This window comes from Roseobacter insulae (assembly GCF_019375555.1).
In the GTDB taxonomy this organism is placed as follows: Bacteria; Pseudomonadota; Alphaproteobacteria; order Rhodobacterales; family Rhodobacteraceae; genus Roseobacter; species Roseobacter insulae.
This window is the reverse complement of the sequence record NZ_JAHXDN010000005.1, coordinates 55778-167136: the sequence shown is the minus strand read 5'-3', so window position 1 is coordinate 167136 and position 111359 is coordinate 55778. Positions and strand designations below refer to the sequence as shown.

Here is a 111359-nt window from a genome sequence, read left to right as displayed (position 1 = left end):
TCGGTGTGACCGACCGAAGCCTCGTGTGGAACTCCGACCTGATGGAGACGCTGGAACTGGCCAATCTCATCCCCAACGCGGTGGCCACGATCACCGGGGCCGAGGCGCGCAAGGAGAGCCGGGGTGCCCATGCGCATGAGGACCATCCGGAGCGGGACGACAAGAACTGGCGCAAGCACTCGCTGATCTGGTTCAAGGGCAACAAGGCGTCACTCGGCTATCGCGGCGTTCACGAGCAGCCGCTCACCAGCCATAACGACGGCGGCATCGATCCCAAGAAGATCGCGCCCAAGAAGCGGACGTTCTGACCCAGATGCTGCAAGACCTGCGACGCACGCTGAAATCGGAAGGGATGGTGGCCCATCCCATCAAGACGCGTGCGCCGTATCTCCGGGGATATGGCTTTGACCCCGGGGTTGTGTTCGACGTTGGTGTCGACAGCGGAACGCCCTGGCTGTATCGCAGCTTTCCGCAGGCGCAGTTCGTCCTGATCGATCCGCAACAGGATAGCGCCGAACGCGTGCGCGCCAAGGGCCATCTGAAGGAATTCCATTTTCACGCCGCCGCGCTTGGTGCGCAGGAGGGCAAGGCGACCTTGATGGTGCCGCATTCCGCAAAAGGCGAAGAAACGGCGATGGCCAGCCTGTTGCGGCGCACCGATCCCCTGGCCAAGAGCTTTACCAAAACCGACAAGCATTATGTTCCGGTCAGGCGACTGGATGACATCGCGGTGGCCTACCCGGGGCGGGCGGGGTTGAAAGTCGATACCGAGGGGTCCGAACTGGAAATTCTCAAAGGCGCGCATGATACTCTGAAACGCTGCGACTTCGTGATCCTTGAGCTGTCGCTGACCCACCGCTTTGCCGGTGTTGGCGCGCCATCCGAAGCGGTTGCCATTCTGGCGGCGGCCGGGCTGGAGTGGCGGGACGTGCTCAAGGTCGGCTCTGGCGCCGGTAAACGCGCGCGCCCGCGCTACATGGATGTCTTATTTACAAGGTGGCTATCATGATCCGTTTACTTCTTCCTGCACTCCTGTTGCTGGCCGCCTGCGCGGATGTGCAACGGGCAACGGACACAGCCGGGCGCAACGCCGCGAAATCCATCCTGCCGGAGGCTTTGGCGGTCTATTTCCCGCAGGTGCCCAAGCAACTTTTCCAGCCCTTCACCAACTGCATCGTGGATAATGCCGATGCGAGCGAAGTCCAGTCTCTTGCCGCCGACGCGATCACCGGCGTGGACGAGGGGACCGCAGCCACCATTCGGGCGGTGCTTTCACGCCCCGGAACGCAACAATGTCTGACTGCGGCCGCGCCCGCTGCATTGCAGACCCTTTAGACCTGACAGGAGACCCGGACCATGGTTCAACTGACGCTTCCCAAGAACTCCCGCATGACCAAGGGCAAGACCTGGCCGAAACCGGACGGGGCGACCAATCTCCGCAAGTTCCAGATTTACCGCTGGAACCCGGATGATGGCGAAAACCCGAGCGTGGACACTTATTTCGTCGATCTGGATGCCTGCGGGCCGATGATTCTGGACGCGCTGATCAAGATCAAGAACGAGATCGACCCGACACTGACCTTCCGCCGGTCCTGCCGCGAGGGCATCTGCGGCTCTTGTGCGATGAACATCGATGGCATCAACACGCTGGCCTGTATCTACGGCATGGACGAGATCAAGGGCGACGTGAAAATCTACCCGCTGCCGCATATGCCGGTGGTCAAGGACCTTATTCCCGACCTCACGCATTTCTATGCGCAGCACGCCAGTATCATGCCCTGGCTGGAGACCAAGACAAACCGCCCGGCGAAGGAATGGAAGCAATCCATCGAGGACCGCAAGAAGCTCGATGGGCTTTATGAATGCGTCATGTGCGCCTCCTGCTCCACCTCCTGCCCCAGCTATTGGTGGAATGGCGACCGATACCTCGGGCCCGCCGCTTTGCTGCACGCCTACCGATGGATCATCGACAGCCGGGATGAGGCGACGGGCGAACGGCTCGACGATCTGGAAGACCCGTTCAAGCTCTACCGCTGCCACACCATCATGAATTGCGCCAAGACCTGCCCCAAGGGCCTGAACCCTGCCGAGGCGATTGCCAACATCAAGAAGATGATGGTCGAACGCCGGGTCTGACACCTGTGATCCAGCGGAGGCGCGTCCCGCAGGGACGCGCCACGACACTGCGGAGCCGGGCTTGCAGCCCGGCGGCGCCCCGTGCCATCCTTTGCGCCCAAGCGTGAGGAGAAGAGCGTTGCCCTTTCTGACAAGCCTGCCTGAAACGGCACATCTGGCGGATCTGTTCCATCGGTTTCCGGAGAACGTCGCACCGCTGATGAACTATACGAATGGCGTTCTGCGGGGAGCGGGCGCGCTCAGCGTGGCCGAGCGGGAAATGATCGCAACCTATACCTCGGGACTGAACGCCTGCACCTTCTGTCACGGTAGCCACAAAGCCTATGCCGTGCTTTTCGGGTTTGACGCTGATCTGATGGACGCCATGATCGCGGATTTCGACAGCGCCCCGATCGGGGACAAGCTGCGGCCGCTGCTGGCCTATGTGCGCAAGCTCAACACACTGCCCAGCCGGTTGACCGAGGCCGACGCCCGGGCGGTGTACGACGCGGGATGGGACGAGGTAGCGCTTTTTGAAGCGGTGCAGGTGAACGCTCTTTTCAACATGATGAACCGGATCGTCGAAGGCGCGGGCATCAATTTCGACTACGCGGACGACCCGGAAAGGCACCCCGCAAACGGCAGTACGCCCGACGCTCATGCACATTCCTACGGCGCCTTCGGCAAGCAATTCACGTAAACCATGCACATCGTCCTCGGTCTGATCATTGCCTTTATCGTCGTGGCCATCTTCGCGCGGCGCAACCGGAACACCCGCGGCTGCCGCTGGCGTGAGGACCGGGCGGGCAACCGGGGCAGCCTGCGGAAATACAAATGCGCCGCCTGCGGGGCCGAGGCCTTTACCTCTCAGAAAGGCCCGCCGCAGACATGTAAGTCTCATCTGCCCAAGAGCTGACCGTGCCGGAACAATCTGAAAGGACATCACCCCATGGCCCAAGCCCCTGCTGACGCCGACGCGCGCCGCGCTGTCAAACCGGTTATCTGCTATCCGGTGGAGACGCTGCCCGCGCCGGACATGGCACTTTACACCACGGCCCGGCAGCACCTGACCAAGGTGGACGAGGTGCTTGTGCCGCCCCGCGAGGCACGGGTGTTTTCGGTCCCTGCCGGGCAGTTTTTCCGGATCCGCAGTGTGGATGGCCCGCAAGTGGGCGACCTGAACCTGCATAATGCACGGGATCTCTCCGAGCGGTTCTACTCCGGCAAGACCCGCGCGCTGCACGGCACCCACATTACAGCGGGCGAGCGCATGTGGTCGTCCTTTCCGCACCTGCGCCCGATTGCGACACTCACCCATGACACGCTGAGCTGGTATGGCATCGATGCTTTCGGCGGCTCGGTGCATGACGTCATCGGCACCCGCTGCGACCCCTACACCCATGCGCTGCTATCGGATGGCGGGCAGTACCACCATTGCTGCCACTCCAACCTGACCCGGTCGCTGGCCGCGCATCTGAATGTACCGGCTGCCGAGGCCGAACCCTTGGTGCATGACGTGCTGAATGTCTTCATGTGCACCGGGTTTACCCGAGACACCGGCCAGTATTTCATGAAAGCCTCACCCGTGCGCCCCGGCGATTATCTGGAGTTCTTTGCGGAGATTGATCTGTTGGGCAATCTCAGCGCCTGCCCGGGCGGCGATTGCTCGTCCGAACATTCCAGCGATACCGCAGCCTGCTATCCCTTGCTTGTGGAGGTCTTTGCGCCCCGGGCGGGGGTGCTGAGTGGCTGGTCGTCGCCCCCGGTCAACAGCTATGATGGGTCACATGGTGCGTAAGGCTCAGGTGAAAGCGGCGTCGAGCGCGATTTCCACCATGTCGCCGAAAGTCTTTTCCCTGTCTTCCGAGGGCAGCGCTTCACCGGTTTGCAGATGGTCGCTCACGGTCAGGATGGCCAGCGCGCGCCGTCCGTGACGGGCGGCCAGTGTGTAGAGTTCGGCGGCTTCCATTTCGACACCGAGAATGCCGTGACGCACCATCTGCTCATCCAGATCCGGGCGTTCTGAATAGAATACATCCGACGAATAGATACCGCCGACATGGGTGGTTGTGTTTTTGCCCTTGGCAACCGCAACCGCTGCGGCCAACAGCGCATAGTCTGCCGTCGGGGCAAAGTTGATTTCCTTGAAGATACCCGATGACGGCGAGGTAATTGTCGTCGCGGACATCGCGATAATGACATCCCGTACGGCAACATGCGGTTGCATACCGCCGCAGGATCCGATGCGGATCAGCGTCTGCGCCCCGTATTCCGTCATCAGCTCATTGGCGTAGATCGACAGCGAGGGCATGCCCATGCCGGAGCCCTGTATCGTGACCCGATTGCCCTTGTAGGTGCCGGTAAAGCCCAACATGCCGCGCACTTCGTTCACCAGCTTTGCGTCCTGCAGGAACGTCTCCGCCGCCCAGCGGGCGCGGTAAGGGTCGCCCGGCATCAACACGGTTTCGGCAATGTCTCCGGGCTTTGCCCCGATATGGACAGTCATGATGGTGTTTCCCCTGTTTGGTCGCGCGCAATCTGCCTGTGGAGCGGCGCGGGAACAAGAGAAAAGAGCGCGGCGGGAGCCGTCCGTGCCTATTCCGCGGCGACGGCCTGCGGGTCAGCCAGTGTGACGATATCCATCATGATCGTGTTCAGTTCGAAGTCTTTCGGCGTGTAGACACGCGCCACGCCCATCTTGCGCAAATGCGCCGCATCGTCGTCCGGAATGATCCCGCCGACAATGACCGGCACATGCCCAAGACCGGCCTCCCGCATCTGTTTCATCAGGTCTTCGACCAGTGGGATATGGCTGCCCGACAGGATCGACAGGCCCACCACATGGGCCTGATCTTCCTGTGCTGCGGCGACAATCTCGGCCGGGGTCAGGCGGATGCCCTCATAAGCGATGTCCATGCCGCAGTCGCGGGCACGCACGGCGATCTGTTCCGCGCCGTTGGAATGACCGTCCAGCCCCGGCTTGCCCACGAGGAATTTCAACCGGCGCCCGAGCCTGTCACTGACCGCGTCGACCGCATCGCGCAAGTCGTCCAGTCCTTCCGTCTTGTTCGAGCGCGCACCGGAGACACCCGTGGGGCCCCGGTATTCGCCATGCACGCTGCGCATCTGCGCGGCCCACTCGCCAGTGGTCACCCCGGCCTTCGCCGCCGCGATGGAGGGCGGCACAACGTTGCGACCCTCGGCTGCGGCCGCGCGCAGGTCCGCCAGTGCCGCCTTTACCGCCCCTGCGTCGCGATCCGCGCGCCATGCTTCAAGGCGCGCGATCTGTTCCGCCTCGACCGCCGGGTCCACCACCATGATGCCGCCATCGCCGGTCATCAGCGGCGAGGGTTCGCCCTGCGTCCACTTGTTGACGCCGACGACAACCGTTTCACCGGCCTCGATGCGCCCCAGACGCGCGGCGTTGCTGTCGACCAGCCGGGCTTTCATATAGTCGATCGCCTCGATGGCGCCGCCCATGCCGTCGAGGGTCTCCAGCTCATGCCGTGCACCTTCCTTCAGCGTCGCGACCTTGGCGTCAACTGCCGGGTTCCCATCGAAAAGATCGTCGAACTCCAGAAGGTCTGTCTCATAGGCCATGATCTGCTGCATCCGCATCGACCATTGCTGATCCCAGGGGCGGGGCAACCCAAGCGCTTCGTTCCATGCGGGCAGTTGCACGGCGCGGGCACGGGCTTTCTTGGACAGGGTTACCGCCAGCATTTCGATGAGAATGCGGTAGACGTTGTTTTCAGGTTGCTGTTCGGTCAGGCCCAGCGAGTTCACCTGCACACCATAGCGGAAGCGGCGGAATTTCGGATCTTCGACGCCATACCTGTCCCGGCAAATCTCATCCCAAAGATCGACAAAGGCGCGCATCTTGCACATCTCGGTGACAAAACGGATGCCCGCGTTGACGAAGAAGGAAATTCGCCCGACGAGTGCGGGGAAATCTTCCGCTGGCACGCGCGGCTTCAGCGCATCCAGAACGGCGGTGGCCGTTGCCAGTGCGAAGGCCAGTTCCTGCTCCGGCGTCGCGCCCGCTTCCTGCAGGTGGTAGGAACAGACGTTCATCGGGTTCCATTTGGGCACATTGGTATAACAGTACTCCGCCACATCGGCGATCATCTTCAGGCTGGGCGCGGGGGGGCAGATGTAGGTGCCGCGGCTGAGGTATTCCTTGATCAGATCGTTCTGCACGGTGCCCTGCAGCGAGGCGACATCCGCGCCCTGTTCCTCGGCCACCGCGATGTAGAGCGCCAGCAGCCAGGGCGCCGTCGCATTGATGGTCATCGAGGTATTCATCTTTTCCAGCGGGATCTGGTCGAACAGCGCGCGCATGTCGCCCAGATGGCTCACCGGCACACCCACCTTGCCAACCTCGCCCCGGCTCAGAACATGATCACTGTCGTAGCCTGTCTGCGTGGGCAGGTCGAAGGCGACGGAAAGCCCGGTCTGTCCCTTTGCCAGATTGGAACGGTAGAGCGCATTCGACGCTGTCGCGGTCGAGTGGCCAGCGTACGTGCGGATCAGCCAGGGGCGGTCTTTTTTGGCGTCTGACATGCGAACCTCGTGAATCACTTGCGTAACTTTATTTCGTCATGGGATGGATACTTGGAATATTATACCTTTGTCAATTCGCTGCATTGCGGCATCAAGCCTTAGTTGGCCTGTGCCCGCCAAACCATCTCGATTGCCGTGTCAAACCGGAACACATAACGGAAAGGGCCTGTGCTTTCCTCTTTTTGCGGCGTGAATCCCTGCCTCGCATAAAGTGCCCTGGCCCGTGGATTGGTGTTGATGACATCCAGTCGCACGCCGGATTTTTCCAGTTCAAGTGCTTTTGCCTTGATTGCCGAGAGCAGCGCGGTGCCCAATCCGAGACCGCGCGCATCGGCGTGCACGCAGATACCGTCCATCAGCAGGATATCAGGATCCAGATCACGCTCGATCACCGACAGGACGAGGCCGCGCCATAACGCGCCCCAGGCCCCGTAGACCCTTTGCAAGTCCCCGTAGTCGCCGCCCACCAGAGCGCCGGAGGATGTTTTGTAGCCTGCGATACCGAGGATTTGACCGTCAGACCCCCGCGCCACGAGCGCATAGTCAGGGTCGATCACGCGTCTGAGAAATTGCAGAGCCTTGGCGTCGGGGCCCAGTACCCGGCCCAGCTTGTACCCGAACGCTTGCCAATAAAGGGCCGCGACCGTATCCCGTTCGTCAGCGTCAAATCCGGTGGTTATGCAGAATTCCATTCATTTCATATTGTTCTCGGGCGTCCGGCCTGCAAGGGTCTTGCCATGACGCAGGTCGTTCAACTTCCGCTCTGGCTCTTTGTGCTGATCGTGCTCTTTGCGGCCGTCACCTTTGCCTCCCATTTCCTCTTTCCGTCGGTGCGGTGGTTTTTCCGGCGTCGGTTGGAAAAGGCGGTCACCCAGCTGAACGAACGTCTGACGCGGCCCATCGAACCCTTCAAGCTCGCGCGGCGCCACGACATGATCCAGCGACTGATTTATGACCCGGAGGTCACCCGGGAGATCGTCAATCACGCGAATGAGCATGATGTCCCCGAAAACGTCGCCTTTGAGCGCGCCCGGTCTTATGCGCGTGAAATCGTGCCGAGCTTCAGTGCCGTAGCCTATTTCAGCGTCGGTATCCGTCTGGCGCGGTTGCTGGTGAATTCGATCTACACGGTCTGGACCGGCCCCAGAAACGAGGAGATCATCAAGGGTATTCCGCAGGATGCCACGGTTGTGTTCATCATGAACCACCGCTCCAACATGGATTACGTGCTGGTCACATACCTTGCGGCCCAGACCTCCACCCTGTCTTATGCTGTGGGGGAATGGGCACGGGTCTGGCCGCTCAGCCGCCTGATCCGGATGATGGGGGCGTATTTTATCCGACGCCGGTCTCGTGGGGCGCTCTACCGGAAAGTGCTGGCGCGCTATGTGCAGATGGCGACCGCGGGTGGCGTGGCGCAGGGTATCTTTCCCGAAGGCGGGCTAAGCCTTAACGGGCAGTTGATGCCCCCCAAACTCGGGCTTCTGGCTTATGTTCTCGAAGGATATGAGCCTGACGGTCGCAACGTGGTTTTCGTGCCGGTGGCGATCAACTACGACAGGGTGCTCGAAGACCGGGTGTTGATTGCCGCTGCGGCGCGCGGGGATCGGCGGTTCGGGGCCCGGATTTCGGTCGTGGTACGCTTTATTCTCAGTAAATTCTGGCAGGGCCTGCGCGGACGTGTGACCCGATTTGGAACGGCCGCCGTGGTTTTCGGAGAGCCGCTTTCCTTGCGTGATTTCGGCGCTGACAAACCGGTTGAGGAGTTGGCGGCATGCCTGATGGCGCGCATTCGCGACGCAATGCCGGTGCTGGCGGTACCGCTGGTATCACAGGCCATCCTGCAGCAATCGGCCCCGGCATCCGAAGAGGCTCTGGTTGCGACCGTGCAGCAGATTGCGCGCCCGTTGCGCGCGTGTATGCCCCAGACAACCTATGACACTCTTGCGGAGGCCGTGCATCAGGCGCTCCGGCAAATGCGCAAACACGGCATTGTCGAGGAGGTTGCCGACGGCTGGCAGGCGATCACCGAGCAACGGGACGTGCTGTCCTACTATGCAAACTCGGTTGAAAACCAAGTGAGATTGGATGCATCTGCAGAATAATTGCTGCGGTTGCTCGGTCATAAAGTTACAAAAAGAGATGCTCTGGTGTTGCAATGTTGCGCAACAGTGCATATCCAATCTCAATACCGCAGCGATTCTGCAATGCGGCATGTTTGAGAGTGACTGATAGGAAAAGCTGGAGGCTGGCATGGCACTGGACACAACCATCGCGCAATATGACGCGCCCGAGAAAGACCTCTATGAGATGGGGGAGATGCCTCCGATGGGCTATGTGCCCAAACAGATGTACGCCTGGGCGATCCGGCGGGAGCGGCATGGCGAGCCGGATAAGGCAATGCAGCAGGAAGTCGTCGATGTACCTGAGCTGGACAGTCAGGACGTCCTCGTACTGGTGATGGCGGCAGGTGTGAACTACAACGGTGTCTGGGCGTCGCTCGGACAACCCATCAGCCCGTTTGACGGACACGGGCAGCCCTATCATATCGCCGGTTCCGATGCCTCCGGCATCGTCTGGGCGGTGGGTGATAAGGTGAAGCGCTGGAAAGTCGGCGACGAGGTGGTGATTCACTGCAATCAGGACGATGGCGACGACGAGGAGTGCAATGGCGGTGACCCGATGTATTCCTCCAGCCAGCGGATCTGGGGCTACGAGACGCCGGACGGATCCTTTGCGCAGTTCACCAATGTGCAGAGCCAACAGCTGATGCCGCGCCCCAAGCACCTGACGTGGGAAGAGAGCGCCTGCTACACGCTGACGCTCGCCACTGCCTACCGGATGCTGTTTGGTCACGAGCCGCATGATCTCAAACCGGGCCAGAACGTGCTGGTTTGGGGGGCGTCGGGCGGTCTGGGGTCCTATGCGATCCAGTTGATAAATACCGCCGGGGCCAATGCCATCGGCGTCATCTCCGACGAAAGCAAACGCCAGTTCGTGATGGATCTGGGGGCAAAGGGCGTTCTGAACCGCAAGGATTTCAACTGCTGGGGCCAGCTGCCCACGGTCAACACGCCGGAATATGCCGCATGGTTCACCGAGGCGCGCAAATTCGGCAAGGCGATCTGGGACATCACCGGCAAGGGCGTCAATGTCGACATGGTGTTCGAACATCCTGGCGAGGCGACCTTTCCCGTGTCCACCTTCGTGGTGAAAAAAGGCGGTATGGTGGTGATCTGTGCCGGCACATCCGGGTTCAACCTGACATTTGACGTGCGCTACATGTGGATGCACCAGAAGCGCTTGCAGGGCAGCCATTTCGCGCATCTCAAACAGGCGTCTTCGGCCAACAAGCTGATGCTTGAGCGGCGTCTTGATCCCTGTATGTCGGAGGTCTTCACCTGGGCGGACCTGCCGGATGCGCATATGAAAATGCTGCGCAACGCGCATAAGCCGGGCAACATGTCGGTTCTGGTACAGGCACCAACGACCGGTCTGCGCACTTTCGAGGACGCGCTGGAGGCGCATCGTTAACACCTGAATGATGCAGTTTTACACTGACTAACGCCCGCGAATCACGTGCATGTGACGCGGGCGTTTCCCGTTATACGTGTGACGCACTTTAGTATCAACCACTTACAAAATCTGGCATCGCTATTTCTGGGGAGTAAATAAAGGCGAATTTTCAACCCTCGTTAGTACATGTTAGAGTTGTGTTAATCTTTCATTAACCTTTAAGAGGCGAGTCTGATATGAGAAGTGACTGGATTTTGGACGTTCTTACGGACTTGAAAACTTTTGCGACTGCCAACGACTTACCGGTGCTGGCCGAGCAGTTGGACGATACCGCAATTGTTGCCCTGGCCGAGATCGCCGCCCTTCACGAGAGGACGCAGGGCACGGTACATGGTGGTAGCGAACACGACGGTGGAGGAGGTTTTGGCGGCGCTGGAGCAGGCGGACACGCTTGAATCCATCCAGGATGCCATCCTGAAGCTGAGGGAGCACTTCAACGTCGATAACATGGTCTACCATTGGGTGGACAGCGCGGGTGAACAATATGGCTACGGCACGTATCCTCTGGACTGGGCCGCGCGATACCAGGAGCAGAACTACATCAGGATCGATCCGGTCATTGCCGGCTGTTACAAGCGGTTCCACCCGGTAGACTGGAAGAAGCTGGATTGGTCGAGCAAGGCTGTACGCGCGTTTCAGACCGAAGCAATCGCGTATGGGATCGGAAATCAGGGTTACTCCATTCCGATTCGCGGGCCTAACGGGCAGTTCGCCCTCTTTACCGTGAATCACACCTGTGACGACGATACATGGGAGGAATTCACGGAAACGAACCGCCGTGAGCTGATCCTGATCGCCCATTATTTTAACCAAAAGGCGCTGGAGTTCGAACCCAACCGCGCACCGGAACAATCTCAACCACTGTCCCCGCGCGAAATCGATGCGATGACCCTGCTTGCGATCGGTTACAGCCGGGCGCAAGTGGCTGAAACTCTTTCGATTTCCGAGCATACGCTGCGCGTCTATATCGAAAGCGCGCGCTTTAAACTGGGCGCGTCCAACACCACCCACGCGGTTGCCCGCGCCCTCAGCCGCGGGCTTATTGTCGTGTGAATTTCACCCCCGGTCAGCCCCGAAAGGTTACCAACCCGCGCGCGCGGGTTGGACGGTGTTAAACATCCTCAAGCCATCCTTTGATCACGCCTCGCACTGACCAAAGGAAATGCCATGCTTCGCTATATTTACGCAGACCAGCTTGATCGCCACCCCAAACTCGCGGCTTCAATGTTCAAGGATCGGGCGGATCAGTTCAAGACACGGCTGGGATGGGAAGTGACCGTGGACGATACCGGCTTCGAGCGCGATGAATACGATGCGATGAACCCTCTCTATGTCATCTGGGAAATGCCGGACGGCACGCATGGCGGCTCCATGCGGTTTCTGCCAACAACCGAACGCACCATGGTGAACGATCATTTCACCCAGTTGATGGGCGGCGGCACCGTCACCTCGCCGCTGATCTGGGAATGCACCCGCTTTTGCCTCAATCGTGAGGCCCCCAGCCGTGTCGCCGCCGCTCTGATGCTGGCGGGTGGCGAGATCATGAACGGATTTGGCGTGAAACACTTTGTTGGTGTGTTCGACGCCCGCATGGTGCGGATCTACCGCATGATCGGCTCCTCTCCGGAAGTTCTGGGCAGCGAGGGCACGGGCCGCGATCAAATCAGCGTTGGTCTGTGGGAATTCACACCGCAGGCGCAGGCAAAGATTGCAGCGCGGGCCGGTGTGTCGCTGGAACTGTCGCGGCTGTGGTTTGACCGCGCATTCGGGCGTGTTGAAAACCGCCAGCTGGCCCGGGCCGGCTGAAACAGCGCAGGTCACGTCTGGCCCCCGGCGCGCGCCCCCTGTAGGGTCGCGCCATGACCATTCCCGCGCTCGAATTCTCTGACGATCAGGCCACCGCTTTCGACAGCGTGACGGATGTCCTGCGCGGCGCGGGCATTGATCTCGATGATCAGCTTTTGACGCCACCTAAAAGCTCCGCCACCTCCGTTATGGCCGTGACCGGCAAGGCAGGTTCCGGAAAAACCCTTTTGCTCGCAGAGCTTTACAAGGCACTGGAAAACGCCGGCGTGGAAATCGTGTCGGGAGATTACGAATCCCGGAAGCGGCGCGACAAACGCACGCTTGCGATCCTCGCCCCGACCAACAAGGCCGCCAGCGTGCTGCGGTTACGCGGCGTTCCGGCCACAACAATTCACCGAATTCTCTATACGCCGGTCTATGATCCCGAGTACGAAAGGATCGCGGAATGGCTGGCCACGGGGGGAGAAGAACGCCCCGAGGTCGAAGGCCTGACAGACGTAGCACTTGACCGGGCTGCGGCCTTTTATGCCTCCAACAAATCGATCCCGGGGGCCCTCGCAGCGGCCGGTTTGCGCGGCTCTGATTTCATTACCGGATGGAAACGCCGCGAGGAGCCGCTGGACATCGGGTTTGTCGATGAATCGTCGATGCTGGATGACAAGCAGTTCGAGGACCTGAAGGAGATCTTTCCAACTCTTCTGCTTTTTGGTGACCCGGCGCAGCTTGCGCCGGTAAACCAGTCGGGCACCATGGTTTTTGAGAAGCTGCCGGAAAAGCGTATTCTGACCCTGAACCGTATTCACCGGCAGGAGGCGGACAACCCCATTCTGGACCTCGCGCATGCGCTGGGTGACCCTGCGCTTGGCTTCGAGCAGTTTGAGCGGATGGTCGAGCAGGCCGCCGCGCGGGATGATCGTGTTGTCTGGGGGCAGCGGGTCGAAGTTGACCTGATGGCGCGCAGCCCTGTTCTGGTGTGGCGCAACGCGACACGCATCCGGCTGATCAACGCCTTTCGTCAGGTGCACGGCGCGCCCGAAGATGCGTTGCTGGAAGGTGAACCCCTGATTTGTGACGGTCTTGAATTGCCCCTGAAGCACCGGAAAAAACGACTGGATCTGGAAGCACGCGGCCTGATCAAGGGGGCGCAGGTCATCTATCTGGGAGAAGGCCGCAAACCTGGTTTCAGCCGGTTGCACGTGATGGGGGCGGAAGACCCGCAGGTATCCGCCGCATCGATCGTGAAGATCGAAAAACCGGATGAAGAAGAGCCGTTCATTCCCTTTGCCGCCCGGATGGGTGCCACCTTCCTGCATGGGGCCGCGGTGACCATCCACAAGGCGCAAGGCAGCCAGTGGGACACGGTTCAGGTCTTTGCGCCCGACCTCTATGCGGCGGCGCGTATGGGGCGCACCGAGGCCGGACAGCCGCTGTGGAAACGGCTGGCCTATGTCGCGATTACCCGCGCGCAGGAGCGCCTCATCTGGGTTGTGCGCAACCGGTTGTCGATGCCCACCGGGCCGCTGATGGTGGACGATTTGCGCAGTATCGCGGCCCCGGCGCTGTCTCTGACCGAACCAGAAGTGGAGGATATGCGATGAAGTCCATAATGATCACAGGGGCCAGTTCCGGCATCGGCCACGCCACCGCAGAGGTCTTTCTGGAGGCCGGGTGGCGCGTGGGCCTGATCGCCCGCCGCGCCGACCGTCTGGAAGCGCTGGCGGACCGCTACGAAAGTGCTGTGCCGCTGCCTGCGGATGTTACCGACCCCGACGGCATGAACAGCGCTTTCGAGGCTTTTGGACATCTTGATGTGCTTTTCAACAATGCCGGACTTTTTGGACCCGCAGGCACCATTGACGAGATACATCTGGGGGACTGGGCGGAAGTGATGCAGGTGAACATCGGTGGCATGTTCATTGCCGCGCAACTGGCCTTCCGGCAGATGCGCCGGCAAGACCCGCAGGGCGGGCGCATCATCAACAACGGATCGCTCTCCGCCTATGTGCCACGTCCCAATTCGGTCTGCTACACGACGACAAAACATGCGGTGACCGGGTTGACCAAGACCCTGTCGCTGGACGGCAGGGCGTTTGGGATCGCCTGCGGCCAGATCGACATCGGGAATGCAGAGACGGAACTGCTCGAAAAACTCAAGACGTCGCAACCCGGTACCGAGACGATGAACGTGAAAAACGCAGCGACGTCGGTGCTTCACATGGCGGAAATGCCGCCGGAGGCAAATGTGCAGTTCATGACCGTGATGGCGACGACGATGCCTTACATCGGGCGTGGGTAACCTCGCCGCGGCAGAACGCCAGAGCGGGCATCGCGGCCACATTGCCGGTCGCCCGGTGCCTCAGGCGCGGAAGATGCGGAATACGGCGGATGCGGTCCAGCCCGCGGCGATGGCAATGGCCAGCGACATGATGCCATATATCAGAGGCTGCCCGCGCGACAGTTCGAACAACCAGCGCTCCATTCCCACTTTTTGCACATCGATCGTGGTTTCGTAGCTGGAGATCACTGCGCCGTCACGGGTGAGAAAGATGCGCGTGGCGTAGTCGCCCTCGGTCAAAGCGGCGGGCAATTGTACCGCTGTGCGGAACAGCGTCTGGTCGGTCACCGTGACGGAAGCTTCGCGCAGCTGGTAAAGGTTGGATCGCCCCCGGATGCGGATCAGCGCATCGGTAAAGCTGCTGGCGTCCTGAATGTCCGGCGGTGCCCCAACGGAGCGGATGGCGCGCGGAACGGAGATCTTGTGCCGCAGATCCTCCACGTCCTTGAGCACATCACGCAGCGGGCCGCTGGTGTGCACGGCGTAAAAACTGGGCGCGCGATCCACTTCCACGGCATCGGTGTTCACCCATATGCCAAGGCGCTTCTCTTTGCGTCTTACGGTCAAAGGTGCCGAAGGGCCCGCCACCGCGACGATGACTTCGAGCGGCGGGCCCTCGGGAATGACCTCTTCGCGCTTGATTGCGCCGAAGATCAGGATTTCCGATCCGGCGAAATTGGTGGTGATCGAAATCTTGTCCTTGCTCAGACCAAGCACGACTTCTTCAGCCTGTGCCGTGGCGACAAGGCCAAAGACCAGCGCCAGGAGGGTGGATATGATGCGGCGCCCCATCATCAGTGACCTGTCGCCGCGCCGATGGAGTAGAGCTCCGACGGCATCAGGAGGAGATCGAGGGCCAGCTTTCCGCAGACAACCAGAACCATCAGGGCCAGCAGAATGCGCAGTTGCTCGGCTTTCATCTTGACGCCGATCCGGGTGCCGATTTGCGCGCCGATGACGCCCCCGACCAACAACAGAACGGCAAGCACGATGTCGACGGTGAAGTTCGTGGTGGCATGCAGCAGCGTGGTAAATGCAGTCACAAAAATGATCTGAAACAGCGAGGTCCCAACCACGACCTTTGTTGGCATGCCGAGCAGATAGATCATCGCCGGAACCATGATAAAGCCACCGCCGACACCCATGATGGCGGCCAGAATGCCCACGGAAACCCCAACCAGAACGGGCGGTATCACCGAGATATACAGCCCCGAGACGCGAAAGCGCATTTTGAAGGGCAGACCGTGAACCCAGTTGTGTTTCTTGCGCGCGGGCGCCTTGCCCGATTTTGTCTTGCGAATGGCGTTGAGGCTCTCGATGAACATCAGGCTGCCGATGACGCCAAGGAAAACGACGTAGCAGAGCTTGACCAACAGGTCGACCTGACCCTGGGCCTTGAGGTAGTTGAAAACCACAACCCCCATCGCTGCCCCGACCAGACCGCCGATCAGGAGCACCGTGCCCATCCTGAGATCCACGGTTTTCCGCCTGAGGTGGGCCAGAACGCCGGAAAAGGATGAGGCTACGATCTGGTTGGCCTCGGTGGCGACCGCAACCGCCGGCGGGATGCCGATGAAGAACAGCAGCGGTGTCATCAAAAAACCGCCGCCAACCCCGAACATCCCCGAAAGAATGCCCACGATCCCACCCAGCCCCAGCAGCAGGAAGGCATTGACCGATACTTCGGCGATGGGGAGGTAGATTTGCATGTCCTCTGTTAGAGCACAGCGGGACATAAAATCAATGCCCCTTGCTGCTCTGCAGAAAAGAGGACTGACATAATTGGCAAATCTGGCCTTATGCGGTCAGCGTTCTTTCACGTAGGGTTCGCCGCCCGCCCGCGGCGGGACGGCTTTGCCGACAAAACCTGCCAGAATGATCACGGTCATCACGTACGGCAGCGCCCCGAGCAAAGCGCCTTGCACCTTGATGCCAAAAATCGCCTGAATTACATCGGGCCGCGTTTCCAAGGCGCCGAAGAGACCGAAGAGCAAGGTGGCGTAAAGCGCGTGCCAGGGCCGCCATTTGGCAAAGATCAGTGCCGCCAGTGCGATAAAGCCTCGCCCCGCGGACATGTCCTTGACGAAGCCCGCCTGAAGCGCCGTGGACAGATAAGCCCCGGCAATGCCACACAACATGCCGCATATCATCACGGCGGCGTAGCGCAGCCCGACAACCGAAACACCCGCTGTGTCCACCGCCGCGGGGTTCTCGCCAACCGCGCGCAGGCGCAGGCCGAAACGCGTGCGAAACAGAATCCACCATGTCAGCGGCACGGTCAGAAAGGCGATGTAGACCAGAATGGAATGGCCGGAGATCAGCTCTGCGTAGATCGGGCCGAGAAACGGCACGGTGCCAAGGTTTTCCGCGAAGGGCAGGGTGATCGGTTCGAACCGTGCGCCGCCCATCAGCGACGGGGTGCGCCCGCCCTGGCTGAACCAGTCCTGTGCGATCAGAACGGTCAGACCGGCCGCCAGAAAGTTGATGGCCACACCAGAGATCAGCTGATTGCCACGGAAGGTAATCGAGGCGAGCCCATGCAGCAGGCTGAACCCCATGGAGGCCGCGATGCCGGCAAGCAGGCCCAGCCAGACCGACCCCGTCAGGGCGGCAATGGCGGCAGAGAAGAACGCCGCGGCAAGCATCTTGCCTTCCAGTCCGATGTCGAAAATGCCCGCGCGTTCAGAAAAGAGGCCCGCAAGGCACGCAAGCAGCAAGGGTGTTGCCAGACGCACTGTGCTGTCCAGCAGTTGGATGAGGGTCAGGAAATCCATCAGCCGCTCCCCCGACGTGTCATGAGGAACAACCGCTCCAGCGGCATACGGACCATGTTGTCCAGCGCCCCCGTGAAAAGGATCACCAATGCCTGAATCACCACGATGAGTTCACGCGGTATATTCGTCCAGAGCGCCAGTTCCGCGCCGCCCTGATAGAGAAAGCCAAAGAGCACGGCGGCCAGAAACACGCCAAAGGGGTGGCTGCGCCCCATCAGCGCCACGGCAATCCCGATGAAGCCCGCGCCTTCCACGGCGTTCAGCACCAGCCTTTCCGCTTCGCCCATCACGTTGTTGATGGCCATCATCCCCGCCAGCCCACCGGAGATCAGCATCGCGATCATCGTGATGGCGGTGGGAGAGATACCGGCGTATTTCGCCGCGGGTTCGGATTTGCCGTAGCTGCGGATTTCATAGCCAAGCCATGTGCGCCACAGAAGGAACCAGACCAGCACACAGGCCAGAACCGCAATCAGAAAGGTGACGTTTGCCGGGGCGGCCTTGGAAAAACTGATGCCAATGGGGGCAAGCAAGTCGTGCAGGGTTGGCAGATGCACGGCCTCTGGAAACCGCGCCGAGGCCGGGTCCATGCTGCCCTGGGGGCGCATGACATTCACCAGAAGATAGTTCAGCAATGCCGCGGCAATGAAATTGAACATGATCGTTGTGATAACGATGTGGCTGCCACGTTTGGCTTGCAGATATGCCGGAATGGCAGCCCATGCAGCCCCGAAGAGCGCAGCACCCGCGCTGGCGCCAATCAACGCAAGGGTCCAGTGGGGCCAAGGGATCAGCAGGCACATGAGGGCAACGCCCAACCCGCCGAGCATGGCCTGACCTTCGCCACCGATGTTGAACAGCCCGGCATGGAAGGCAACCGATACCGCCAGACCCGTGAAAAGGAAATTGGTCGCGTAGTAGAGCGTGTAGCCCCATCCGTAGGTGCTGCCCAAAGCGCCTGTGACCATGAGCTGGACAGCCGCGATCGGGTCTTCGCCGATCGCCATGATGACCAGTGCCGACAGGATCGCCGCAAGAAGCAGCGAGATGAGTGGCACGAGGATCACCTCGGCCCATTTTGGCATCACTTCCATGCGTTAGCTCCCCACACCGGCCATCAGAAGCCCCAGTTCCTTTTCGTCGGTCTCTGCGGACTGACGCTCACCCATGATGTGACCGTCAAACATCACCGCAACCCGGTCCGCCAGTGCCAGGATCTCCTCCAGTTCCACCGAGACCAGCAGGATCGCCTTGCCCTTGTCGCGCAGGGCGACGATTTGCTGGTGAATGAACTCAATGGCCCCGATGTCCACACCGCGTGTCGGCTGGCCGATCAACAGCAGGTCGGGATTTCGCTCGATCTCGCGGGCCAGCACGATCTTCTGCTGGTTCCCGCCGGAGAAATTCTTGGCCGCCAGCGCTGGGTTGGGCGGGCGCACGTCAAAGCGTTGCATCTTGGCTTCGGTGTCAGACCGGATGGCCGCGTTGTTCAACAGCACGCCGGATTGATATGATGGGTCCCGATGATAGCCGAAGGCTGTGTTTTCCCAGGCCGAGAAATCCATGATCAGGCCTTCGCGCTGCCGGTCTTCAGGAACATGCGCGATGCCCCGCGCCCGACGGGATCGCCCATCTGCGCGCTTGCCTGCCAGATCCAGTGGCTGACCGCTTACCCGGATCTCTCCGGTGCCATCGGCATAGCCGCCCAGGACTTCGAGCAGTTCGGACTGCCCGTTGCCCGCAACCCCCGCGATGCCAACGATTTCCCCCGCACGCACTTGCAGATCAATGCCCTTGACCCTCTCGACACCTGCGTCATCAACGACCCGCAGGCCCTTGATGTCCAAAATCACATCCCCGGGGGTTGCCGGGGTCTTGTCCACGCGCAGCAGCACCTTGCGCCCGACCATGAGTTCGGCCAGTTCGGCTGGCGATGTGTCGGCAGTTTTGACCGTTGCTGTCATTTCGCCCCGCCGCATCACGCTGACCGTATCCGTGGCTTCCATGATCTCACGCAGTTTATGCGTGATCAGGATGATGGTTTTGCCCTCTGCGCGCAGCCTGTCCAGAATGCGGAACAACTGATCCGCTTCGGCAGGTGTCAAGACGCCGGTAGGCTCGTCGAGGATCAGAATGTCTGCCTGGCGGTAGAGCGCTTTGAGGATCTCTACCCGTTGTTGCATACCGACACCCAGATCCTCGATGACCGCGTCGGGATCGACGTTGAGCCCGTATTCATGTTCCAGTTCAAGCAGCGTCTTGCGGGCTTTGGACAGCGACGGTTTCAGCAATCCGCCATCTTCGGCACCCAGAATAATATTCTCAAGCACCGTGAAATTCTCAACCAGTTTGAAATGCTGGAACACCATCCCGATCCCGGCAGCGATGGCTGCCTGACTGTCGGGAATTTCAGTTTTCTGACCGCTGATGAAAATCTCGCCCTTATCGGCCTTGTAAAAGCCATAGAGGATCGACATCAGGGTCGACTTGCCCGCGCCGTTTTCGCCGATGATCCCGTGGATCGTGCCGGGCATGACGCGGATGGAAATGTCTTTATTGGCCTGAACCGGCCCAAAGGCTTTTGAAATACCCTTGAGTTCAATGGCGGGGGCGGCAGTTTCCTGCCGCCCCGACGTGTCGTCAGCTGTCATGCTCAGAAGCTCAGAGCGGGGCAGCTGTCATCTGATGTATAATCGTGCACGGCGGTGGAGCCGTCGACAATGCTCGCCTTGGCGGCATCGACTTTCGCTTTCATGTCGTCGGAAACCAGGGCCGCATTGTTCTCGTCCAACGCATAGTCAACACCTTCATCCGCAAGGGACATCGCGCGGAAACCCGGTTTCACATCATCGCCGGCCTTCATGATGTCATAGACCGCGACATCCACACGTTTAAGCATGGAGGTCAGAACCTTGCCAGGGTGCAGCGGGTTCTGGTTGCTGTCCACACCGACGGACAGGATGCCTTCGTCAGCAGCGGTTTGCAGCACACCGACACCGGTGCCGCCAGCCGCGGCAAAGACAACATCAGCGCCCTGGCTGATCTGGGCCTTGGTCAGTTCAGATCCTTTCACGGGGTCGTTCCAAGCGGCGGGGGTTGTACCCGTCATGTTGGAGATCACCGTCGCGTCCGGGTTCACCGCTTTCACGCCCTGTGCATAGCCGCAGGCAAATTTGCGGATCAAGGGCACATCCATGCCGCCGATGAAGCCAACGGTGCCGGATTTCGACGCCATGGCGGCCATCATGCCCACGAGGTAGGAGCCTTCATGCTCGGCAAAACCAATGGTCAGCACGTTTTCCTGATCGGGCACCCAGCCGTCGATCGTAACAAAAATGGTGTCCGGATAATCGGGCGCAACCTGGGCGATGGGATCGCTCATCGCAAAACCAGTGGTGATCACCGGGTTTGCACCGGCCTCGGCAAAGCGGCGCAGCGCCTGTTCGCGCTGCGCTTCGGATTGCAGTTCGATCTCAAGATATTTGCCACCGGTTTCATCGGCCCACCGCTGTGCGCCGTTGTAGGCGGACTCGTTGAAGGATTTGTCAAACTTGCCACCCAGATCGAAGATCAGCGCCGGATCGGCGATGGCAGCACCGGCCGACAGCGCAAGCGCAGCCGTGGCACCGAGGAATTTTTGCATAAGAGTCATTCAGGGGTCTCCCAGTTGTGATTTTGGGGCGGGAGCGTCACCGATCGAGCTCTGCCGCCGCCCAGTATGAGCAGATGTTATCTGATCCTGCGCAAATTAGGGCCTAGCTGATCGGCAGGGTCAACCGGTTTTTCAAAGATCGCGGGGGGATTTGCGTTACTGACCGCGGGTCAACGCAGCCTGCATGATCACCGCATCCACAGCCGCGCCATTGGCCCGTTTGTAATATCGCCTGCGGCGCGCGTGCTCCGCGAATCCATGTTTGAGATAAAGGGCTTGCGCGGGCAGATTATCTGCCGCCACTTCAAGAAACGCGGTCTCTGCATCCGCTGTCGCCATCCATTCGGCCATGAGAATGCCTGCAATCCCCTGCCGCTGATGCGCGGGGTCGACCGCAAGGGTCAGAAGCTCAGATTGTCCCGCCACGGTGGAAACAAGGGCGAATCCTTGCTGATGCGTGTGCAGCTGCACATGTTTTCCATCCAGCAAACTGCCCAGTTCCTCCGCGGACCAGGCGCGATCAGCAGCGAATGCCGCCGCATGTATCCGGGCCAGTTCGGCGAGTGTCATGGGAGAATCGCGGGAGGCGCATCGCGCGCTGGCGCGGCGTCTGCCGGGCGCAGGTACAGCGGTGCGGGTCTGGCAGGCGCGTCACGAAAGCGCCGCGCCGCCAGGTGGGCAATGGATACAGCAACGGGATGCGCCGCTTCCTGTCCGCTCGCGCCAATCAGTGGTCCTTCGAAAGCAGGCAGCGCATCGCCGGGCACCAGTACCGGCGATTGTGTGGTAATACCGTCAAATACCTGAAGATAGACCTGACCCCGGCGCGCGGGGATCGCACAGGCGCAGGCCCCGGAAAAACCGTGCCGCAATGCTTCGAACCCGGTGACGCCAACGGCGGGAACGCCAAGGCCCAAAGCCAATCCACGTGCTGCCGCGACAGAGATCCGAATGCCGGTGAAGTTGCCGGGGCCAACGCCCACGCCGATTGCCGCTAAGTCCCTGAAGTGAAGGGCAGATGCGTTCAGCAATTCCTTGCACAGGTCCATAAGCCGCTCGGCCTGTCCCTTGGACATCTGTTCTTCTGCCTGAGCGATGATCCGGTCGCCCTGCAACACCGCCGCTGAGCAGCAGGCAGCTGAGGTGTCGAAGGCCAGAATCACCGGGCGTTTGTCATGAGAACCGGTCATTCGATGTCGGGTGGCGACAACAAGATGTCTCTGCCGCTGCCGGTCTGCCGGGGCAGGTCATCGTCGATATGGAGCCAGGGCACCCTGTTTTCTGCATGGCTGTGGAGCGACGGTTCCAGGTCTGCGGCCTGATCCAGCAGGCCGATGGGCACATAGACCTGGCCCGGCAGATAGTCATACTGCGCGGCAAGCGGTGAGCCACAGGCGGTGCAGAACCACCGGACGACACCGGGGTGGTGCGACACCGGTGGTCCGGGGTCCGGTGTGATGATCAGATCAGCCTCGCAAAAAGCGGCGAATGCTGCCACCGGTGCGCCGGTCACGCGTTTGCAATCAGTGCAATGGCAATAGGCGACGACATGGGGTGCAGCCGAAGACCGAAGGGACTTCGCGCCGCAATAGCATCTGCCGGTTACGCCGGTCTGGTCTGTCATGTCATGTGCCACGCGGGCGTCAGGGGGCGACGGGCCGCACTTCCGTGACTTCCGGGATGTAATGCCGCAACAGGTTTTCGATGCCCATTTTCAAGGTCAGCGTGGAGGAAGGGCAGCCCGCACAGGCACCCTGCATGTGCAGGTAGACAACACCGCGGTCAAAGCCATGAAATGTGATGTCACCGCCATCCTGCGCCACGGCCGGGCGTACCCGGCTGTCGAGCAGTTCCTTGATCTGGCCCACGATCGCGCCGTCTTCGCCGGTGTGTTCGGCGTGGCCGGATGCAGGCGTATGATCGCCCGCCATCACCGGCTGACCCGATTGGAAATGCTCCATGATCGCGCCCAGCAAGGCGGGTTTGATATGATCCCACTCCACCGCGTCCGCCTTGGTGACGGTGACGAAATCGGTGCCGAAGAACACGCCGGTCACGCCGTCAACGCTAAAAATCCGTGTGGCCAGCGGCGACTTGTCCGCCGTGTCCGCGGTCGGGAAATCCGCCGTTCCCATTTCAAGCACGGTCTGACCGGGCAGAAATTTCAGAGTGGCCGGGTTGGGTGTCGATTCTGTTTGGATGAACATGGAACGTCTCCTGAAGCTGTTCCAGATATGCGGATCGGCACGGGCTAAGTCAAGGTTTGGAACGATTCTAATCTGCCGTCAGGGGCCCCCGGTTCGCTGCGCATCGATCAGGTGATCGCTTCCAGCTTTTCCTTGCTCAGATCGCCGGGAACAATCGTTATCGGGATCGGCAGGGCACCTGCGCTTTTCGTGAGCTGTGTGACAAGCGGGCCCGGTCCCTTCTTGTCCGTGCCAGCGCCCAGAACGAGGACTCCGATCTCGGGGTCTTCATGGATCTGGGCAAGGATTTCCTCTACCGCATGGCCCTCGCGGACCACCAGTTCAGGGTCAATCCCCTGCCGGTCGCGCATCCACTTGGCGAATACCTCGAAATGCACTTCGATCCGCTCGCGGGCTTCTTCCCGCATGACTTCGCCCACGCCAATCCAGTGATTGAATTCATCCGGCGGGATCACCGAGAGGATTTCCACCCCACCGCCCGTGTGAGCCGCCCGCATCGCTGCAAAACGCATCGCGTTGAGGCATTCACGGCTGTCGTCGAGCACGACGAGAAACTTGCGCATCTTTCGATGTCCCCCTTTTGGGCAGATCATGACCTCAGATTGCAGGCGGCGCAATCTCAATCTACCTCGCTGATCCTCTGGACAGACGTGCGTTCAGGCGCGATGCTTGTCAAATGTATACAGGGGGCCATGACCGATGCCCATGCTGCAACTGATCTACGCATCCAGACCATTTGGCTACGATCTGAACATGTTGGTCAATATTCTTGCCACGTCCCGTGCCCGGAACGCGCGGAGCAATATCACCGGGGCGCTGATTTGCCGGTCAGATATCTTCCTGCAGCTTCTCGAAGGTCCCAGGGCGCAGGTGGAGGCCACGTTTGAGCGGATACGCGCGGATGACCGGCATGTCGAAGTGACCCCGCTTGTCACAGAACCGGTGCAGGACAGGCTGTTCCCAAGCTGGTCCATGAAACACGACCCGGCAGTTTCCTGGATGTGGTCGCCGCTGGAAATTCATCTCGGTGCCCTGGCCAGCGCATCTGTCATGGATATCCGCGCTATTTTCGTCAGGTCGGCTCAGGCAGAGGACTCATAGCGGCTGTGACGCTGCCCAGTCCCAGTACATGTCGCGCAGGCGTCGCGCCACGGGGCCAACTTGGTATTGAGTGTCTTCGAAGGTTTTCACGGGCGTGATCTTTGACATGTTTCCGGTCATGAAAACCTCGTCGGCGTTCTGGAAATCTTCGAAAGTCAGTACCGTTTCGTGTACCGCTATACCGTCCGCTGCCATGTTTTCCATATGCCGCGCGCGGGTAATTCCTGCCAGGAACGTGCCATTTGCAACAGGCGTGAAGACTTCCCCGTCCCTGACCATGAAGATGTTGGCGGTTGCGGTTTCCGCGACATTGCCCATCGCGTCGGCAACCAGCGCATTGCTGAACCCGCGGGCGCGGACTTCTGCCAACATGCGCGCGTTGTTGGGATAGAGGCACCCGGCCTTGGCGTTGACGACGCTGTCCTCCATCACCGGCCGCCGGAAACGGGTGCGCCCCAAAGTTGCAGAGGCATCGGCGGGAGCCATCGGGATCTGTTCGAGGCTGATGGCAAAGCCGGTGTCTTCGCCGCGCGGCACAATGGCTGTCTCATCGCCGTGAATGCCCCAGTACATCGGGCGGATGTAGACGGAATCCTCCGGACCGTAATGCTTCAGGCCCTCGCGCACGATGTCGACCATGTCCTCGGTTGACACGGTCGGTGTCAGCATCAGCGCCTGCGCCGATTTGTTGACGCGTGCGCAATGGGGCGCCAGATCAGGTGCCAGCCCGTTGAAAAACCGCGCCCCGTCGAAAACAGTTGTGCCCAGCCACGCGCCGTGATCCGCGGCAGTCATGATCGGCACGTCGCCGCGGTGCCATGTGCCGTTGAAATATGTGGTGATATTTGAACCAATGCTCATCTGCGGGTCTCCAAACGTCGGGCACGCCTTGGGCGCGCCGGATCATTGTGCGGTCAGCTTTCCTTAAGGCGCGCGGTATACACCTTCCGGAAGATTCAACGCAGCCGTCAGGTCACGCCATTGTTCCGGCGACAGTGTAATAGAAACCGTACGATCCGTGCGCGGGTCGTATTGATTGAGCAGAATCGCGCTTTCCGTGGCGTGAACGGTCACGTCCTCATTCAGTGGGGCTTGGCCGTCATCCACAAGGGTCACCACCGTGGCGTCGAATTCATGCTCGATTGTAAACATGTGGGCACAGTACGCCATGAGATCGGCATTGCAAGGGGCACAAAGCTGCGTGAACGGGGTGGTCGCTGTCGATCAAGGTGCTAATGTGTAGGGCGAAAACTACAGTTCCTGAAGGAAGTGGATGAATGCGATTTAAATCCCTTGTTGCCGTTGTCGCCACGCTGGCTCTGGCCGGTTGCGAGGTGACAACAGTTTCGTCGCCGTCGGGCCAGCCCGCGCCGCAGGCGACCGGCAATGCTGGTGGCGCGGGCATGACGACGCGCACCTTTGCCAGTGTTGTCCGAACGGTTGAGCCGATTGCCGAGCGTGAATGCCGCGCCCGGACGCAACGCGTCAATTGCGATTTCAAAATCATCGTGGACGATCGACCGAACCAGCCTGCCAACGCGTATCAGACCCTCGACAAATCGGGGCGCCCGATTATCGCCTTCACCGTGGGCCTGATCCGCGACGCGCGAAATGCTGACGAACTGGCATTCGTCATGGGCCATGAAGCGGCCCACCATATTGCCGGACATATTGCGCGCCAGCAGCAAAATGCGGTGGCAGGTGCCGTGATCGCAGGCAGCCTTGCCGTTCTGCTCGGAGGCTCCGGCGAAGCCGTCGAATCCGCGCAGCGCACCGGGGCTCAGGTCGGCGCGCGCACCTACTCCAAGGATTTCGAACTGGAAGCGGATGCGCTGGGAACGATCATCACCGCGCGTGCGGGATTCGACCCGTTGCGCGGGGCGGAATTCTTTGCCCGCATTCCCGATCCCGGTGACAGGTTCCTTGGAACGCACCCGCCCAACCGCCAACGTCTGGAAACGGTTCGAAGGACGGCCGCAAGCCTGTAGGGATCGGTGCAGGGCGTGGTGATGCGGGCTCGGTCAGGAGACCGACTTGGTTGTGCAACGACGGCAACCATCGTAGGGCCGGGCGCACCCTGCGCCAATCTTACCGCGGCTTGTTTCCGTCAATCCATTTCGACATCATCACCTTGTCGCGAAAGCACTCATGCGGGATTTCCCGGTGCTTGATCCGCGCGATCCGCTCTGCAAAAGCCACTTGTTTCGACGAGGGGTAGTTTGCAAATTTTCCGGTTGGAGCTTTGGGTTTATGCGCCTCGATCCATTGCGATAGCGCCGCTCGGGTGGCCCGCGCACGGTGCGGGATGGTTGCGCCCGTCTTCAGCGCGATAGCCTGCGCGTAACGCACCTGTTTTTCCGTTGCGGGCTGAGGCTGTTCGATCGGCAAGGCGCCTTGCTCGGGCGCAAAAAGATCCGGAAACTGAGGTTCAAATGACATGACGCACCCCCTGAGTCGTTCTCTTTGAATTTAGAACATAAAGGGAACATTTTCAAGACATGCCAAGAAACGTAACCGATTATTCAAAGATCAGAGTGACTTCCGTCGCAAAGAGGCGCGTTGCCGGTGGCCTTGCATCCACAGAAAAACAGGGTCTTGTCGGCCTCCGCCTCGAACTTGACTGGCGTGAAGGGCGTGTCCTTGTGCGATCCGTCGCAAAATGGTTGCCTGGAAGATTGGCCACAGCTGCACCAGAAGTAGGTTTTGCCCGCCGAAACATCGACGCGATAGGGGGATTTCTGGGCGATTCTTGGGGTATTGGTCATGATGGCTCCGTCACAGATGGGTTGGCTGTCGAACAGGTGGGTCTCGTGACGATAGCATTTCAGGTGGCGCACTGTCGAAGAAACCTGTCACCGCGCCCGCGGCCCTAGGCAGGCAGGCGTCCCCACAGATCGTATTCCCCCGCTTCGTCGACATCGACGGTGACAATATCGCCTGCGGACAAATGATCGAAGTTCTCGTCAATGAACAGGTTGCCGTCGATCTCCGGCGCGTCGGATTTCGTGCGGCAGGTGGCGGCGTCAGCATCCACCTCGTCCACGATCACATCAAGCCGCTGGCCCACCTTCGCTGCAAGCTTCGCCTCGGAGATGGTTTGAGCCTTGGCCATGAAACGGTCCCAACGGTCCTGCTTTATGTCGTCGGGCACATGATCCGGCAGGTTATTGGAACGCGCACCATCAACGTTTTCGTACTGGAAGCACCCAACCCGATCCAGCTGGGCCTCGTCCATCCAGTCCAGCAGCGTCTGGAATTCAGCGTCGGTTTCGCCGGGATATCCAACGATGAACGTCGAGCGCAGGGTCAGATCTGGGCATATGTCGCGCCATGCCGCGATCTCATCCAGGGTTTTTGCCGCCGCGGCGGGCCGCGCCATGCGCCTGAGCACGGCAGGGTGTGCATGCTGGAACGGGATGTCCAGATAGGGCAGTACCAGACCATCGGCCATCAGCGGGATCAGCTGCCGCACATGCGGGTAAGGGTAGACGTAGTGCAGCCGGACCCATGCGCCTAGACTGCCGAGATCACGCGCGAGGTCCGTCATATGCGCGCGGTGCCCACGGTCTTCGGCATGTTTGATATCCACGCCGTATGCGGACGTGTCCTGACTGATCACAAGCAGCTCTTTGACGCCGTTTTCTACCAGCTTTTCGGCTTCCCGCATCACCGCATGTGCCGGGCGCGATTGGAGCTTGCCGCGCATGTCCGGGATGATGCAGAACCGGCACTTGTGATTGCAGCCTTCGGAGATTTTCAGATAGCTGAAGTGGCGGGGTGTGAGGCTCACACCCGTGGCCGGGAGCAGATCGACAAACGGGTCCGGGCTGGGGGGAACCGCCTTGTGCACCGCATCCAGCACCTGTTCGTATTGATGCGGGCCGGTTACCGCAAGCACGCTTGGATGCGCGCCGGTGATGTATTCCGGCTCCGCTCCAAGGCACCCGGTCACGATCACCCGGCCGTTTTCGTTCAGCGCTTCTCCGATGGCGGAGAGGCTTTCGGCTTTGGCGCTGTCCAGAAATCCGCAGGTGTTCACAATAACGGCATGCGCCCCTGCATAGTCAGGTGAAATACCGTAGCCTTCTGCCCGCAGGCGGGTCAGAATACGCTCACTGTCGACAAGCGCTTTGGGGCATCCCAGGCTCACCATGCCGATGGTCGGCTGCCCGGGTCGCACGGGGGTGTCGAGCCGGGGGGTGGGCGCCAGATCGGGGCGCAGATTGGGTGGGTTTGTGCTCATGACTTGCGCTATAGTGGAAGTGAGGGCCCCCGAAAAGGGCTTGCAGGCTGAGGTGAGGGTACGCGGATGAAATGGATTTTTCGGCTGGTCGGATTTTTGGTCGTCCTTGTGGTGGTTGCCATCGTGTCACTGCTCTTTCTGCCCGCGGATCGCGTAGCCCGCATCGCGGCGGAGCAACTGCGCAATGCAACGGGACGCGAGGTGTCCATTACCGGCGATGTCGCCTTGTCATTCTGGCCGGTGCTCGGCGTGCGCGCCGGTGCTCTGGAAGTGGGCAATGCCACCTGGTCAGAGCAAGGGCCGATGCTGCAGGCCGCCAATGCGGCGATTGGTGTCGATGCGATGGCGCTGTTGCGGGGCGATATCCGGATCACCAACATCGAAGCCGAAAGCCCGACCATCCGGCTGGAGCAACGCAAGGATGGCCGCGCGAGCTGGCAATTCACCGATGCCACCGGCGAGGCCCAGATTTCAACGGAGACCGCGCCGACCCGCCCCGCGCGTACCATCAGCATCGAGCGTCTGAAAATTACGGATGCGCGTTTGGTGTATGACGCGGAAGGCAGCGATCTGGTGTCGTATGAAGGCGTTGATTTGACACTCGACTGGCCGGAACGACTTGGCCCTGCGGACATTCGCGCCGTGTTGCGCCCAACCGCACAGGCCGTCACGGTGGAGGCTGTGATTGATGGTTTTGCCGGGTTCATCACCGGTGAAACCCAGACCCTCAAGGCGTCAATCGACACGGCAGCCGGAACGCTATCGTTTGACGGGCGTGCCAACACGGCAGGCGCTGTTGCCGGCGCACTCACACTGAAAACCGATACCACCGACGCGTTTCTGAAAGCGCTCGGCCTGCCCGGGGCCGACCTGCCTCATAACCTTGGCCGCAGGATCGACATGACGACGGATGTGACGCTGACACCTGACCGCAGGCTGTCGCTGCGCGATCTTGCGGTCGATCTGGGCGGCAACCGCCTGTCAGGCGCTGCGGATATCGAACTCAACGGGGTGCCACAGATCAATGCGCAACTGGATGCAGGTCCGTTGGATCTGAGACAGGAGGCTGCCTCCGGCGCGGGCACCGGCAGTGGCAGTGGCGGCGGTGGTTCTGCAAATGCCGGTACCGACGGATGGCCAAAGACGCCGATCGATGCCAGCGGCCTGGCTGCCTTCAACGGTGAAATCGCCCTGACCGCCCAAAGCATCGACCTTGGACAATTCAAACTTGGCCCCACGCGCACGCTGCTGCGCAACGACCGGTCGCGCATGGTTTTCGAGCTGCGCGACGTGCAGGCCTACGGCGGAAATGTGAGCGGCGAATTCGTGATCAACAATCGCAGTGGCCTGTCTGTCGGAGGCAGCATCGGCGCCAAGGCCATTCAGATCCAACCCTTGCTGAGTGACGCTGCTGGATTGAACAGGCTGACCGGACAAGGCAACGCGCAGCTGTCCTTTCTGGGCGCGGGCAACACGGTGGATGCGATCATGCGGTCGCTGTCCGGCGACGGATCCCTTGCCATCGGAAAAGGCACCATTCAGGGGATCGACCTCGACCGGCTTATGCGGTCCGGCGACGTTGGCAGCGGCACGACCGTGTTTGACAGTCTCACCGGCACCTGGACCATTGCGTCGGGTGTATTGAAAAACAGGGATCTGCTGTTGCAGCTCAAGAATTATCGCGCGTCGGGCACGGGTAACATCGGGTTGGGCGCGCAAAATATGGATTACACCGTCACGCCGATCGCCCTGCGCGCCAACAGCGGGCAGGGTATCTCCATTCCGGTGCGGTTCGTCGGGCCGTGGTCCGATATCTCCATCCGGCCTGATCTGGAAGCTGCCTTTGACGCGGAGATCGACGCCAAGAAGGATGAGCTGGAGAACAAGGCCAAGGAGAAGATCAACGAAAAGCTGGGTGTCACCTCGCAGCCCGGACAATCGACCGAGGATGCGGTCAAGGACAAGGTCAAGGAGAAGCTTCTGAAAAAGCTCTTCGACTAAGCGGTTTCAGAAGGTGAGGGGTGATGCCTTGGCCAGCCGGTCAAAGCTCATCAGCGTCTCGATGAGTTTGGGCATCTGATCGAGGTAGATCATGTTCGGACCGTCGCAGGGCGCGTTGTCCGGATCCTGATGCGTTTCCATGAACACGGCCCCCACGCCAACCGCCACGGCCGCCCGCGCCATCACCGGGGCAAATTCACGCTGCCCGCCGGAGGAGCCGCCACGCCCGCCCGGCTGCTGTACCGAATGAGTAGCGTCCATCACGACCGGGTAGCCGGTCTGCGCCATCTGCGGCAGCGAACGCATATCCACAACCAGAGTGTTGTAGCCAAAGGTCGTGCCTCGCTCGGTAAGCAGAATCCGCCGGTTGCCGGTGGATTCGATCTTGGTGACGATGTTCTCCATCTCCCAGGGGGCGAGGAACTGACCCTTTTTCACGTTGATCGCGGCACCGGTGTTGCCAGCGGCCAGCAGCATGTCGGTCTGACGGCAGAGAAACGCGGGGATCTGGATGATATCGACGGCCTCGGCTGCGATGGCGCATTGCGCCTCGGAATGCACATCGGTGATGACCGGAACGCCGTTGGCCTTGCCGACGGATTGCAGGACCTTGAGCCCCTCGTCGATCCCCATGCCGCGCGCGCCGTCAAGCGATGTACGGTTGGCCTTGTCGTAGGAGGCCTTGAAAACATATTGCGCCCCGGCTGCCGCGCAGGCCTCTTTCATCCTGCCGGCGATCATCTGCGCGTGATCCGCGCTTTCAAGCTGGCACGGACCGGCGATCACGGTCAGCGGAAGGTCATTGCCGATCGTCAGATCGCCGACGGAAACATGCGTCATATCAGGAAGTCACCTGTTCACGGAGGATGGATGCCGTGAGCGAGATCATCAGGTAGATACCGGCAAAGATCAAGAAGGCCACGATCGTATTTTCGAACTTACGCGGGTAGCTGGGCTCCTCCGACGGAACCGGTTCAACGCTGGTTGTCAGATACCGGACCTGACGATTTGCTTCCATCCGGGTCTGTTCCATTTGCTGCAGGGCCGATTGCAGCAGCATGTCCCGCGTCGCGAGATCTGCCTGGGCCATCTGGATACGGACGCTCAGTTGTGCCAGCGAGTTTTCGCCCTGGCTGGCGTCGGTCATCCGCGCATTCAAATCGGCCAGTTGATCGTTCAGACGCCGCACGTCCCCGCGTGCACCATCCACCCGGGACTGGTTGGGGCGTGCGTTGTCCAGCAGGGCCGCGAGTTGCAGTTCTTTTTCAAGCAACTGCAGTTCAACCTGGTTGATCTGCGCCCGGAGTCCGGCGATGACCGCCTCGGGGTCAAGCGTTGCCCCCTGTATCTGAAGGTTGACGAGGGCTTCCTGCGCGGCGCGGCGCTCCTTGTCGGATTTCTCAAAGCTTGCCTGGGCTTCTGCCATCTGATCGCCGCGCTTTTGCTGACTGAGGGCGTTCACACGGTCTTCGGCATAGTTGATCAGGGCCTGACTGAAAGCTGCGCTGACCTGGGGATCGGCGGCAATCACTTCCATGCGCAGCACCCCTTCGGTCGGATCATAGCCAACCTTGATATTCTTCTTGTAAGTTTTGTAGGCCTGTTCGTTCGACGGATCGGTTGCAAGCCGTTGAATGGGGTCGATGTCTTGTTGCGAGAAATGCGATTTGAAGCCGACATCAGCATCCAGGCGCAACATCGCGTCCTTGGATTGCAGATAGGACTGGACGGCAATGCTGTCCTGCGAGGTGGCAAACTGGGTGCCGGACAACAACCCGCCGATCCCGCTGCCGCCCTGATTGTCGGCCTGCAGGATCAGGAATTCAGACTTGGTGGAGTACATGGGTGTGGCGACAGCATAGAAATACCATCCCGCAAGCACAGTGGGCAAAAACACGAAAAAGGCCAGCCGGACAAGCAGCATGCCCATCTTGCGGCGGCGCCGAGCCGTGATGTCGCGCTGAATCTCGGAAATCTGCCGGTTGCGCAGATCGGCCGGGTTCAGGTCAGTGGAGGGCAGGGTTTCCCGGCCCATTGGCAGGGTCTGGGGCAGCTGAACACGGCCCCGGTCAGACCCTTTCGCCGTCTCGCCCTCCGCACCAGTCTTTCCGTCCTGCAAAGGATCGTTTTGATTTTGCGGAACAACGAGCTCCAGCATGTTGGACCGTTGGAAGGGATCGATACCACGCTTGCGCAGCAGGCGGACCGCGTCGAAATCCGACGTCGGCGCGAGACCGTTCTTGTGGGCAACCCGCCGTGCCATGCGCAGCTGGCGACCTGTCAGCCCCTCGCGTCGGATGGCATCAAGCTCGACAGCCACATTGCCGGTTGCGGTTGCGTCGTCCTTTTTGGGCGCCGCGTCTTTTTCAGCCGCCTTTTGCTCGGCAACCTCCTCATCCTTTGCAAGCGGGCGCTCGGAGGGGTTGGCGTTTTCCGCACTCAGACCGGGCGATGCACGCTTGATGCGGAACTTTCTAGCTGTCGGTTTGGTAGTCATAAAGACGTTTCGCTTCTTCCAATGTGTCGAACATGTGAAATTGCCCATTCATCAGCACGGCAGCCGAGCGGGCAAATTTCTCAAGCGTTTTCGCCTGATGAGACACGATGATGATTGTCGTGGTGCGCAACCGCTCTTGCAGGATTTCGCCTGCCTTTCGGTTGAATTCCACGTCCGTGGTGCCGGGCATGCCCTCGTCGATCAGGTACATGTCGAAATCGAGCGCCAGCATGAGGGAGAATGAAAACCGCGCCCGCATCCCGGCCGAATAGGTGCCGAGAGGCTGGTCGAAATACTCGCCTAATCCGCATAACCAGCGGCAAAAACTCTCAACATAGTCGGGATCAAGCCCATACAGGCGGGCAATGTAGCGCGCATTCTCCATCGCGGAGACCTTGGTCACCACGCCGCCCATGAACCCAAGGGGGAAGGAGATATTACAGCCACGCCTGATCTCGCCTTCGTCCGGTTTTTCCAGACCGGCCATCATGTTGATCAGCGTGGTCTTGCCGGTACCGTTCGGGGCAAGGATGCCCAGAGAGTTGCCAAGCTCAACCTTGAACGACACGCGGTCCAGGATCACCTTGTGCTGGGATCCCGTCCAAAAGGACTTCGATACATTTTCGAACGCCAGCATGACCTGCTCCGGTTGCGCGTAGACCCGGACACGGGCCTGCCTGCCCTCTGTTAGCAGAGGTTATTTACGGATTATCTACCGTGTTGGGCAATATTATGTCTTAATTCGAAACAAATGTACAACGCATACAGATGGCGCGATCTTCCAGAAACGGCGGGTTTTCGCCTTTCAGGTGAGCTGTTTCGGGCCCGCGTCTCAGCCCGGTTGCTTTTCCACCCGAAACACAACGCCGGCGATAATGCTGATGAATGCAGCCACGAAGCTGAAGAGCGCGCCCATTTTTGCCGCATCCTGTATATCGCCCGGGGCAAAGGCCACGGATGCGACAAAAAGCGATACAGTAAAGCCGATCGCCGCGACGCAGCCGATGACAACAAGGTCGACGGTGCGCATACCCTGAGGCAGCCCCAGCCGCAGGGGACCGGCAGCAACCCAGCCAAACAGCAAAATGCCCACCGGCTTGCCAACGATAAGGCCGGCAAGCACCAGCCAGGTCGCATCGCCGATGGAAGAGAACTGCACGCCGGCGTTCAGCAATCCGAAGAAGAACAACACGATTTCGACCGGTCCTTTCAGCGCGTGCTCGATCTGGTTGAGCAGGTCCGTCAGATATTTTTCGGCCTCGGCGAATATGCCGAATGCCCGGTCCGCGTGCGGAATTGTCGGAACAATGGGTAAGAGGCCGAGGGCAGGGTGCAGACCCGAACGCATAAAGCCATACCACGACAGGCAGGCCGCGATCAGATAGGGGAGGTAATGCAGCCGGGTCCGCACCCAGGTCGAGTTCGGTCGCGCCTGGTTGCCGCGATCGAGAAACCTCGGCAGCCAGTTGGCCAGAATAAACACCGCAATCGCCGCCCCGGCAGAAAACAGTAACCATACGGGTGCCAGATCGCCAGAAGGATAGAACACCGCCAGAATGATCAGACCGGCTGCGTCATCCGCGATGGCCAGCAGCAGCAGGAACCGCACGGCCGGATGCCCCGCACCAAAAACGATGCGCCCGACAAGATAGGAGAATGCAATGTCCGTTGCCGTCGGGATGGCCCAGCCATTGGCGACCGCGTTGTAGGTGTCCGATCCGAACAACAGGGCGAGACCGAGGTAGATGGAGATCGGTCCGACCATGCCGCCAAGCGTTGCAACCAAGGGGGTTGCAGCTTTTTTGCCGCGCAGTGATCCGTTCTTGAGGATAACCGCTTCCCAGACTTCCTTGGCCGCAATCGCGAAAAACAGTGCCATCAGGATATCGTTGACCAGATAGTGTAGTGTCAGGGTGCGATGGCCGTCGTGCAAGTGGCCGATGGGCGCGTGATCCCAGATCTTGAATTCAACGAAATGGTGGTAGCTGTCGTAATCGATGTTTGCCCAGACGAGGGCGATCAGGGCGCCGATAATCAGCAAGAGCGAATAGTTGGTCAGAAAGTTCCAGACGCGATGCATCGACGGCTCCCGATTGTCGTCTCACCTTGCTACGCGATGCCATGGCGGTGATCAACGGGGAGCCGCTTGGCGGCATGGGGTGCGTCCGGCGCGCGGCGGTGGCTTTTATGCGATCATCTGCCAGGCCAGCCCGGCAATGACGGAACCGATGAGCGCATAGACGAGGTAGGCGACAAAGACCTTTGGCTTGACCAGCGCCCAGACTGCAATTGCCGCCGGGATACAGCTTACCCCACCGGCGATCACGAAGGACATCGCCGCCCCCGGCGCCATTCCCTGCGCCAGCAAAGCGTCGACAAGCGGCACCGCGGCATATCCGTTCAGATAGGCAGGTGCGCCGACCAAGGCGCCCATGACGATTGGCCATACACCGGTGCCGCCCAGCAAACCTGCGATGAGCTCGGCCGGCACATAGGCCAACATCATTGCTTCGATCACATAGGCCAGTGTCAGCCACTTAAGCAGGAACAGGGCGTTTTCCTGCGCTGTGTGCCGGAACGTTTCGCGGCGGTCGGTTTCCTGCCAGAAGCGCCACAGGGGTGTGCCGCTGAACGGTTTTTTCACGCTGCAGCATCCGCCGACAGCCGGGCGTTCGCGCAACGGGTTAGTGAAAACCGGGGTGCGTGCAAACAGCATCGTTCCGAAACCGCCGAGCATTCCCAGCCCGATGGCGGACATGGCCTTGGCTGTCGCAAACTCCCAGCCAAGGGTGCCGGAGGTAATGGCGAACATCGCCGGATCCATCAGCGGGGAGGCCAGCCAGAAGGCCATAACCGCCCCCAATGGCGCGCCCACGGCCAGAAGTGCGGCGATGAAGGGGATCACTTCGCAGCTGCAAAAGGGCGATAGCCCGCCCAAAAGCGCGGCCATCACGATCATGCGCGCCTGATGCCCTGAAAATGCTTTGGCCAGCAAGGTTTCCGAACCTGTGGCCTTCAGATAGGCAACCGCAAGCACTGCGAACAGGATAAACGGCGCTGTCCCGGCGAGTGCTTCGGCCAGAAACACAAGGGAGGGGGCGAACCGGGGTGTGTCAAAAATGAAGATCAGTAGCAGAAGCGTGGCGGTGACACCCCACGCACCTATGCGGGGCAGGCGGCGGTTGCCGCTCTGGGTGTGCGTTGTATCAGCCATGGTCATGGTCTCCACCGGGGTTGGCCGTATCGGCGCAGCATTCGTTCAGCAAAAATTCCGACAGGCTCTGCACTTCATCGAAGGCGACGGCGGCACAGATGATGCTGCGCCCCTGCCTGGCCTGTGTGACCAGCCCGGCAGAGGCGAGAATTTTCATATGATGGGTCAGGGTCGATCCGGTGACACCGGTGCGGGCGCCCAGGTTGCCAATGCTCAGCCCCTCCGGGCCGGCTCGGACGAGACTGCGTAATACCGCCAGGCGTTGTTCCGATCCAAGGGCTGCGAAACGTGCCGCAGCAATTGTGAGGTCGAGGTTTTCCGGTGTATTAATTTTCATATTTCTCGAAATATCGAAAGCTTGACGAAACCGCAAGATTTATTTCGATGTTTATCGAAATAAGGTTGATCACCATTTCTTGCCCCCCATTGCAAGCGCGGCCCAATGGTTTAGGTGACACGCATGATGGATATGAGAGATGACCTTGCCGCCTGCACCCTGTGCAGGGATCGATTTGCCCAAACCGTTACCGCGCATGCACCTCGCCCGGTTGTCTGGTTCGCACCGGGCGCGCGTATTCTGATCGCCGGGCAGGCCCCGGGGATGAAAGTGCACAAATCAGGACGTCCTTTCACCGACCCGTCGGGCGATCGCCTGCGCGATTGGCTGTCAGTGGATGAGGATACCTTCTACGACAAAAGCCGGATCGCCATCCTGCCCATGGCGTTTTGCTTTCCCGGTTACAATGCCAAGGGCTCAGATTTGCCGCCGCCGCCGGTCTGCGCGCGAACCTGGCGCGACAAGGCGATGGCGATGCTGCCGGATGTCAAACTCACACTGGTGATCGGCAGCTATGCGATGAAATATCACATCGGCAAAGTGGCATCCGTCACACAGGCCGTTCAGGATTGGCGGAACTACGGGGAAAACATGTTTGTCCTGCCGCATCCGAGTTGGCGCAACACCGGGTGGATCAGGAAGAACCCGTGGTTCGAGGGCGACGTCCTGCCGCGTCTGCGTGCGCGCGTTGCCGAGGTGCTGGCATGAGCGATCTGACTCCGCTGGACCACGCCCATGCAGCCATGCAAGCGGCCCCGACGGATGATGCGGCACGCTTGCGGTTCTACGAGCGGCTGGCGGCCTCTGAATTGTTTCTCATGCTGGCAGAAGATGCCGGCGGAGGGGACCAGATATCACCGGAGATCTTTGAGGTGGCTGAGGCGCGCTACGTCCTGGTGTTTGATCGCGAAGAGCGTCTCGCCGGTTTCGCGGGCCAGACTATGCCCTATGTCGCGCTTTCCGGACGGGTCTTGTCAGGCATGCTCGCCGGTCAAAGGATTGGTCTGGGTGTGAACCTCGATGTCGCGCCCTCTGCGATCCTGCTGCCGGATAGTGCTGTGGAATGGCTGCACCGGACCCTCGGCAACCAACCGGATGAGGTGGAGGCGCGGATCGCGCAGGTGCACGCCCCTAAAGGCCTTCCCGAGGAACTGATCACCGCGATTGACAGCAAACTGGCGACGGCGATGGGCCTTGCCAAATGCGCCTACCTTGTTGCGACAACACAGGAGACAGGCGCGCAGGGGCATATGCTGGGCTTTGTCGGCGCCGTGCCCGAGGCCGAGGCGGCATTGGCGCGCGCCGCAGCCGAAGCCTTGACGTTTTCGACCGTCGAAGCCGGGGCGATGGATGTCGGTTTTTTCCGGGCGTCCGATCCGATGACTGCTCGTATGGAACGTGTGGGCCTGCGCTTTGATTTGCCGCAGGTGCAGGAGGCTGCCCCTGTTGCGGTAACCGCTCCCGGCCTTGATCCCGACAAGCCGCCAAGGCTGCGCTAGGCACAGGGCACCCATCCTCTCTTTCACGATGGGATCACATCGCAGCGGCGATTCATCACAACGCTGCGAGGCAGCGGGCGCGGGGGGTGCAAAACGGGTTACCCTGCTTCTAGATGGAAGGGCGTGGCCTTGGTCACTTCGATACCTGTACCCTTGAACTGGAGCATCCAATGACCCGTTTCTCTCTCTTGATTGCTGGCGCCGCTACTGCCCTGACCCTTGCGTCTTCGGCCTGGGCTGGCGACCAATACGTCGATCCCACAGGCTACGCCGTATCCGGCTACGACGTGGTTTCCTATTTTGATCTGGAGCAGGCGCCCATCGGCGCGGATCAACCAAAGGCCATCCCGGGTGACAAAGACATAACCGCGACCTACAATGGTGCCACCTTCGCATTTTCGACCGAGGAAAACAGAACAACTTTTTTGAACGACCCGGAAAAATACGTACCCCAATATGACGGGCATTGCGCCTACGGCGTGGCGCAGGGCGGCAAGGTTCCGGGCAACCCTAACCTGTGGCGCATTCTTGATGGAAAACTCTACCTCAATATCACCCGCAACGTGGTGGGCTTCTGGGAAGAAGACATCCCTGGAAATCTGCAGCTGTCCGAAGCGAACTGGGTCGACATCGAAGCTGACGCCGCCTCCGACCGTCCGATCCCGCAATTTCAAAGCTCGGCCCCTGTCAACTGATCATGTCTGAGAACACCCCGTCTTCTCCCCCTGCCAAGCCTTCGGCGCGACATACGCGCCGGGGGTTCTTGGCCTTGGGTGCCATCGGCATTGTGACCGGCAGTGCATTTGCCGCGCGCTGGTTCAATATCTGGGCGGAGACCGGGGACAATGCTCTAAGCGCGCCCGATGCGCATGCTGCGGCACTCAGCGGTGACATTCTCCTGATTGATATCCGGCGTCCCGATGAATGGGCACTGACCGGCGTCGGTGAGGGGGCGATCCCGCTGGACATGCGGCGCAAGGATTTTATCACTGCCCTGATGGTCGAAGTCGGCAATGACGCTTCCCGCCCGGTTGCGCTGATCTGCGCGCGGGGCGTGCGATCGCGGCATCAGAGCGCGAAACTGGTCGATGCAGGCTTTACCAGAATTATCGACGTGCCAGAGGGCATGCTTGGCTCTGGCGCGGGCCCGGGTTGGATCAAACGCGGTTTGCCGGTGCGCAGGGAGAGCTGAACGGATGACACGGCTATTGGCGGCGCTGGCCCTGACGTGGCTTGGATGGTCCGGGATGGCCGCAGCCGGCTGCGGCGACACCGCTGACCCCTGCGCGATCGACATGGGTGAATACCATGTCCGCTTGCCAGAGGGGCCAATCAAGGGCGCGATCCTCTATATCCACGGCTACGGCGGGTCGGGTGCCGGCGCCTTGCGCCCAAAGGATTGGGTCAATACCGCGCTTGACCGCGGCTATGTGCTGATTGCCCCGGACGGTATCCCCTACGCGGAGGGACGCGGACGCGGATGGTCCTTCATACCGGGGCGTCAGAAGCTGCGCGATGAACCGGCATTTCTGGCCGCGGTGCGGGATGACGCGGCGGCGCGCTTCGGATTTGACGCGAGCCGCGTGCTGCTGAGCGGGTTCTCCATCGGCGGGTCGATGACGTCTTACATGGCATGCCAGGAACCCGGAGCCTTTGCGGCCTATGCGCCGGTTGCCGGTGGTTTCTGGCGGCCGCACCCGACCGCGTGCAAAGGGCCGGTCAGGCTGTTGCATACCCATGGGTGGACCGATGGTACGGTGCCTTTGGAAGGGCGGGTATTGCGCGGCGCGGATGCCACCGATCCCGGCGCATTGATGCAGGGTGACATCTTTTACACCCTGCGCATGTGGCGCGAGGTCAATGCCTGCAACCAGTTGCGCGCGGATCGCTTTGTGACCAGGGGATCGTTCATGCGGCGGGCATGGGATCGCTGTGCTGAAGGGTCCGCGTTGGAGTTCGCCTTGTTTCCCGGTGGTCATGTTGTGCCGGATGGATGGGCAGAGATGATGATCGACTGGTACGAAGGTCTGTAGGCTACGACTTCGTGGCCTGCGCGGATCGGCGTCACGTCAGTTCAAATGCGGCTGCCATCTGTCGCGACAACGAGATTAACGGTGGAGCCCTGAGAAGCTGATCGGTTGTGCGGCGACCCGGCTGGCCCGCAAGGTATTCAGAAGGCTCCAACGCCAACAAACATGGGAAAAATCACTCAGCCGGAAACCGGTTTGCATTCAGAACCATGCGCATCCGGGAGCGCGCATTCCGCGCGCGTCCGACGATCGCGGGTTCGCGCAGCGTATTGGGGCTTTGCATACGCAGGCCGCCGGGCAGGGAGCGGGGCAGGGGCCAGGCGCTGAGTGCCGACAGCGGCACCGCAAGGCTCAGGCTGGCCGCGATGGGGATAAGCCAGAATGATACAAGGCCCGCTGCCAGACCCACCAGAAGCAGCAGGCCCAGAACCGTTTCCACCCAATGGAACCGGATCAGCGTTGTCAGCGGATAGGCGTTCGCATGCCGCGACTGCGCCGCCCAGGCGTCTGACTTGCCAAACATCGCCCGTAATACGGCCCGCGTTTGCTGGATCATCAGAACCGGCGCGTAAGCAATGGAGAGAATGATCTCCACCGCAAATGCCATCAAAAAGGCGATACGGCCGCCGTAGACCCGTGTGGCCTTGGGGTGCAGCGAGATAATGGCCGCACCCACAAGCTTGGGGCTGAGCAACATCGCGTACATGATGACGAGAAACACCGCTGAATCGATGTGGCTCATCTCGGGGGGCCAGTCGGGAAACAGGGGATTGGTCTCGTTAAAATAGCGCACCACGTTGGTTTCGGAATCCTTGCCCAGCAGCGCCCAGATCACCAGCAGGACGAACCAGGCAGGCGATAACAGGTAGCTCACGGCACCGTGCAACAGGTGAAACCGTGACACGGGGTGCAGTCCGGCTGTACGCAGCAGACGCAGGTGTTGCAGGTTCCCGCGACACCAGCGCTGATCCCGCAGGACATAGTCTATCAGTGTGCCGGGTGTTTCCTCGAAGCTGCCGGTGACCCGGGGCAGGAACCGGACACGCCAGCCGGCGCGCCGCAACAGGCCCGCTTCGACAAAATCGTGGCTGAGGATCAGTTCAGACCGGCCCTTACGGCCGCGAAGGTAGGGCAACCCTGCAGAAGCCGCGAACGCGCGGGTCCGGATAATCGCGTTGTGCCCCCAGTAGTTCCCTTCGCTGCGTGCCCACTTTGCCAACCCTTCGGCGAGCAGCCATCCGTAAGCGATGTTAGAAAACTGTTGCAGCCGCGCGAAAAGCGTTTCTGCCCCGATCAGCATGGGGAAGGTCTGGATCAATCCCGCGTGCGGGTCGACGCTGAGTTCATCGGCCAGCCGATCGATTGCGCGGCCGGTCATCAGGCTGTCCGCGTCAAGCACCACCATCGCATCGTGGGCAGCCCCCCACCCGGTGATCCAATCAACGAGGTTGCCGACCTTCTTGTCGGTATTCGTCGCGCGGCGACGATAGTGCACGGCGATCCCAGCGGGTGCGGAGGTGCGCAGGACCTCGAAGGCCTGTTCTTCTTCAAGCGCAATGGCGGCATCGCGGGTGTCGGAAAGAACAAAGATCGCGTAGCGATGTCTGGTGTCACGCCGCGCGAGGTCCTCGAGCATTGCGGCGGCATTCCCGAAAACATCGCTGGGAACCTCGTTGTAGACCGGGACGAGCAGCGCGACATTCAGGGGGTGCACATCCCCGCGAGGCCGCGTCTGTGCCTCCTCGCGGGCCAGAAGACCGGCGATGGCCACACCAACGGTGCTGACCGACAGGGTGACCCAGATGAACGTCACGCCGATCATCATCAGCAACGCCCATTCCAGACCAGTCATGCCGGTTTCCGCCAGCCAGCCATAAATTCCCGATACCAGCAGCGCCGTTCCGACAAGCGCCGGGACAAAAACCGCCAGCCGCCACCCCAGTGTACGCCGGGGTGTCTGATCGCCCAAGGCAACGGCGGCGTCGGGCGGCGCGGAAAAATCCTGCGCGCGCATGCTCAGAGGTGCCCGCGGCGGCATTGCCCGCGTGTCGGTTGTGCCGATATCCGCAGTCAGGTCTTTCATCCGGTTGTCCAACGGTAAAGCCACACCTCGCTGAGCGGCGCGCCATCCAGGCGCAACTGTGCCCGGAATTCGATGTAGCGGGCCTCTTCTGGTTGAAAGGTAAACGCCAGTCGCGGCCCATTGGTTTCAGGATTTCTTTGCACCAGTCCGGGCGTCACCGTTCCCGCGCTGCCGCGCAGTATGATATCCACGCGTGACAGATCGTCGGGAACAAGTGCACCGTCTTCAAAATCAATCGCGACGATATTGCCGCCTTCAGGCCGCCCGCCGATTGCCGTGTTGACGACGCGCAGCGGCATTTCCGCCTGTGGCGCCGGGTCCTCTCCCCAATCCAGCAGGTAGCTCATTTTGTGGCTGGCGCCTGCGGCAATCGGTTCCGAGGGGCGCCAGTAAGCGACGATGTTGTCGTAGATTTCCAGATCAGCGGGAATCTCGACAAGGGTGACGGAGCCTTGCCCCCAGTCTTCCTGCGGAGTGATCCAGACTGAGGGACGCGAGTGGTAAAGCGCTTCGAGATCCGCGTAGTCGCGGAAATTCCGCGGACGCTGCATCAGGCCAAAGCCGCGCGGATTGTTGTCGGCAAACGCACTGATCTGCAGTGTCAGGGGGTTCGCCAGCGGCCGCCAGATCACCTCTCCGGCGCCATTGTGGATCAGCAATCCATCGCTGTCGTGTACCGCCGGGCGGAAATCATCGAACCGCTGGCGCATGGTCTCGTCAAACAGGAACATGGATGTCAGTGGCGCGATACCGACGTGACGCATTTCGGCACGGGCAAAGATCTCGGCGGAGACAGACATGCGCAGCGTGTCGCCATGCGAGATGTCGAAACGGTAGGCACCGGTACAGCTCACACTGTCGAGCAGGGCATGCAGCACAACCGTGCCGGAACCGGGGTGCGGCGTTTCCAGCCAGAAGGCCGTGAAGTCGGGAAATTCCTCGCCCATCGGATCGCCGGTTTTCAGGGCGAGCCCGCGCGCTGACAGACCGTATGTCTCGCCGGTACCGATCCCGCGGAAATAGCTCGCGCCCTGAAAAACGGCGTATTCCTGAAAGATATCGGCCTGTTCCAGTTCGGCTCGTAGCCGCAACCCCGAATAGCCAAGGGTCGCATCTATTTCCACTTCCGGGAATTTGTCGGTGGTGTCGAAAACGCCCATGTCGAACGCCAGCGGCCGGGCGGCACCGTTCTCGACGACGTTCACTTCGACGGCCTGCGGGAAATACAGCCCGGGCGGAAAGACATCGACGCGTTGCGGCTTGTCCGACCCTTCCCAAAGCGCATTCCGGCCGTCAAACCAGATCTTGCGGTACTGGTCATAGGTGAGATTGCGCCAGCTTTCAGGGATCAGCGGACGGGGGACGTAATCCTGAGCCGCAAGCGCTTTTGCGCGGGTCCGCACGGTTTCGCCGTCAAATGGCTTGGCATCGCCCAGTTGCAGCCCGGGTTCCCCCGCGAAACTGACCGAAGGGGTAGCGGCCAGAGCCGCCAGAGATTTCAGAAGGTCGCGGCGCAGCATCAGGTGTCTGCCTTCTTGCGCCAGGGCTGTGACTTGTACCACCCCGCGCCATAGGCTGTCAGAACCAGAACGCCCATGCCGGCAAAGTTCACGGCGACCACGGTAAGGGTGTCACGCCCGATGTTATCCATTACAAACCCGCTGACACGCGCCGTGAACATGCTGACGATGAACACGGCCAGCGACTGCTGCCCGACCTTGAGTATGATCGCCAGAATATTCTGCCATAGCTTTGCCAGCATCCCTTCACCCTGCGCCAGCAGCCGCGCGCCCTTGTCCCCCGCGGCCACCCAGCACAGATAGGCCAGTGCAAGGAAATGCACATAGCGCAGAAGACCAAAATCGGACTTGGTGATCCAGATGCGATTGGCGATGCGCCAGTCGCGCGCCCAGTCAAAGCCAAACTCGCGCACGCCGATATTGGACAGCGGGATGTTCAACAGCACCACGACAGTCGCCAGCCCGATCAGCAGGGGTGTCACGGGCGGTTTTGGCAACCAGCCGCGCATGAAGGCAAATCCAGTGAAGAAGATCAGCTGCCAGCCAAACGGGTTAAAGAACCATTTGCGGTCGGACCAAGGCTCTGCCGGCAGGCCAAAGTGATACGCCTCCAGCCCCGCCTCTGCCAGTACGCGCCTCTGGGCAAAAAGCCACATACCGCCCACAAAGAGCGCAACCAGACCCAGATGCACCCGGGACAGGGCCATGATCAGCGGCATCATTGCCAGTACCACCATATACATGGGCAGAATGTCGAAATAGTTCGGCACGTAGGTGAGGGTCATAAGCCCGACAAGTTGCGGGCCGGGCTCGGCAAAGAATTTCCACAGGTTCAGGGAGCCGATGTAGACCTTGTCATAGGCGCCGGTCATGTCGATGCCAGCCAGCAGGGTTGCCACCGCGAAGAATAGCCCGAGATGGGCCCAGTAGACCTGCCAGACGCGAAAACTGACCCGGGCGGTGCCCAGTCTCCAGCCCGCAGTGTCATAGGCGCGACCGAAGGCGATGGCAGAGGCCATGCCCGAGCAGAAGACAAAGATTTCCGTGGCGTCGGAAAACCCCCATCGCGCGGGTATCCATGAGGTAAAGAAGTTACCGGGCGTGTGCGCGAACAGGATGATGAACATCGCGATGCCGCGGAAGAAATCCAGACGGAGGTCGCGCTGCTTCACACCTGCCGCGGCGTTCACGGCATGACCAGTGGCGCTGCGCACCAGATGAGTAGGATCGGCAAGTGTCATGGCCGGTCTTTATGCTGTGAGATTACATTTGTCATCAGGGGCAACGCTTTACTGTGCGGGGATCCGCCGGGCCTGCTCGATCGTGGCGAGGCGGGTAAGTGTGAAACGATCCTTGCGACCGGCCCGCCGCGCGAGGCGATCCTGGATCACGGCTTCGGTTTGATCATAGCGGCCGGCCCGCAACCCCGCATCGATGGTGATGCGTTCGAACACGTCGCGTTGCGCATGGCTGCCACCGATGGTCTGCATGGCGGGCCGCGCGACAACCAGATCGGCAAAGGCGGCGTCATACCGCCCTTCGGCGAAGGCGTTCAGGCCCGACAGGGCGGCCACACCCGGATCGGCGTAGCGTTGCGGCATCTCGCCGGATTTTGCGGCATCCTTGGCGAAACGCCGGGCCATGGCGTCCCTGGCGTCCGGGCGGTCCGCGCCGGTCAGGGCCAGCATGTAATGCAGGTCAGCAAATACCACGCAGCCATCATCCGTACGGTTCTGCGCGAGGTCCGCCAGTTCTTCCCAGCGGGGTCCGACATCCATACCCTCAAGCTCCAGCCGCACCAGCAGCGATGTCGCGTTGGAGATGTCGCGATAGTCGTCGGTCTTGTCGGCTCGGATCTGGGCGTCATAGAGGCCGAGAGCTACATCCAGCTCCCCCTTGTCCATATGCAGCAGCGCCTTGTGCCACCAGACGTGGTAGCGGAAGTTGTTGCAATGATCCCAGGCGCTCGCATGGCTTTCGATCAGGTTGATCCCGAGGTCGGGCCGCGCTGTCATGTCGTAGACATGGGTAATGGCGTGAAGCCCCCAGGAATCGTCAGGCGCAAGCAAGAGACCTTCGCGCCCGGCGGCTTCGGCGCGGTCATAGTCGCCGGTTTCTTCCAGAGAAAACGCATGGCACCCAAGGGCGAACCCGCGGCAGGCGTGGTCTTGCCCATGTGCACCCAACACCCGCTCGATCGAGGTGCGCATCCCATTTGCATCGCCGAGAATGAAGCGAATGGCATGGCTGACTTTGGCAGACAGCGTATCGGCCGGATGCGTCGTCAAAATCTGTTCCATGGCGGCAATGGCGCCGGATGGTTTGCCGTCCAGCCAGTGATCCAGAGCCTCCACCCACAGCCTTTCGCGATCGGACAGGGGGCAGGCGTCTTGTGCCGTCCGCGCATCCCTCAATGCGTCATGCGCCGTTTGCACCAGCTCCGCCCGGCCCATCATCAGGGAAAACAATCCCCGGGCGGCGTGGCCCATCGCGAAATTCGGGTGGCTGGTCAAAACCGCGCCCAGATGCGTCGGGGTAGCGGTTCCATGCGCCAGAAAGGCATGGATCATGCCGTTCCAGTCGGCCAGTGCCTCAGGCGTGGAGAGCGTAACAGGGCTGTAACAGATATCATACATCATCGGGATCGCGCCTTCGTTCATTGATCTGCATTTTGTTTAACGCAATATCGGAAGGCGCGAAGGATCAGAGGCGTCGTTACACGCCAACGTGAAGCGACGTGTTAAGATTCTGCCTATGTTTCAGAAATTCGGTCTGAAAACAGGCGGATTCGGGCCGATCGGGCAGCCTTGTTTCAATCCGCTTTGGGCGCGATTCCAAACATTTCAAGAACGGTGTTTGTGTTTTGCCCGAACCTTGGCGGCGGGCGTCTGTACTGAACCGGCGTGCGCGAAAACTTCAGGGGATTGCCCAGAAGCGCGACAGATCCAGTGGCGGCGCCCGGCGTGTCCACCGCAACCACCGTGTCGCGCGCGATGGCCTGATCGGACTGCAGCGCTTCCTCGACCGTGTGGATCGGACCTGCCGGGACTTTGACGGCGTGACACCTCCTGAGGATCTCGTCTCGCGGCAGGTCGGCCAGCGTGCGCGACAGGATTTCGGTAAGGCTCACGCGGTTTTCGATCCGGGACAAATTCGTCTGATAGGCCGGATCATCCGCCAGCGAGGCGAGGCCAAAGGCGTCGCAGAACCGGGCGAACTGTGCATCATTGCCCACAGCAAGCAAGAAGTGACCTTCTGCGCAGGGGAAAGCGTCATAGGGCACGATATTCGGATGCGCGTTGCCGCGCCGTTCGGGCAGTTTGCCCGAGGTCAGGAAATTGGTACCCTCGTTGATCAACCACGCCATTTGCGCATCGACAAGGGCCAGATCAATGTGCTGGCCTTCGCCGGTGGCGTCGCGGTGACGCAAAGCGGCCAGAACGCCCACGGTGGCATACATGCCACACATCACATCGGCGATGCCAACGCCGACTTTCATGGGCGGCCCGTCGGGGGCACCGGTCAGAGACATGATCCCGCCGTATCCCTGCGCCATCAGATCATAACCCGGCTGGTCCCGGTTCGGTCCTGTCTGACCAAAACCGGAGATCGAGCAGTAAACCAGCTGCGGATGCGCGGCCAGAAGGGTTGCGTGGTCCAGCCCGTATTTTTCCAGCCCGCCCGGCTTGTAGTTCTCAACGATCACATCCGCGCGGGCGGCAAGGTGACGGATGGTTTCCTGCCCGTCGTCCGATGCCAGATCGACGGAGATCGACAGCTTGTTGCGGTTTGCCGCCATGAAATAGGCCGACAAATCCGTGCGCGCGCCATCGCTGTCACGCACATAGTTCGGCCCCCAGCCACGGGTGTCATCGCCCTTGGTTCTGGGATTTTCCACCTTGATCACCGTCGCGCCGAGATCACCCAGCAGCTGGGTTGCCGTGGGTCCTGCCAGAATGCGGCTGAGATCAAGCACAACAAGACCGTCCAGCGCCATCGGACTGTCAGAGGCGACCATCATACGCCCCCCGGTCAATGACGGCGGCTATCACCGTGAAGGTATCTGCCGACATCGCCGCGTTCAGTGCGTCTGTCAGCTCGTCACGCGTTGTCACCGTGTGACCCGCGCCCCCGAAAGCCGCGCCCATGGCTGCGAAGTCATGCCGCGCGAAATCCACCCCGCGGTTCTTCATCTGGCGCGACCGCTGCTTGAGCTCAATCAGCGACAGGGATGCATCCACGAATACAAGGATGATCGGCGTTACCGCCAGCTCCGCCGCGGTGGAGAGCTCGCCCGCCACCATCAGGAAGCCGGCATCGCCGCAAAAGCCGATCACTGTGCGGCCCGGATCGGCAAGCTTGGTCCCCATCGCCAGCGGGATGGCACAGCCCATCGTGCACAGCGCGGTCGACTGCGTCAGCCCCCGCGGCTCGTAGCACTCCCACATCTGGCTGAGCAGGATGCGGTGTGCGCCGCTGTCGACAGTGGCCAGGGCATTCCGGGGCAGCACCTGACGGCAGGTGTCCATGATGGCTGCGGGCCCCCAGGCTTCCTGCTTTGGAAAGGCCTCTGCGAGGCTTGATTTCGTGGCGGCAACCTCGCCCTCTGGCCATGTGTCAGAGGGGGCGACACCTTCGGCGATCGCGGCCAGACTGGCTGCGCATCCGGCGACAAAATTCAGACCGGACTGATGCATGTAGTGGTGGTTCGGCACGGCGGTGATGTCGATCACCCGCTGTCGGGCCGGATCCCAGACATCGCGCCAGCCGACGCGCATTTCTATCGGATCGTAGCCGACACAGAGGACCAGGTCCGCCTTTTCGATCAGGGGCAACAGGTGGCTATCCGCCAACGGTGATAACCCCGCCCCGCCCAGAGAGAGCGCGTGATCCTCGGCAAGCAGCCCTTTCGCCTTGTAGGTGGTGACAACGGGGACGTTGTACTTCTCTGCGAAGGCAGTGATTTCGGCCCCTGCACCTTCAACCATGGCATCGAGCCCCACAACCATTATCGGGCGCTTTGCCTCCGACAGCCACCTGCGCGCGGTCGCCAGATCCGCCCCGGAGGGTGCCGTCGGCGAGGCCTTCGGCCGGGTCGGCGGTGCGACAGCGGGCACCGAGGCATCGGCGACGGAAATAGGCACATCAATATGCACGGGTCCGGGCCTGCCTTCGGTGGCGATGGCGACGGCCTTATCCGCGATCACATGGGCCGCACCCGGCACCAGCGAAAACGTCGCTTTGGTGATCGGTCTGAAGACTGCCTGCTGGTCGAGCACCTGATGTGTATAGGTTTGCGCTTCATCCGCGTCCACCGCCCCTGCCAGAACGATCATCGGCACACGGTCCTGGTGCGCGTTGGCGACAGCATTCACACCGTTCAAGGCGCCGGGACCAACAGTTGCCACAAGGATGCCGGGCGCACCGGTGCGGTGGTAGGCTCCTTCGGCCATGAAGGCGGCGGCGTTCTCATGCTTGGCCAGGACGAACCGGATGCCCGCGTCCTCCAAAGCATCGACAAGGGTCAGGACCTCGCCGCCCGGCATCCCGAAGGCGTAACGACAACCCTCTGCATAAAGGCGTCTGGCCAGCGCATCTGCCGCCCGGATCGTTGATGATGTGGACACCTGTGCCCCCTCCCGCCAAAAACTCTCCGCTCGGTCATAAACGAAGCAGAGCGCAGCGCAATTCACCATTGCGTTCGAACTGTTTCAACGGGAAAAAAAGCCCGAACCTGCCGGGGTCGGGCTTAAGTCGACTGTTCTGCGTTAACAAGCTGTGTCAGCGGCGACGGTCACGGCGCGATGACATGGGCTGGAAAGCCACGCCCACGTGAGCCTCGCAGTAGGGTTTACCCTGTTGAACCGGCAATCCGCAGAACCAGAAATCCTCGGTTGCGGGGTCGCCGACCGGCCATTTGCAGGTGCGCTCGGTCAATTCCATCAAGGAGAGCTTCTTGGCCTTCTTCTCGATCTCGGAGACCTTGGCCAGCGCTTCGGGGCTGATTTCATTGGCCGACGGCTGCGGCGGCAAAGGCTGACCGGCAGGAATGATCTGCTTGCGCGCGGGCAGTGGTTTCGGGGCTGCATCAGCCGGGGCCTTCGCAGCCGGTTCCGCGGCCTTCGGCGCGGGCTTGGGCTTTGCCTCGGTCTTGGGCGTAGCCTTTGCCTTAGGCTCCGGCTTGGCGGTGGCAGAGGCCGTCGCCCGGTTGGAGAGGCCCAGCCGATGCACTTTGCCGATGACCGCATTGCGCGTCACACCACCCAGTTCCTTGGCGATCTGGCTGGCGGATTGCCCTTCGCCCCACATTTTCTTGAGCAGTTCCACGCGATCGTCAGTCCACGACATCAGGCATTCCCCAAAATTAAAAACGGCCCTGCAGTGTGAGGACCGTCCGATCATTCTCGTCAGCGCCCTATTTTAATCACTGAGGGCGGAGTTACAAGCGGTGAACGTGCAATCATGACGCAGTGTTTCGCGCACGCTGGCGCAGCCGGGCCTCGCGCCAGGCCAAAAAAGTTCCGCCGGACAGGATCGTGCCCGTTCCGACGAGCGTCACGATATCCGGAATTTGTGCAAAGAACGCCATGTCGTAGAGGGTTGCGAAGATCAGTGTGCCGTAGCTGAACGGGGCAACGAAACTGGCGTCCGCGCGGGCCATCGCGTTGACAAAACAGGCCTGCGCCAAGGCCATACATACCCCCAGGGCGACCAGTACGGCCCATTGAGCGGGGGTGGGCATTTGCCAGACGGCAAGGACAGCCGCCGAGGCGATGATCACGCCCAGGAAGTTGTTGATCAGCAAGACCTGCACCGGCAACTCGCGTCCCGACAGCTTTTTGATGAAGATCACTTCCACCCCCATGATCACGGCGGCGGCCAGCGCCAGAAGGCTGGCGATCTGAAAGCTGTCGGGTGTCGGGCGCAGCAGGATCATCGCGCCTGCAAAGGCGATTGTTGCCGCCGTCCAGCGGACAGGTCCGACTTTTTCTCCCAGAAGGGGAATGGCGAGGATCATTCCGAAGACGGGGTTCAGAAACACGATCGCCGTGGCATCCGCCAGCGGAATGAATGCGACCGAGGCGAACATCAGCGTCACCCCGCCCCATCCAAAGAAAGTCCGGGCACAGTGCAGGCCCCAGTTCGGGCGCGTCAATGCAGGACGCATGATCGCAACAGCACCCGAAATCGCCATGAACGCAAAGACGAACCGCCCGTGGCTGACCTGCAGGGGGTGCAGCGCGGGGCCGAGAGCTTCGCTGCCAAGCGCTTTTGCGAAGAGCGTGGTGCCGGCAATGAAAGCGGTGGCCGTCACCATCAGCAGAACGGCGAGGCGGGGATTGTGCGCTTTCGGTTGAAACATGTGGCCCGCTATGACCCTTATGCGGACGGCTATCAAGAGCGCAAAAACACCTTTGCAAAATGCATGCGCTTAGGCTATCCGGCTTCTATGATCACGATGGCACATATTTCTGTCCGACGACGCGCAGGCGCTTAATCCCGCTGCCGTGATCCCGCCCCCGGTGCGCATCCCTCCCTTCCAAAACATATTGACCTGTCTGTCCGCCTCATGCACGTTCCGTGCTCTTGCCGCAGACCTTTTACAAGGACGATCCGATGATCCCGACCCTTCTGCCCACTTATGCCCGTGCACCGCTCAGCTTTGTCAAAGGCGAAGGCGCTTGGCTGATCGAGGCGGATGGCCGACGTTTTCTGGACCTCGCGGCGGGCATTGCGGTCACCGCGCTGGGACATGCACATCCCGCATTGGTCAAGGCATTGACCGATCAGGCAAATGCGCTGTGGCACACATCCAACCTCTACCAGATTCCGCAACAGCAGGCTCTGGCCGACAGACTGACGGAACACACTTTCGCCGACACGGTGTTTTTCACCAATTCCGGCACGGAGGCCTGCGAACTGGCCGTGAAAATGGCACGCAAGTACTGGACGGAGAAGGGCCATCCCGAAAAGGCGGATATCATTGCCTTCACCGGGTCGTTCCATGGACGGTCCTCCGCAGGGATCGCGGCCGCGGGATCGGAAAAGATGACAAAGGGATTTGGGCCGCTGCTGCCGGGTTTCGTCCATCTGGAATTCGGCGATCATGACGCGCTGACGGCGGCGATTACCGAGACCACGGGCGCCATCATTATTGAGCCGGTGCAGGGTGAAGGGGGTATCCGTCCGGTGCCGGACCAATGCCTCAAGGGGCTGCGGGATCTCTGCGACGAGCACGGCATTTTATTGATTTTCGACGAGGTGCAATGTGGCGTCGCGCGGACCGGCAAACTTTTTGCCCATGAATGGTCGGGGATCACGCCGGACATCATGATGGTGGCAAAGGGGATCGGGGGCGGCTTTCCCATCGGCGCCGTGCTGGCCACCGAAGCGGCCGCCAGCGGCATGACGCTGGGCACCCATGGGTCGACCTACGGGGGCAATCCGCTGGGGTGCGCCGTCGGCTGCGCCGTGATGGATCACGTGACCGACCCGGCCTTTCTGGATGACGTCAACCGCAAGGCAGGGCTGTTCCGCCAAAAGCTCGAAGGGCTTGTGGCGGCGCATCCGGACGTATTCGAAGAGGTGCGGGGGTCAGGCCTGATGCTGGGGATCAAGTGCAAGGCGGCGAATACCGATGTGGTGCAAGCCGGTTACGACGCTCTGGTGCTGACGGTGCCTGCCGCGGACAACGTTGTCCGGCTGTTGCCACCTCTGACGATCGAGGATGCAGAAATCGCGCAGGCCGTCGACCGTCTTGAGGCCGCCGCGGCATCCCTGTCGGCAGCCTGACCACCAACCTGATCCCCACACCTGTGAAGGAAATGAGCGTATCGCGCCACCTCCGCGTCCTAAAAGGCGAACTGACATGAACCACTTTCTCGATATCCACCTAACCGATCCGGCAGACCTGCGGCTCATCATTGATAACGCTGCGCAAATGAAATCCGCGCGGTCGGGCCGTCCCCGCGGGGCGCTGGATGATGACAAGCCCCTTGAAGGTCGTATGGTGGCGCTGATTTTCGAAAAGCCCTCTACAAGGACACGCGTGTCCTTTGATGTGGGCGTGCGCCAGATGGGTGGGCAAACCATGGTATTGTCGGGGTCGGACATGCAGTTGGGCCATGGCGAAACCATTGCCGACACCGCGCGCGTTCTGAGCCGCTACGTCGATCTGATCATGATCCGCACTTTTGACGAGGCGGTTCTGACTGAAATGGCTGAATTCGCGTCGGTGCCGGTGGTGAACGGTCTCACCGACCGGACCCATCCCTGCCAGATCATGGCGGATGTGATGACCTTCGAGGAACACAGGGGACCCATCCGGGGCAAGAAAGTCGTCTGGTCCGGAGATGGCAACAACGTCTGCGCATCCTTCCTGCATGCGGCAGGCCAGTTCGGTTTCGATCTGACGTTCACCGGTCCTCCGACCCTGGACCCAGAGGAGGAGTTCGTCAGTCTGGCACGGGCGAAGGGGTCGACAGTCAAGATCGAGCGGGACCCGGCGAAAGCCGTCGAAGGCGCCGATCTGGTGGTCACGGATACCTGGGTGTCCATGCATGACGCGCAATCCGCCCGGGAGCGGCGGCACAATCAGCTGCGGCCCTACCGCGTGGACGCCGCACTGATGTCAAAAGCCAAGCCAGACGCCTTGTTCATGCACTGTTTGCCCGCGCATCGCGACGACGAGGCGACATCGGACGTGATGGATGGCCCGCATTCGGTAATCTTCGATGAAGCGGAAAACCGTCTGCACGCACAAAAGGCGATTTTAAGGTGGTGCCTGCAGGTCTGAGCCCGCTCACAGTTTGCGCAAGATCGCCTTAAGCTCGGGTTCATCCACGCGCGCGGCGGCTTCCTCCTGAGAGAACCACTCGCGGTCACGCTGGTGGTCTTCGGGGTACGTGTCGGCCAACCCTTCGACCTCGGCCATGTAGACCTGAGCCTGCACCGGCGTCACATCGCCGTCCGCCAACCGTTTGTCATAGTCAAAGTGGCCCACGGGATCGGTCTGCACATCGGCCGATTTGACGCCGGCTTCTTCCCAGGCTTCCTGCAGGGCGGCGTCCGGATCATCAAGCCCGTCGATCGGCCAGCCTTTGGGGACAATCCACCTGCCGGTGTCCCGGCTTGTGACCAACAAGACCTTTTTACCTGCGCGCGTGTTCCGGTAGCAAACAGCCGCCACCTGACGCTGTCGTTTTGGCTCAGCTTCTGCGCAGGACGCAGTTTTGGGGAGTCTCTTTTGCATGCTCATCTTATTTTCTGCTCATTTTTTTAAACCCTACCAGATTTGTTTATTTATTTCAAATTGTTGCCATTTCAGAAGGTTTCCGCCCCTCGTTTCACAATACTTTCGCAGGAAAGTTAAAATTTTCTGTAAACGGCTTCGCGCAAAGAATTTTTTAATGGTGGAGAATTTGCCGGCGTCCATGGACATGACGCAGCTACAACCCGGTCTGCCGCCGCAGTGATCCTGGATGTGGTTATTTCCTTGGCTTTGCGCGCACCGTGGGATCTGCCTGGGTGGGGTCTTCCGGCCAGGGGTGTTTGGGGTAACGGCCGCGCATGTCCTTGCGCACCTCCGCATAGGAAGATGCCCAGAACCCAGGGAGGTCTTCGGTCACCTGTACTGGACGCTGTGCAGGTGACAGCAAGGTCACCTGCAAAGGTGTTCCGGCAATCATCGGGTGGCGGGTGACGCCAAAAACCTCTTGCAACCGTACCGCGATACGAGGCCGACCGTCCTCATAGTCGATTGGCACCTTGCGCCCGAGGGGCGTAGTGAAATGCGCGGGCGCCGCCTGCTGCAGCGCCTGCGACTGATCCCATGTCAGGCGCGCCAGCAGCGCCGGCGTGAAATCAAATCGTTTCCAGTCTTCGGTGGATCGCACGCCGGTCAGATGTGGCAATAACCATGCCTCCAGCGTGGTCATCAGGTATGGCTCCGAGAAATCGGGGAAATCGGCTGTTTCCTGTTGCATCAGCCGTGCCCGCGCCAGCAGACGTTTTGACTGCGCGTTCGGATGCAGGCCCAGTTGGCGCACGCCCTCCAGCATGGCGATCGCGATGTCCTCGGCGGGAGCATCGGGCCAGACACGGTCTTCCAGGACCAGCGCGCCGAAGCGTTCTTGCCGACGTGTTAAGACGCGCCCGTGGCGGCGTGACCAGTCACACAGGGTGTGCCAGGCAATCTGGTCGGGGAATGTCGCACGGAGTTCGGATTGCGTCAGGGCAACGGCCTGACGTATGCGGGCTTCCCGCGGGTCGCCATCCAGATCGGTGGCCACCAGAAACGGCGCGTTGGACAGGGGATCGCCCTCTGGCATCACCGCTCCCTTGCCGCCCGACAGGATGTAACGCGGCGCGTCCCCGGGGCGGCGTTGACCAATGCGGTCAGGATAGGCCAGCGCGGCCAGCACAGCGGTGCCGTTGGGGCCTTCGCCGCACACGCGTGCCGCCAACCGTTTAGCGTCATCGCGCATGCGGGCAACGGCCTGCCTGTTTGGTTCCCACCCGTGAATTTTCTGAAAATCCGCGGGGTCTTTTGCCGCCGCCAGTCTCAACGACAGATCAACCGGGGCTCCGCGCAGGATGTCACGTTCCGACAGCACTGCGGCCAACAGCGGCGCATCGGGGCCGCCGGTGGCGACCATATGCGCAAGCCGGGGGTGCAGGGGCAGTGTTGCAAGGGTTTGCCCGTGCGGGGTGATCCGTCCTTCAGAGGTCAGGGCGCCCAGCATCCGTAAGACCGCTTGCGCCTCTTCCAGACGCCCCGCGTGCGGCGGTGTTACAAATTGCATCTGCGCAGCGGTGCTGCCCCATATCGCCAGTTCCAACGCCAACCCGGTCAGATCGCCGACGTCGATCTCTGCCGGGGGATGGGCCGTCAGCGCGCCGTCCTCCCCCTTCGTCCAGAGCTTGTAGCACACGCCCGGTGCAACGCGCCCGGCCCGCCCGGCGCGTTGCGCTGCCTCCGCACGGGTGACCCGCGTCGTGATCAGGCGGGACATGCCGGAGGACGGGTCGAACTCCGCCCTGCGGGCACGCCCTGCATCCACGACGATGCGGATGTCTTCAATGGTCAGCGATGTTTCCGCGATCGCGGTGGCAAGCACGACCTTGCGACCGGCGGCGGCGGGCGCGATCGCGGCACGCTGATCTTTGAACGGCATCGCGCCAAACAACGGACGCAGCTGGGTATTCGGCGGCAAATGCGGGCGCAAGGCGGCCTCGGTCCGGCGGATTTCTCCTTCACCCGGCAGAAAGACCAATGCGCTGCCGGCATTTTCAGACAGCGCCCTGAGCGTCAGATCAGCAACCGCCTGTTCAAGTCTGTGTGTTTTTGCCAGCGGTCGGGCCAGCCAATGCGACGTCACCTCGAAGGCGCGGCCTTCGGAGGTCAGCACGGGTGCTTGCATCAGGGCAGCTACCGGTTCGGCCTCAAGGGTTGCCGACATGGCCACAAGCAAGAGGTCATCGCGCAATGCCCCGGCAATATCGAGACAGAGCGCCAGCCCCAGATCAGCGTTCAGAGAGCGCTCGTGAAATTCGTCGAAAATCACAACGCCAACACCGGCCAGATCGGGTTGCGACTGGATCATCCGGGTAAGAATGCCTTCGGTGACGACCTCGATCCTTGTCACTTTGGATATCTTGGCGCTGCCCCGGATGCGGTAACCCACTGTTCCGCCCACGGGTTCGCCCAACGTGTCCGCCATGCGCTGCGCGGCCGCGCGGGCAGCAAGGCGGCGTGGCTCCAGCATGATGATGCGGCCATCGGTGACCTGTCCGTCCAGCAGGGCGAGCGGCACACGCGTGGTTTTACCTGCGCCGGGGGGCGCCTGCAGAACCAGCCTGCCGGCTGCGCGCAGGGTGTCGACCACCTGTGGAAGAATGGCATCAATGGGAAGAGTGGCGCTCATGCCTTTGCTTATCGAATGTCCCCGCCCGCGCCAAGCACTGGACAAATCCATGCACCTGGCTGAAAACCTGCGGAGGCAAAGGGGATGATCTGGATGGACATTGGCGATCTGGCAGAGCGGGTGGCACAGGGGGAACGCCGGGCTTTGGCGCGGGCGATCACCCTGGTGGAAAGCGCGCGGCCGGATCACAGGGATCACGCAGCCGCCCTGCTGGATTCCCTGCCAAAGGACCGGCAGGCCTTGCGTATCGGCTTGTCGGGCACTCCGGGCGTCGGCAAATCCACCTTTATTGAAAGCTTTGGCATGATGCTGGTGGCGCAGGGGCTCAAGGTTGCGGTTCTGGCCGTCGATCCGTCGTCCACACGCTCTGGCGGGTCTATTCTGGGCGATAAAACCCGGATGGACCGCCTGTCGCGGGCCAAGGGAGCGTTCATTCGCCCGTCTCCCAGCCAGACTCACCTTGGAGGCGTCGCACGTCGGTCCCGGGAGGCGGTGGCCCTTTGCGAAGGCGCTGGATTCGACGTCATTCTGATCGAAACCGTTGGTGTCGGGCAATCGGAGACCGTGGTGGCGCAGATGGCCGACATCTTTCTGCTGCTTCTGGCGCCGGCGGGCGGTGACGAGTTACAGGGCGTGAAACGCGGCATCATGGAGATTGCGGACATCATATTGATCAACAAGGCAGATGGTGACCTCAGGGCGGCGGCCACGCGAACCTGCGCGGATTATACCGGCGCGCTGCGCCTGTTGCGGAAACGGCCGCAGGATCCGCCGGGGTATCCCAAGGCGATGATGGTTTCAGCGCTGCAGGAGGCCGGTTTGAATGACGTCTGGGCAGAGCTTTCAGCGCTGACGGAATGGCGCAAGACCAACGGGTTCTGGGACGCGACAAGATCGGAGCAGGCAAGATACTGGTTCGAGCAGGAGGTCAGAAATACGCTCTTGTCGCAACTGGAGAGTACGGCCGCGCGGCACATGCTGGCCATATTGGGCGCACAGGTTGCTTCGGGCGACATGACGCCTTCGGTCGCGGCGGAGCGGTTTCTGACCGATCTGAAGAATAGCAACGCATCAAAGTCATGAAATCCGGTGCCGTTCGGGTTGACCAGCCCTGCGATTCCCACTAAAGCCAGCGAACGAATTTCCGGGGTGTGGCCTGTGGCTGCCCCCTTTTGTCGTTGACCGAACCGCCGGGACGACCTGAGAAAAAAAGGATGAACCCATGTCGCGCGTTTGCGAATTGACCGGAAAAGGCCCGATGACTGGCAACAACGTCAGCCATGCCAACAATAAAACCCGCCGCCGGTTCCTGCCGAACCTGAACGACGTGTCCCTGCAATCCGAAGCGTTGGGCCGCGCGTTCAAATTCCGCATTTCCGCGGCTGCACTGCGCACCGTCGATCATCGGGGTGGCCTGGACAAGTTCCTGGCGAAAGCCAAGGACAGCGACCTGTCGGCCAATGCGCTGAAAGTGAAAAAGGCAATTGCGAAGTCGTCTGACACAGCCGAAGCGCTGAGCTAAGGCGCACTGAACACTTCCCGGAATTAACCCTGCCCGGCATCGGGCGGGGGTTTTTTGTTTACGGGCCTAACTTGCGAGAATTTCGTCCACCCAGACAGGCAGCGTTTGCGTTGCCGGCCCGATGCGAATGTCATCGAACTGGCTGCCTACCAGCGACGGTTCCAGATTGAATTCAACCGTCCGGGCGCCGAAACGCCTGGCCTCGGCGACAAATCCCGCAGCAGGGTAGACATTGCCGGATGTTCCGATACTGGCAAACATATCTGCACCTGACAGGTGCTCGAAGATCTCGTCCATGTCGTATGGCATCTCCCCGAACCACACGATATCCGGTCGCGCGCTGGGCCGTTGGCAGTTGGGGCAACTGTCCCCCGCCGCCATGACCATGGGCGCAGGCCAGCGATGATCGCAAGCCGCACACAGCGCGCCGCTCAGAGCCCCATGCATGTGCATGACACGCGACATGCCCGCTCTCTCGTGCAGGTCATCCACGTTTTGGGTGATCAAAACGACTTCGCCGGGGAACGCCGCTTCCAGCTTTGCCAGTGCAAGATGGCCTGCATTGGGCGACGCCTCAGCCGCCTGCGCGCGGCGGGCGTTGTAAAAATCGACAACCAGCCTGGGGTCGCGGGCAAAGCCTTCGGGCGTGGCCACGTCTTCGATCTTGTGCTGTGCCCACAACCCGCCTTCGGCTCTGAACGTCCCAAGGCCGCTTTCAGCGGATATGCCTGCACCTGTGAGGATTACGATCTTATTCATGTTCGGAAGTCCTTTTCGCGACTGCTTTCATGCCGTGCTGGTGCGACGGTGTCAAAGCGGATTGCGGTCAGCCTGCTAAAACACGCAGCTCACCGGCCAGAAACGGTAACTCCGTCAAGGCGGGATCAATCACCTGGGTTTGTATCAGGCGGCGCATCGTCTCGGCGATGTTGCGCGGCACATCGTCGGCCCAATCGTCGCTTGCAAACAGCGAAATCCGGCGCGCAAATGGCCTGAAAGGCAGCGGGTGGGCAACCAGCTGATCGTGAAACCGCTGCGCGCGCATGTATCCCAAGGGGGTCGTAACCGCCCAGCCGATCCCGCGCGCGACCATTGCCATCAAGGCGAGATGGCTGCCGATTTCAAACCGGTTGGGGTGATTTCCAGTGTGTTTCGCCAAGGCTTCATCGATCTGGTGGCGGATCAGCTGATCCGCATCGTAGCGAAGAAAGGGCAAGCCATCGGGGGGCGGCAAGGCGCCGTTGGCCAGGTGAACACCACGCGGCGCCACCAGGATAAACGGATCGCGCGCCAGCGGGTATTCCACTACACTGTCGACCGGTCGCCCGGCGTTCGCCGATATCGCCAGATGCAAACGCTTTCCGGCAATGGCATCCGTCAGCTCGTTGCTGGATGCGGTGATCATCTTGAGCTGACATCCCGTCAGACTATCCGCGAGAATGGTGGCCAGGCGCGGGGTCAGCTTGTCATCGAAATCGTCAATGATGCCGATACTCAACGCCTTGAGGTGGGCAAGGTCCATGACCGTCAACTCGCTCTGCGCCAGCCTGATCTCAGCCAGCGCCACCTCGGCCCGTGCCAGAAACAGCGTGCCAGCGGGCGTCAAGCGCATCGGTCGGCGCCCATGATCGACAAGTGCGGTGTCAAGTGCTGCCTCCAGATTGCGCAGCTGCTGGCTGACGGCGGGCTGACTAAGCCCGGTCAGGCTGGCCGCCTGTGCCACCGATCCGGAGCTGGCAAGCGCCTCAAAGACCTCCAGTCCGCGCAAGGTAATCCCTTTCATCATTGCATCGCCTCCGCGCAGTTTTCGATTTTGTAAGCTTAAACGATCAGGAGCGTATGAAAACATGGATCTGGCGCATGTCAGATGAAGATAATGTAAAACTGCCTGCCATGATGAGGGTGCCTTGCACCCGCTGGTGCAATCCGTGACGATGGGGCAAAAGTGTTGAGGAACCGCCCCATGAAAATCGCAACCGCCGCCTATCCACTCGATTTCCTGTCCTCCTGGGCGCAATATGAGGACAAGCTCGAAACCTGGGTCGCAGAGGCGTCGCAAGCGGGGGCCGACCTTGCCGTGTTCCCCGAGTATGGCGCAATGGAACTGGCCACGCTGGCCGGTCGCGACGTCGCGGGGGATCTGGAAAAATCTCTTTTCGCCGTGTCCGAGCGCTTGGAGGATGCCAACGCAGTGCACAAGAGCCTCGCCGCGTCCTACGGGATGCACATTCTGGCGGCATCTGGTCCCGCGGCCACCGGAACGAGACCTGTCAACCGTGCGCGCTTGTTTGCACCGGGCGGACAGATGGGTGTTCAGGATAAACAGATCATGACCCGGTTCGAGCGTGACGTCTGGCGTGTCGTGGGGGGAGAACCATTGCAGGTGTTTGACACCGCTCTGGGTAGGTGCGGCATCCTGATCTGTTATGATTGCGAATTCCCGCTTTTGGGCCGCGCTCTGTCGGAATGCGATTTTATCCTCGTTCCTTCGTGCACCGAGGCCCTTTCAGGCTACTGGCGGGTGCGCATTGGCGCAATGGCGCGCGCGCTGGAGACCCAGTGTGTCGTGATCATGTCCGCACTGGTAGGGGAGGCGTCCTGGTCGCCAGCGGTCGATGTGACAACCGGTGCCGGAGGCGTATTCGGGCCTCCCGATGTCGGCTTTCCGCAGACCGGCGTCATCGCGGTGGGTGATATGAATGCCCCGGGTTGGACCTGTGCGGAGATAGAGCTGGACACCATCGCCAATGTGCGCGCCGACGGCCGTGTACTTGGACGCCGCCACTGGACGGAGCAGAAAGGGCGGGAAAACGCTGCGCCATTTGTGTCCATGCGCTGAATCCCCCTTGAAAATGCCAGCGAATGCGCGCATTTAAGCGTCGTCCGCAACTTGGTGGGCGTGCAAACAAGGAGAAACCATGGCCAAGGAAGATACGCTCGAATTTCCCGGTGTCGTGAAGGAACTCCTGCCGAACGCGACATTTCGGGTCGAGCTTGAAAACGGCCATGAGATTATCGCACATACGGCAGGCAAGATGCGTAAGAACCGCATCCGCGTTCTGGCTGGCGACAAGGTGCAGGTCGAGATGACCCCCTATGATCTGACCAAGGGTCGGATCAACTACCGCTTCAAGTAAGCCCTTGTTTATACTGGGGTCTGGGAGTCCGCGCCGCAAGGAATTGCTGGCGCAAATCGGCGTTGTACCAGATGCGATCAGGGCACCTGACGTTGATGAGGACCCCATGAAGGGCGAATTACCGCGCCCGTATTGCGTGCGCATCGCTCATCAAAAGGTGCTGGCCATCGAGGCGGATGCGTCGGATGTCGTGCTCTGCGCCGACACTACCGTTGCCATGGGGCGGCGCATTCTGGGAAAACCGGCAGATCGGGCTGAGGCCGCGGAGTTCCTGTCGCGTCTTTCAGGCAGGCGGCATCGTGTCATTACCGCCGTTGCGGTGAAGCGTGGCACGGATCTCTGGAAAAAAGATGTGGTGAGCACGGTGCGAATGAAGTCCCTCTCGCAAGAAGAACTATGCGCCTATCTTGATACCGGGGATTGGCGCGGCAAAGCAGGTGGCTATGGCATACAGGGTCCTGCCGGTGCTCTGATTCCGTGGATCAGCGGATCTTTCACCGGCATTGTCGGCCTGCCTCTGGCAGAGACCGCAAATCTTTTGCGCGCAGCAGGCGTGTCCCTGAAAGGTCGGGTTTCATGAAAGGGCGCAGCATCATTCTGGACCATGTGAACGATCGCGAAACGGCCGCCCTGGTTGTCGATGGTCAGTTACAGGACCTGCTGATAGACGCTGATGCCCCGCGTCCGGGCACCGTGTATCGCGCGGTGGCGGATCGTCCCGTAAAAGGGCAGGGCGGCATGTTTCTGAAAACACCCGATGGCCCCGCATTTCTGCGAAAGGTCAAGGGCCTGGCCCCCGGTCAGCCTCTGCTTGTGCAGGTCACCGGATATGCCGAGCCCGGCAAGGCGCTGCCCGTGACGCAAAAGCTTCTCTTCAAGAGCCGCTATGCCATCGTCACGCCGGGCGCGCCGGGTGTGAACATCAGCCGCGCGATCAAGGACGAGGCCGAACGGGACCGGCTGCTGGAAATTGCCCATGATGTTCTGGATGGCCAGCAAACCGGGCTGATCCTGCGGTCCTCCTGCGTTTCGGCAGATGCTGACGAGATAGCCGAGGACGTTGCCAACATGGCCGATCTGGCCCGGCGTGTCACCCTGGATGACGGTCAGGGCATGGAAACCCTCGCCGAGGGTGACGGACCCCATGTGCTGGCCTGGCGCGATTGGGTCGATCCGGCTGACATCATCACGGAACCCGGCGGGCTCAACGCGCTTGGGGTGTATGATATGCTCGACAACCTGCGTCGTGCAGACGTGGCGCTGGCAGACGGCGCCAGTCTTTTTGTCGAACCGACACGCGCGCTGGTCGCGGTCGACGTGAACACCGGCAAAGACACGTCTCTGGCTGCCGGGATCAAGGCAAATCTCGCCTGTGCCAGGGCGCTGCCCCGCGAGCTCCGTCTGAGGGGCTTGGGTGGGCAGATTGTGGTGGACTTAGCGCCCATGCCCAAGAAAGATCGCCGCGCATTCGAGACTGCCCTGCGCCAGAGTTTCCGCGCGGATGACGTGGAAACAGCGCTCGTGGGTTGGACGCCGTTGGGCCATTACGAGCTGCAGCGCAAGCGCGCAAGGCTTCCGCTTGAAGAGGTATTGCGGTGAGCTGTCCGATCTGTGGAAAGAAAGTCTCGCAAAGCCTGCGCCCCTTTTGTTCCAAGCGCTGTGCCGATCTTGATCTGGCCCGCTGGTTCAACGGAAGCTATGCGGTGCCATCCAATGACCCAGAAGATCTGGAGGAGCTGGACAAAGCTCTGGACGAGGCGACGCTGAGCGACGATCCGACATGCAAACCCCATTGAAACTGGAAGACCCCTGACCTTGCATCCGCCCGAGGAGCGATGAACCGCCGCAAACTGGCTGCCATGGAGCGTGAGCATTGCGATATGAAACAGCGTGGGATGCGAGCAGGAACAGTGCCAACCTCTCGGATGACGTGGATGTTTTACCAATGCGCCCAGCAAATGTGACTCGGGCGAAAAAGGCACTGGACAGTATCTATGCAACCTCATAGAAACCGCGCACCCAGTCATTCATTTGGCAACCCTGCCCGGGTAGCTCAGGGGTAGAGCAGTGGATTGAAAATCCTCGTGTCGGTGGTTCGATTCCGCCCCCGGGCACCATAAATTACCAGAAAAAATTAGCCTAAGTACCCGAAAGACAGGGATTTCCCTTGTTTTTCGGGTTTTTCATGTTGACAAATGTTGCGTGATCCCGCAACAAATCCCGCAACAAAATTGAAAACCGGGTAAGCTGAAATGACTCGACTATCCTTCGAAAACATCACTAAAGAGGCGACCGACGCCGCGGTCTCAAAGGTTTGCGACCGGATTTTGTTTAGGTGCGTAAGCGACGCACCCCCGCCAGACTTTGACGCCAGCCTTGCCGCTTGCGATCGACTCGTAAAGGATCGCCGACCCCACAAATCTCGCCCGATTTGGGACACCTATTTGCCTGCGCTGATCGGTTATGCACTATTCGCGTTAAACTGGTGGGTTCTTGCCAAACTACTTATCCCCTGATCTCGCGAGTTGATTTTTAAAAACCCGCAACGTAGACAGGGAAATCTTTTGTCGCCGCGGGGGCTACTGTATGCGCAAGGTATTGATTTTCATGTTTTCTGTTTCTTTCTTCTTGATTTTTTTGATTGTGGCAGGGTTGACGCTAACCCGCAACACGGCCGACCGGGTCGCCTACTTCAAGACGCCGGAACGCAACCGCCTGTTGATCTACACTGCGCCGATTCCGGATGATCCCGGCGACGCCCGCGCGATTTTGGACCGTGCCCCTTGGACTGAGGGACAATTGACGGCCGCCTACCTTTACGCCCCGGCCGACGCCGAGGCCGCCCGTCTTTCCCTCACTGCCGCCCCGGCCTCTTTCCTTGCGGCGTCTGATGCTGTCGAGACGGCTGCCCCTGCGTTCTCTTGTCGCCTCACAATCGCTCCGACCGGCTCAAAGGTCTGGGCAGGCGATTGCTCGGGAGGCTGATCTGTGGGGATCACCAATGATCGGGGCCGCTACTATTTCGTGATGCGGGTTCCTAAGAGGTTTAAGGGTATCGTTTGCGGAAAGGATGGAAAGCCCGTCTCACAAGTCCGCCAAGCCCTCTTTACCGATAGTAGAGACGAAGCCCGCGCCAAGGCGAAACAAGTCGAGGCGGCCTATCTGGCGCAATGGGAAGCGCTCGCGGCGGGGGATGGCGCGTCGGCCCACAAACACTATCAGAATGCCCGCAAGATCGCCTCGACCTATGGCTTCACCTATAAGCCGATTGACGACGTCGCCGCGGGTGACTTGCAGGACCTGGTCCGTCGTCTTCTGGCCCTCGGCGAGGGGGAAACCGTCGCGCCGCCTGAAATCGCCTCGGCGATCATGGGGACGGTTCCCGCGGCAACGCCAACGCTTATGGAGGTCTTCGAGGAATACAAATCCTTGACGTCCGTCGATCGCCGCGAGAAATCCGAGGCGCAAGCGAAGCGGTGGGAAAGCCTGCGCCGTCATGCGGTTGAGGTCTTCAACAAGGTCATTTTTGAGGACCCGAGGTTTTCAGAGGACCCTTTGCCGGTTGGTTCTATCACCCGCGCTCATGCGCTTGCCTATCGCGAGCATTGGGCAAAGCGGGTTGAGGCGGGCGAGGTCACCGCAGGCGCGGCAAACAAGCATATCGGCATCCTCGCGACGATCCTTGAGACGTGGTCCAAGCTGACCGACGTCCCTCTTGCGAACCCGTTCAAGGGTCTACGCCTTGCCCCCGGAAAGGAAGGTCGAATCCCGCCCTTTTCTCCCGAGTGGATCAGCGGCAAGCTACTCGCTCCGGGCGCTTTTGACGCGCTCAATGATGAAGCGGCGGACGTTTTCCTGATGATGATCAACACCGGCTTGCGACCTTCCGAGATCACGGACGCGCCGCTGACTGATTTCGAAACCGACGCGCCGATACCGTTTTTTCGGGTCGCCGCCCACGGCCGCGAATTGAAAGTCTCCCACACCGAACGCGAAATTCCCTTGCTCGGCGTATCTCTCGCCGCCGCCCGCCGGATCGTCGCCCGCGGTGGCATCGGACGATATGCCCACAAGGCAAACGGCTGGTCGGCGGCCGTGACAAAGCACCTTCGGGTCCATGGTCTTCGTGAGACTGACAAACACACCCCTTACAGTCTGCGCCACGCGATGGAAGATGCTTTGCAGCGTGTCGGCGCTGACGACCGCATTCGGGCTGACATCTTGGGCCACAAGTACGCGCGGCCGAAGTACGGGGACGGCGGCGCACTTCCTGCTCGTTTGGAGGTCTTGGAGAAGGTCGCCTATCCTGCCCGACCCGAGGACGCCGAAACTTGATCCCGGCGCTCCTTCTGGTGGCGCTCTTTGACGTCTCGGACCCCCTCGTTGTGGTTGATGGCGACACGGTCAAGAACCGCGAGCGCGGTCGCATGAGGATCGAGGGGATCGACGCCCCCGCGCCGGATTGGCGTGCAGAGTGCCTGCCGGAAAAACTGCTTGGGGTGCAATCAAAGCGCCGCATGGAAGAACTGGTCTCGGCGGGTGTCGAAATCGAGTTTTTGGGTCGGTTTGACAACTTCAACCGACCCTTGATCCACCTTCGGTTGCCCGACGGTCGGCGTGTTGGCCACGTCCTGGTCGAGGAAGGGTTAGCCGTCCCATGGGCAGGTGAGCGTAAAGACTGGTGCAAAAGCTGACTCTGATGAACACAGTGCGCAGAAAGCCGACTTTGCAAAGTTGGGACCTTGGTGTCTACTTCGAACCCAAAGTCCCAAAGCTGCAACTCTCTCGAACAGTAGCTTGCGGCGTTACAAGCCACGATATTTCTTTGCTACTTGCCAGTTCTGAGAATACAAGACTAGAGGAGCCGCATAGCAGGTTGGCGCTCTATTCGACATCGAGAGGCCTGTTTCAATGGAAGGTTTAATGCATATCTCGGACGAAACCGCTTCGGTGATCAAACGGGCAGAAGAAGCGGGCCTTGAAACTGATTGCGTAGTATCTGAATTTCGCGGGAACGTTACAAATCACTATTACGTCCTTTTTCCTCAAGGTAAAGAAAAGCGGCGATTTGGCGTGTCCAGCCAAGAAAGAGCCGAACTACTACTAGCAGTTGAATTTGAGCGATTCTCCTTCTTGGGCAGCTACGATGCGATTGTGGACTTGAAAAGCGGGCGAATTGAAGCTGCCATTTCGCCAAGGGATCCATTTAATTTTGCACTAATGGAAAGACGGTTAGGTCTCGCTCAGGTTTCAGGAAGTGATGAAGTAGAAGGCAATGACGAAGTAGCAGATTTCGCCTTGCGGGCTGAGCGGCCCGACGGTATCTGGGTGGAGATATCGAAATGTACAGAAGACTTTGCAGCCCTAGCTTTGCGGCCCGCTGCTCGCCGACCAATCAGTCTAAAGATTTCTCTTGGCGGTGAGCGAAAGTACGCTTCAGCGCTGAAGGCACTGGAAACGATCTCCAACTCGCTCTTTTTTCAGTTGGACATGGAGAGAGGCGTGGCCTTGGCTCTTCGAAAGACGCTTCGTAGAGGCCAACCAGTTCGGTCCCGAAGTTCAACCACTGATGAACCGGCAAGTATTCGGTTTCCTGCGTTCGAGTACGACGAAGCACCAATCTCTCTGTATTGGTATGCAAGAAGTGCTCGGGGAATGCCACTCTTGCAGTTTCTAGCCTATTATCAGGTGGTTGAATACTATTTCCCAAATTTTGCTAGGCTCGATGCCGTTAGGGGAGCTCGAAAGATTCTCAAAAACCCCAGTTTTAGAGTGGATCGGGAATCTGACCTTACCAAATTGGTTGCAACGATATCCGGTAGTGGAAGAGTGGGCGCCAGTGAGCGCGAGCAGATGAAAGTGACTGTGTTGGAAGTGCTAACATTGGACGATGTTAGGCAGTTTTTTGACGACAACGAAGAGATCTCAGAAATAATTGGCAAAAAACGAAAGGGCATCACAGATAAAACCGTAAACGTTGTTCGAAGAGACCACGATCATCGATCTGATATTGCGGAGCTTCTCTATGATATCCGCTGCCGCATTGTTCATACTAAGAACGGCTTTGAAGGCCCTCAATCGGAGATGATTCTACCATTTTCGACTGCAGAAGAAGATATGTGGGCGTATACCGAGTTGATGCAGTTTGTCGCGCAAAATGCTTTGGTTCGGTCCAGTTCGGTCTTAAGTTCTTTGTAGTTGTCGAAAACTTAACGATAGCCGACAGAGCGCAATTGCGGCAATGTTGTGTTTTGTCCAACAGCACCGCCTACCAGCCTTCAAGTTCAACGTCCGGTTCGGGCTGGCCCGGTTGGTTCAGCAACTCGAATCCATTACGGTCGTGTCTGCGCATTAGTTTCTGTCAGGAAGGGACTGTCAGGTGAAATTGAAGCAGGAGCGCGATAGCGAACGGGCAAGGAAGCAACGTTCCGACAGGCGAGTGCGGGACGTTGCTCTAAACAGAAAGAAGGCGGCTGACGCTTTTACTGAAGAGGTCGTCGAGGAAGCATTCGACTGGGTAGAGCGCGGCGGGCTTCGACGGCTCTGGACAGTCATTAAGGTGATTTTTGGCCTGCTGTTGCTTATTACAGCTATTGCTCTGGTGCTTATCCTCGACACCGCCGCATAATCCCTTGGGTGATGTTCTTGTGAGGCCGCCTGATGAACGTCCAGTTTGGGCTGCATGTGGACACTTGTGTCGGATCACAGCCGCGTCGTTGCGCGGACTAGCCCAACCGTCGGTGACGCTCGAAAAACGGCCCACCTCATTTCTCCCTTGTAGGGGCAACGCCTGCATTTCATGTGTTTCTCGGCTTCGATCAGTGGCATGAAGGGCTCAAAGCGCATGTATAGCTGATAGGTTGCCACCTTGTACGACGCAGAACACCCCGGGCACGTCACCATGAGCATGTCGCGCGGGGTAAGGTCTTCCACCCGGATTTGAAACTTGAAGCCTAGAGAGACGGGATTGAGTGGCATGGCGTGAACATATAAAGAACATTCAATGCCAGTCTAGGGGGGTGATATGTGCAATCTCTATTCAATGACCAAATCTCAGGACGCCATTCGCGAGGTCGCCAAGGTTTGGGAGGATCGAACCGGCAACCTGCAAGCGCTGCCCGAAATCTATCGGGACAAAATGGCTCCGACCGTTCGGGAGGGGCCGGACGGCCGCGTTCTCTCGATGATGCGTTGGGGAATGCCGTCACCCAAGTCTAAGCTACCGGCGAGCGGTCGGGACCCGGGCTTGGCAATTGTTCGGAATACAAAGTCCGGCCACTGGCGGCGCTGGTTAGGCCCGGACAATCGTTGCGTGGTGCCGTTCACCAGCTTTTGCGAAAACGACGATCGCACGAAAGCAAAGGTTTGGTTTGCTCTGGACGAAAGCCTCCCGCTCGCCTTCTTCGCGGGTATATGGACGGAATGGACGTCAATTCGGAAAGTCAGGGATGGGCCGACGGACGACACGCTTTTTGCCTTCCTGACCACCGAACCTAACGCCACCGTTGCCGCGGTTCATAAAAAAGCTATGCCGGTGATCCTGACGACGCAGGCCGAGGTCGACTTGTGGTTGTCCGCGCCGATGGATGAGGCTTTGACACTTCAACGACCGCTAGAGGCTGGCGCGCTGCAAATCATCTGATAGGGGTGAGTGGTCGGCGCGTGTTGCTCTAGCCCATGCGCCGGGCGATCACTCTCGCCCGGTCAATCGCGCAAGTTTGGGCTTGGCGTTTTTCCAGTTCTGCCTCAATCCGCAAAAATGCGGGCAGGTAGGCGTCGCCGTACTCTGACACCAGTGCAGCGGCCACCGTGAGCGCCTTTTCTAGCTGCTCTTTGTCAACCGACACTGAAGACCGCCCGGATCGAGTAGAGGGACAGTTTCTTGCGGAACGTGTCCGGCGCGAGACCGGCGAGATCGGCCGCCTTGCGCTTGTTGCCCCCGGCTTCGGTCAGGACGTGGCCGAGATAGTTTGCCTCGACGGATTTTATCACGTCTGCAAGTGTCCGGCCTGCCATGTCGATCTTCATCGTTTTTGCCTCAACCGTGGGTTGGCTGCTCTCAGTCTCCGCCATGGGACGCACCTCGCTAAAAATGGGTAATCGCAAATCACCGGGTGATTTTGTACACTCTACTCTAAGGCGAAAATCCCGCAACATAAAAGTAATCGAACCTTTGGGAAACCAGGGCCGAAAACCGGAAAGAGTTGGCTGTAAGGGATAATTTTAGCCGTTTTGTCCCACCTTTTCCTTTCTTAAAGCCGATCAGATCGTCATTCTGGAAGAACACATCCAAATCAGGCACGGTTTGAAACTGTAATCCCGCAACATATTGGTCCACAAGTTAAGGCATCCGATTAGAGGTGCTTTTCCATGTCTGACCATGACGCAGATCAACCCAAAGGCGAAAACGTCACGTTATCCGAAGGCGATTGCCTCGCCGTTCTCGCTGCCCTTCCCGAAAACTCATTCGACGCGATCGTAACCGATCCGCCTTATCATCTAGCGTCGATCGTAAAGCGGTTCGGCGGTCCGAATGCGGCCGAGGCGAAAGAGGGGACCGACGGTCTCTTTCAGCGATCCTCTAAGGGCTTCATGGGCAAGGAATGGGACGGCGGCGATATTGCCTTTCGTCCTGAGACGTGGGCCGCAATGCTGCGGGTCGCGAAGCCCGGCGCACATCTGGTCGCCTTCAACCACTCCCGCACCTTTCACCACATGGCGACCGCGATCGAGGCGGCCGGTTGGGAAATCCGAGACTCGATCTTTGATCTCTACGACACGGCCGACGCTTGGTCCGACTTCCTCGATACCCTCACCGCCGATCAAGCCAAAGGCTTGCACCGCGCCCTCGCCGGGGCTGACGGCCCGCTGATGGGATGGCTTTACGGGACTGGCTTTCCAAAATCTCACGACGTTGCGGCCGGTATCGACATGCTGCGCGACGATCACGCCGAAATCATCAAGGTCACTGCATGGATCGCCGAGGCTCGCGATCGTGCCGGTCTGACGAATGCTAAGATTGACGAGGTGTTCGGGACGAACGGCATGGCCGGTCACTGGACGACAAGAGGTGCGCAAGCCGCTATCCCGAAGCCTGACCAATGGAACCGGCTCAATAGTCTTTTTGCTATGTCGGTCCCCGCCGAAATCGAGGACCTGGTCGATCGCCTAAATGATCGCAAAGGGAAGCCCGGCGACGCGTGGGGTCGGCGCGAGGTCGTCGGCGAGGAAACCTATTCCCGGACTGATAACGGATCATGGGCCGAGCATGTCGAAAGCGGCATGTTTAAGGGCGGTGATCGCACCCGCAAGATAACCCGCGCAACCGAGGCGGCATTGCAATGGGAAGGGTGGGGGACCTGCCTTAAGCCCGCGATTGAGCCGATCGTTCTCGCCCGTAAGCCGCTTGCCGCCGGGTCTGTCGCCCGCCAGACGATTGCGACCGGGACCGGCGGATTGAATATCGACGCCGCCCGGATACCGGACGGCGATCGCTGGCCTGCGAACGTGACGCATGACGGTTCGACCGAAGTTTTGAAGCGGTTCCCCTTTGACGAAACCGGCTCTTTCGGTCGGTTCTTCTATTCATCCAAGGCCAGCAAGGCCGACCGTGCCGGGGCAAAGCACCCGACCGTCAAACCTCAAAGCCTGATGCGCTGGCTTGTTCGCATGACGACGGCGCGCGGCGGCCTTGTCCTCGACCCGTTCGGCGGGTCCGGCTCGACCGCTTGGGCGGCCGCGACTGAGGGTCGCCGCTGCCACCTGATCGAGCGCGACGCCGAATATGCCGCGCATATCCGGTCACGCCTTCCTGAATTTGATCCGACCCGAATTGCCGAGGCCGCCGCGGCCCGAGCCAAGTCGGCCGCCGAAAGCGCGACCGATAAGCAACCCTCTCTCTTTGGAGACGTCACAAAATGAACGCTGCATTTCACCTAAACCCGACCCGCGCCGAGGCATTGACCTCTTTCGCTAACCCGAAGCTGCTGCACTTTCTTGCCGCCGCCGCGACTGCCGAAGTCAGCGACCGCCCGCTGGCCCGTGTGGCGGGTCTGGATGGCGCAAACCTAATGCTTTTTCGCGCGGCGGCAATTGAACGCGGTTTTCTGGATCACGGCACCGACCGCGTGACCCGGGCCGGGTGCAAATGGGCTGCGGGCGAGTTCGCCCCTTTTGCCGCACTGCTTGCCAAAGCTGATCGGGGGTCCTGATCCATGCTGTCCCCCTATCCCCGCCGCCCTCGGCTTCTGGTCGCGGCCGCCTCGATCGTCGTTTCCAACGGGGGCGCGAAGGTCAAGCCGCTGACTGTCGCTCTTGCAGATGAGGCCGCACTGGAAGCGGCCCGGCACAATCCGCACCGGGGCGCAGTTTTCCACACTTGGGCGGCCCACGTCCAAGCGGTCGCCGACCTGATCGCCTCGATCAATGCGGACGAAACCGCCCGAAATCTCGCACCCCGTTCTCCCCTCACCGCCGATAAGTAAGGACCTTTCGCCATGCCCGCGATCACTCCCGACCAAGCCGCCGCATATCTTCGCCACACCGTAGGGGCTGAGCCGATCCGCGAGATCGCTCGCGCCGAAAGTGTTCACGCCTCAACCGTCTTGCGCCGTATCCGCTCAATCGAGGATGCGCGGGATTGCCCGATTTGGTCTCAGATCTGGGACGACATTTCCCGCGAGTATGCCGCCCCCAAGACCGACGCCCCCCGCGGCTTCGACCTTGAGTCGCTGCTCTACTACCTCGGAACGTCTGCTTACGAAGTTTCGGCCGCGCTCGCGACCGCCTCGATCGGCCGGAAGTCTACGGTCTCGATTTTGGTCGGGATCGAGACCGCCCGATCGCCCGTCCTGCAAAATGGCGACCAAGTCGCGACGATCTCCCGCCCTGCTGCTCTTGGTCTGGTCTTGTCCGGCGTGGCGCGCTGCAAGCCGGGGCAGGGGACCGTCCGGGTTGCCCGGCTGGAATTGACCGGCGTCGCCCCCGACGCCCTCGGCGAGATCAAGACGCCCCCGCCTGTCCGGCCCGCCGTCCATCGGATCGCCTCCGAGGGTCGAAAGAGGTACGGCCCGGCGTTAGGTTCGGCGCTGATTGCCCAGATGGAACGGGCCAGCCGCATGTCGGCCGCCAGATTTGAGGCCGAGCATATCGCGCTTGTCTGGTCCATGATCGAGACAGCCCAGACCGATCCTGCCCGCTTTCTGGACGCGATCGCCGACCTCAACATCGGGGAGACGCTGACCGCGATTTTCAAGGCTCTGATTGTGGACGGTCTGGGGTTCGAGGCGATCGAAAAGGCGCTCGGCTGGCCCGCGCGGTCCTGCAAAATGATCTTCCTGATCGCGCTCGATCTGGCCCGCGACCGCGGATATGCGGCCTGACCCGTGGCAAAGGTTGAACCTCTCGCCCCGCGCCCGTTTCCCTGCATGGTCTGCGGCGTCGAGCCTGCGCCCTACGGGTTACGCTGGCCCGGCTTCAAGGACGCGCGACCGGCCTCGATCCGCGACGCTGGCATCTTCCGGCACTGCGGGTCGGTCGAGTGCAACGCGCAAGGTATCGCCCGGATGCAGAAGGCGGCCCGAACCCCGTTCCCTTGGCCCTCGACCTTCTACTCGAAAGACGTCCGCGACCGTGTCGCCGAGATCACCGGGGAACCCCCGCCACGCCCCCGCGCCCCCTCAACGCCGAAACCTCAACCCCCAGAAAACGACAAACAAGGACTCCTGTTATGACCAAGAAAAAGCCGACCACCACACTCAAGAAATCGGCTCCAAGCCTCTCGGGATCAGTCCACCCCGAAGCCGCGCCCGAACATGAAGGCGAACCCCCGAAAACGGCCTCGCAAACTGTCGGTCCGGTCGAGCCGAAGCCCGAGGCGGTGACAGACGCAACCGCTAAGCCACCGGCCCCCGCCGCGCCACCGACCACCCCCGCCGAGTTCAAAATGCCAGCCGACACAAAGCTAACGGTCGGCAAACTTGAAACCAATTGCGAAGACCCGGCCGCCCTGATCGCGAAAGCGAGCAAGGACAAAGAGGCCCCGTTTATGGACGTCCCCGAAGGCTGGACCGAAAGCGCGGTCTGGACAGGCAAGGGCTATCTGGACGTCCTCGACCCTGATCCGCTGGCGATCAACCTTCAAGAGGTCGCCCGCGGCCTTGCGCGTCAATACCGCTTCGGCCCTGCCATGGAGGACGATTACACGGTTGCCGAGCATTCGGTCGGCGCATTCCGTATCATGCGGTCGATCGGGATTGACGAAGGTTGGGACCCTCAAACCCGCCTCAATTTGGAGCGCGCGGCGCTTCTGCATGACGCCCCCGAATACCTGATTGGCGACATGCTTTCCCCGATCAAGCGCCAATGCCCGGCCTACCGTGACATCGATGGGTTTATGTCTCGGGCTGTCGAGACCCGTTTCGGCCTGCCTGCCTTCATTCTGGAATGCGACGAAGTCCGGGAAGTGGATCGCCTCGCCTGCGATACTGAGGCCCGGGTCTTCTTGCCGAAAATGCCCGCATGGCCCGGCATGTCCGACGGTCACCCGGACGGCATTTGCCGCACCACGAAACCAGCCGCCTATTTTCTGCGGGTCGCTGACAGTCTGGGGCTGCGCTGATGCCCGGGTTTATCTTCTCGGGCCTCTGCGCCATGGCGGCCGTCCCTCAGTTCTACACGGGAAACGAGATCGCGGGGGTCGCCTTTGCAGCGCTCGCGGCGGTCCCTTGGTTCCGGGGCTGACGTGCCCGGTCCCCTCTTGATCCTCGCAATGGTTCTGGTGAGCGCGCTTGGCGGTGCGCTTGTCGGGACCCTTCAAGCACTGGTGCTCTGATGGCTTTGTCTGACGACGTGAAAAAGCAGGTTTCGCTTGTGGACGAGGCCGAGCGGGTTGTCACATGGGACACCCGCAAATCCTCCCCAAAGCGGGGCGACTACTGGTCGCCGTGCCCCTTCCATGGCGAGGCGACGCCCTCTTTCCATGTGACGGAAAAGCCCGGCACACCCGGCCAATTCTATTGTTTCGGGTGTTTCGCAAAGGGGTCTGTGATCGACTTTGTCATGGCTCTTGACGGCGTCTCATTTGGCGAGGCGGTCAAGCGTCTCGCTGATAGCGGCGGCGTCGGCCGAGTTGTAGATCCCGCGCAGCAAAAGCGCGTCCGTGACGAAGCGGCCGCGCGTCAGGCCGCCGCCGAAGCGGAGGCCGAGGCAGAGGCCGAACAAAGGCACGCGTCTGCTTTGCGCCTTTGGAAAGACTGCGCGCCGAACCATATCGGGCCGGTCGCGGATTATCTGATCGGCCGGGGGATCGACCTCGACGCGCTCGGGGGCGTGCCTCCGACCCTGCGTTATCACCCAAATTTGCCCGCCCGATCCGAGTCCGGCCAGATCATCTATCGCGGCCCGGCCATGGTCGCCGCGATCGGCCGCGGCCGTCTGGTCGGCGTCCATCGGACATGGATCGACGGCCCCACCCGCGCCCGCCTTCCTGATGGAACCAAAGTCCCCAAAGCGTCCCTTGGCCGGACCGGCTCGATCTACGGTCAACCTGTGCGCCTGACACCGCCTGCGCCGGGCGGGGATATGATTGTCGGGGAGGGGATCGAAACCACACTGGCGGGCCTAGTCCGCTTCCGTCGTGATATGGGCGACAAGGTCGCGGCCGAGTGTGCCTTGAACCTCGGCGCTATGACCGGCCCCGCCGACCCGGACGCTCCGGCCGAGGGTGTGTCGTCTGCAACCGGCAAGGCGCTTCCGTCCCCGCGCCCCTTGTTCGACACCGACCGCCCCGGATGGCTTCCGGCCGAGCCGGTTCACTTCTGCATGATCCTCACCGATCCCTCGACAAAATGCCCTGAGACTGCCCGCCTCAACGCCGAGCGCGCCCGCGCCAAAATCTCCCCGCGCTGCACCCATGCCGCAAGCCTCGCGATCCCCCTCGACCGATGGGACCACGGCGAGGATTTTGCCGATCTCGCCCAGAAAGGACTCCTGAAATGACCGACGCCCCAAAAACGCCCGCAGACTTCACCGCGATCAAATCCGAGATTGACGCCGCAAACCTCACACCCTGGTCGAAAGCCCGCATTCGGTCGGCGCTGTCTGGCATGGCTTGGATTAACCCGCCTGCGGTGGACGGGTCCGCAATCGAGGCCGCGGCCGACGCGATCTTTCAGGTTCGCCACGGCTGCAAGGTCGATAAAGAAGGGGGGCACGCGCCCTTTGATTATTGGGCGGCCGAGGCGGCGCTTGCGCAAGTGACGCCGCGCCTCGATCTGCTTACCGTGATCGACCACCATATCGGCTTTTCGTTCAAGACGTTCGGGCCGGGGGAACGCCTCGCGGGGACCCTCGATCACATCGAGGACGAGCTGGTCGAGATCAAGGCCGATCCGCACGATTGCGAGGAATGGGTCGACCTGATCTTACTGGCGATCCAAGGCGCGGCCCGGCATGGGCACAACGCCGAAGCGATCGCCGGAACGTGGCTGGCCAAAATGTCCAAGAATGACGCCCGGGATTGGCCAGACTGGCGCACGGCCGACCCGACAAAACGGATCGAGCATATCCGAACGCCAGTCCGCCCGGCGGCATGTCCAAATTGCGATGAAGGCACGGTCGAAGATGCGGCTGGATGCGTCTGGGATTGCCCCGACTGCGGCCCCGATGAGATCGACTATTGATCCCCGCGCCCCTGCCTATCTGCCCTTAGAACGAAGGCTGATTTATGTCCAAAACCCCAAATCTGCCGGGTGGCCCACGCCCGGCCTCCCTGACCATGTCCGAACGGCTAAACCTCGAATTGAACGACGCCGACAACGCCGCCCGGCTGTTGGCCGTTTATGGCGAGGACCTGGTCTTTGTGGACGGCAAGGGTTGGGCGGTATGGGATGGGTCTCGTTACTCCTTTCGGTCCGGCAACCTTGCCGCGATCGAGATCGGACACCGACTGCGCGAGATCATCCAAGAGGAAGCCGAGGCCGCCCGCGAATTGCTCGAATTTCCAGAATGGCAAATCATGGCGCGCCTAGAGGAAAGCCGCTCCCGCCGCACAAAGCCGATCCTTGTTCAGCCGGACGCCGCCCGGGCGGAATTGGTTCAAGAGGCCGTGGTCAAACTGAAAAACCACGCCACAAAATGCGGTAATCTCGACAAGATCAAGAAAGCGCTGGAGTCGGCCGAACACCGCCGCCGCGCTGAGGTTGACGATCTCGACAATGATCCCTTTGCATTTGTCGTGACAAACGGCCAAGTCGATCTGCGCAAGGCAGCCGCTTGGGACCCTGCGGGCTTCTCTGATGAGCGCGAGGCGCAGGCCGCAAAAGCCGACTGGTTGCGTCCGACGGATCGGGGCAGTCTGCCGTCCAAATGCGGGGGCGTCGCCTTCGATCCCCTCGCCGCCGCTCCCGGCTGGATCGACTTCATTGAGTTGATCTTGCCTGATCCCGAGGTCCGCGATTGCGTCCAGCGTATCCTCGGGGCGACCTTGCTCGGCGAAAACCGCGCGCAAGTCTGCATCATACTGCGCGGCCCCGGCGGCAACGGCAAATCCACGCTCTTGAACGGCCTCCAAGCCGTCCTCGGCACGAAGGACGGTTATGCGGCCCCCTGCAAAATCGAAATGTTTCTGGAAACTGGCAACGGATCGAGCGGCGGGCCAACGCCCGAGGAAATCAACCTCCCGGGCGCACGCGCCTATATCGCGACCGAACCGGGCGCGCGGGACATTCTGTCGGCGAAAAAGATCAAGGGCCTGACCGGGGGTGACAAGCGCATGTCGCGCGGTCTGAATAAGGATTTCTTCTTCTGGACCCCCCGCGGCGTTCCTATCCTGTCTTGCAACCGGACGCCCAAGATCAAGGATGAGGACGAAGGGACCCGCCGCCGTCTGGTATTTGTCCCCTTTGACGTCAATCTGCGCGCTCTCCCGGTCGAGGAACAACGGCCGCAAGCCGAAGTGGAAGCGGAATTGCAGGCCGAAGGCTCGGGCATTCTAAACTGGCTTTTGGACGGCTTCGCAGAGTTTATGCACAAGGGCATTGATATGCCCGAGGCCATGCAGGAATTGAAAGCCTCGCTCATGCAATCTGCTGACCCGGTGGGGGTCTTTCTGGACGACATGGTCGCGATTGACACCGGCTCACGGATCAATGTCACAGACTTTTACAAGGTCTATGAACGCTGGTGTGACGAAGCCGGGCACACGCTTTACCAGTCAAAAACGGTCCGCGAGATCATGGTCGAAAAGGGCTTCGATAAGACGAAATATCAAGGGTATCACTGCTGGAAGGGCCTCACATGGGCGGCAGATGCGGCCCCGATCGTTAGTGACGTCCTCGGGGCTGACGCAATGCCCCGCGCTCCCCTCCCGCCCGAAAGGCCCCCTTTCTGACCCCCGCGCCCCCTTGGGGATATTAAGGGGACTCCCCCCTTTTCCCCCTATCGGGGCGGGGGGAGGAAAGCGGAGCGATCCGGGGGATCGCAAGGGGAATACGGCCCCCGCCGCACCCCTGACGGGGGCGGGGGCGAAATTGCAGGCCGCCTATTCGGCGGCGAGGACATGAAGGCGGAAAGCGCAAAATGGAAAAAACGAATAAATCGACCGCAATACCTCCCCTAATTCCCCCAACTATCCCCTTTGAAATATCATCTAATCTATTGAGAAATAACAAAAAGGGGAGAAAGGGGAGAAAGGGGAGGCCGCTAATCACATGAGAAAGAATTGCTACAGAAAAAATAGGATGGATGGGGCTAGTTCGCTCCCCTTCTTCCCCTAAGTCCCCTCGGCATGAAAAAAGAGGCTAACACATGGCGAAACGCAAAACCAAACCCGTCACATTGCCGCCCTTCGCGTGGAATACTGACGGCGATACCGGCACAAAGGACGCGAAGGGACGCCCGATCCGTGCGCCTTTGGCCCGAAAAGCTGTGGAGTTGACGGCGATCGAGGTTCGGACCCTCGCCGAGAATGGCGAAACGGTCGAGCGCGAGCGGGTGCCGGTCTGGCGCGGCAAAATCTCGGGCGCGGTGGCCAGTTTACCCGAGACCGACCGCGAGGCGCTGGCAGAATATGCCTTTTTCGTCTCCCATGTAGGCGCGTCCTCTGGCGCAAGCGACCCTACAAGCGGCGGCGGGGGATCGAGGCCCACGCCGACCGGGCCGAGCCTGTCCCGGATCGAGGCCGCCCAAGCGCTCGGCCGTGTCCATGACGCCTTGAAGGGGCGGGAGATACAGGCGCACCCACGGGGCCGCGCGCTCTCATTCCGTCGCTTGATCGAGTTGCTTGCCGTGGATGAAGTCAGCCCGACCGTGATCGCCCGAAAGCTGGACCTGAAACCAAAGGAACGCCCGTCCCGCCCCGCCTTCGCCGCCGTGAAAGGTGCAATTCCGATCGCCTCGGCGATTGTTGCGGCCGCCCTCGGACACCGATCGGACATTCGGTTGGATTGACGAAATCCCGCAACACCCGCTCGGCCGTGCTATATCCCTTGCCATAGTCGAGGAATTGCGCGGCGGATCGGTTCTCTTGCTCTCCCGATCCTGCCCCTTTCTCGATACACCGCCCGGCTTGAGCCTCGACCGCACCCCGAGGATCGCCGGGCGGTTTTGTTTCCGGGGGATGCAATGCCGATCCAGCACAATATCAAAGACCTTGAGCGCGGCTTGAACAATACCGCCCGCCGTCAAATCCCTTTCGCCGTTTCCCTCGGGATCAATAAGACCCTAGAGGACGTCAAGCGAAACACGGATAAGCGCATGTTGCGCGTCCTCGACAATCCGACCCCATTCACCATGCGAGCCTTTCGGGTCTTTCGATCGACAAAGCGTCGCCTGACCGGATCGGTCAAGGCGCAGCCGATACAGGCCGCATATCTCAAGTGGGCCGAGGAAGGCGGGACGCGAACCCCAAAAGGGCAGGCGATCGTCGTGCCGATTGGTCAGCGTGTCAATAAATATGGCAACATGCCGCGCCGTTCGATCGGCCGTCTCTTGGGTCGGTCCGATACGTTCTCGGGATCGCCGGGCGGACGACCTGGTCGAGGCGGTATCTACAAAAGAACCAAGCGCGGCCTGAAACTCATGGTCGCTTACGTCTCCCGGGCGCGCTACTCGGACCGGCTTCGATTTGTCGAGACCGCGACCAAGACTGCCGACGCCCGTTTTTCAGTCCAAATCGAGCGGGCTTTAGCCGTGGCGCTGAAAGCGTCGAGATAGAGGGTCTTCGGGTCCTCTCTGGCGTCTAGCGCACACGGGTAATTCGCGCCCCGTTTTGTGGGGGTTTTTATTCTTCGCCGCGACTTCGGGTTTGGGTTTCTGTTGTTGTTCCCTTGCCCTTGGAGACCCCGCCCATGTCCGACGAAATCAAGTCCGACTTTCGATCTCTCACCGCCGCCGAGGCCGATCTGGTCTCGCGGTATCCGTTGCCCGATGGGGTTTCGGACGCGCTCGTGAATAAGACGCAGTTGGAAACTGCCCTAGGCGTTTCCGGCGTCACGCTTGCGGCGTGGATTCGCAAAGGTCTGCCGTGTGAGCAAGAGGGGACGAACGGCCGGGCGTGGCAATTCCGGCTTTCGGTAGCATTCGCATGGAATGCCGCCCGGCAAGCCGAGGACCGGGCGCGGGACGCCGAGGCCGAGGCCGCCGCGCAGCAACTTGCGCTGGCGCTGTTAGGCGACGGCGGGTTGGGCGCGAATGCCGGACTCTCGCTTGCTGAGCAACGGCAGATTTTGGAATTGGAACACGTTCACGCTGTCGCCGCCCGAGACCGGGGCGAGTTGATCCGGCGGCCCGAGGTTGTCGAGGGTTTCGAGGTTGTTTTCGCTGCTATCCGGGATGCTCTCGACGCACTTCCCGACCGCCTTGCCCGGGAGATCGGGGTCGAGGGTCGCGATCTGGAACGGATCGAAACGGCTTGCGACGACGTCCTCGCAGAGGCCGCCCGGAAGGTGACGGCAATCATTGGTGAGGTTGATCTGGAAAATGAAAAAGGCACCGTATCAGGCTGACCCGCTGCCCCCTTGGGTGACCGTTGATAAGGCAATCGCCGAGGCGCTGCCGAACCTGAGACCGCTTGCGCGTGTTTCGGTTTCCGAGACCGCCCCACTTCGCTCGATCGAAGCCGGGGGGCAGTGGGTCAAGTGGCGTCCCGACGTCGCACCGTACATGAATGAGCCGGGCGACCTCATCACGTCGCGCCGGTTCGACTCCGTGGCCTTTGTCGGCCCGGCGCGGTCCTCTAAGTCAGAGGGCCTTGTTATCAACCCTTTGACCCATGCGATCCTAGCGCAGCCGCGGGTCGTCTCCGTCTTCTCTCCGACCAAAGACGCGGCGCAAGAGTGGTCGGTCGGGGCGCTGGACTCACTGATCGCCAATAGCCCGGAATTGCGCGAGCGCTTGCTGTCCGGCAAGGGTGGCGACAACGTCTTCGGGAAGAAATTCCGCGGCGGTTGCCGTTTGACGATTGATTGGCCGGTTAAGCAAAAGCTGGCGCAGCGGTCAATCTCGCTTGTGGTCGGCACTGACTACGACGCCTTTCCTGATGATATTGGCGGCGACGGCGAGGCTTTCCCATTGATGCGAAAGCGGACTGAGGCCGCGGGATCACGCGGCATGACAGCGGTTGAATCGTCTCCGCGAAAGCCGATCCTAAATGAAAACTGGACAGCCAAGACCCCGCATGAAGCCCCGCCTTGCGAGGGCATCGTCGGGATATACAACCGCGGCTCGCGCGGGCGGCTATACTGGACCTGTCCAGATTGCAGCGGGCTTTTTCAGCCGACCTATGATCGCTTGGCCTATCCCGACGAAGGCTCACCCGCCGACCGGGGGGCGGGGGCTTACATGGTCTGCCCGCACTGCGGCGGCGTAATCGAGGCTCGGCAGAAAGCCGAATTGAATGCGCTCGCGCAATGGCTGCACGAATGCGAGGGGGGCGAGATCGTCCCGATCCATGACCTGAAACGGAACGTGGCGACCGCCTCTTTCTGGTTGCCCGGTCCGGCCGCCGCACTCGCGCCGTGGTCGCGGATCGTTTCTCGCGTCCTTGAGGCCGAGGAAACCTATTCCGAGACTGGCGGCGAAACGGCGTTGCGCGCGGCATACAATGTCGAGTTGGGCTTGCCTTATCTGTCCCGCGCCCGCGGCGCGGCGGAAGGTCTGACCGCCGACGCTCTGCGCGATCTGGCGTCGCTTCACCCTTGGCAGGAATGTCCGCCCGAGACGCGGTTTGTCACGGTTGCGGTTGACGTCCAGTCGGGCCGGTTTGTCGTTCAAGTCGAGGCTTGGGGTCAGGATATGGAGCGCGTCGTTATCGACCGTTTCGATCTGTTTACGCCCGTGGGTGGTGACGACGGTCGCCGCCTCGATCCGGCGAAATACGCCGAGGACTGGCTGGTTTTGGAACCGCTCGCCAACAAGGTTTATCCTGTGACGGGCGCGGCTCACGGCCTGCGCCCTCTCGCCGTCGTGATCGACATGCAGGGCGAGGCAGGGGTCACCCCAAACGCGCGGACCTTCTGGCGTGACATGAAGTCGAAACACCGCGGCCGGTTCTTCCTGCAACGGGGCCGGGGTGGCGACAACGTCAAGCGTGCAGCCCTTTTGTACCCGGAGACGGCGCATAAGGGCAAAGATCATGTGGCCCGGGACGTTCCGGCGATCAACACCGGGACCGACCGCCTCAAAGATGAGATTGCGGCGTCACTTCTGCGGACCGAACCCGGTCCGCGCAAGCTGCACATTTCTGCCCATGCTCCCGCAGAGGTATTTGACGAATTTGCGGCCGAGCGCCGCGGCCCGAAGGGTTGGGAACCGCGCCCGGGCGTTAAGCGAAACGAGGCGTTGGACCTGTCGGTTTATGCGCTGGCCCTCGCGATCGTCCTCGAAATCGAGGCCGTCGATTGGGAAAAACCGCCTGCCGTTCTGACGATTGGCCCGGACAATCCCCGGGCGGTCCCGCTCGGCGATCCTGACAACCTGGTCGAGGACCCGGAAGGCCCGGACGTTCCCGCGCCACAACCTAAAGCCAAGGCGCGCCGGGGATGGGGTGTCCGGCGAGGGGGTAGCAAGTGGTGAAGTTTATTCCGCTTCGGGCATGGCTCGCTCTGGCCGCCGTTCTGGCGGCTTTCGCGCTCTATCAAATCGGCGTCCTTTCGGGCGCTGCGGTTGAGCGTTCCGAGGAAACCGCCCGGGACGCGACGGCCGCGATCGAAACTCTGGAAAGGATGAACGATGCGGACACTAGCCGCGGCAATCCTGCCGCTGATCTTGATTGGCTGCGCAACCGAGGCACCGCTGAACGCGCGGGCCGCCCTCGATAGGCTGCAAGACCTCGCCACACCCCACGCCGCCGCCCTCGCGGGCGAGGACGTCAACGAAATGCGCCGGACTGGCCGCGATCTGATCGCTTCGATCGACGCGGCCGCCGGGCCTCAATGAATAGGGACACTCCCAAATGAGCCTAAGCGTCAACGAAGTCAAAATCCTCGGCAATGTGGGGGAGGCCCCGCAAATCCGTTCGTTTGAAAACGGTGGCCGCGTCGCGAATTTCTCCGTTGCGACCTCGCGCCGCTGGAAAAACCGAAACACGGGCGAGGTCACGGAAAGAACCGAATGGCACCGGATCAATGTGACGGCTGACCATCTTGTAAAGGTCGCCGAGGATTTCTTGCGCAAGGGGTCGAAGGTGTTTCTTTCTGGCCGCCTTGAGACCCGTAAGTGGCAAGACCAGTCGGGGCAGGATCGCTATTCGACCGAAGTCGTCCTCGCACCCTATGAGGGTGTTTTGATTTCTCTTGATCGTCGCGAGGGATCGGCCGCGCCTGGTGGATCGAATGGGTCAGACACCCCGCCACCGTCGCGTGATCCGGACGACGAAATTCCCTTCTAGAGTGACCCCCAGATCCCGACGATCCGCTTAAAAGCGGCAAGCATTGGTACCATGACGGCGCTATAAGCTATCGAGCAGTGATACCAAACCACAAGCCAGCGCCGTTTCCACAGCCGCCCCTCGGCGTCTAACTCGTTCGCCTCAAACCTCATGTCGGCAATGTGTTGTGCGAAATGGGTCTCAAACACCTTCTTTGGAAGTAAGGAGGACAGCAAGTTGTTTGCGAAATGGCCAGCGGGCTTGTGAATTCTAGAGCGTTTGCTACTGCCCAAGAAATCTTCCCGAAGAACAAGTTGGTCTGTATCGGGGTCGACCGTGACGCGGTCGCTGTAGTCCTTCAAAATGCTATCGCGAAGTTCCTCATTTCTGGCAACAAGCCGCTCCACTAGGAAGTCCAGATCCCAATGGTCCTTATCATCGTGGCTAAGGAAAACACTACTAGGAACCGTGGGGTACTTCGAATCTTCCAGCTTCTGCCAAGCTCTCCCAAGAACGTCGTGTGTGTTTTCGGTGTCCTTCGAGAAAGCCAAACTTGAAATGTAAAACAATTCGATGAACCGCTCTTTGGTTATGTTCCTCTTAGGCATAGGAGCCTCCCTCGAAAGCCGCCGAGGCCGTATCGGTCGCACTCAATACCCGTGCTCCGTGACCACTCACGCGGTATCTGCGGCGAGGTAAACCGGGTTCTGAGGGTTCATCCTCAGCGCGGCTCGTGAGGTAGCCCTTCTCGACCATGCGGTTGAGAGTGACGTAAATTGTCCCTCGTTTCAGTGCGCCGTTAGATGCTTTGACCAATTCGAGGCCGTACATCTCTACCCCTGATCTGAGCAAATCCAGCACCTGATATTCGATCTTTGAAAGTCTGGGTATCACGTCGCGACTCCTGTAATTCAAGTTATTCTTACTGTTTGTAAGACTCAAAGTCAATCCAATTGCAGCTCGCGCCAACTTGGCAGATGAACGTCCTGCGAAAGCACAGCAAACACCAATGCGCGCCTCTCATTCGAATAAAGACCAGAGTAGCTTGGCAGGGATTTTCAGTGGCGTTTTGCGACTTTCACAACAATGTCCTTGTCCTAGTCGTCACGTTTTTTCCAGTCCTTCCAAATCTGAAGGATTTTGACGACGTTCAAGGCAACTAATGACAGTGCGACTAGGCACAGAAGGAGTATATGGAAGTCGTTAAGTTCCATCTCGTTTCACCTTAGAGGCTAATGTAATTGTGGGGACTTTTCTAAGAACAGAGTGCCGAATCTCCACAGCAGCGTAAACCCTTGAAAAACTGACGATGTCATCTTTGCAAGCTTAACTATCTGATTCGCCGAGAAACTTAAGTGATTCGGGTTTCTAGGTGGGTACATGGCAAAGGTGCTTTCTCCTGTTGTTCAAACAATGTGAGTCCCACCATGACTTCTTTCCCCCCGGCCCGCCTGACCGCGGGCGATGCTTGGTCTTGGGGTATGCCCGAGACTCTTTCCGCCTATCCGTCCCCTTACTACGCGCTTGCCTTGACGCTGTCTCTGCAAACCGGGGGGCCGGTCACGACCTTGAACGCGGCGGCCGATGCGACCGCTTGGCGCTTCACTGTCGATTCTGCCGTGACCTCGACCCTCACCCCGGGCGTTTATGCTTGGGCCGTGCTGGCGACCGAGGGCGGCACGGGCAACCGGACGACGATCTGCCGGGGAACCCTCACGGTTGACCCGGACCCGGCGACCGCGACCGGCGACACCCGGTCGAACAACGCCCGCATTCTGGACGCGATCGAAGCGACCATCGAGGGCCGCGCCACCAAGGACGCCGACGCTTGGACGATTGAGGGCCGGTCGATCACCCGGACGCCGATCGCTGATCTGATCCGTCTCAAGAACATCTATTCCGCCCTTGTGGACGCCGAGCGCGGCCGATCGGCACCCTTTAAGGTTCGGAGGGTCACGCATTGAAATTCCCTTTCCTACGTCGCCGCCCGGCGGCCGAGGCCGAGATCTCGGCCCGCGTCGAGCCTGTCGTCGCAAAGCGGTCCTTTCGGGCCGCTCACTCGCACCGCCTTGCGGGCGGATTTAATGTGTTTGGTTCCGTTTCACCCCGCGAGGAAACCCGCCGCGAAATTCGCGGTCTGGTCAGTCATGCCCGGCACGCGTCCCAAAACTTCGATCACGCCCGGGCTTACGAAATGCTCATTCGTCGGCATGTGGTCGGGCCTTCCGGCATTCGCCTGCAAATGAATGTGGTCGAGGACGACGGCCGCCGCGATCTGCGGGCAAACACCGTCATTGAGACCGCTTGGAAAAAATGGGGCCGAAAGGGGTCGCCCTCGATTTGTGGTCGGCTGTCGTTCTGGGGCATCGAGTGCCAGATAGCGACTGCGATCGCCCGGGAGGGCGGGGCCTTTGTCCGGCTTCACCGCGGCCGTAAGGGTGGGCCTTTCGGCCTTCGTATCGAGCCGATCCCGTTTGACCTCTTGGACCTCGACCACACGCAGCCAATACCGGGCGGTGGATACATCGAGTCCGGGATTGAGTTTGACGCCGACGGCCGCCCCCTTGCGTTCCACATCTGGACCGCACCCGAGGACGTCGCCCATATGGGTATCCGCCGCCGGGTACGTGTTCCGGCTAGGGATATGGTTCACGTCCTTGTCCCGGAGGAAATCGGTCAGGCCCTTAACGTCCCGCGGTCCTCTACCGCGTTGCGGTTGATGAATATGGCTGACGCTTTCCAGAAAGCGGGCATGGAGGCCGCTCACTTCGGCGCGGCGGCGATGCTCTTTTTCAAGCGGGAGGCGGAAACCTCAACCTTGAGCCAAACGGACGACACCGCCGACGACGGCGGGCCGCCGATCGACACAATCGAAGCCGGGACGATCCTTGATCTGCCCCCGGGTGTCGAGCCTGTCCCGCATGTGCCGCACTACCCGGACGCGGCCGTTGAGCCGTTCATGCGTAATATGAACGCTTCGACGGCTTCGGGCCTCGGCGTCTCTCGCGAGACGCTGACCGGCGACCTGACCGGCGCTAACTTTTCCAGTCTTCGGGCTGGCAAGGGTGAGGAAAGGGACGAATGGCGCATGTTGCAACGGGCCATGTTCGAGTCCTTTCACGGCGTCGTTTTTAGCCAATGGCTCAACATGGCTTTGCTAACCCAAGCGGTCCGACTGCCTCTCGCCAAAATCGAGAAATTCGACGCTGCGGAGTGGCGGCCGCGGGGCTGGCCTTCGGTCAACCCCAAAGACGACGCCACCGCGGCAGAGAAAGACCTTGCGCTCGGGCTTCGATCCCGCCGCGAGATCGCCGCCGAGCGCGGTCGGGACATTGAGGAAGTCGATAAGGAAATCGCCGAGGACAAGCAACGCGCCGAGCGATTGAAACTCGACTTCGGGTCCTCGCCGCCGAAACCCCCCGGTCCTGATCCTGATAAGGAGGACGCCGACCCATGACCTTCAAGATTGCCGCCCGCTCCACCCGAGCGGGCGAAATTGTTTCTGCCCCGGCCGAAGATAGCCGTGAGGTCGAAATCTCTTTTTCATCCGAGGCCCCCATCCTGCGGGCGTTCTGGGATGAGGACGCCGGGGAAATCCGGCACTACCACGAAGTCTTAGGCCACGCCCCCGGCGAGGTCGATCTGTCGCGGCTCAATACCGGGGCCGCGCCGCTTCTCAAAGACCACGAAGCCCGAATTGACTCCCAGATCGGGGTCGTTGTTCGGGCATGGACCGCCGAAGGGCGGGGCCGGGCTGTCGTCCGGTTCTCGACCAATGCGGCGGCTGATGACGTTCTCGCCCGTGTCCGGGTGGGGGACGTGACTTGCGTGTCCGTTGGCTACGGCATCACGCAGGCCGAAAAAGACGGGATGGCCGAGGACGGCCGCCCGATCGTTCGGGCGGTCAACTGGACCCCCCGGGAAATCTCTTTCGTCGCGATCCCCGCGGACCCGTCCGTTGGCTACGGCCGGGCCGATCAATCCGACGTTGAAACCCTCTCAATCACAGAAAGCAAAGACATGACCAAACCGAACAACACGCCCGCGCCCGTGACTGATGAACAGCGCGCAGCCCCCGCACCGGCCCCCGCCGCACCGGCCACACCCGCAGCCGATCCCGCGGCCGAGATTGCCCGCGCGCTGACCGATGAGCGCACCCGGACCGCGGAGATCGAGGCGATTGGCGAGCGTTTTGACATGCCCGCCGAAGCTGTCCGCAAGGCGAAAGACAATGGCACCACAGCCGACCAGTTCCGCAAGCTGGTCATGGACACGATCGACAATTCCGAAGCCGAAGCAACGCGCGCCGGGGCCGCCAAGATTGGCATGACCGACAATGAAATCCGCGCGTTCTCGCTTCTGAATGTTGTCCGCTATCTCGACAATCCGACGGATCGCAACCGCGAGCGTGCGGCGTTCGAGATTGAGGCATCCCGCGCCGCCGCACAAGCGGCCGGTAAGGACCCCGAGGGTCTTTTCGTACCTGCGGACGTGATGATGGACGCCAACTTTGCCCGGGCCGCGACAACCCCGGCAACTGCTGGTGGCCATTTGGTGGCAACGGATCACTTGTCCGGGTCCTTCATCGGTCTGCTGCGTAACCGTCTGGCGCTTGCTGGCCTCGGCGTTCGTATGCTGTCCGGCCTGCAAGGCAATGTGGACATTCCCAAGCAAACCGGCGGGTCGACCACCTATTGGGTTGGCGAGGGCGACGACGGCACCGATTCCGACATTACCGTCGGTGTTGTGTCCATGTCTCCGCACACGATGGCGATCGCCGTTCCGATCACACGTCGCTTGCTGAAACAAGCCGACCCCTCGGCCGAGGCACTTGTCCGCATGGACCTGATCGAACAAGCGGCCCTGTCCGTCGATCAGGCGGCGCTGACCGGCTTTGCATCACCCGACTCCCCCGAGGCGCTTCGCGCGAAACTGATCGCCGCGGGCGGCGACCGGGTTGTGACGTGGGCCGACACGACCGGCAACCTGCCGGACTTCAAGGAAATGGTTCAGCTTGAGACCAACGTGAACGCGGCCAACGCTGACGAGTCGGCAATGTCCTATATCTACGGCGCGAAAATGTCCGGCCACCTGAAAACGACGCAAGAGTTTGCGTCCGAAGGTCGCCCGATCGAACGCGGCCGCGAGGTCAACGGATACAGCCGCACCCGCTCAAATCAGGTTGCTGACGCCGAGGCGTTTTTCGGCGCATGGAACAACCTGGTCATTGGCATGTGGGGCGGTCTCGACATGCGGACGGATCGATCGACCCTCGCGAAGTCCGACGGCGTGGTTCTGCGGGCATTCCAAGACCTCGACGTTGCGGTTCGCAACCTTGAGGGCTTCACGCTCGGCAAGGCCGCCTAAGACCAGCGCAAGACCTGTCACCGCGGCCGCCCTTCGGGGCGGCCGTTCCGTTTCTATTGCATTGGAGGGCTTATCCCTTGTTTGAACGCTATCAGAAAGCGATTGCGGTCCTGTTCGCCGGGATCGTGTCGATTGCCGGGCTGTTTGTCCCGGCTTTGCGTGATTTGCCGCCCGAGGCGTTCGTCGCGCTGTCCTCGACCCTCGCGCTTATCGCCTGTTATGTCGTGCCGAACCGGGTTGCCGGTCATAACGTCGATGCGGTCGCCGCGGCGATCCTCTCGGCTCACGGCCGCGCCTCTGGCGAATTGGCGGTCTACGTTACCGACCCGAAATTCAAGGGGCCTTCCCGGCTTGTGCGTCTCGGGGCGCATAGCATCCACGACCGCGGATTGATTTCGGTTGCCGATCTCCCGCCGCGCGTAGGGGAGGGCGACGAATGACCGTCCGAATCCGCCTTATTCATCCCTCGAAAATCCTCGGCAAACTCGAACCCGCGGGCAAAGAGATCACCGCGCCTCGGGTTCGTGGTCTCGGGCTGGTCGCAGTGGGTCGCGCTGAGTTGGTCGAGGATCAAACCGGCGGCGATCGGGTCGCCCGGGACACGCAATCCGGCCCGGCGGTCAACGCTGCGCCCCGCAAGGGGAAGTTTGGACAATGACGATCGACGCCGGATCGGCTTCGATTTTCTTCGACCCGGCCGTGTTTGGAACCCCCGCGACCTTCTTTCCAGTCGAGGGCGGATCATGGCCGATCGACGGCATTTATTCCGAAGCCTACGCCCTCGCCCAAAGCGGCCCGGGTGTCGCCTCAACCGCGCCGATCTACACGATCGACGCGACCACGCAACCGCGGACGCCCACGCAGGACGACCGCCTCACAATCTCGGGTAAGGGCGATTTCGTCGTCAACGACCCGCAACCCGACGGATCGGGCCTGATCCGTCTCATTCTTGAAAGGGCCTGACAATGGCATTTGAAAAAGGGCGCGATGGCGTCGTGAAAGTGGGGACGCCTGCGGCGGCCCTTGGGCATGTCCAGTCGTGGAACGTGGACGAAACCGCCGACGAGGTTCGCGGTTGGGGCATGGGCGAGGATTACGATACCGGCTTTGCCACAATCGCCCGCTGGTCGGGGTCGGTCGAGGTCTATCTGGACGGATCGGACGAGTCCGACGGTCTGGCAATTCGCGACGAAATCGCGGTCGAGTTTTACCCCGGCGGCGAGTCGAGCGGCAAAACTTACTTCTCTGGCACGGCGGAAATCCTGTCCCTTGCGCGCTCCGCGTCGAAGGATGGCATCCCCATGCTGACGATCAACTTCACGGGCCGCGGTGCCCTCACCAAAACGACGGTGGCGTAACATGACCGAAATTGTAGCAACCGCCGCCCTCGCCGCCGCAACAGCCCACTATGACCGCCTGCGTGGTCAGACAATCGAGGTCCCCGAATGGGGGTCCGAAGGCGCTCCGCTGGTTATTTACTATGACCCGATCACGGCCGCGCAGTCGCAAAGCATTGTGAAGCGGGCCAAGGGGAACGACGCTCGGGCGACGGCTCTCGCGGTAATCCTGTATTCCAAGGATAAGGCCGGGAAACCGATCTTTACCGATGATGCGCCGACCTTGAAGGCGTTCGAGAATGACGTCCTCCCGGAAGTGATCGCCCGGATCGGTCAAGCCATCCTTGGTATCACTGGCCGCGGGGCTGATCTGGGAAACTGATGGCCTCACCCGAGGGGCGCGAGGTTCGGTTTTATTACCGCCTCGCAGCCCGCCTCGGGCGTTCGGTCCGCGAGGTTATGGATTTCCCCCTCGCCGAATTGGACGGTTGGGCCGCCTTCCTCGAAACGGAACCACAAGAAAGGGGTTGACCTATGGGTTTGCGCGATCTGTTTTTCTCAATCACCGCCCGCGACAAGACCGGGGCGGCCTTTTCGTCGGTCAACAAAAAGCTGCGCGAGACCGGCGGTCACGCCGCGACCGCGTCCGAAAGGATCGACCGCACCGGGGCCGCCATGCGGCGCGCCGGGGCCGCTGGTTCCGTCGCCTCGGCCGGGATCGTCGCCCTCTTTCGCGACTCCATCGGCCTTTATGACGAACAAGCCCGCGCTGAGGCGAAAGTCGCCCAAGCGATCCGGGCAACCGGCGGGGCCGCCGGATTTACCGCCGCTGAATTGGCAAAACAGGCGCAAGCCCTGCAACAGGCAACCCGGTTCGGCGATGAGCGCATTTTGAATGAAGTCACCTCGCAATTGCTCACATTCAAGGACATTGCAGGGGATAGCTTTACCCGCGCGCAAGTCGCTGCGCTCGATCTGGCGACCGTCCTCGACGGCGATCTTCAATCGGCCTCGATCATGCTCGGAAAGGCATTGAACGACCCAGCCGTGGGCCTATCTGCCATGTCTCGCGCTGGCGTGACGTTCACGAAGGACCAGCAAGAGGTTATCAAGGCCCTTGCTGAAACCGGGAACATTGCCGAGGCGCAAAAACTAATCCTTGATGAAATCGCTTCGGCCTATGGCGGGCAGGCTACGGCCGCCCGGACCGCTGGCGCTGGTATTCTCGACGCTTGGTCGAACACTTGGGGGGACGTCAAGGAGGTTGTCGGCAAAAACCTTCTGGAAATGCTGCCGCCTGTGATCGCCGTCCTCGAACGGATCACTGGCGCTTTCCGCGACCTTGAGCCGGGCACACAGAAAACGATTATCGTTATGGGTGCGCTTGCCGTGGCTGTCCCTCCCGTGACGCTTGCTCTTGGACTTCTGGCGGGCGCTGTCGCTGCGATTTCTGCACCCGTCGCCCTCACTGTCGCCGGGATCGTGGGCCTGACTTCGGCCGTCGTCGCCTTCTGGCCTGAGATCAAGGCCGCGACCGAATGGGTCGGCGAGAAATTCGCCGCCGCTCTGCAATGGGCGTCTGACGCCATGTCGTTTATGGAGGATCAGTCCCGCGCTCTGGACGCGGCTATCGTGAACGGCCTTGCAGCGGCAATGACTGTCGGGGCCGCTAAAGTGCAGATGATCCACGACGTCTTTCGCGACGCCTTCGGGGCGATCCCCCAGATTGTCGGCGAGGTGGTCGATAAGGTTGGTGAATGGATCAACGGCAAGTTTAACGCGATCCTTGAAAGCCTTGGGCAGAGGGTCGAATGGGTCGAGCGTAAGTTTTTCTGGCTCTACGATCAGGTCGTCGGCAACTCATGGGTTCCTGACATGATCGAGGAAATCGGGAAACACTTCGGCTATCTGCAAGGCAATATGGTCAAACCGACCGACGATGCGACGTCGAAGGTCAACGGCTCGTTTGAGGGCCTAATGAACGACGTCGGGTCCAAGATCGGCAACCTTGCATCGTCCGGCACCCTGACATGGAAAGGCTTCATGGGGTCATTGCTGGACGTCGGCAAAAGCTACGCCGACCGGATCGTGTCGGACGTGTTCGGCAGGATTGGCGACGGCCTCACGCAATCCATGTCTGGGCTGACCGGGTCCGGCGCGGGTGGATCATTCTTGAACAGCTTCGGGTCGAGCCTCTTTTCGGGCCTCGGGTCGGCGTTCTCTAGCCTGATCCCGGGCCTCGACCAAGGCGGATCATTGACCGTCGGCGGCCGGGCTGGTGTTGACCGTAACTTTGCCTCTGTCCGCCTGTCTCAGGGCGAAAAGGTGAAGGTCACACGGGCGAATGGGCGGGACGCGTCCGGCGCGCCTGTGACGGTCAATATCTATGCGCAAGACGTCAATTCCTTCAATGCGTCCCGGGCGCAGGTAGGCCAGCAAATCGGCCGCGCTGTCGCGGCTGGACAGCGGGGTATGTAATGGCACTTTTAGACCGAGACTTCCCCCGCAACGTGGCTCAAGGTTGCCAAGCGATCGCCCAAAGGCGCGACGAAATTGTCACGCTCGCGAGCGGCCGCGAGGAAATCAATCAGCGCTGGAAACACGCTCGGCGGTCATGGTTGGCGGGTCTCGCGATCCGATCGGCCGACGATATGTCCGACGTCCTCGATCTTTGGGAGGAAGCCCAAGGGCGGCGGCATTCGTTCCGCTTTCAAGACTGGCTTGATTACAAATCCTGTCGGCCCTCGGAAACCCCGTCGCCGACCGACCAGGTTGTCGGGATCGGCAACGGGTCTCAAACCGATTTCCAAGTGTCTAAGACCTACGGGGTTGGCCTGCCATACGTCCGGCCGATCTATCTCCCCCGGGCTTCCTCGCTTCGGGTTGCTGTCAACGGGGTCGAAGTCCTGACCGGCTGGACCCTCTCGGCGTCTGGCGGTGTCGTTACCTTTGACGTTCCGCCTGACCCCGCCTTGACCGTCACAGTCGGGTTTCTGTTTGACGTTCCTGTGCGGTTCGAAGCCGACTCGATCCTTGCTGAGTGGACCTATTTTCGCCCCGACGGCGACGGGGTCACCTCGGCCCCGGACGTCTCTCTGATCGAGGTCATTCTGGGCGATTAACCTCACCGCACGGTTGTAGGTTAGATTTCCAAAATCCCGCAACACCTGACCGGCGACGCTAGTGTGTCGCCGGTTTTTACTTTTGGAGGTGCAATTCCATGACCGCATATGACGACGCCCTCGGCACCGGCAACACCAGCCTTTGCCGCTGCTTTCTTCTGACGCGCCTTGACGGTGTCGTGATGGGTTTCACTGACCACGACCGGGATTTGTCCTTTGACGGTGTCACTTTCCTTGCATCGGCGGCCCTGACCGCGTCGGACGCGGCCTCGGCTCTCGGCATGGCAGCCGACGAAATGGAAGCGTCCGGCGCTCTTTCAGCTGATGCGATCACCGAAAGCGATCTCGCCGCAGGGCTGTTTGACGGCGCGGCTGTCCAAGTCTTTGACGTGGATTGGTCCGACACCTCAGTTCGCCGCCTCTTAGGTCGCTACACGATCGGGCAGGTGGAACGCGGGTCGGTGGCCTTTCGCACCGAATTGCGATCCCTCTCGGCTGGCCTGACCCGCAAAACTGGCCGCATTCATTCCGTTCTGTGTGACGCCCGTATCGGCGACGCCCGGTGCGGTCTCAACCTGTCCAGTCCCGCCTTTAGTGCGGCCGCGACTGTCGACTCCCTCGACGCGCTTCATTTCGTCGTCTCAGACCTCGGAAACTTCTCGGCCGACGCCTTCGATCGCGGCCGCGTCAACTGGACTAGCGGTCCAAAGGCCGGGACGTCCTCGGACATTCGGGTCGCTCGCGTCGCAGGCGGCCGCCTTCGGGTTTCGCTCTGGCGTGACCCGTCCTCGGGGATCGAGATCGGCGACACCGCGACGCTTACCGTTGGTTGCAACAAGACGGCCGAGACATGCCGCTTGCGGTTCGGAAATCTCGACAACTTCCGCGGCTTTCCCGACATGCCCGGCGAGACCTTCGCCGCGGAGTACGCTAGGACCGGGGACCCCTCTCAGGATGGGGGGTCACGTTCATGATCGCCGCCGTCAACCCTGCCGTGATCGCCGTTCATGCCGCCGCTTGGATCGGGACGCCGTGGCATCGCCGCGCGGCCGTTCGTGGCGTAGGCGCTGACTGTGTCGGCCTGATCCGTGGCATTCTCGCCGAAACCTCGGGCGTCATGGTGACCCCGCCGCCCTTTGTCGAGGATTGGGCCGAGGCTGACACCTCGCCGATCCTCGCCGCCGGAAATCGCCATCTTGTTCCGGGTTATCTACTGGACGCCCCCGCGGCTGGCGACGTCGTCGCCTTCCGAATTGGTGGTGGACCTGTCGCCCATGTGGGCGTCCTTGTCGCCCGGGATGATCTTATCGAGACCGGCCCCGCTCGTGTGGTTCACGTCTGCGAGCGCCGCGGCACTGTGGAGTCCCGCGCGCCGTGGCACCTTGCCGGGCGCTGGCGCTTCCCGCTCGCCGAAGGGTGCGAGACCGGCAAGCCAAACCTGAAATCGTCCGACCTTCTGGCGATCGTCCAAGAGGACGCCGAGGGCGCTTTCTACACCGTTCAAGACATGATGGATGGGACGCCCTTGTCCCGATCCCGTCACTACCCGACGCCCGGGGCCGCGCTCGACGCGATCCCCCCGGCGATCGCTCACGTCGAAAGGGTCTAACACATGGCAACGCTTCTTTTCGCTGCGGCCGGTTCTGCAATCGGCGGCGCTATCGGCGGGTCTGTTCTCGGGGTCTCGGCCGCGGCGATCGGGCAAGCTATCGGCGCGACCCTCGGCCGGGTGGTCGACTCTAAGCTGATGGGTGGAACCGGCACGATCACGCAAGAGGGTCCGCGGCTCGATAGTCTCGACGTCATGACCTCGCAAGAGGGCGCACCTTTGGCGGACATAGCGGGGCGGACGGCCGTCTCTGGTGAGGTGATTTGGGCGGCCCGGTTGAAAGAGACGGCAAACCGCACGTCGCAATCCTCGGGGTCCGGCAAGTCACGCCAGACCGTCTCGACAACCAGTTATTCCTATTCTGCATCTTTCGCCGTCTCGCTCGGCGAGGGGCCGTTGTCGCACATGGGGCGGATATGGATTGACAGTCAGGTTGTCGATCTCTCGACCATGATCAACAGCGGCCGCGTCCGGTTCTACAACGGGAGTGAGACCCAAAGCCCCGACTACCTGATCGAGGCGATCGAAGGTCACGCCCCGGCATACCGCGGGACGGCATACGTCGTTTTCGAGGACCTTCCCCTTGGGCAATTCGGCAACCGCATTCCGCAAGTCCGGGTTGAGGTGTTCGGTCGCTCCGGCGAAATGGAAGACTTGATCGAGGGCGTGAACGTGATCCCGGGCGCGACCGAATGGGGTTACATGCCGACCCCGAACCCGCGGGTCCGCCGAGACGGTCAGGGCAACATATTTCAAGAGGACGTCGAGAATGCGAACCGCCATGCGGGTATTTCCGACTGGTCCCTGTCTATGGATATGCTGTCGGCGAACCTGCCGAACGCCTCGACCGTCTCCCTTATCGCGGCTTGGTTTGGCACCGATCTTCGCGCCGGTCTTTGCAGCGTTGAGCCGCGGGTCGAATTGAAAGGCAAAGAGACCAAGACCCGTTGGCGGGCTGGTGGCCTGACCCGCGCAACGGCAAATGTGACCTCGACAACCGACGAAGGCCGCCCGGCCTACGGGTCCAGCCCGGCCGATATTTCGCTTGTGCGCGCGATCAAGAACCTGCGCGCTCGCGGCAAACGCACCGTGCTTTATCCGTTTATCATGATGGACATAACGGACGCCCAAGCCTTGCCTGATCCTTCGGGGGCTGGCGTTCAAGGGGCCTATCCTTGGCGCGGTCGGATCGAGCCTCGGGCCGGTCAATCGGTCGCGGCCGAGGTCGCCGCGTTCATGGGAACGGCATCGCCTGCGAATTTCTCGATTTCGGGCGAGACGGTCAACTATTCCGGCCCGGCGGCCTTTGGTTTCCGGCGCTTCATTCTGCACCTTGCGCATGTCGCAAAGGCCGCGGGTGGCGTTGACGCTTTCCTTGTCGGCACAGAAATGCGCGGGCTTTCCATGGCCCGCCATTCGGACGGCTCATATCCCTTTGTTGACGCCCTCCGCACTCTCGCCGCCGAGGTCTCCGCGATCCTGCCCGGCGCGAAGATCAGCTATGCCGCCGACTGGTCAGAATATCACTCGGACCGGCCGGGTAGTGAAATCCGGTTTCACCTTGACCCGCTTTGGGCTGACCCCGCAATCGACTTTGTCGGAATTGACAACTACCTGCCCTTGTCCGACTGGCGCGGCGGGTCTTCACATGCCGACTTTGACGCGACCAACGGGATCACGACGCCTTACAATCTGGATTACCTCAAGGGGAACATCGAGGGCGGCGAATATTGGGACTGGTTCTATGCGGACAGCGCAGCACGCGCCGCGCAGGATCGCAGTCCGATCCAAGACCTCGCTTATGGCGAGCCTTGGGTCTACCGCCAGAAGGCAATTCGGGACTGGCAACAGAACGCACATTACGAGCGTGACGCAAGCGGCATCCGCGCCGCGACGCCGACCGCTTGGGTGCCGGGGTCCAAGCCGATTTGGTTTACCGAGATCGGTTGCCCGGCCGTCGAGTTTGGCGGCAATCAGCCGAATGTCTTCAACTCTCGGATTTCGAGCGAGGGCGGCTTGCCCTACTTCTCGACCGGCATTCGTGACGACTTCATGCAGCGCCAGTTTATCCGGGCTTCCCTCGAATGGTGGCGCGATAATGGGGCCGGTGTTCTGGACGTCGCCGACGTGCAAATCTGGTGTTGGGACGCCCGGCCATGGCCTGAGTTTCCGAATAATACCGATACTTGGTCCGACGGCCCGGACTGGCGTCTCGGACACTGGTTGAACGGCCGCGCCGGAACCGCCCCGGCGGCCGAGGCGATGCGCCGCCGCTTGATCGAGCGTCACGACCTGGTCGACGCGGATTTCGATTTCTCCGAAGCCTACGGGCAGGGGGACGGCTACGCCTCGGGCGCGCCAATCAGCTTTCGCGAGTATATCCAGCCTTTCGAGGTCTCTTTAGGTCTGACCGTCCGCGAGGACGACGGCCGCCTGATCTTCTCAAATCCGGCCTACGCCCGCGAGGTCGAGGGGATCACGGTTGACGACATGGCGCAGTCCGGCACCGCCGGTGCCGCGCCCTTTTCGGCGCTGCGATCTGCGATCGAGGACACGGCGGGGACAGCAATTCTCCGCTTTCGTGACGGCGTTCGCGACTATCAGGCCGCGGCGGTTCGTGACCAGATCGAGGACGGCCCCGAGGATGGAACGGCCGAGGCTGAAACGCCGCTCATTCTCGACTTTGATCGCGGCGCGTCTGCGGTCGCGAGGATACTTCGCGCGGCCTCGGCCGCCCGGGAAACCCTGTCCTTTTCACTGCCGCGATCGGCCCGACGGGTTCGCCCGGGGATGATCGTTCCGATCGCGTTCGGCGACGAACCGCCTCGGGCGTTCGAGATCAAAAAGGTTATCGAGGGGGAAGCGCTCGCAATCGAGGCGCAGTCCTATGATCGCGGAACACATGCGCCCGGGGCGAGCATCTACCTGCCCGCGCAAAACAAGCGGGTTTTCGGGTCTCAAACCTCGATTTTGGCGCTTATGGACTTGCCCCTGATTACGGCGGGGGCTGATGAGGCCGACGGCTTTATCGCCGCCCATGCCGAGCCTTGGCCCGGCCTTGTGGTGGTTGCACGATCCTATGACGAAAACATCGGCTTTGCCGTCTCGGCGTCTCTGGCGATCCCGGCGACGATCGGCGAGACGGTGGCCGATCTCGATCCCGGCACCCCTTGGACCTACACCGAGGGGCCGCTGGACGTTCGGGTGTTTTCGGGGTCGCTGGTCTCACGCTCCGAACCTGAAATCCTCGGCGGGGCAAACTCTCTTGCCGTGCTGCACGCCGACGGATGGGAGGTTGTTCAATTCCGCAATGCCGAATTGATCGACGGCGGGACCTACCGCCTCTCGGGCCTTCTGAGGGGGCAAAGAGGGACGGAAAGCCTCTCTAGGGCGTCGCTTCCCGCATTTGCCCGTGTGGTCCTCTTGGACGACGCAATCGCTCCTGCGGGCGTTTCCTCGGCCGACGTCGGTTTGCCTTTCTGGTATCGCTACGGCCCCTCGGACGTCTCGACCGATGAACACCTGAAATCCCGTTACACGTTCTCAGGTTTGGGTCGCCGGCCCTTTTCGCCGGTCCACCTCAAAGCGGCTTGGTCTGGTGGTGATGCTGTTCTCAACTGGACGCGCCGCACCCGGACGCTTGACGGGACGTTCCCGGCCTCGGGTCAGGAACCCCCCGTCGGCGAGGTCTCGGAAAGCTACCGGGTCGAGATCGGCCCGATCGGCGCGCCGCTGCGGGTCGAGACGGTTTCCGCGCCGACCTTCACCTACACCGCGGCCGACCAGTCGGCCGACGGCATCACCCTGCCGGTTGCGGTCAGGGTTTCCCAAATCTCCGACACCTTCGGCCCCGGTCCTGCCGCGGCCCTCAACCTGAAAGGTTCCTGACATGGCACTTGAAACCCTCGACTCCGACTGGCTCGAAATCATCTTCCCGCCCGATGAGAATTACCGCAATCTGAAAAACCTCGACTCGATCGCTGCGGTCACTCTGGTTTTTGCTGATGAGCCACCGCAGACACCGGCCGCGCCGACGTGGGACGTTTACAGGCTCGCGCCCGGTGAGCGGGTCAACATCTTGTTTTCGACCTACCGCCCGCGGGTCTTTGTTCATGGCAATAACGTGAGCATTGACGTCGTGTCCTCCTTTACGCTGATGGGGGCCGATCCGGGGGCCGGGCCGATCTCGACGCTCTCGCCCCGTGCATCAGGGGTCAAGTAATGGCGACCCCGTATCTGCGCGCGCCGCTGATTGCGGAAGGGCAGGCGCAACCGCATGTGACGGCGAACAACGCGACATCGATCGCAGACCTCGCCCGCGGCCGCCTCGCCCTGTCCGCGACAACCGCGACCCCGCCCGGATCGCCGGTCGAGGGTGACGCCTACATCTTGCCAACGGGCGCGACGGGCTGGACCTCGGCTGATGATAGCGACCCCGCCCCGGGTGATATTGCAATCCGTTGGGCGGGCGCATGGCACAAAATCACCCCCGCAATCGGCTGGACGTGGCAAATCTTGGATGAGGGCGCGTCTATCATCTTCACCGCCGCGGGCTGGCGGCGCGGATCGGTCGCCGGTCCATTGGGCGCGTCGCTTGGTCTGGTGGTCGCCGAGGCGACGCTGGACCTGTTGGGGGCATCGACGTCCGCCCCTGATCTCTTGCCGACGCGCGCGATCATCCTCGGCGTGTCGTCTTGGACGATCCAGACTGTAACCGGCGCGCCGTCCTATTCGGTCGGGATTACTGGTGAGGTCAACAAGTTCGGCGGTTCGCTCGGCGTTGCGGTCAATTCCTCGAATATCGGCGTTGTGGGTCCTTTCGCGACCTACTCGCTCGCCGACGTCATTGTGACGTCGGACGGGGCCGACTTTACCGGCGGACGTGTCGGTCTTGCCGTCTCGGCGATCATTCCGGGGGTTCCGATCTGATGGGATGGCAACCGACAACACAAGCGGCACTTGAGGACGCCGCCCGCGCCGCGATCGTCGCGGCATTCCCGCTCGTCGTGGGTCGCTCTTACGACCCGCGCCCGGTCCCGAATGAGACCGTCCCGGCTTTCGCGATCCGGGTCGAGCATGAAAACGCAGAACCGGCGGGCCTCAACACAACGGCCCGCTTGATTTCCGGGACGATCCGGGCGGTTCTTTGGGTCAAGGCACCGGAAACCGACCGCCTCGATCTGGCTGATCTCGCCGATCATATTCGCGCCGTGATCCTCGCCGACTCCGTCCTCGCAAATCTGACGGGATCGCTCGACCCGTCCGACAACGAAACCGAAATCCAGACTGAGGCCGAACGCTTCGCCCGGATCGAGTGCCTTTTCGCTGCGCAATGGCTGGAAAGCCCCACGGAAACACCTTCGATCCTCGCCCGCTTCGGCTTGGCCTGATCGCCTCAACTCAAAAGGAAAACGCATATGGATTACTTCGAGTCCGCAATGGACACCGTCGCAATTTGGGAGGGTGGCTGGTCTGACCACAAGGACGATCCCGGCGGCCTGACCCGTTGGGGTTGGACCTTGAAAACGCTGGTCGCGAAGGCGATCGACGTCAATATGGACGGCCGCGTTGACGCCCGGGACCTGCACGACCTGACCAAGTCCGAGGCCCGCCGTCTGTACCGCGTCCATTTCTGGGACGCGATCTCGGGTGATCTCTTGCCCGGGCCTCTCGCGATGCTGGTCTTTAACTCGACCGTGAACCAAGGCCCCGGCCGCGCCGCGAAATTTCTGCAACGCGCCGCGGGCGTAAAGCGTGACGGTGCAATCGGTCCTCGCACGCTTGCCGCCGTTTCGGACAAGTGGAACGCTGACCCTCTCGCGATCATGCGTGAGTTTCTGACGTGGCAACTGTTGCACTACACGTCGCTTGCGATCTTTGTCACCTTCGGTCGGGGCTGGACACGCCGGACGATGGACTTTGCGCTGGTCGCTGGCGGTGAGGCCGCGACGATGAAGGAATCGGCGATCGAGGACGTCATCCCGCACGGCACCGTGACGGTCGCCCCCGTGGCCCCTCACCGCCGCCCCTCGACCGCGTGGGAACGGATCGTCGCCGCTTTGTCCGGGGGTCGCACGAATGAAACCCGTTGACGATAGCGAATGGCGCGGCCGCGTCGAGCGTAAGCTGGACGCGATCTCCGAGGCGGTTGTGCGGCTGGCTCGGGTCGAGGAACGGACCGCGACGCTCTTTCGCGACCAGTCCTCGAACACCTCGGCCGTTGTCAATCTGACGGCCCGGCTCACGGCGCTTGAGGCCACCACGCAAAGCAACAAGACGTCAATCCGCGTCGCTGAGCGGGTTTTCTGGTTCGCCGCAACTCTGGCGACCCCGATTATCTCGGGCGTCGCTGTTTACTACCTCACGAAAGGGTCCTGACTTATGGCCGCACCGTTGACCGATGATGAATTGAAGACCACGGCAAACGTCGTCGCAGCGCACCCGGGCGACACCCCCGGCGCGGCGCGCGCGCTCGGGATCTCGACCTCGGCACTTTACCGACGCCTTGCCCGGATCGCACAACGCGGATTTGACGGCTCAACACCCGCCGCAATCCCGGCCGGTCAGGTTGTCAAAGGCGTCTCTACCCTGCACACGTTGAACCCGGTCACGGGTGAAATGGAACGGCGGGCCATTTGGACAAAGACTCGCGAGGAAGGATTTACCCCCGAGGATTTCGCCCAAGTGATCCGCGATGTGGCCGAGGACCTGGTCGGCTCGATCCCGCCCGTCCCTGCGCCTGAGACCTCGGCCGACGGCAAGGGGTCCTTTCACTTGTTCCCGTGGCCTGACCTGCACTTTGGGATGCTGTCTTGGGCCGAGGAAACCGGCGAGTCTTTCGACCTCAAAATCGCCGAGCGTCTGGTTATGGACACCTTTTCGCGTTTGGTTGCTCAAACGCCTGACGCCGACGAAGCGATTTTGCTCGGCCTCGGCGATCTCCTGCACTCGGACGACGAGTCGGGGACGACGAAGCGCAGCGGGAACCGTCTCGACGTGGACGGTCGGTTCGCCAAGGTCCGGCGAACCGTGATCCGGGTCCTTGCATGGGCAATCCGCCTGCTCTTGGCGCGTTTCCCGAAGGTCACCGTCCGGCTACTGCCCGGCAACCATGACGAAGAAACGGCCGTCGCCCTCGCCGAGGCGTTGGCGCTTCTCTTTGACGCCGAGGATCGCGTCGAGTTTGATCTAGACCCCGGGCTTTGGTGGTTCTATCGCCGTGGGATCGTCCAGATCGGCGCGACGCACGGACACACCTGTAAGCCCGCCAAAATGCCCGGAGTGATGATCCAGCGCCGCCCGCAAGATTACGCGGCCGCAAAGGTCCACCGCTTCTATCACGGTCATTTGCACAATGCGATGATTGGCGAGGAAATGGGCGTCCCGATCGAGTGCCTGCAAACCATTATCCCGGGTGACGCTTGGCATGTTGGCGCGGGGCATTCCGGCTCGGGCCGGTCCATGATCGCGATCGAGTTCAACGAAACCCGCGGTGAGATCGGTCGGAAGATCGTCGGTGTCGTTAATGGGGAGGTTTTGCAGTGATGGCCCCGCGCTTGATCGGTCTTGTCGGTCGTGCGGGGGCAGGGAAGTCAACCGCGGCCGAGATCATCGCCGCCGAGGGTTTCACCCGGACCCGCTTTGCCGCCGGTCTCAAATCCATGTTGACGGCGCTCTACGCCTCGGCCGGGCTTTGTTCGGCCGAGATCACCCGGCGGATCGAAGGCGATCTAAAAGAGACCCCCGACGCTATCCTTGGCGGGAAGTCACCCCGGCAAGCGATGATTACCCTTGGCACCGAATGGGGCCGCGACCTGATCACGCCCGGGCTTTGGGTTTCGATCTGGGAAGCGCGCGCCCGCTCGATCCTCACCGCCGGGTCCTCTGCTGTTGTTGAGGACGTCCGTTTTCCGAATGAGATCGAAGCGATCCGCCGTCTTGGCGGTCTGATCGTATACATTGAACGCCGCGACGCGCCCGGGACCTCTATCAGCCATGCGTCGGAAGCGTTAGGCCCGGAATGTGCCGATGTGCTGATTGACAATTCAGGGGGAATAGCGGACCTAAAATCCAAGATCAGGTTGGAATTAATCCCGCAACAAATCCCGCAACATTAAAAAACGGGATTTTTGTAACACACTGATTTTAAAGAAGGTTTGTGTTACAAAATGTTGCGGTTTGTATCCGCCCCCGGGCACCATTAGAACAGTAATACTTGATATATTACAGGGTGTTATGCTGTTTGTGCGCAGTTTAATCCCCCAACGCATCCCCCAAGCAAATCCAGTTTACTCTTGTACGATCTGTCAGTTGAGCCACAAGTGAGTTGGTTGCGACTTCCGCTGCTGATCCGGTTGCAGTCTTCATAGTCAGCGGTCAGGGCTCTAAGCATTCGGTGAGGTCAAGGTCTCTTTTGATCAGAAGGTTTTTTTGGTCGGCTCTTTCACCTCCTGGTAACCAAGCATCAGTAAGAAATGTCTGCTACGCGGGCTTGACAACATCTGACCTTACAGCTATCCGACATTACTTCCGAAATCGCGAAGGCCAAAGCGAGCGTGCTCAGAGCAGGGCGCAGTTGTAGGCATCACGTTTACCTGATGTCTTGAGTAGGAAACGAAAAGCTAGGGAGAGCCAGTTCTGGCTCTCCCTTGGCGTTCAAACAGAATAAAGTAGCCTGCCTGCATGCTTCAAAGCATAGCTCAAGCACGACAGGCGGCCGTTCTTCAACAAAGGCTCTTTTGTGTAGTGCAAGGCGTACTGGCTCGGTTGCGCGTAGTAGATAGGTACTTCAGATTTTTCTGCCTGGTCTGCCGCTACCGAGAATAAGCACATCGCCAACGAAACTGGCTTCGGACCAAAGGGAAGCATATAGGAGGTGCGTTCACCATCTTTTGTAACTTTTCGCATAGCATCAAAGGCTTGTGAGACGTCCAACGCAGAGAGCTGAATGAAGTCAATTGGGTCGATCTTGCGCAATCCATCATTCTCGCGCCCAACAATCCTTTCCATGCTTTCAACAAACTTCCAGTTTCTTTTCAAGCCAGGCGGGCCGGGCGGGAAAGGAAACAACATCTTGAGGGCGCGCGGTCTGTCTTCGCCAAACATTCTTGAGAAGTTCAGCAGATGAAACCCCACACCAACGAAAGCAAAATCGTGTTCGCTACGTCCGCTCACTGAGGGAAAGCCTTGAATGGGTCTGAGGGCCTCTGGATTTCTTGAAATCACTTTAGCGTACTTGGTGCCTTGAGTGTAAACAACGACCAGGTTCTCGACACGCTGGTCGTTTAAAAGTAACTGCACCATTGGAAAGAACCACCGTTTCGGAAATGATGTAATATCCAAAACAATGTTTCTGGAAGCACCAACCGCTGCTTCGGCATAATCAGCAACCTCGTCCAAGGATGACTTTAGCTCACCAACGAATTTAATGTACTGACCCGGTATGTGTTCCTCAATTTTCTTCCATGCTTTCGCGACCTCCAAGTGAGTCGCGACCGGGTCTTGGGGATACGGATCGTCAATCTGTGCGAGAAAAAGCCGTTTAGCGTATCTTGATAGCTCGAGTGCAGATTCTACACTTCGTTGCTCAGTCCCTACACAGGCAAGGACCGCCCAGTCATTGTTGCATTGAAACTGAGGCAACAGCCAATTGGCATCGCCCCATGCGCGAAAGTTAAAATTTCTCATTCTTCAAACAACGACCGTTGTCTGCTCGGTTCATTATCCGAAAGGGACAGTTTGAATCCAGATTCGTAGATCCACGATGCAACTTCACTTGCCTTCGCATAATACGGCTCTTTAGTTCTGATGTATGGAATTCTGAAGTGTGGGCAAAACACCGGATGGAAATAGAACTTTTTCCTATGCTTTCGATCTCGATTCTTTGTTGTGTGATCCAACATGAGCATATTTCCATAGTCCGCAAGTTCCTCTAAAAAACGACGAATCTCCGGGAACTGTTTCATGTCTTGCTCAATGAGGGAAAACCCAGTGTGGCCTGGGTTGCTCAGCCTATCGTCCGCGAACAGTTTTGCAGCCAGCTTTTCAGCGACCAAGTTGACGAACTGTAGACGCTCTGCGCTGCGACCGGTCTCTTGAGCCATCTTCTCGATCCAGAAATTGCTTGCTTTCAGTATTCCAATTGACTGAACAATCTCCGTTATCTTAGGAAGTTTGGAGCGAACCTCAGAATCGTCGCCAGCATACTGAATCCATGTATCCCAGATGAACTGGTTCAGACTTAGAAAGACCAAAATATTTCCGCCGGAAAGACCTATAATCTCTTCGGCTCCGCACCAGTAAGGTCGCTGATGTGCCTGAGAGGCAATCTGTAGAGCTGCCGCTTCACGCCGTTCCTTTTTCCAGTACGACTTAGCTTCCCAAGGAAGTTTACCTCTAGGAACATCCAAGTCGAAAACATCACCCTTCTGCCTTATCCATATTTCGCCAAGCTTCGCAGACAACAAGTCTTTTCCAGCAAGCTCCTTCAGTGCGTCCTTCGTCTCAGTCCTCCATTCGGTTTGTAATTTTAGAATACGCGCTGGCTCTCTGATATTGAGTTTACGAACTCGCTCTGTCGCGGAAAGCTGTGGCCCGTAAACTTGTTCGATTTGATTTTTTCCAGCGAGTAGATCTTCTCGAAAGCCAGAAAATCGCAATCGACGCACAAAGACGTCATTTGCAAAGTCCGGAAAAATATCTATTGTTTGATCCTCCTTTCGTTTGAGAAGGAGATCAAGGTCGACGTATTTGTAGTCCCTTTCCTCTTCTAGTCTAGCTTCGGTGCCTTGAATTTTTCCGTGCCGGCGCCAAGCATGGCCACGAGCGCCAATTCTGTAAGATACAGCGCCATCTCTTGCTGCAAGCGCACGGTTGATCACAGAACGATAGTCAACCGATTTGCCGACAGTGTTTCGTGTCGAAATATTTCCAAGTTCCTCGTACTGGTCGATGTCAATAAAAAGGTTTGTATCTTGATCGACGACGCCTGCCGATTTTAAAGCGATTATGCAATCTCTAATAGGATGGCCAATGTGAGTTCTTGTGTCTTTGATAGCTGGATCAAGATCGCGATCCTTTCGATGTAGGTAGCGTCTGTAGCGATGAACCCTGTCCTTTATCCGAACTGTAAGCTCCTCAAAAGAATTACACTTCCCGATCCATCCCTCCCATATTGGAAGATCGCTCAGTAGCGGGCCGATTTCGTTCAAGGCGTTTCCACCAGCGTTTAGACCCACCTCGCTTCTGACGTTAGCTGGACCATCTGCCATACAACGGAGACTGTCCAAAAAATCTTCGACCATTAGGTAGTTTAAGAAGTCTGCGAATAGAAACTCGACTTCCTCAGGGTCGTCATCAATGTGCTTGCGAAGACCAAAATCAATGGCACTCTGATGGGCGATGTTGACGCCAGCACTAAGGAATTTCCGACGTTCCTCAGGTACGGGGAAGTCCTGTCCAACAGCATCATACTCGAGCCTTACTCTTGGTTGAAGCAGACCGAGAAGCATACTCTTTCCGCTACCCTGAATTCCGGTAACTACTACATTTCCTGGAATGAAGATTGGTAGTGCATGTGGGACTAGATAGTCGCTGAAGATCGTGACGAACTCGCGTGAAGTAAAGCGATCACCGACGTACAGCTCAAAGAATGGATTCGACTTCATCAGACTCTGTTCACCCTTGGGAAAAGTGGCTTCCAATCGACTGTTTCACGATGGAACAATGCAAGTGTGTTGTTTGGGCAGTTTGAGTACATCACAACTTGAGCCCCCGTTTTCTTAAAGCCAAGAAATGCTTCGGGTTTGTTTACTTTGAACCGCCCTTGGAGTCGGATAAACAGAGCCCAAACTTTTTCGTTTAGCATGGGGTTGGAGCTCTGTTCGCCGCGTTGGAACATCGCGGCTTCGGGGATCACCAGTCCAGGTTCATACTCGACATTCGGCATAGATTTGATGCGTTCCCGTATTCTCTTTTCGCCTTTGGGACAAACAACCAGCGGACAGATTAGCACTCCCAAGTCACTGAATTGTTCCTCAACAAAGTCGATAGCTTCCTGAACCTGCGTACCTGACCCAACAAAATCTTCTAGCAATACTATTTGAGAAATCTTGTTTTTCTTCATATATGATTTGATTTTTTCGGCATCGCCGAACTTCACCAAAGATTTCCAATCTGGTCGGTGCTCCATAGATTTCAGCCCGTTGACCTTGAGGAATGAATTGATCCTTAAGCTATCAGTTATAGGGCAAAGCCAGCAATCATTGAGCCCCTTGCGCACTTGGTCGTCGATCTTGGGGTCGAAGGGGTTCAGTTTGTTTTGGTCAATAATCCAACGACTGAGGATTCCACCATATACTGATCGGTATAGTGCTTCAAATTCCTTCCGACCCATAAAGAATAATTCAATTAGGAGGGCCAAGAGCAGCTTTTGATCACCTTCATTCTCAAGGTTGTTTAGCCAGTCTAGCAGGCGATCCTCAAAAACTTGAAATTGATTGGGTTCGTACTCTTGAAAGAGTTTTCTGCCGAGGAATTTGATGAAGGATACAGAGCCTGGCTCTAGCTCCTCACCCTCGGCGGCGTAGTCCCAATGAACAGGTAATTCGGTAAGCGCGGTCATATCAAGCCCTTTGCAATTTCTGCGACACGCGCTGCAACTGGCGGCGGAACGGCGTTGCCAATCAAGCGAAAGGAATCCCTGGAAGACCCATCAAAAAGAAACGAATCTGGAAAGCCTTGTATCCTCGCAGCTTCTCGGACTGACATACCTCGGCTCTCGACAGGGTGCAGGAACAGTTGATAGTCCCCAAAACGAGTGTCGACCGTCGGAGAGCTATCTTCAAAATCTAGTCTCCTATATTTACCATTGAATGTATTTTTCAGATCAAATTTACAACCAACCTTTCGAAGATAACCCTTGTCGAACAACGAAGATATCAGTTGTTCAACACTAGTTTTCAAATGCGCTTCTAGCTCTTCAATCGCGACTGGGTCTGCATCTCCAAAATCGCGCTTTCTGTTCCTTCTTCGAAGCGATCGAACAGCAACAAGGAGCTCACGCTCCTTTCGAGTAGTTTTGCCAAATACATCAGGTATCTGCCAAGTAGCCACTGATTTTTCTCCAGCTCGCACATTGCATAACTTCTGCCCTGAACTGATGGCGCGAGCGATCCTTGCATGCTTGCTACCTTCAAGTAACACCGTTGGCTCGTGTGCGTTCGTTCCAATGGCCAAGCCGTGAAGAGCATTTCTCAACGTTGTTTTCGTAGTCTTTTCAGAAAGGCTATCGGTATTGAATGAACGTCCATCGCTTCTAGCAATGATAAATGCCCTTTGTCTCCGTTGTGGGACGCCATACTTATCACACGCCAATAGTACAGTCTCGACATAGTAGCCTGCATCTTGCAAAACAGCGACGCCGCGCTCGAGCAAAGGTTTATTACGCCTATTGGTAATTGCCGCGACATTTTCTATCATGGCAACTTTTGGCCTAGCAACTGCAATGGCGTTGCAGCTTGTCATAAACAGGTCATTTCGCGGGTCATCGTGGCGATAGCCACCCGCTGTTGAAAAGCCTTGGCAAGGAGGTGTGGCAACGATGACGTCGATGTTCGCCGGAAACTGATCAATCGTGCACACATCCTGAACGATAGCACAGTCTTTGACGTTTAGATTATAGGATGCGACAGCGACAGGGTCTGTGTCGAAAGCCTGCGATATTGGGATTCCCGCGCTCTCGAAACCCAGGTCGGTGCCACCACACCCTGAAAATAGACTGACTGCCTTCACGGAAACTCTTCTAACGCATTGTCTGTGCGACGATTTTGCCGCGTTCTCGCCGAGTTTAGCACTCATAGGAAGCGCTGTCTCTTTTGATCGTGAAGATTATTGCCGCGATGCAGGAGGGGTCCAACTGTTCATATTACGGCTTGGGCCATTTGCGCCAGTTGCGGGTACTGCGCAAAGCAATGGCTTCGGACCGCAGAATGCGTCCTTCGACCTACTCATTTTGCTAAGCAAAGCACGAAAGCGCGGATGCCATCAGGCATGGTTTCGTCTTGCAGCCTGTCCTTCAGCTAACATTGCTTGAATGATGCGTGAGGCGACCCCACGACACTGTAAAGCTCTTGTGGCAGTCAGCGTTCGTCTCGCTCCAATCGCCATCCGACGGGGTTCTCAACCCATCGACTGATCTCTGACTCCCGCCAACCTGCACCATGCACGCTGATCTTAAGTTGTGCCGGGAATGTACCCTCGGCGATCTTTCGGTAAATGGTGGACCGGGACAGGCCGGTTCGGTCAAGGACGGTGGTCAGGCGGATGATACGGTCCTGATGGGACATGGTTTTTTCTGGCTCCTGCTGATGGGTTCTGAAGTCTGCTGAACCAAACAGAGCAAGGTGTTGCCGCCGCGCAAGGGCGCCCGGCCTATCGTCGCAGCGGGGCGTGCAATGGGCGGCAGATCGGACGGGCCTCAGAGACCGAGACCACGTCCCCTGGTGATGTCGATGCCGTGGCAAAAGGCGAGCTCCGCACCGAGTCGGCGGCCCGATTCCATCCGGATGCCAAGTTCGGTCTTGCGGTTGGCGAGGAGGGATTCCAGCTGCGGATCACGCTGCAGGCTCTTGGCCATCTCGCCCATCTCCGCGCGCGTCGCCCTGTAATCGGACATCGTGCCCGACTGGTAGTGCGTCAGGCTGGTGCGATGAAGCTTTTGCCAGCGCTCCACGAACTGTGCGGCCCTGCGCTCCGGGGCGGTGCGCAGTTGCGTTTCGAGTTGCAGCGCCCGGATGGTCCGATTTACCTGACCCGATCCGGCCTCGCGGGCAAGGGTCGGGCCTTTGGCATAGGCCGCTTCGGCATCGCGCCATCCATCGGGCCGGACCTCCTCGAAGGACGCGCGCGCCTCGGAGAGGTCGCGCAACTGGTCAGGCGTGCCCGAGCTCCCCCTCTCCTGAGCCGTGAAGATCGCATCCACCGCGCGGGCATGGCGCTTGAGGGCTTCGGTCCGGGCTTTTCGTAATGCTGCTTCCGGGTTGACCGCCACGGCTTTTTGCGGCGCATCCGCGCTGGGACAGACATCCGTCCTTGCCTCTTCCCTTCCCGGCCCCTGCGCGACATCCGTGCCAAGCGCGCCGTCTCTGGCAGGGCGCGACCCACCAATCCTATCGCGGAGTCTCTCCGGCACGATCTTGCGCAGGACCTCGATGACACGTTCCCGGAATGTGATTCCGCGCCGTTCTGCATAGGCCTGCACCGGATCGGCCTCCGCATAGTCGATCGCCATATCCTTGGCCCGGTCGCGCGACAGGTTCCGGATCAGGCGATCCTGCGAGGCGAAGTCGTCGCGACCGTAATGCAGGTCCATGCCGTCCCGGTGGCGCGACAGGGCGACATAGCTGCCGTGTGCATCCAATCCCGGCGTTGCCAGCACATGGGTGCGATCCACCGTCATCCCCTGCGCCTTGTGGATGGTCGCGGCATAGCCGTGGTCGAAGCGATTGTAATTCTTGAGATCGAAGACAATGTCATGCCCGTCGTCGGTCCGTACGGACATGGACTGCGCGCTGGCGTCACGGATTGTCCCAAGTGTGCCGTTCTTCACACTCAGGCCGCGGTCATTCTGCAGGAACATCACCCGGTCGCCCTGCGCAAAACGGCGCTCACCGCGCTCCACTTTTACGGAGACGTCCTCGCCCAGATCGCTCGCCGCGCGCGCCCGCGCCAGTTCATTGAGGAGGCGTACCTCGGCATTCGTATGAGTGAGGATGATCCGGCTATGGTCTGGTACTGCCTGACGGTCACGGTCCCAGCTTTCGATCAGATTAGTACGCGCCTCTTTGCGGGTAGCCGCCGCATGCACCATGCCTTGCGTCCGATAGGCTTCGATCGCCGCCCCGGTCTGGCCCGTCGCCAGATCGCGCGTGGCTTCCCGCTGCCAGTCCGCGCGCTGGCGGCGGACCTCTTCAATCCGCGCTCCACCGTGACGCTCATGGAGCGACCGGAACGCGGCCCCTGCTTCGATGGATTGCAGCTGCTGCGGATCGCCGACCAGCACGACCTTGGCTCCGGCCTCTGCTGCATGGGACAGCACCCGTTCCAATTGGCGTGTGCCGACCATGCCTGCTTCGTCGATCACGAGAACATCGCGCGCGGTGAGATGGTTGCGGTCATTTGCCCAGCCGTGTTCCAAGCTGGCGATGGTGCGCGAAGATATCCCTGATCCGTTCTCAAGTCCGTCCGCCGCGATGCCGGAGAGCGCGACGCCCCGGACCTCAAAGCCATCCGCCTCCCAGGCGTCGCGCGCCACGCCCAGCATCGCACTCTTTCCCGTCCCGGCATGGCCGACGACGATACCGAGATCACGCCCATCGGTAATCTGCTTCAAAACGTCTGCTTGCTCCCCCGAGAGGATCAGGCCGCGCTCGGCTGCGCGCGCCAATGCCGCGTCGAGATGATTTTCCCGGACCTCGTGATGCCTTTTCTCAGCCATACGTTCTGCCGCACGGTGCAGGCGCTGTTCGGCTTCGATCATCGCGCGCGTGGTGAAGCGGTCCTCGCTGCGCTCGTCAATCCCGAGCGGCACCAGATCGGGCGCGTTTCGCATCGCACTGCGCACCACGTTGAACTGATCGATCCCATCGCTGTGCCGATGCGCGAACCGTGCCATGTCGCGGTCCGTGAACGTCGATTGCTGATGGGTGATGGCCTCCAATGCGAGAGATGGATTGGCGATGATCCTCGCGCCGTTGTCGCATGCGATCTCGCGGTGCAGCTCGGCCCGGTCGGCAGGACTTCCCTCGTTCGTGATCCGCTGCGCGGGCGAACCAATCTGGCTCTGTGGTTCCAGCGCGATACCTTGGTCTTCCAGACTCCTGTGGTCGATCCGCGCGTCAATGTCGAGCTCCGCCAACCGTTC

General features: G+C 60.4%; 118 protein-coding genes and 1 tRNA gene (2 of these 119 running past the window's edge). 72 read left to right on the top strand and 47 right to left on the bottom strand.

Features of this window, described 5'->3' with window-relative positions:
• The 7 genes from sdhA to KX928_RS17910 all read left to right on the top strand — a co-directional run.
• Positions 1-308: the 3' portion of a succinate dehydrogenase flavoprotein subunit gene (gene sdhA, locus KX928_RS17940; RefSeq protein ID WP_219505460.1), read on the top strand. Its footprint begins 1498 nt before the window's first position; the window shows 308 of its 1806 coding nt (coding positions 1499-1806); the start codon falls outside the window, past its left edge; it ends in the stop codon at positions 306-308.
• 5 nt (positions 309-313) lie between these two features.
• On the top strand, positions 314-1009 hold the full coding sequence (locus KX928_RS17935; RefSeq protein ID WP_219505459.1) for an FkbM family methyltransferase: 696 nt from the start codon (positions 314-316) through the stop codon (positions 1007-1009).
• Complete coding sequence (locus tag KX928_RS17930) at positions 1006-1335, top strand: hypothetical protein (protein WP_219505457.1); 330 nt, start codon at positions 1006-1008, stop codon at positions 1333-1335. The genes KX928_RS17935 and KX928_RS17930 overlap by 4 nt, the downstream gene beginning before the upstream one ends.
• A gap of 21 nt (positions 1336-1356) precedes the next feature.
• Complete coding sequence (locus KX928_RS17925) at positions 1357-2136, top strand: succinate dehydrogenase iron-sulfur subunit (RefSeq protein WP_219505456.1); 780 nt, start codon at positions 1357-1359, stop codon at positions 2134-2136.
• A 118-nt stretch (positions 2137-2254) separates the two neighbouring features.
• On the top strand, positions 2255-2815 hold the full coding sequence (locus KX928_RS17920) for a carboxymuconolactone decarboxylase family protein (RefSeq protein WP_219505454.1): 561 nt from the start codon (positions 2255-2257) through the stop codon (positions 2813-2815).
• A gap of 3 nt (positions 2816-2818) precedes the next feature.
• Positions 2819-3031, top strand: coding sequence for a hypothetical protein (locus KX928_RS17915; protein WP_219505451.1), 213 nt, complete (start codon positions 2819-2821; stop codon positions 3029-3031).
• A gap of 33 nt (positions 3032-3064) precedes the next feature.
• Positions 3065-3913, top strand: coding sequence for an urea carboxylase-associated family protein (locus KX928_RS17910; RefSeq protein WP_219505449.1), 849 nt, complete (start codon positions 3065-3067; stop codon positions 3911-3913).
• Positions 3914-3916: 3 nt separating this feature from the next.
• Here KX928_RS17910 and deoD read toward each other — a convergent pair whose 3' ends face one another.
• The 3 genes from deoD to KX928_RS17895 all read right to left on the bottom strand — a co-directional run bounded on the left by deoD (position 3917) and on the right by KX928_RS17895 (position 7370).
• Positions 3917-4621, bottom strand: coding sequence for a purine-nucleoside phosphorylase (deoD, locus tag KX928_RS17905; protein ID WP_219505447.1), 705 nt, complete (start codon positions 4619-4621; stop codon positions 3917-3919).
• An 89-nt stretch (positions 4622-4710) separates the two neighbouring features.
• Entirely contained in the window at positions 4711-6678 is a 1968-nt protein-coding gene (locus KX928_RS17900; protein WP_219505445.1) for an ethylmalonyl-CoA mutase, read from the bottom strand.
• 98 nt (positions 6679-6776) lie between these two features.
• Positions 6777-7370: a GNAT family N-acetyltransferase gene (locus KX928_RS17895; protein ID WP_219505443.1), complete on the bottom strand. Its 594-nt coding sequence runs from the start codon at positions 7368-7370 to the stop codon at positions 6777-6779.
• Between the two features lie 45 nt (positions 7371-7415).
• Between KX928_RS17895 and KX928_RS17890 the strand changes: the two genes are divergently transcribed.
• The 6 genes from KX928_RS17890 (at position 7416) to KX928_RS17865 (ending at position 14356) form a co-directional block, all read left to right on the top strand.
• Positions 7416-8783, top strand: coding sequence for a 1-acyl-sn-glycerol-3-phosphate acyltransferase (locus KX928_RS17890; RefSeq protein WP_219505435.1), 1368 nt, complete (start codon positions 7416-7418; stop codon positions 8781-8783).
• 148 nt (positions 8784-8931) lie between these two features.
• Positions 8932-10212, top strand: a complete 1281-nt coding sequence (ccrA, locus tag KX928_RS17885) for a crotonyl-CoA carboxylase/reductase (RefSeq protein ID WP_219505434.1) — start codon at positions 8932-8934, stop codon at positions 10210-10212.
• Positions 10213-10584: 372 nt separating this feature from the next.
• Positions 10585-11307 carry a helix-turn-helix transcriptional regulator gene (locus tag KX928_RS17880; RefSeq protein WP_219505433.1) on the top strand — a complete coding sequence of 241 codons (723 nt, stop codon included), beginning with the start codon at positions 10585-10587 and terminating at the stop codon, positions 11305-11307.
• A 114-nt stretch (positions 11308-11421) separates the two neighbouring features.
• Complete coding sequence (locus tag KX928_RS17875) at positions 11422-12060, top strand: acyl-homoserine-lactone synthase (RefSeq protein ID WP_219505432.1); 639 nt, start codon at positions 11422-11424, stop codon at positions 12058-12060.
• Between the two features lie 53 nt (positions 12061-12113).
• Entirely contained in the window at positions 12114-13658 is a 1545-nt protein-coding gene (locus KX928_RS17870) for an ATP-dependent DNA helicase (RefSeq protein ID WP_219505431.1), read from the top strand.
• Positions 13655-14356, top strand: coding sequence for an SDR family oxidoreductase (locus KX928_RS17865; RefSeq protein WP_219505430.1), 702 nt, complete (start codon positions 13655-13657; stop codon positions 14354-14356). The genes KX928_RS17870 and KX928_RS17865 overlap by 4 nt, the downstream gene beginning before the upstream one ends.
• Before the next feature lie 60 nt (positions 14357-14416).
• Here the strand turns inward: KX928_RS17865 and KX928_RS17860 are convergent, their stop codons facing one another.
• From KX928_RS17860 to KX928_RS17810, 11 genes are all read right to left on the bottom strand, one after another.
• Complete coding sequence (locus tag KX928_RS17860; protein WP_373274809.1) at positions 14417-15190, bottom strand: TIGR02186 family protein; 774 nt, start codon at positions 15188-15190, stop codon at positions 14417-14419.
• The gene (locus KX928_RS17855; protein ID WP_219505429.1) at positions 15190-16104 is read right to left on the bottom strand and encodes a sulfite exporter TauE/SafE family protein; all 915 of its coding nucleotides are present in this window, start codon (positions 16102-16104) and stop codon (positions 15190-15192) included. The genes KX928_RS17860 and KX928_RS17855 overlap by 1 nt, the downstream gene beginning before the upstream one ends.
• A gap of 96 nt (positions 16105-16200) precedes the next feature.
• A complete protein-coding gene (locus KX928_RS17850; protein WP_219505427.1) occupies positions 16201-17169 on the bottom strand; it encodes an ABC transporter permease in 969 nt (322 codons plus the stop codon).
• Complete coding sequence (locus KX928_RS17845) at positions 17169-18263, bottom strand: ABC transporter permease (protein ID WP_219505425.1); 1095 nt, start codon at positions 18261-18263, stop codon at positions 17169-17171. Before KX928_RS17845 ends, KX928_RS17850 begins: the two co-directional genes overlap by 1 nt.
• A gap of 3 nt (positions 18264-18266) precedes the next feature.
• Positions 18267-19820, bottom strand: coding sequence for an ABC transporter ATP-binding protein (locus KX928_RS17840; RefSeq protein ID WP_219505423.1), 1554 nt, complete (start codon positions 19818-19820; stop codon positions 18267-18269).
• A 2-nt stretch (positions 19821-19822) separates the two neighbouring features.
• The gene (locus KX928_RS17835) at positions 19823-20821 is read right to left on the bottom strand and encodes a BMP family lipoprotein (protein WP_219505421.1); all 999 of its coding nucleotides are present in this window, start codon (positions 20819-20821) and stop codon (positions 19823-19825) included.
• A gap of 156 nt (positions 20822-20977) precedes the next feature.
• Positions 20978-21391: a GNAT family N-acetyltransferase gene (locus KX928_RS17830; RefSeq protein ID WP_219505419.1), complete on the bottom strand. Its 414-nt coding sequence runs from the start codon at positions 21389-21391 to the stop codon at positions 20978-20980.
• Complete coding sequence (tsaB, locus tag KX928_RS17825; protein WP_219505416.1) at positions 21388-22011, bottom strand: tRNA (adenosine(37)-N6)-threonylcarbamoyltransferase complex dimerization subunit type 1 TsaB; 624 nt, start codon at positions 22009-22011, stop codon at positions 21388-21390. The genes KX928_RS17830 and tsaB overlap by 4 nt, the downstream gene beginning before the upstream one ends.
• Positions 22008-22445 carry a GFA family protein gene (locus KX928_RS17820; RefSeq protein ID WP_219505415.1) on the bottom strand — a complete coding sequence of 146 codons (438 nt, stop codon included), beginning with the start codon at positions 22443-22445 and terminating at the stop codon, positions 22008-22010. The genes tsaB and KX928_RS17820 overlap by 4 nt, the downstream gene beginning before the upstream one ends.
• Before the next feature lie 19 nt (positions 22446-22464).
• Positions 22465-23028 carry a NifU family protein gene (locus KX928_RS17815; protein WP_219505413.1) on the bottom strand — a complete coding sequence of 188 codons (564 nt, stop codon included), beginning with the start codon at positions 23026-23028 and terminating at the stop codon, positions 22465-22467.
• Positions 23029-23135: 107 nt separating this feature from the next.
• Complete coding sequence (locus tag KX928_RS17810; RefSeq protein ID WP_219505411.1) at positions 23136-23591, bottom strand: universal stress protein; 456 nt, start codon at positions 23589-23591, stop codon at positions 23136-23138.
• Between the two features lie 142 nt (positions 23592-23733).
• On the opposite strand from KX928_RS17810, the gene KX928_RS17805 reads away from it, so the two are divergent.
• Positions 23734-24129, top strand: coding sequence for a BLUF domain-containing protein (locus KX928_RS17805; RefSeq protein ID WP_257883917.1), 396 nt, complete (start codon positions 23734-23736; stop codon positions 24127-24129).
• Here the strand turns inward: KX928_RS17805 and KX928_RS17800 are convergent.
• Both KX928_RS17800 and KX928_RS17795 read right to left on the bottom strand, forming a co-directional pair.
• Positions 24124-24990, bottom strand: a complete 867-nt coding sequence (locus KX928_RS17800) for a branched-chain amino acid aminotransferase (protein WP_219505407.1) — start codon at positions 24988-24990, stop codon at positions 24124-24126. The genes KX928_RS17805 and KX928_RS17800 overlap by 6 nt on opposite strands.
• A 63-nt stretch (positions 24991-25053) precedes the next feature.
• Positions 25054-25281, bottom strand: a complete 228-nt coding sequence (locus tag KX928_RS17795; RefSeq protein WP_219505406.1) for a DUF8831 family protein — start codon at positions 25279-25281, stop codon at positions 25054-25056.
• Positions 25282-25406: 125 nt separating this feature from the next.
• Between KX928_RS17795 and KX928_RS17790 the strand changes: the two genes are divergently transcribed.
• The gene (locus KX928_RS17790) at positions 25407-26117 is read left to right on the top strand and encodes a M48 family metallopeptidase (protein WP_219505404.1); all 711 of its coding nucleotides are present in this window, start codon (positions 25407-25409) and stop codon (positions 26115-26117) included.
• 100 nt (positions 26118-26217) lie between these two features.
• On the opposite strand, the gene KX928_RS17785 is transcribed toward KX928_RS17790, so the two are convergent.
• The 3 genes from KX928_RS17785 to rimO form a co-directional block, all read right to left on the bottom strand.
• Positions 26218-26568, bottom strand: coding sequence for a hypothetical protein (locus tag KX928_RS17785; protein WP_257883916.1), 351 nt, complete (start codon positions 26566-26568; stop codon positions 26218-26220).
• 83 nt (positions 26569-26651) lie between these two features.
• Positions 26652-26894, bottom strand: a complete 243-nt coding sequence (locus KX928_RS17780) for a CDGSH iron-sulfur domain-containing protein (protein WP_219505402.1) — start codon at positions 26892-26894, stop codon at positions 26652-26654.
• Between the two features lie 104 nt (positions 26895-26998).
• The gene (gene rimO / locus KX928_RS17775; protein ID WP_219505400.1) at positions 26999-28372 is read right to left on the bottom strand and encodes a 30S ribosomal protein S12 methylthiotransferase RimO; all 1374 of its coding nucleotides are present in this window, start codon (positions 28370-28372) and stop codon (positions 26999-27001) included.
• Positions 28373-28438: 66 nt separating this feature from the next.
• Here rimO and KX928_RS17770 point away from each other — a divergent pair, with 66 nt between their 5' ends.
• On the top strand, positions 28439-30373 hold the full coding sequence (locus tag KX928_RS17770; protein ID WP_219505396.1) for an AsmA family protein: 1935 nt from the start codon (positions 28439-28441) through the stop codon (positions 30371-30373).
• 6 nt (positions 30374-30379) lie between these two features.
• On the opposite strand, the gene kdsA is transcribed toward KX928_RS17770, so the two are convergent.
• The 6 genes from kdsA to KX928_RS17740 all read right to left on the bottom strand — a co-directional run bounded on the left by kdsA (position 30380) and on the right by KX928_RS17740 (position 36421).
• Positions 30380-31213, bottom strand: coding sequence for a 3-deoxy-8-phosphooctulonate synthase (gene kdsA, locus KX928_RS17765; RefSeq protein WP_219505394.1), 834 nt, complete (start codon positions 31211-31213; stop codon positions 30380-30382).
• 1 nt (position 31214) lies between these two features.
• Positions 31215-32870, bottom strand: a complete 1656-nt coding sequence (locus KX928_RS17760; RefSeq protein ID WP_219505392.1) for a KpsE/RkpR family capsule polysaccharide export protein — start codon at positions 32868-32870, stop codon at positions 31215-31217.
• Positions 32848-33507: an ABC transporter ATP-binding protein gene (locus tag KX928_RS17755; RefSeq protein ID WP_219505390.1), complete on the bottom strand. Its 660-nt coding sequence runs from the start codon at positions 33505-33507 to the stop codon at positions 32848-32850. The genes KX928_RS17760 and KX928_RS17755 overlap by 23 nt, the downstream gene beginning before the upstream one ends.
• A gap of 195 nt (positions 33508-33702) precedes the next feature.
• Entirely contained in the window at positions 33703-34950 is a 1248-nt protein-coding gene (locus KX928_RS17750) for a Na+/H+ antiporter NhaA (RefSeq protein WP_219505388.1), read from the bottom strand.
• A gap of 105 nt (positions 34951-35055) precedes the next feature.
• Positions 35056-36084 carry a permease gene (locus KX928_RS17745; RefSeq protein ID WP_219505386.1) on the bottom strand — a complete coding sequence of 343 codons (1029 nt, stop codon included), beginning with the start codon at positions 36082-36084 and terminating at the stop codon, positions 35056-35058.
• On the bottom strand, positions 36077-36421 hold the full coding sequence (locus KX928_RS17740) for an ArsR/SmtB family transcription factor (protein WP_219505384.1): 345 nt from the start codon (positions 36419-36421) through the stop codon (positions 36077-36079). The genes KX928_RS17745 and KX928_RS17740 overlap by 8 nt, the downstream gene beginning before the upstream one ends.
• A 123-nt stretch (positions 36422-36544) precedes the next feature.
• Here KX928_RS17740 and KX928_RS17735 point away from each other — a divergent pair, with 123 nt between their 5' ends.
• The 5 genes from KX928_RS17735 to KX928_RS17715 all read left to right on the top strand — a co-directional run bounded on the left by KX928_RS17735 (position 36545) and on the right by KX928_RS17715 (position 39953).
• The gene (locus KX928_RS17735) at positions 36545-37129 is read left to right on the top strand and encodes a uracil-DNA glycosylase family protein (protein WP_219505383.1); all 585 of its coding nucleotides are present in this window, start codon (positions 36545-36547) and stop codon (positions 37127-37129) included.
• On the top strand, positions 37126-37920 hold the full coding sequence (locus tag KX928_RS17730) for an SseB family protein (RefSeq protein WP_219505381.1): 795 nt from the start codon (positions 37126-37128) through the stop codon (positions 37918-37920). The genes KX928_RS17735 and KX928_RS17730 overlap by 4 nt, the downstream gene beginning before the upstream one ends.
• Positions 37921-38090: 170 nt before the next feature.
• Entirely contained in the window at positions 38091-38615 is a 525-nt protein-coding gene (locus KX928_RS17725) for a YHS domain-containing (seleno)protein (protein ID WP_219505379.1), read from the top strand.
• Between the two features lie 2 nt (positions 38616-38617).
• The gene (locus tag KX928_RS17720) at positions 38618-39112 is read left to right on the top strand and encodes a rhodanese-like domain-containing protein (RefSeq protein ID WP_219505377.1); all 495 of its coding nucleotides are present in this window, start codon (positions 38618-38620) and stop codon (positions 39110-39112) included.
• 4 nt (positions 39113-39116) lie between these two features.
• Positions 39117-39953 carry a CE1 family esterase gene (locus KX928_RS17715; protein ID WP_219505375.1) on the top strand — a complete coding sequence of 279 codons (837 nt, stop codon included), beginning with the start codon at positions 39117-39119 and terminating at the stop codon, positions 39951-39953.
• A gap of 172 nt (positions 39954-40125) precedes the next feature.
• Here KX928_RS17715 and mdoH read toward each other — a convergent pair whose 3' ends face one another.
• From mdoH to KX928_RS17675, 8 genes are all read right to left on the bottom strand, one after another.
• Positions 40126-42033, bottom strand: coding sequence for a glucans biosynthesis glucosyltransferase MdoH (mdoH, locus tag KX928_RS17710; protein WP_219505372.1), 1908 nt, complete (start codon positions 42031-42033; stop codon positions 40126-40128).
• Positions 42030-43553, bottom strand: coding sequence for an OpgD/OpgG family glucan biosynthesis protein (locus KX928_RS17705; RefSeq protein WP_219505370.1), 1524 nt, complete (start codon positions 43551-43553; stop codon positions 42030-42032). The genes mdoH and KX928_RS17705 overlap by 4 nt, the downstream gene beginning before the upstream one ends.
• Positions 43553-44794, bottom strand: a complete 1242-nt coding sequence (locus KX928_RS17700; RefSeq protein ID WP_219505368.1) for an OpgC family protein — start codon at positions 44792-44794, stop codon at positions 43553-43555. Before KX928_RS17700 ends, KX928_RS17705 begins: the two co-directional genes overlap by 1 nt.
• Positions 44795-44842: 48 nt before the next feature.
• Positions 44843-46192 (bottom strand): tetratricopeptide repeat protein, encoded by a 1350-nt coding sequence (locus KX928_RS17695; protein WP_219505366.1) that lies wholly within the window; start codon positions 46190-46192, stop codon positions 44843-44845.
• 173 nt (positions 46193-46365) lie between these two features.
• Entirely contained in the window at positions 46366-47571 is a 1206-nt protein-coding gene (locus KX928_RS17690) for a CaiB/BaiF CoA transferase family protein (RefSeq protein WP_219505985.1), read from the bottom strand.
• Positions 47558-49180, bottom strand: coding sequence for a thiamine pyrophosphate-binding protein (locus KX928_RS17685; protein ID WP_308342375.1), 1623 nt, complete (start codon positions 49178-49180; stop codon positions 47558-47560). Before KX928_RS17685 ends, KX928_RS17690 begins: the two co-directional genes overlap by 14 nt.
• A gap of 154 nt (positions 49181-49334) precedes the next feature.
• A complete protein-coding gene (locus KX928_RS17680; protein WP_219505362.1) occupies positions 49335-49901 on the bottom strand; it encodes a GcrA family cell cycle regulator in 567 nt (188 codons plus the stop codon).
• 112 nt (positions 49902-50013) lie between these two features.
• Positions 50014-50916, bottom strand: coding sequence for a DMT family transporter (locus tag KX928_RS17675; protein WP_219505360.1), 903 nt, complete (start codon positions 50914-50916; stop codon positions 50014-50016).
• A 254-nt stretch (positions 50917-51170) separates the two neighbouring features.
• Here KX928_RS17675 and KX928_RS17670 point away from each other — a divergent pair, with 254 nt between their 5' ends.
• Positions 51171-52346, top strand: coding sequence for an aspartate aminotransferase family protein (locus KX928_RS17670; protein WP_219505358.1), 1176 nt, complete (start codon positions 51171-51173; stop codon positions 52344-52346).
• A gap of 76 nt (positions 52347-52422) precedes the next feature.
• Positions 52423-53349 carry an ornithine carbamoyltransferase gene (gene argF, locus KX928_RS17665; RefSeq protein WP_219505357.1) on the top strand — a complete coding sequence of 309 codons (927 nt, stop codon included), beginning with the start codon at positions 52423-52425 and terminating at the stop codon, positions 53347-53349.
• 6 nt (positions 53350-53355) lie between these two features.
• On the opposite strand, the gene KX928_RS17660 is transcribed toward argF, so the two are convergent.
• Both KX928_RS17660 and hrpB read right to left on the bottom strand, forming a co-directional pair.
• Entirely contained in the window at positions 53356-53805 is a 450-nt protein-coding gene (locus KX928_RS17660) for an NUDIX hydrolase (protein WP_219505355.1), read from the bottom strand.
• Positions 53806-54040: 235 nt separating this feature from the next.
• Positions 54041-56479 carry an ATP-dependent helicase HrpB gene (gene hrpB, locus KX928_RS17655; RefSeq protein WP_219505353.1) on the bottom strand — a complete coding sequence of 813 codons (2439 nt, stop codon included), beginning with the start codon at positions 56477-56479 and terminating at the stop codon, positions 54041-54043.
• Between the two features lie 93 nt (positions 56480-56572).
• On the opposite strand from hrpB, the gene meaB reads away from it, so the two are divergent.
• Positions 56573-57562 carry a methylmalonyl Co-A mutase-associated GTPase MeaB gene (gene meaB / locus KX928_RS17650; RefSeq protein ID WP_219505980.1) on the top strand — a complete coding sequence of 330 codons (990 nt, stop codon included), beginning with the start codon at positions 56573-56575 and terminating at the stop codon, positions 57560-57562.
• Between the two features lie 139 nt (positions 57563-57701).
• A complete protein-coding gene (gene rpmB / locus KX928_RS17645) occupies positions 57702-58001 on the top strand; it encodes a 50S ribosomal protein L28 (protein ID WP_219505351.1) in 300 nt (99 codons plus the stop codon).
• A 66-nt stretch (positions 58002-58067) separates the two neighbouring features.
• Here the strand turns inward: rpmB and KX928_RS17640 are convergent, their stop codons facing one another.
• On the bottom strand, positions 58068-58760 hold the full coding sequence (locus KX928_RS17640) for an NAD-dependent deacylase (protein ID WP_219505349.1): 693 nt from the start codon (positions 58758-58760) through the stop codon (positions 58068-58070).
• 67 nt (positions 58761-58827) lie between these two features.
• Positions 58828-59784 carry a LysR family transcriptional regulator gene (locus KX928_RS17635; RefSeq protein ID WP_219505978.1) on the bottom strand — a complete coding sequence of 319 codons (957 nt, stop codon included), beginning with the start codon at positions 59782-59784 and terminating at the stop codon, positions 58828-58830.
• A 180-nt stretch (positions 59785-59964) separates the two neighbouring features.
• Here KX928_RS17635 and KX928_RS17630 point away from each other — a divergent pair, with 180 nt between their 5' ends.
• The 12 genes from KX928_RS17630 to KX928_RS17575 all read left to right on the top strand — a co-directional run bounded on the left by KX928_RS17630 (position 59965) and on the right by KX928_RS17575 (position 68780).
• Positions 59965-60840 (top strand): carbon-nitrogen hydrolase family protein, encoded by an 876-nt coding sequence (locus KX928_RS17630; RefSeq protein WP_219505347.1) that lies wholly within the window; start codon positions 59965-59967, stop codon positions 60838-60840.
• Between the two features lie 79 nt (positions 60841-60919).
• The gene (gene infA, locus KX928_RS17625) at positions 60920-61138 is read left to right on the top strand and encodes a translation initiation factor IF-1 (RefSeq protein WP_005978431.1); all 219 of its coding nucleotides are present in this window, start codon (positions 60920-60922) and stop codon (positions 61136-61138) included.
• Between the two features lie 4 nt (positions 61139-61142).
• The gene (locus KX928_RS17620) at positions 61143-61718 is read left to right on the top strand and encodes a Maf family protein (protein ID WP_219505344.1); all 576 of its coding nucleotides are present in this window, start codon (positions 61143-61145) and stop codon (positions 61716-61718) included.
• Positions 61715-62737: a ribonuclease E/G gene (locus KX928_RS17615; RefSeq protein ID WP_219505342.1), complete on the top strand. Its 1023-nt coding sequence runs from the start codon at positions 61715-61717 to the stop codon at positions 62735-62737. Before KX928_RS17620 ends, KX928_RS17615 begins: the two co-directional genes overlap by 4 nt.
• On the top strand, positions 62734-62934 hold the full coding sequence (locus KX928_RS17610) for a DNA gyrase inhibitor YacG (protein ID WP_219505340.1): 201 nt from the start codon (positions 62734-62736) through the stop codon (positions 62932-62934). The genes KX928_RS17615 and KX928_RS17610 overlap by 4 nt, the downstream gene beginning before the upstream one ends.
• Before the next feature lie 246 nt (positions 62935-63180).
• A tRNA-Phe gene (locus KX928_RS17605) sits at positions 63181-63255 on the top strand.
• Positions 63256-63724: 469 nt separating this feature from the next.
• Positions 63725-64123: a hypothetical protein gene (locus KX928_RS17600; RefSeq protein ID WP_219505338.1), complete on the top strand. Its 399-nt coding sequence runs from the start codon at positions 63725-63727 to the stop codon at positions 64121-64123.
• Between the two features lie 3 nt (positions 64124-64126).
• Entirely contained in the window at positions 64127-65473 is a 1347-nt protein-coding gene (locus tag KX928_RS17595; protein WP_219505336.1) for a DUF6538 domain-containing protein, read from the top strand.
• Positions 65470-65832 carry a thermonuclease family protein gene (locus tag KX928_RS17590; protein WP_219505334.1) on the top strand — a complete coding sequence of 121 codons (363 nt, stop codon included), beginning with the start codon at positions 65470-65472 and terminating at the stop codon, positions 65830-65832. The genes KX928_RS17595 and KX928_RS17590 overlap by 4 nt, the downstream gene beginning before the upstream one ends.
• 229 nt (positions 65833-66061) lie before the next feature.
• Positions 66062-67336: a hypothetical protein gene (locus KX928_RS17585; RefSeq protein ID WP_219505332.1), complete on the top strand. Its 1275-nt coding sequence runs from the start codon at positions 66062-66064 to the stop codon at positions 67334-67336.
• Between the two features lie 181 nt (positions 67337-67517).
• The gene (locus tag KX928_RS17580) at positions 67518-67766 is read left to right on the top strand and encodes a hypothetical protein (RefSeq protein ID WP_219505330.1); all 249 of its coding nucleotides are present in this window, start codon (positions 67518-67520) and stop codon (positions 67764-67766) included.
• A 396-nt stretch (positions 67767-68162) separates the two neighbouring features.
• A complete protein-coding gene (locus tag KX928_RS17575; protein WP_219505328.1) occupies positions 68163-68780 on the top strand; it encodes an SOS response-associated peptidase in 618 nt (205 codons plus the stop codon).
• 28 nt (positions 68781-68808) lie between these two features.
• Here the strand turns inward: KX928_RS17575 and KX928_RS17570 are convergent, their stop codons facing one another.
• Positions 68809-68985, bottom strand: coding sequence for a hypothetical protein (locus tag KX928_RS17570; RefSeq protein ID WP_219505326.1), 177 nt, complete (start codon positions 68983-68985; stop codon positions 68809-68811).
• Positions 68975-69211, bottom strand: a complete 237-nt coding sequence (locus tag KX928_RS17565; protein WP_219505325.1) for a helix-turn-helix domain-containing protein — start codon at positions 69209-69211, stop codon at positions 68975-68977. The genes KX928_RS17570 and KX928_RS17565 overlap by 11 nt, the downstream gene beginning before the upstream one ends.
• 297 nt (positions 69212-69508) lie before the next feature.
• Here KX928_RS17565 and KX928_RS17560 point away from each other — a divergent pair, with 297 nt between their 5' ends.
• The 15 genes from KX928_RS17560 to ssb all read left to right on the top strand — a co-directional run bounded on the left by KX928_RS17560 (position 69509) and on the right by ssb (position 83024).
• On the top strand, positions 69509-71059 hold the full coding sequence (locus KX928_RS17560; RefSeq protein WP_219505323.1) for a DNA methyltransferase: 1551 nt from the start codon (positions 69509-69511) through the stop codon (positions 71057-71059).
• Positions 71056-71349 (top strand): hypothetical protein, encoded by a 294-nt coding sequence (locus tag KX928_RS17555; RefSeq protein WP_219505321.1) that lies wholly within the window; start codon positions 71056-71058, stop codon positions 71347-71349. The genes KX928_RS17560 and KX928_RS17555 overlap by 4 nt, the downstream gene beginning before the upstream one ends.
• A gap of 3 nt (positions 71350-71352) precedes the next feature.
• A complete protein-coding gene (locus KX928_RS17550; RefSeq protein WP_219505319.1) occupies positions 71353-71622 on the top strand; it encodes a hypothetical protein in 270 nt (89 codons plus the stop codon).
• 12 nt (positions 71623-71634) lie between these two features.
• Positions 71635-72519, top strand: coding sequence for a DUF6456 domain-containing protein (locus KX928_RS17545; protein ID WP_219505317.1), 885 nt, complete (start codon positions 71635-71637; stop codon positions 72517-72519).
• 347 nt (positions 72520-72866) lie between these two features.
• Complete coding sequence (locus KX928_RS17540; RefSeq protein ID WP_219505314.1) at positions 72867-73757, top strand: HD domain-containing protein; 891 nt, start codon at positions 72867-72869, stop codon at positions 73755-73757.
• On the top strand, positions 73757-73879 hold the full coding sequence (locus KX928_RS24105; protein ID WP_257883913.1) for a hypothetical protein: 123 nt from the start codon (positions 73757-73759) through the stop codon (positions 73877-73879). The genes KX928_RS17540 and KX928_RS24105 overlap by 1 nt, the downstream gene beginning before the upstream one ends.
• A 90-nt stretch (positions 73880-73969) precedes the next feature.
• The gene (locus KX928_RS17535; RefSeq protein WP_219505312.1) at positions 73970-75136 is read left to right on the top strand and encodes a CHC2 zinc finger domain-containing protein; all 1167 of its coding nucleotides are present in this window, start codon (positions 73970-73972) and stop codon (positions 75134-75136) included.
• Positions 75133-75819 (top strand): dATP/dGTP pyrophosphohydrolase domain-containing protein, encoded by a 687-nt coding sequence (locus KX928_RS17530; protein WP_219505310.1) that lies wholly within the window; start codon positions 75133-75135, stop codon positions 75817-75819. The genes KX928_RS17535 and KX928_RS17530 overlap by 4 nt, the downstream gene beginning before the upstream one ends.
• A 44-nt stretch (positions 75820-75863) precedes the next feature.
• Positions 75864-77528, top strand: coding sequence for a DNA primase family protein (locus tag KX928_RS17525; RefSeq protein WP_219505309.1), 1665 nt, complete (start codon positions 75864-75866; stop codon positions 77526-77528).
• 416 nt (positions 77529-77944) lie between these two features.
• Positions 77945-78586, top strand: a complete 642-nt coding sequence (locus KX928_RS17520; RefSeq protein WP_219505307.1) for a hypothetical protein — start codon at positions 77945-77947, stop codon at positions 78584-78586.
• A 174-nt stretch (positions 78587-78760) separates the two neighbouring features.
• Positions 78761-79351 carry a hypothetical protein gene (locus tag KX928_RS17515; protein WP_219505304.1) on the top strand — a complete coding sequence of 197 codons (591 nt, stop codon included), beginning with the start codon at positions 78761-78763 and terminating at the stop codon, positions 79349-79351.
• Positions 79352-79485: 134 nt separating this feature from the next.
• Entirely contained in the window at positions 79486-80142 is a 657-nt protein-coding gene (locus KX928_RS17510) for a DUF1441 family protein (protein ID WP_219505302.1), read from the top strand.
• On the top strand, positions 80117-82210 hold the full coding sequence (locus tag KX928_RS17505; protein WP_219505301.1) for a terminase gpA endonuclease subunit: 2094 nt from the start codon (positions 80117-80119) through the stop codon (positions 82208-82210). Before KX928_RS17510 ends, KX928_RS17505 begins: the two co-directional genes overlap by 26 nt.
• 156 nt (positions 82211-82366) lie before the next feature.
• Positions 82367-82573 carry a hypothetical protein gene (locus KX928_RS17500; protein ID WP_219505299.1) on the top strand — a complete coding sequence of 69 codons (207 nt, stop codon included), beginning with the start codon at positions 82367-82369 and terminating at the stop codon, positions 82571-82573.
• 16 nt (positions 82574-82589) lie between these two features.
• Positions 82590-83024 (top strand): single-stranded DNA-binding protein, encoded by a 435-nt coding sequence (gene ssb / locus KX928_RS17495; protein WP_219505289.1) that lies wholly within the window; start codon positions 82590-82592, stop codon positions 83022-83024.
• On the opposite strand, the gene KX928_RS17490 is transcribed toward ssb, so the two are convergent.
• Both KX928_RS17490 and KX928_RS17485 read right to left on the bottom strand, forming a co-directional pair.
• On the bottom strand, positions 83021-83611 hold the full coding sequence (locus KX928_RS17490) for a hypothetical protein (protein WP_219505287.1): 591 nt from the start codon (positions 83609-83611) through the stop codon (positions 83021-83023). The genes ssb and KX928_RS17490 overlap by 4 nt on opposite strands.
• A complete protein-coding gene (locus tag KX928_RS17485) occupies positions 83604-83897 on the bottom strand; it encodes a PadR family transcriptional regulator (protein WP_219505285.1) in 294 nt (97 codons plus the stop codon). Before KX928_RS17485 ends, KX928_RS17490 begins: the two co-directional genes overlap by 8 nt.
• A 587-nt stretch (positions 83898-84484) precedes the next feature.
• Between KX928_RS17485 and KX928_RS17480 the strand changes: the two genes are divergently transcribed.
• The 20 genes from KX928_RS17480 to KX928_RS17385 all read left to right on the top strand — a co-directional run bounded on the left by KX928_RS17480 (position 84485) and on the right by KX928_RS17385 (position 102555).
• Positions 84485-84967 carry a hypothetical protein gene (locus KX928_RS17480; RefSeq protein ID WP_219505283.1) on the top strand — a complete coding sequence of 161 codons (483 nt, stop codon included), beginning with the start codon at positions 84485-84487 and terminating at the stop codon, positions 84965-84967.
• A gap of 122 nt (positions 84968-85089) precedes the next feature.
• Positions 85090-86460, top strand: coding sequence for a phage portal protein (locus tag KX928_RS17475; protein ID WP_308342392.1), 1371 nt, complete (start codon positions 85090-85092; stop codon positions 86458-86460).
• On the top strand, positions 86457-88370 hold the full coding sequence (locus tag KX928_RS17470; protein WP_219505278.1) for a phage major capsid protein: 1914 nt from the start codon (positions 86457-86459) through the stop codon (positions 88368-88370). Before KX928_RS17475 ends, KX928_RS17470 begins: the two co-directional genes overlap by 4 nt.
• A 77-nt stretch (positions 88371-88447) precedes the next feature.
• A complete protein-coding gene (locus tag KX928_RS17465) occupies positions 88448-88810 on the top strand; it encodes a hypothetical protein (protein WP_219505277.1) in 363 nt (120 codons plus the stop codon).
• Positions 88807-89028: a hypothetical protein gene (locus tag KX928_RS17460; RefSeq protein WP_219505275.1), complete on the top strand. Its 222-nt coding sequence runs from the start codon at positions 88807-88809 to the stop codon at positions 89026-89028. Before KX928_RS17465 ends, KX928_RS17460 begins: the two co-directional genes overlap by 4 nt.
• Positions 89025-89333: a head-tail joining protein gene (locus tag KX928_RS17455; protein ID WP_219505273.1), complete on the top strand. Its 309-nt coding sequence runs from the start codon at positions 89025-89027 to the stop codon at positions 89331-89333. The genes KX928_RS17460 and KX928_RS17455 overlap by 4 nt, the downstream gene beginning before the upstream one ends.
• A 2-nt stretch (positions 89334-89335) precedes the next feature.
• Entirely contained in the window at positions 89336-89728 is a 393-nt protein-coding gene (locus KX928_RS17450) for a hypothetical protein (RefSeq protein ID WP_219505272.1), read from the top strand.
• A 1-nt stretch (position 89729) separates the two neighbouring features.
• The gene (locus tag KX928_RS17445) at positions 89730-90089 is read left to right on the top strand and encodes a hypothetical protein (RefSeq protein WP_219505271.1); all 360 of its coding nucleotides are present in this window, start codon (positions 89730-89732) and stop codon (positions 90087-90089) included.
• Positions 90090-90241: 152 nt separating this feature from the next.
• The gene (locus KX928_RS17440) at positions 90242-92185 is read left to right on the top strand and encodes a phage tail tape measure protein (protein ID WP_219505270.1); all 1944 of its coding nucleotides are present in this window, start codon (positions 90242-90244) and stop codon (positions 92183-92185) included.
• On the top strand, positions 92185-92829 hold the full coding sequence (locus KX928_RS17435; RefSeq protein WP_219505269.1) for a DUF2460 domain-containing protein: 645 nt from the start codon (positions 92185-92187) through the stop codon (positions 92827-92829). The genes KX928_RS17440 and KX928_RS17435 overlap by 1 nt, the downstream gene beginning before the upstream one ends.
• 98 nt (positions 92830-92927) lie before the next feature.
• Complete coding sequence (locus KX928_RS17430) at positions 92928-93803, top strand: phage/gene transfer agent baseplate hub protein (protein ID WP_219505268.1); 876 nt, start codon at positions 92928-92930, stop codon at positions 93801-93803.
• A complete protein-coding gene (locus KX928_RS17425) occupies positions 93800-94438 on the top strand; it encodes a C40 family peptidase (RefSeq protein WP_219505267.1) in 639 nt (212 codons plus the stop codon). The genes KX928_RS17430 and KX928_RS17425 overlap by 4 nt, the downstream gene beginning before the upstream one ends.
• A gap of 3 nt (positions 94439-94441) precedes the next feature.
• Entirely contained in the window at positions 94442-98326 is a 3885-nt protein-coding gene (locus KX928_RS17420; RefSeq protein ID WP_219505266.1) for a baseplate multidomain protein megatron, read from the top strand.
• A 1-nt stretch (position 98327) separates the two neighbouring features.
• Positions 98328-98660 (top strand): hypothetical protein, encoded by a 333-nt coding sequence (locus tag KX928_RS17415; protein WP_219505265.1) that lies wholly within the window; start codon positions 98328-98330, stop codon positions 98658-98660.
• Entirely contained in the window at positions 98660-99367 is a 708-nt protein-coding gene (locus KX928_RS17410) for a DUF2793 domain-containing protein (RefSeq protein ID WP_219505264.1), read from the top strand. The genes KX928_RS17415 and KX928_RS17410 overlap by 1 nt, the downstream gene beginning before the upstream one ends.
• Positions 99367-99828, top strand: coding sequence for a hypothetical protein (locus KX928_RS17405; protein ID WP_219505262.1), 462 nt, complete (start codon positions 99367-99369; stop codon positions 99826-99828). The genes KX928_RS17410 and KX928_RS17405 overlap by 1 nt, the downstream gene beginning before the upstream one ends.
• 27 nt (positions 99829-99855) lie before the next feature.
• Positions 99856-100530, top strand: a complete 675-nt coding sequence (locus KX928_RS17400; protein ID WP_219505260.1) for a glycoside hydrolase family 108 protein — start codon at positions 99856-99858, stop codon at positions 100528-100530.
• Positions 100517-100816, top strand: coding sequence for a hypothetical protein (locus tag KX928_RS17395; RefSeq protein ID WP_219505250.1), 300 nt, complete (start codon positions 100517-100519; stop codon positions 100814-100816). The genes KX928_RS17400 and KX928_RS17395 overlap by 14 nt, the downstream gene beginning before the upstream one ends.
• 3 nt (positions 100817-100819) lie before the next feature.
• Positions 100820-101983 (top strand): hypothetical protein, encoded by a 1164-nt coding sequence (locus KX928_RS17390; protein WP_219505248.1) that lies wholly within the window; start codon positions 100820-100822, stop codon positions 101981-101983.
• Positions 101983-102555: a deoxynucleotide monophosphate kinase family protein gene (locus KX928_RS17385; protein WP_219505246.1), complete on the top strand. Its 573-nt coding sequence runs from the start codon at positions 101983-101985 to the stop codon at positions 102553-102555. The genes KX928_RS17390 and KX928_RS17385 overlap by 1 nt, the downstream gene beginning before the upstream one ends.
• 538 nt (positions 102556-103093) lie before the next feature.
• On the opposite strand, the gene KX928_RS17380 is transcribed toward KX928_RS17385, so the two are convergent.
• The 6 genes from KX928_RS17380 to traA all read right to left on the bottom strand — a co-directional run.
• Positions 103094-104125, bottom strand: coding sequence for a hypothetical protein (locus tag KX928_RS17380; RefSeq protein ID WP_219505244.1), 1032 nt, complete (start codon positions 104123-104125; stop codon positions 103094-103096).
• A complete protein-coding gene (locus KX928_RS17375) occupies positions 104122-106104 on the bottom strand; it encodes an ORC-CDC6 family AAA ATPase (protein WP_219505242.1) in 1983 nt (660 codons plus the stop codon). Before KX928_RS17375 ends, KX928_RS17380 begins: the two co-directional genes overlap by 4 nt.
• On the bottom strand, positions 106104-107060 hold the full coding sequence (locus KX928_RS17370; protein WP_219505239.1) for a phosphoribosyltransferase-like protein: 957 nt from the start codon (positions 107058-107060) through the stop codon (positions 106104-106106). The genes KX928_RS17375 and KX928_RS17370 overlap by 1 nt, the downstream gene beginning before the upstream one ends.
• Complete coding sequence (locus KX928_RS17365; RefSeq protein WP_219505237.1) at positions 107057-108229, bottom strand: DNA cytosine methyltransferase; 1173 nt, start codon at positions 108227-108229, stop codon at positions 107057-107059. Before KX928_RS17365 ends, KX928_RS17370 begins: the two co-directional genes overlap by 4 nt.
• 347 nt (positions 108230-108576) lie before the next feature.
• Positions 108577-108783, bottom strand: coding sequence for a helix-turn-helix transcriptional regulator (locus KX928_RS17360; protein ID WP_219505235.1), 207 nt, complete (start codon positions 108781-108783; stop codon positions 108577-108579).
• A 131-nt stretch (positions 108784-108914) separates the two neighbouring features.
• Positions 108915-111359, bottom strand: the 3' portion of a protein-coding gene (gene traA, locus KX928_RS17355; RefSeq protein WP_219505232.1) for a Ti-type conjugative transfer relaxase TraA. Its footprint extends 531 nt past the window's final position; 2445 of the gene's 2976 nt are visible here — the last part of the coding sequence; its start codon lies off the right edge, out of view; it ends in the stop codon at positions 108915-108917.

What these genes read in the sequence shown, in the direction of transcription:
- KX928_RS17630 (WP_219505347.1), top strand. Translation starts at nt 59,965, where the DNA reads ATGAAAATCGCAACCGCCGCCTATCCACTCGATTTCCTGTCCTCCTGG.
- KX928_RS17935 (WP_219505459.1), top strand. Translation starts at nt 314, where the DNA reads ATGCTGCAAGACCTGCGACGCACGCTGAAATCGGAAGGGATGGTGGCC.
- KX928_RS17640 (WP_219505349.1), bottom strand. Translation starts at nt 58,760, where the DNA reads ATGAATAAGATCGTAATCCTCACAGGTGCAGGCATATCCGCTGAAAGC.
- KX928_RS17680 (WP_219505362.1), bottom strand. Translation starts at nt 49,901, where the DNA reads ATGTCGTGGACTGACGATCGCGTGGAACTGCTCAAGAAAATGTGGGGC.
- KX928_RS17715 (WP_219505375.1), top strand. Translation starts at nt 39,117, where the DNA reads ATGACACGGCTATTGGCGGCGCTGGCCCTGACGTGGCTTGGATGGTCC.
- KX928_RS17400 (WP_219505260.1), top strand. Translation starts at nt 99,856, where the DNA reads ATGGATTACTTCGAGTCCGCAATGGACACCGTCGCAATTTGGGAGGGT.
- KX928_RS17435 (WP_219505269.1), top strand. Translation starts at nt 92,185, where the DNA reads ATGGCACTTTTAGACCGAGACTTCCCCCGCAACGTGGCTCAAGGTTGC.
- KX928_RS17600 (WP_219505338.1), top strand. Translation starts at nt 63,725, where the DNA reads ATGCGCAAGGTATTGATTTTCATGTTTTCTGTTTCTTTCTTCTTGATT.
- KX928_RS17565 (WP_219505325.1), bottom strand. Translation starts at nt 69,211, where the DNA reads ATGGCGGAGACTGAGAGCAGCCAACCCACGGTTGAGGCAAAAACGATG.
- KX928_RS17890 (WP_219505435.1), top strand. Translation starts at nt 7,416, where the DNA reads ATGACGCAGGTCGTTCAACTTCCGCTCTGGCTCTTTGTGCTGATCGTG.
- KX928_RS17820 (WP_219505415.1), bottom strand. Translation starts at nt 22,445, where the DNA reads ATGACAGACCAGACCGGCGTAACCGGCAGATGCTATTGCGGCGCGAAG.
- KX928_RS17735 (WP_219505383.1), top strand. Translation starts at nt 36,545, where the DNA reads ATGATGGATATGAGAGATGACCTTGCCGCCTGCACCCTGTGCAGGGAT.
- KX928_RS17850 (WP_219505427.1), bottom strand. Translation starts at nt 17,169, where the DNA reads ATGGATTTCCTGACCCTCATCCAACTGCTGGACAGCACAGTGCGTCTG.
- KX928_RS17705 (WP_219505370.1), bottom strand. Translation starts at nt 43,553, where the DNA reads ATGCTGCGCCGCGACCTTCTGAAATCTCTGGCGGCTCTGGCCGCTACC.
- KX928_RS17540 (WP_219505314.1), top strand. Translation starts at nt 72,867, where the DNA reads ATGACCAAGAAAAAGCCGACCACCACACTCAAGAAATCGGCTCCAAGC.
- KX928_RS17380 (WP_219505244.1), bottom strand. Translation starts at nt 104,125, where the DNA reads ATGAGAAATTTTAACTTTCGCGCATGGGGCGATGCCAATTGGCTGTTG.
- KX928_RS17815 (WP_219505413.1), bottom strand. Translation starts at nt 23,028, where the DNA reads ATGTTCATCCAAACAGAATCGACACCCAACCCGGCCACTCTGAAATTT.
- KX928_RS17415 (WP_219505265.1), top strand. Translation starts at nt 98,328, where the DNA reads ATGGCACTTGAAACCCTCGACTCCGACTGGCTCGAAATCATCTTCCCG.
- KX928_RS17455 (WP_219505273.1), top strand. Translation starts at nt 89,025, where the DNA reads ATGACGATCGACGCCGGATCGGCTTCGATTTTCTTCGACCCGGCCGTG.
- KX928_RS17360 (WP_219505235.1), bottom strand. Translation starts at nt 108,783, where the DNA reads ATGTCCCATCAGGACCGTATCATCCGCCTGACCACCGTCCTTGACCGA.
- KX928_RS17635 (WP_219505978.1), bottom strand. Translation starts at nt 59,784, where the DNA reads ATGAAAGGGATTACCTTGCGCGGACTGGAGGTCTTTGAGGCGCTTGCC.
- KX928_RS17760 (WP_219505392.1), bottom strand. Translation starts at nt 32,870, where the DNA reads ATGACTACCAAACCGACAGCTAGAAAGTTCCGCATCAAGCGTGCATCG.
- KX928_RS17740 (WP_219505384.1), bottom strand. Translation starts at nt 36,421, where the DNA reads ATGAAAATTAATACACCGGAAAACCTCGACCTCACAATTGCTGCGGCA.
- kdsA (WP_219505394.1), bottom strand. Translation starts at nt 31,213, where the DNA reads ATGACGCATGTTTCCGTCGGCGATCTGACGATCGGCAATGACCTTCCG.
- KX928_RS17930 (WP_219505457.1), top strand. Translation starts at nt 1,006, where the DNA reads ATGATCCGTTTACTTCTTCCTGCACTCCTGTTGCTGGCCGCCTGCGCG.
- KX928_RS17395 (WP_219505250.1), top strand. Translation starts at nt 100,517, where the DNA reads ATGAAACCCGTTGACGATAGCGAATGGCGCGGCCGCGTCGAGCGTAAG.
- KX928_RS17870 (WP_219505431.1), top strand. Translation starts at nt 12,114, where the DNA reads ATGACCATTCCCGCGCTCGAATTCTCTGACGATCAGGCCACCGCTTTC.
- KX928_RS17800 (WP_219505407.1), bottom strand. Translation starts at nt 24,990, where the DNA reads ATGAGCATTGGTTCAAATATCACCACATATTTCAACGGCACATGGCAC.
- rimO (WP_219505400.1), bottom strand. Translation starts at nt 28,372, where the DNA reads ATGAGCACAAACCCACCCAATCTGCGCCCCGATCTGGCGCCCACCCCC.
- KX928_RS17880 (WP_219505433.1), top strand. Translation starts at nt 10,585, where the DNA reads ATGGTGGTAGCGAACACGACGGTGGAGGAGGTTTTGGCGGCGCTGGAG.
- KX928_RS17520 (WP_219505307.1), top strand. Translation starts at nt 77,945, where the DNA reads ATGGCGAAACGCAAAACCAAACCCGTCACATTGCCGCCCTTCGCGTGG.
- KX928_RS17425 (WP_219505267.1), top strand. Translation starts at nt 93,800, where the DNA reads ATGATCGCCGCCGTCAACCCTGCCGTGATCGCCGTTCATGCCGCCGCT.
- KX928_RS17875 (WP_219505432.1), top strand. Translation starts at nt 11,422, where the DNA reads ATGCTTCGCTATATTTACGCAGACCAGCTTGATCGCCACCCCAAACTC.
- KX928_RS17460 (WP_219505275.1), top strand. Translation starts at nt 88,807, where the DNA reads ATGACCGTCCGAATCCGCCTTATTCATCCCTCGAAAATCCTCGGCAAA.
- KX928_RS17810 (WP_219505411.1), bottom strand. Translation starts at nt 23,591, where the DNA reads ATGCGCAAGTTTCTCGTCGTGCTCGACGACAGCCGTGAATGCCTCAAC.
- KX928_RS17725 (WP_219505379.1), top strand. Translation starts at nt 38,091, where the DNA reads ATGACCCGTTTCTCTCTCTTGATTGCTGGCGCCGCTACTGCCCTGACC.
- KX928_RS17780 (WP_219505402.1), bottom strand. Translation starts at nt 26,894, where the DNA reads ATGACCAATACCCCAAGAATCGCCCAGAAATCCCCCTATCGCGTCGAT.
- KX928_RS17830 (WP_219505419.1), bottom strand. Translation starts at nt 21,391, where the DNA reads ATGACACTCGCCGAACTGGCCCGGATACATGCGGCGGCATTCGCTGCT.
- KX928_RS17730 (WP_219505381.1), top strand. Translation starts at nt 37,126, where the DNA reads ATGAGCGATCTGACTCCGCTGGACCACGCCCATGCAGCCATGCAAGCG.
- KX928_RS17375 (WP_219505242.1), bottom strand. Translation starts at nt 106,104, where the DNA reads ATGAAGTCGAATCCATTCTTTGAGCTGTACGTCGGTGATCGCTTTACT.
- KX928_RS17390 (WP_219505248.1), top strand. Translation starts at nt 100,820, where the DNA reads ATGGCCGCACCGTTGACCGATGATGAATTGAAGACCACGGCAAACGTC.
- KX928_RS17470 (WP_219505278.1), top strand. Translation starts at nt 86,457, where the DNA reads ATGACCTTCAAGATTGCCGCCCGCTCCACCCGAGCGGGCGAAATTGTT.
- KX928_RS17420 (WP_219505266.1), top strand. Translation starts at nt 94,442, where the DNA reads ATGGCAACGCTTCTTTTCGCTGCGGCCGGTTCTGCAATCGGCGGCGCT.
- KX928_RS17675 (WP_219505360.1), bottom strand. Translation starts at nt 50,916, where the DNA reads ATGTTTCAACCGAAAGCGCACAATCCCCGCCTCGCCGTTCTGCTGATG.
- KX928_RS17510 (WP_219505302.1), top strand. Translation starts at nt 79,486, where the DNA reads ATGTCCGACGAAATCAAGTCCGACTTTCGATCTCTCACCGCCGCCGAG.
- KX928_RS17795 (WP_219505406.1), bottom strand. Translation starts at nt 25,281, where the DNA reads ATGTTTACAATCGAGCATGAATTCGACGCCACGGTGGTGACCCTTGTG.
- KX928_RS17835 (WP_219505421.1), bottom strand. Translation starts at nt 20,821, where the DNA reads ATGACTCTTATGCAAAAATTCCTCGGTGCCACGGCTGCGCTTGCGCTG.
- KX928_RS17840 (WP_219505423.1), bottom strand. Translation starts at nt 19,820, where the DNA reads ATGACAGCTGACGACACGTCGGGGCGGCAGGAAACTGCCGCCCCCGCC.
- ccrA (WP_219505434.1), top strand. Translation starts at nt 8,932, where the DNA reads ATGGCACTGGACACAACCATCGCGCAATATGACGCGCCCGAGAAAGAC.
- KX928_RS17410 (WP_219505264.1), top strand. Translation starts at nt 98,660, where the DNA reads ATGGCGACCCCGTATCTGCGCGCGCCGCTGATTGCGGAAGGGCAGGCG.
- KX928_RS17405 (WP_219505262.1), top strand. Translation starts at nt 99,367, where the DNA reads ATGGGATGGCAACCGACAACACAAGCGGCACTTGAGGACGCCGCCCGC.
- KX928_RS24105 (WP_257883913.1), top strand. Translation starts at nt 73,757, where the DNA reads ATGCCCGGGTTTATCTTCTCGGGCCTCTGCGCCATGGCGGCCGTCCCT.
- KX928_RS17545 (WP_219505317.1), top strand. Translation starts at nt 71,635, where the DNA reads ATGCCCGCGATCACTCCCGACCAAGCCGCCGCATATCTTCGCCACACC.
- KX928_RS17805 (WP_257883917.1), top strand. Translation starts at nt 23,734, where the DNA reads ATGCTGCAACTGATCTACGCATCCAGACCATTTGGCTACGATCTGAAC.
- argF (WP_219505357.1), top strand. Translation starts at nt 52,423, where the DNA reads ATGAACCACTTTCTCGATATCCACCTAACCGATCCGGCAGACCTGCGG.
- KX928_RS17750 (WP_219505388.1), bottom strand. Translation starts at nt 34,950, where the DNA reads ATGCATCGCGTCTGGAACTTTCTGACCAACTATTCGCTCTTGCTGATT.
- KX928_RS17385 (WP_219505246.1), top strand. Translation starts at nt 101,983, where the DNA reads ATGGCCCCGCGCTTGATCGGTCTTGTCGGTCGTGCGGGGGCAGGGAAG.
- tsaB (WP_219505416.1), bottom strand. Translation starts at nt 22,011, where the DNA reads ATGACCGGTTCTCATGACAAACGCCCGGTGATTCTGGCCTTCGACACC.
- KX928_RS17900 (WP_219505445.1), bottom strand. Translation starts at nt 6,678, where the DNA reads ATGTCAGACGCCAAAAAAGACCGCCCCTGGCTGATCCGCACGTACGCT.
- KX928_RS17430 (WP_219505268.1), top strand. Translation starts at nt 92,928, where the DNA reads ATGACCGCATATGACGACGCCCTCGGCACCGGCAACACCAGCCTTTGC.
- KX928_RS17370 (WP_219505239.1), bottom strand. Translation starts at nt 107,060, where the DNA reads ATGACCGCGCTTACCGAATTACCTGTTCATTGGGACTACGCCGCCGAG.
- KX928_RS17895 (WP_219505443.1), bottom strand. Translation starts at nt 7,370, where the DNA reads ATGGAATTCTGCATAACCACCGGATTTGACGCTGACGAACGGGATACG.
- KX928_RS17755 (WP_219505390.1), bottom strand. Translation starts at nt 33,507, where the DNA reads ATGCTGGCGTTCGAAAATGTATCGAAGTCCTTTTGGACGGGATCCCAG.
- KX928_RS17860 (WP_373274809.1), bottom strand. Translation starts at nt 15,190, where the DNA reads ATGATGGGGCGCCGCATCATATCCACCCTCCTGGCGCTGGTCTTTGGC.
- KX928_RS17720 (WP_219505377.1), top strand. Translation starts at nt 38,618, where the DNA reads ATGTCTGAGAACACCCCGTCTTCTCCCCCTGCCAAGCCTTCGGCGCGA.
- KX928_RS17505 (WP_219505301.1), top strand. Translation starts at nt 80,117, where the DNA reads ATGAAAAAGGCACCGTATCAGGCTGACCCGCTGCCCCCTTGGGTGACC.
- KX928_RS17480 (WP_219505283.1), top strand. Translation starts at nt 84,485, where the DNA reads ATGCCCGAGACTCTTTCCGCCTATCCGTCCCCTTACTACGCGCTTGCC.
- infA (WP_005978431.1), top strand. Translation starts at nt 60,920, where the DNA reads ATGGCCAAGGAAGATACGCTCGAATTTCCCGGTGTCGTGAAGGAACTC.
- KX928_RS17530 (WP_219505310.1), top strand. Translation starts at nt 75,133, where the DNA reads ATGACCGACGCCCCAAAAACGCCCGCAGACTTCACCGCGATCAAATCC.
- KX928_RS17915 (WP_219505451.1), top strand. Translation starts at nt 2,819, where the DNA reads ATGCACATCGTCCTCGGTCTGATCATTGCCTTTATCGTCGTGGCCATC.
- KX928_RS17560 (WP_219505323.1), top strand. Translation starts at nt 69,509, where the DNA reads ATGTCTGACCATGACGCAGATCAACCCAAAGGCGAAAACGTCACGTTA.
- KX928_RS17855 (WP_219505429.1), bottom strand. Translation starts at nt 16,104, where the DNA reads ATGCAAATCTACCTCCCCATCGCCGAAGTATCGGTCAATGCCTTCCTG.
- KX928_RS17865 (WP_219505430.1), top strand. Translation starts at nt 13,655, where the DNA reads ATGAAGTCCATAATGATCACAGGGGCCAGTTCCGGCATCGGCCACGCC.
- KX928_RS17615 (WP_219505342.1), top strand. Translation starts at nt 61,715, where the DNA reads ATGAAAGGGCGCAGCATCATTCTGGACCATGTGAACGATCGCGAAACG.
- hrpB (WP_219505353.1), bottom strand. Translation starts at nt 56,479, where the DNA reads ATGAGCGCCACTCTTCCCATTGATGCCATTCTTCCACAGGTGGTCGAC.
- KX928_RS17515 (WP_219505304.1), top strand. Translation starts at nt 78,761, where the DNA reads ATGCCGATCCAGCACAATATCAAAGACCTTGAGCGCGGCTTGAACAAT.
- rpmB (WP_219505351.1), top strand. Translation starts at nt 57,702, where the DNA reads ATGTCGCGCGTTTGCGAATTGACCGGAAAAGGCCCGATGACTGGCAAC.
- mdoH (WP_219505372.1), bottom strand. Translation starts at nt 42,033, where the DNA reads ATGAAAGACCTGACTGCGGATATCGGCACAACCGACACGCGGGCAATG.
- KX928_RS17695 (WP_219505366.1), bottom strand. Translation starts at nt 46,192, where the DNA reads ATGATGTATGATATCTGTTACAGCCCTGTTACGCTCTCCACGCCTGAG.
- KX928_RS17575 (WP_219505328.1), top strand. Translation starts at nt 68,163, where the DNA reads ATGTGCAATCTCTATTCAATGACCAAATCTCAGGACGCCATTCGCGAG.
- KX928_RS17525 (WP_219505309.1), top strand. Translation starts at nt 75,864, where the DNA reads ATGTCCAAAACCCCAAATCTGCCGGGTGGCCCACGCCCGGCCTCCCTG.
- KX928_RS17690 (WP_219505985.1), bottom strand. Translation starts at nt 47,571, where the DNA reads ATGGTCGCCTCTGACAGTCCGATGGCGCTGGACGGTCTTGTTGTGCTT.
- KX928_RS17585 (WP_219505332.1), top strand. Translation starts at nt 66,062, where the DNA reads ATGCATATCTCGGACGAAACCGCTTCGGTGATCAAACGGGCAGAAGAA.
- KX928_RS17490 (WP_219505287.1), bottom strand. Translation starts at nt 83,611, where the DNA reads ATGCCTAAGAGGAACATAACCAAAGAGCGGTTCATCGAATTGTTTTAC.
- KX928_RS17550 (WP_219505319.1), top strand. Translation starts at nt 71,353, where the DNA reads ATGCTGTCCCCCTATCCCCGCCGCCCTCGGCTTCTGGTCGCGGCCGCC.
- KX928_RS17450 (WP_219505272.1), top strand. Translation starts at nt 89,336, where the DNA reads ATGGCATTTGAAAAAGGGCGCGATGGCGTCGTGAAAGTGGGGACGCCT.
- KX928_RS17770 (WP_219505396.1), top strand. Translation starts at nt 28,439, where the DNA reads ATGAAATGGATTTTTCGGCTGGTCGGATTTTTGGTCGTCCTTGTGGTG.
- KX928_RS17925 (WP_219505456.1), top strand. Translation starts at nt 1,357, where the DNA reads ATGGTTCAACTGACGCTTCCCAAGAACTCCCGCATGACCAAGGGCAAG.
- KX928_RS17670 (WP_219505358.1), top strand. Translation starts at nt 51,171, where the DNA reads ATGATCCCGACCCTTCTGCCCACTTATGCCCGTGCACCGCTCAGCTTT.
- KX928_RS17500 (WP_219505299.1), top strand. Translation starts at nt 82,367, where the DNA reads ATGCGGACACTAGCCGCGGCAATCCTGCCGCTGATCTTGATTGGCTGC.
- KX928_RS17445 (WP_219505271.1), top strand. Translation starts at nt 89,730, where the DNA reads ATGACCGAAATTGTAGCAACCGCCGCCCTCGCCGCCGCAACAGCCCAC.
- meaB (WP_219505980.1), top strand. Translation starts at nt 56,573, where the DNA reads ATGGACATTGGCGATCTGGCAGAGCGGGTGGCACAGGGGGAACGCCGG.
- KX928_RS17910 (WP_219505449.1), top strand. Translation starts at nt 3,065, where the DNA reads ATGGCCCAAGCCCCTGCTGACGCCGACGCGCGCCGCGCTGTCAAACCG.
- KX928_RS17790 (WP_219505404.1), top strand. Translation starts at nt 25,407, where the DNA reads ATGCGATTTAAATCCCTTGTTGCCGTTGTCGCCACGCTGGCTCTGGCC.
- ssb (WP_219505289.1), top strand. Translation starts at nt 82,590, where the DNA reads ATGAGCCTAAGCGTCAACGAAGTCAAAATCCTCGGCAATGTGGGGGAG.
- KX928_RS17700 (WP_219505368.1), bottom strand. Translation starts at nt 44,794, where the DNA reads ATGACACTTGCCGATCCTACTCATCTGGTGCGCAGCGCCACTGGTCAT.
- KX928_RS17785 (WP_257883916.1), bottom strand. Translation starts at nt 26,568, where the DNA reads ATGTCATTTGAACCTCAGTTTCCGGATCTTTTTGCGCCCGAGCAAGGC.
- KX928_RS17660 (WP_219505355.1), bottom strand. Translation starts at nt 53,805, where the DNA reads ATGCAAAAGAGACTCCCCAAAACTGCGTCCTGCGCAGAAGCTGAGCCA.
- KX928_RS17535 (WP_219505312.1), top strand. Translation starts at nt 73,970, where the DNA reads ATGGCTTTGTCTGACGACGTGAAAAAGCAGGTTTCGCTTGTGGACGAG.
- KX928_RS17440 (WP_219505270.1), top strand. Translation starts at nt 90,242, where the DNA reads ATGGGTTTGCGCGATCTGTTTTTCTCAATCACCGCCCGCGACAAGACC.
- KX928_RS17555 (WP_219505321.1), top strand. Translation starts at nt 71,056, where the DNA reads ATGAACGCTGCATTTCACCTAAACCCGACCCGCGCCGAGGCATTGACC.
- deoD (WP_219505447.1), bottom strand. Translation starts at nt 4,621, where the DNA reads ATGACTGTCCATATCGGGGCAAAGCCCGGAGACATTGCCGAAACCGTG.
- KX928_RS17845 (WP_219505425.1), bottom strand. Translation starts at nt 18,263, where the DNA reads ATGGAAGTGATGCCAAAATGGGCCGAGGTGATCCTCGTGCCACTCATC.
- KX928_RS17745 (WP_219505386.1), bottom strand. Translation starts at nt 36,084, where the DNA reads ATGGCTGATACAACGCACACCCAGAGCGGCAACCGCCGCCTGCCCCGC.